The sequence below is a fragment of the Paraburkholderia sp. EG286B genome (assembly GCF_040965655.1).
Classification (GTDB): domain Bacteria; phylum Pseudomonadota; class Gammaproteobacteria; order Burkholderiales; family Burkholderiaceae; genus Paraburkholderia.
Genome location: NZ_JBFRCF010000018.1, coordinates 1 through 114,194, shown reverse-complemented (window position 1 = coordinate 114,194; position 114,194 = coordinate 1). Strand labels below are relative to the sequence as shown.

The following is a 114,194-nucleotide window of genomic DNA, read 5'->3' as shown; positions in this document are numbered from 1 at the left end:
CGGAAAGCCTCGGCCAGCAGGCGAAACGACTTGCCCTGACCGCAGCCGACATCGACGATTTCGGGCGCGTCGGGCAACGGCACGTCCACGAGGCGCTTGAGGTCGTTGATCGCCACGCGCAGCACATGATGCTCCCACGTATGGGTGCGCAGAAACCAGATGCCGAAGGCCGTTTCCGGTACGAACGGGACGTAATTTGATTCGGAAACCGACATATTTTTTATCCGTTGCGAATGCGGTCGTGGACGAGAATCGGCATTGTAAATGCAAGGGCGGGGCGCGGAGTGTCAGAATCACGGTTTCGCGCAGCGCAGTGCGCTTGCATTGGGCATACAGTCGTAACAGGACGTGACAGGACGTAACAGAGCGCGTCAGGACGCAGAGAAGGGAAAGGACTATGGAAAAGAGCATTGGAGAAGCCGTTACGACCCCAGCCGCACGACGAGAAGCCGTCGACGTGGCGATCATCGGCGCGGGCCCCTCGGGCGCAGTCGCTGCAGCCCTGTTGCGCAAGGCAGGACGTTCGGTGCTCGTGCTGGAGCGCCAGCATTTCCCGCGCTTCTCGATCGGCGAGAGCCTCTTGCCGCAAAGCATGGCGTACCTCGAAGAGGCCGGCATGCTGCAGGCCGTGGTGGAGGCCGGCTTTCAGTACAAGAATGGCGCGCATTTCGTATGGCGCGACGAGGTATCGTCGTACGACTTCCGCGACAAGCATACGGCAGGCTGGGGCACGACGTACCAGGTGGAGCGCGCGAAGTTTGACGAGTTGTTGATCGGCTGCGCCGCAGAACAGGGCGCCGAGGTGCGCTTCGGCCACGCGGTCACGGGCATGCGCACGGGCGACGCGCCGGTGCTGGAGGTGATCGACGAAAACCAGGCGCGCTATGAAGTGCACGCGCGTTTCGTACTCGACGCGAGCGGCTTCGGCCGCGTGCTGCCGCGCCTCCTGAATCTGGAGGCGCCCACCGGTATGCCGACGCGTGCCGCGATCTTCAGCCACGTGCGCGACGGGCTGCCGCTTGACGCCTTCGATCGCAACAAGATTTGCATCGCGACGCACCCCGAGCATCGCGATGTGTGGTTCTGGATGATCCCGCTCGCGGGCGGCCGCTCGTCGGTGGGCTGTGTTGCCGATGCCGCTTTCCTCGACGTGCCGCAAGCGGAACGCGAGGCGCGGCTGCGCGCGCTCATTCGCGAGGAGCCGACGCTGAACCGCCTGATCGGCGACGCGCCGTTTCTCATGCCGGTGAACCAGATCGGCGGCTATTCGGCCAACGTCGAACGATTGCATGGGCCAGGCTTCGCGCTGCTCGGCAACGCGGGCGAGTTTCTTGACCCGGTGTTTTCTTCGGGCGTCACCATCGCGCTGCGCTCGGCGCATCTGGCCGTGAAGGTGCTCGATCGTGCGCTCGACGGCGCGGCCGTGGACTGGCAGGCCGAATACGACGTGCCGCTGCGCAAGGGTATCGACACGTTCCGCGCCTTCGTCGAGCGCTGGTACACCGGCGAGCTGCAGGACATCATCTACTACCCGCGCCAGACGCCCTTGATCCGTCGGATGATTAGCTCGGTGCTGGCGGGCTACGCGTGGGACGAGAGCAACCCTTACGTGGCGGAGCCGGTGCGCAGGCTCACTTCGCTGCATGAGGCGTGCAAGCTGTCGTTGTAACGAGCGAAGAGGGCCGTTTGCTGGGTTGGCGCCTGCGCGCGGGTCGCAGGACCAACCCGGTCATCGCGGTTTCACTGGCCTGGCGGAGGAACCGCGCCTAGCTGGATCATCAGCCCAAGGGTATCCATGATGAGGCGGGTTTCCTTGATCCTCGCGCCCTGAAAGCGGTCGATGACCATGCCCCATACCTTGACGGAGCGCCCCGTCGCGTCCACGCCGAGGAACGCGCCCCTGTGCGTGCCCGTCCACTCGAAGCGGGTCAGCACGCGGTCGCCTTCTGTGAGTTGTTCCTCGACGCGCCAATGCATGTCCGGGAACGCGGCTCGCATCCCTCGCACGACATCCTTGAGGCCCTCGATACCGGGACCCTGGCCAGGGAACGGCACCTGCTCGACCATGTCCTCCCAGAAGAACCGCTCCGCGGCGTCGATCTGCCCTTGATTCAGGACTTCCTCGATAAACGCGCGAACCATATCACGTGTTTCATGCATGGAATGAACGTCTCCTGATTGGCGAGAGCCGGTAGTGAAAGCCGGTTGCTGCAGAGTAGACGGGCATGCGCCACGACGTGCGCAGGAGTCGCGCGAGAACGTGCGGTGGCGCACATTCGGGGCTTTGGCGCTCAAGAACTCTCACGAAGCCGCATGCGCGGAGGGCGGGTTGCCTGTGAGTTTCGCGCGCCGCCGGATTGCTTTCACCTCTTCGGGCGTGAGCCCGAGCGAAGCGAGAAACGCCGCGTGCGAATCGGGGTTTTCTGCCTCGAATTCTGCATGCCACCTGTCCATCTCCGCATCGTCGAAGCCGGCGCTGCGCAGCATCGCTACCCACGCGTCTTTGCCACGCTTCTTTCCTCGCCGACGAAACGATGGTTGTGCGAGCAACGTGGCAATCGCATTCTGACGCTGCTTGAGACGCGCGATTTCCTTCGTCAACACCATCAAATGCGTTTCAAGGATCTGTGCGGCTGCATTGCCCTCGCTCGCAAGTACGTCGCGTATTGCGGCCAATGGCAGCCCGGCGGCCCGGTAGGCGCAAATCGCACGCAGGCGTTCTTGTTGTGTCTCGTCGTACAGGCGGTATCCCGCGGTGCTGCGTGCGATCGGCACGAGCAAGCCCAGCGTTTCGTAGTGCAGGAGCGAGGAACGCGAGAGTCCCGACTCGCGTGCCAGTCGCCCTAGAGTGAGACGAGTGAGACGTGTCATGACGGCAAGGGAAGTCTATCGGGTGAGAGAAAGAACACGCGCGCTTCCGGCCGGTTCAGCTTATCGGAAGAATAGTACGCGGCGACAAGCGCGCGGCAATCGCCGGAAAAAGCCGGTGCGCGCGCGAGGAACTCATCGAACGAGCGCAATGGATCCGATGCGCCCGCATGCGCCATGAGCCGGATCAGCGTTTCCGTGATTGTACGGTGGTATTGGCCCGGCGCACCGAGATGCGCGGCGTATTGCGCGATACCGGCACAGGTGCGCTCGATCGCCTCGTCCAGCGGAAAGCGCTGCAGGTGTATCCACGCCACGCGCAGATGATTGCGATGATTGAAAGCGCCCGGTGGCAACCGGCAGGCGAGAAAGGCTTCGAGGAAGGCGTCGTCGGTGAGATCGCGGGCGGTTTCCATTTCGATCGATACCCTGTCTGTTGAACAGGGTATCGATCGTGAAGGTGACTACGGTAGTCGGGTCAAGCGGAGGTGTTGGGGGATTTGTTGTAACGAACGATCGCACTCCGATTCCTGCCTGGATGCCGTGAGTTCGTAAGGGGACGAATGTATGTGAGAGGCATAAAGTACACCTTGAATAGCCAAACACTCACCCGAATTCGTCCACGCTTCCCGGTTGCTTTTCGGCCGCGTGACTATCCGAATTGGATATCGTCGAATTCCCACATGGATATTTCGCACCGTCTGCAACCAGGCGTTCCTGGACCTTGGGTGCAAGCAATTCATGGTCTACACTTCTGACGCAGCGATAATTCCCGGCGTGCGCCGCAGACGGGAAAAACTGGCCACTGGAAGAGGATCGAGATGAATATTCATTACTTCTTTCTGGCAATGGCGTTGCGCGATAAAGAAAACGAAGGTGGAAAGGATGTAGCCCTTCTCGTATCGAATAATCAAGTAATAGCGATCGGCGTTGTTGGCAATCAAGCGCATGAAAAAGCCATCGTCAATTTGTTGCACAATTTCGACCGCTCTTCCGGTTGCGATATCTACACAACCTATGTGCCGACTGAGATGTGTTTGGGGCTGGGTTGGCAGCGAAACGTTCGCAGCATCGTTTATCTGGACGGATTCAACGCAAAATTCGTACGCCCGACGGACGATGGTATTACTGATTCATTTGCATTAGGCGGTGACGGTGATTTCCAGATTTCTCAACGAATCAACTTGCCAAAATGGTGGGACGAGAAAGCAAGGCTGGAGACATTTCCAACCTCTTCTGACGCGTTAAGAAAATGGATTAATTTATTCAATTCTCCAAAAGTTGACCTGACGAGGGGTGCGTACGACATCTATGATCAAATCAAGAGATGCCGATATGTCTATAATTCACGAGTTAGCGACGTGAATGAGAAAAGCATGCTCGCGCGGATGATTGATTGCGTGCCGGTTCAAACTGGCACGTGCGTGACCGAGCCAAGCAAGAAAGACAATTTGTGGATGAAGGTTGCCTATGCACTGGCTGGGGCGGCATTGCCGGATAGCCGGACCGCGCTGCAGCAGGGACATAATGTGGCTGCCATTATGGTGAGCAACACCGATATTATTCTGGGATGGGGCGTGAATATCAATCGCCTGAACGGCTGCTTCCATGCGGAAACCAGCATGGTGCTTGCGTATCTGGCCAAGAACAACGCCAGCAAATTGCCGGATGGCGTGCGCATCTATTCCACCTTGGCGCCCTGCCATATGTGCGCGGGGCTGATTACGACGGTCGGAACCAATGTGCCGGTCGTGGTCGGGCATATGGACCCTCGCATTCAGAAAAGTGCATTAGATCGCAAGAAAAATGGCTCGATCCAAAGATTGACTGCCGTGTTGCCCATTGTTCAAAAGCCGATCATCGAGATTCCAGAGCTGCGTAAATACGCGAACTCCATGTCGCCAGAAAACGTCCCGAAGCGTTTTCCTTCACTGGCCGAAGTGCCCAACCCGCATCCCGGCAGCCGCGGAATTGCGCCTGACGATGTCATGCGCCCCTTTGCGTTTGCCAGATGGATGAGTAGTACCCAGGCTCAGTTGGGACGCATGCCGACCGCCGGTGATTGGCTGGAAGCGCATCACGCAGAGGATGGCCCGCGCCGCAAAGGGGTCACCACCTTCCTGCGAAACAATCCAGCGCCGAAGCAATTGTTCAAGTACAACCTGGACAGTCTGCAGGAACTTCTGGATGCCAGGGTGGGTGATGAGGGCGAAACAGCAATTCTTCAGCGTGGGATTGCGTTGATCAAGAAAATCAAGGTTGGTGGTTTGATTAAATGAAGCGGTTGTCATCGTCAGAAACGCGCTGCTCGCCATCCGAGCCAGTTCGAAGTCTTCTCGGTACTCCTGCCCCGGCACGACATCGCGCTCGAACGCCCGGAGGGCTTGCGTAAGCTTCTCGAAGCATGGCGTGTCAGTCAAAGAGTGGCAAACGTGACCGCCATGCTCACATGCGGGCTTGATCGCAGCAGCAAACTAAAAATTGCCGAAGAACCCGCGCGCAGCGACCATGCAGAACGGCGCGACGATGTCAGCGTGGTAGACCTGGAGCACGGCAGATTCTCCACCATCCGTTGCACCACCCTGAACCGCCTGCGCGGCGACCGATGCCTTGGCCTGAGCGAAGCCCGCTTTCACCGCGGCAAACGGATCGTTCGCGCCAGGCGTGGAATCGACGTCGAGCACGCTCGTCAGGCCCGGCGCGACGTTGGCGTTTTTCCAGTAGGCCTGCTCGATCGCCGCATTGAAAAAGAACACCATCGGGTCGAGGTGGCCGCCGCATAGCAGCACGGGCGAGTGCGGCACCCAGTTACGCAGATCGTTGCGCCTGAACGCCTGGCGCAGCGGCTGGGCCGGACTGGCAGCGGGGGCCATCGCGGCGGTCGGCGTGGGAAACGCGCCGTCCGGATTGGCGATGGCGTCTTCGAGCATGCTCAGACGATAAGCGTTGCGCACGAGATTCGCGGTGCCGAATCCCAACGCGAAGAGCGGGGTCAATTCAGCAGGCGCCAGCGGCGGCGCAAGAGGCGGCGTCAACGAGGCGAACTGCGGCGCGGGCGGCGTGCTGCTGAACAGCTGCGTTGCGGGCAGTTTGCCTTTGGCGAACAACGTATCCGTGGACATGACGCTCGGCAACAGGTTCTCGATGCCGGGGGCGTAGGCCGCCTCGAAAAAGTCGCCTGGTTTGCGATAGATATTGCCGTATGCATGCTGGTAGCTCGTGGTCACCAGCACCGTAAAGATCGTCGAGCCGAGGTCGACCTCGCCCTGGACGAGAGCATCGGCCATTGCGCCCAGCGCATAGGGACCCGAGCCAGGCGCGGAAGCGGTGACGTTGATGCCGGCCGCCTGCAGCGCGCGGTGGGTGGCGAGTGCCACGTAGCCGCCCTGCGAATATCCGGTGACGAACAGCTTGCCGTTCTCACGCGTCTTGTTTCCCGGATCCGGTAGGGCCATGGCGAAGCGGGCCGCGCGCAACGAATCGATCACATCGGCGGATTGCTGGTCGCCGTTCAGATAGGGGTGGTACGGCAAGGGGGAGCCCGCGTAGCCAGCATAGTTGCTGGCCACGACGAGATAACCTTGCGCCGCGTAGATCGCCGCCACGGCAATGCCTTCGCCCGCACCGTCGCCGTTGGCCGGGTCAGTTTGGGTGATGTCGGCGATGTTGTAGTTGCGGTAGGTCGTGGTGCCGTGCGCGTACAGCATGAGGGGACGCGGCCCCGTACAGGACGCGCTACCGCCAGGGATCATCAGCGCGGCGCTCGACATGGTGGGTTCGCCCGCGCCGCCTATCGTGAGGTAGCGGAAGTACTTGATTTCGATATCGCAGCGCGGTGTGCCGGCAACTTGCAGTAATTGCTGGCCCGTTGCGTTCGTGTTTAGCAGTTTCGTGAAGTCGCTTGCGCTCAGGCGCAGGCTCGTTCTCTGCTCGACTAGCTGACCGCGGAAAAAGCAACTCAATCCGCTGCAGGTCGAACCCGCCTGCGCGACAACACTGGCACTCGACAGAAGGAAAGTCAGCAGCACCCAACTCGTCTTAAGCATCGCTCCTCGCATTTCACGCTCCGTTTTGTTGGTGTTCGGAAAATGGGGCTGCCTTGCAGAGTCAAACGAGTATAGGTAAACGAATTCGGCATTTGCCACTGGTTGTGGGAACAATTTTCCAGTGAAGTGCTTGATGAAGAATTCGCACTGGCGCTTGCCAGAGTCGTGTGGGCTTATGTAATTAAACATCTGCAAGCTCCACGATATTCGATTCCGCGTTTCAAAAGGTAGCCACTGCTACGGCACAAGCGTAGTCACTTGCCCCGGCTGCACCACCTTGATTACGCCGCCCCAAATACAAACGAGCGTACCTTGAGCGTCCAGCGCCGGCATGGCGCCCAGCGTCACAGTGGGCGCGCCGCCCGGAATCCACGGCGACGGTGTAGCCGGAACGCAGGGCATCGACGTGAATACACCCAGCGCCGCGGCAGTCGCGGCGATCACCGTAGGATTCGCCGGGCTTTGGCACAGCGCGAACGGTGTGATATTGGCGATCGGAATCGAGTCCGCAATCGTCGCGGCGGGCACACCGCTCACGAGCACGCGATTGACGGGCAGAACGTTGAGCGTGCCCGGCGCGCCGCCAAACGAGCATTGCAGTGTGGCGCCGGCGCAGACTTGCGGACTGGTCATCGTGTACCTCCTTATGCGTTGCCAGCGCCAGAATCAGGCCGAAGACGGATTAGCCAGCGACTGCCACCATTGCTTCCAGCGCGGCAGCGGCTTGCCGTCCGCTGCTAGCGGGCGGTTGTCGTCGGTATAGCGTTTCGCCGCTTCGAGCGGCTTTCCGGCGTTGAACGGCTGCCGTAGCGCCAGGCAGCCATTCGGATGGAAGCGCTGCAAGACGCCATGCAGCTTGCCGTTGCGGTAAGGCGCTTCTTCGAGCAGCGTGCCGTCGGCCAGCCAGGTGCGCGAAACGCCGTGCAGCACACCGTTGGCGTAGTGCGCCTCGCGCTGGACCTTTCCATCGGGGTGATAGAAAAGCGCCTTGCCGTCGAGCTTTCCGTGCGCGTACTGCACCTGCGCCGAGGGGTTACCCTCCGGATAGCAATAGGTGGCCGGGCCGCTGAGCACGCCATTCGCGTAACGCATCATCGCGACGGGACGTCCTTCCGACTCGATGCGCACGGGGCCGTGTAGCGCGCCGCCCAGCGTCGCGCCTTCTATGCGCGTGTCGTCGCGTTCTATCGTGACCGGCTGGATCGTCTCCATGCTCGCCTCAATTGATCTTCACAATGCCGCCCTTGACCACCAGCATGCCGCCTCCGTCCACCGTCTGCTGCACGGCGCCCTTGTTCGTCACGCTCTGCGCCTCGTTCGAAAGTGTGCCGTCCGACTTGTTGGTCAGCGACGTCCCGGCCTGATTCGTGAGCGACACGCCGGCCTGGTTCGTCAGCGACGCATCGCTCTTCGCCGTGAGATTGCCCGTGCTCTGCAGCGTTAGCGTGCCGCTCACCTTGATGGTGAGGTTGCCGTCCACGGTGAGCGTCATGTTGCCCGTCACGGTCTGATCGAGGTTGCCGCCCACCGTGCGCGTCTCGTTGCCACCGGCTTTCACGGTGCGTGCGCCCTTGATGTCGACGGTTTCGTCGCCGGTCTTGACCGTCGTGGTGCGGTTGCCCTGTTCGACCGTGAGCGTGTCGTTGCCTTCCTTGACCGTATGCGCGCGGTCATTCTTGATCGTGCTCGTTTCGTTGTGGTCTATGGTCCACGTGGCGTCGTTGATCACCTTGGCGTTGAGGTCCTTTTGCGCCTGCAGGAAGATTTCCTCGCCGTCCTGCTTGTCTTCGAAACGCAGTTCGTTGAAGCCGTTGCCGCCTTTCGAGGTATTCGTCTTGATGCCGGACTGCGTCTGGTTGTCGGGCAGCGTGTAGGGCGGCAGATTTGCGCCGTTGTACACGCTTCCTGTGATCAGCGGGCGGTCCGGATCGCCGTTGATAAAGGTCACCACGACTTCGTCGCCCACGCGCGGCATGAACTGCATGCCGAAGCGCTTGCTCGCCCAAGGCTGCGCCACGCGAATCCAGCACGAACTCTGTTCGTCGTTCTGGCCGTCGCGGTCCCAGTGAAACTGAACCTTCACGCGGCCGTACTGATCCGTCCACAATTCCTCGCCGCTCTTGCCCACCACCGTCGCGGTCTGCGTCGGCATGAAGGGGCGCGGCGTCGTGCGCGCGGGCCGCCATGTCGTTGCGAACGGAAACGCCTCGAAGCGGTTGCGATAGCGGTTGTGATCGGCTTCGTGGGTCACGCTGCGCACGACCCATTCGATGTTGGCATCGCTCGATTCGTGATCTGCCAGCGTAAAGCGGCAGCCCGGCGCGAGCGCGCGGCAATCGCTTTCGCCAATGAGGATCCGGGTGGGTGCACGCAGCGCGTCCACGCGGTGTTTGGAGAGCGTGGAGCCATCGCCGCTGGTGGCGTAGCGCCCCGGATACTCGTACACGCTGTGTCCGTTCGATGCCGCCTGTGCCTGCGAATAGAGCTGTGCGGTCGGCGTCTCCCACGCGTAGTCGGTATGCGAGAAGAGCCCGGTGGCCGTCTCTTCGACGACCTCGCAATGGACGATCTGCGTCGACTCGCGCGCGCCGCTCGTGCCACCTGTGTAATGCAGTGTCGCGTCGCCGGGCAAGGGCGTGAAGGCGTCGTTGCTGTCGGCAATGACGAGCGTATGGCTGCCCGTATCGTGGCGGAAGAAATAGAACCAGCCTTCTTCTTCGCAAAGGCGGCTCACGAACGCGAAGTCGGACTCCGCGTACTGCACGCACCATTCGCGCGTCGCCGCCGTGCCCGTGACGGAGAACGAGTAGTCCGTCAAGCTGTGCCCACCGAATACGGCCTGGATGATCTCCTGGGCGTTCTTGCCCTGAAAGATGCGGTTGTTTCGCGAGAGCGTGAGCAGCCACAACCACGAACGCAGTTCCAGGGTGAAGTGGCTGGCGTCTATCGTCGAGGGCAACTGCGCGGCGCGCGTGCAAACGGTGTCGATGAGCCGAGGCGACTCGCCCCATGCGAGCGAGAGCGTTGCATGGTTGCCCGTCATGCCCGAGGGTGCGGGCGGCGGCAATCCGCCGTGGGCGTGCAGCGTCAGCGTGGTGGGAGCGTCCAGCGCCTCGCGCGCCTCGAAGCGGGCGGGAAAGAGCGTGCTGAACGCGCTGCCCGTGAGGCTGATGCGCGCATCGGTATCGGCGGAAATGGGGCGGTTCATCGCGGGAATGGTGTCGAGTGGAAGGCAGTGTGGCGGGGCCCGTGCATCGTCATTCGAGCGCCCACTGCGCGAGCGTGCCGACCAGCTCGTTCATGAGCACGTTGTCGATCTCGCGGGCACCGCCCGCGGCGCGGCAGCGCGCGAGCACGGCGTCGATGATCCTGCTGTCGAAGGCGAACTGTTTGCCCGTCGCGTCGCGGTAGCGCGTGCGCAGTTGTTCGAGCTTCTTTTCGATGATGGCGCGCAGCACCGTGTCGTCGAGCGCCGCATAAGGCACGGCGGTCATGCGCGCGAGAAACGCCGGGCGAAACGCGTGCAGCAGTTCTTCATGCAGCCGCCGCGCGAAGGCGTCGGTGGCGAGCGTTGCGGCAGGCGTATTGAGAAGCAGTTCGGCGCCCACGTTGCTGGTGGCGAGGATCACGGTGTTGCGAAAATCCACCACGAGCCCGGTGCCGTCCTCCATCACGCCCTTGTCGAAGACGTTGTAGAACGCTTCGAGCACGTCGACATGCGCCTTTTCGATCTCGTCGAGCAGCACGACGCTATAAGGGCGCCTGCGCACCGCCTCGGTGAGCTGGCCGCCGCTCGCATAGCCCACATAGCCCGGCGGCGCGCCGCGCAGCTGCGAGACCGCGTGCGCTTCCTGATACGCGGCGAGGTCGATGACGATGAGATTGCGCTCGCCGCCGTAGAGCGCATCCGCAAGCGCGTAGGCCGTCTCGGTCTTGCCCACGCCAGTCGGCCCCACGAGCAGGAATACGCCTACCGGGCGCAACGGGTCGGCCAGTCCCGCGCGCCACGCCTGGATGCGCATGGCGATGCGGTCGAGCGCCGCGTCTTGCCCCACGATGCGCTGCGCGAGACGGCCCTTGAGCGTGCGCACGGCGTGGGCTTCGTCGGCGAGCATCTTGCCCACGGGAATGCCGGTCCAGCTCGCGATCACGGCGGCGATGGTCTTCGAGTCCACGCAAACCGGCACCATGGGGTCGTCGTCGCGTATCGCTTCGAGCCCGCTTTCGAGACGCGCCAGTTCGGCGGCGAGGTCTTCGCGCGGGTCGGCGGCCTCGTTGTTCTCGTTTTCGTTCTCGCTTGCGTCCGCGCTATCTGGCGATTCCTGCGCGCCGTCGTTGAAGGCATCGCGAGGCGCCGCGTCGAGAGCGGCCAGGCGCGCGCGCACCGCGAGAATCTCGCGCACGGTAGCGGCCTCGTCACGCCAGCGCGCCTCCAGCGTCTCGACGAGCGTGGCGTTGTGCGCATGTTCCGCTTCGAGCGCGGCGAGGCGCTGCGTGTGATTCGCGCCGAGCACCGTTTCCGTGCGCAGGCGCAGCAGTTCGTCGTCGAGCGCGCGCTGCCGGTGCCTGGCCGCTTCGAGTTGCGGCGGCGTGTCGTGCTGCGCCAGCGCCACGCGCGCGCATGCGGTGTCGAGCACGGCAATCGCCTTGTCGGGCAACTGGCGCGCGGAGATGTACCGATGCGAGAGTTTCACCGCATCGACGATGGCGGCGTCGAGGATCGTCACGTTGTGGTGCGCCTCGAATTTTTGCGCGAGCGCGCGCAGCATGGCGATGGCCGTGGGTTCGTCTGGGGCTTCGATCTGCACGAGCTGGAAGCGCCGCGCGAGCGCGGGGTCGCGCTCGAAGTACTTCTTGTATTCGAGCCACGTCGTGGCCGCGATGGTGCGCAGCTCGCCGCGCGCAAGGGCGGGCTTGAGCAGATTGGCGGCGTCGCTGCCGCCTTCTGCGCCGCCTGCGCCGATCATCGTATGGGCCTCGTCGATGAAGAGCACCACCGGTCGTGGCGAGTGCCGCGCTTCATCGATCACCGCGCGCAGGCGCCGCTCGAACTCGCCTTTCAGGCCAGCTCCCGCCTGCAGCAGCGCGAGATCGAGCATGCGCAGCGAGACCTCGGCAAGCGGCGGCGGCACGTCGCCCGCCGCGATGCGCAGCGCGAGACCTTCGACCACGGCCGTTTTGCCCACGCCCGGCGCGCCCACAAGCAGGGGGTTGTTCTGTCGCCGCCGCAACAGGATGTCGAGCGTCTGGCGAATCTCCGCATTGCGTCCGATGATCGGGTCGATGCGTCCGGCCCGCGCTTCGGCGGTGAGGTCGAGCGTGTATTGGTCGAGCAGGGCGGGCGCTGGCGTCGCGGACGCAAGCGCACCCGCGAACGCGGGAAGGGGCGCGTTATCGTCTGTGGCCGGCTCGAGGGGCGCGACCGGAGTCAGCGGCGCAAGCGATGCGGCCGCCTCGATGGGGGCGAGCCAATCGGAGAAATTGGCGCGCAAGGCGGCGCTCGCCACGCGAAGCAGCATGGGCGCCCCATGCACGGCGCGTGCGCGCAGCGCGTCGTTTTCGAGCAGGGCGATGAGCAGCGTCGCCGCGCGCACGCGCGGCTGCTGGAGCACGACGGTGGATTGCACGAGCGCGTCCTGGAGCCACACGAGCAGGCCGGGCGAGAACGACGGCATACCCGTGTTGCCGCGCCTGAAGCGCGCGATCGCCATGCGGATCTCGGCGCAGAGCGCGGCGCGGTCCACGCCGAAGTGAGGCAGCACGCACGCGAAATCGCCGCCCTCGGGTTCGGCGAGCGCGAGCAGCCAGTGTTCGATTTCGACCACGAAATGTGTTTCGCGCAGGCATTGCTGCGCGGCGCGTTCGAGGGCTTCGCGCGGCTCGCGCTCGAGGCGCGCAACGAGCGTCTTGAGATCGAGCGTCACGGCCCGGTACGCCCCGGAACGTCTTCGGGTGCGAGGCGCGTGAGGCGCGCGGGTGCCGTTTCAGCCGCGCCGGCCCAGGCGGTCCAGCCGAGCCTCAGCGGCGCGTGCCGCGAGAGGCGCGCGCGCGGCAGTTCGCCCGCGGCGAGCTGCAGTTCGAGATGCACCTTGAGTTCGGCGCCGAACCATTCGGAGGCGAGCGTTTGCAGTGCTTCGTGAGCGGGCGCGCCGGGCAAGAAGGCTTCGTACTGCGCACGCCTGAGCGGACCCAGCCGCACGCGTATGCCGTGGTGTTCGTCCCAGATCCTCGTGCCCGCAACGGCGTCCTGGCCGAGCCGCCGGTTGCGTCCACCAGAGCCGATCGCCGTGCGGCTCGCCGGAGGCAGTGTGCGCCAGCCGCCTGCGAACGGCGTCGAGCGCACGTGCACACGGAAATGATGGAGCACCATGACGTCAAAACCGGCGAGCGAACGCCGGCGGTTCGCGAAGAGGCCCGCGCGCGCCAGCACGGCGCGCAGGTCGAGCGGCTCGGGCGGCGCTGCCGCTTCCCGCGCCGCGCGGTTGTAAAACGCGCGTGAGTTCAGCGAGGCGTTGCCCGTGAGCGCGCGCAGCACGACATCGGCCGAGCGCTGCGTCGTGGCGGGCAGCGGCTCGGCGCTGCGGTACTTGCGCTGCGCACGATAGAGCAGCGCCAGCAGCCGATGCTGGAAGATGTCGAGAAACGCCGCCGCCGAGCGGTCCTTGCGGCGCAGGCGGTCCTGCAGCCATTCCTGCCAGGCACCGGGCAAGGGGCCGTTCGGGCCGCCCAGCGCGAACGCGTTGACCTGGAGCTGGGGCGGTCCCGCATGCGCGGATGGTTGTTCGCCCGGCTGGGGCGCAAAAGCGAGCGAGCGCGGCAAGCCGCGCCGCAAGGGCCCGAGCGCGCTGGCCGGAAACGCGGGAGAAAGATTGCCGCTCAACGCGAGCGCTTCCTGGCCGGGGTCGAGCCCGGTGCCGAGCGGCTGCGCGTGCGGCTGCAACAGCTCGAGCAGGCGCACGGCCTGCGTGAATTCGAACGCGTGCGGTTCGTCGAACAGCCGCTGCGTCAGAGAACGAGCGGGCTGCCCATCGTCGGCCGCCATGTGCGGATCTCCCGACCGTCGCGCACGAGCGAGGTCTGTACGAAACGGTTGACGCTCGCATAGAGCGAGAAGAATTGCGCGAGCACGCCGGAAAAGAGCACGGTGCTCGCGCCCACGAAGCTCGTTTCGTCGAGTTCGATCCGCACGCCGAGTCCGTTGCGCCAACCGCGCCAGCGGTCCGTGCCGACATGCGCGACGATCGGTTCGCTCGACACGGCCACGAGCCCCGCGATCTGGCGCTGCGAGGGGGCATGCGCGCCGAGATTGTGGAGCATCAGCATTTCGCGCAGCGACTGCAGCGCCTGCGGACCTTCCACGATCGACGTGTGATTGAGCACGAGTTGCGACACGAGGCGCCAGCGCGACGTGCCGTCGAGCGCGGCCACGATCTGCGGCGTGGGCCGATGCGCAATGCGCACGCTCGCCACCGGGCCCGGCACTTCGAACGACAGCGCGGCGCCCGGCGCGAGCCGGTGGGCCAGATGACGATTGGTGCACAACAGGTCCGCGGTGAGCGTGCGCGCCGCGGGCGCGGCGGGACTGAAGCGCGTATCGACGAACGTGAGCATGACGTCGCTGCCGGGTCGCGACGGATGCAGCCCGCTCACGCGCCGCGCGTACCAGTACACAGCCGAATCCGCGCCATGCATCGAGCCGTACCAGGGCGGCACGTCCGTCACCGTGCGGCCCGCCACGGCGCGCACGTTGCGCACGGCGTAGATCTCGGTGCTCGATTCGCGGTGCGCGTCGGGACTCACGCGCATTTCGCGCGCCGTGCCGTCGGGCCGCAACGGTTCGGAGGTGCGCGCGAACAGATTGAGCGCGCTCGCGCAGCCGAGCTGGATATCCTGGGTGTGCAACGTGAAGCGTCCGCGCGGGGCCGCCGTGAAACCGATCACGAGATCGAGGCTGTCGAGTGCATCGGCAGGCGGCTTGAACGGCAGATCGAAGAACGCGAACTTCTCGGGAAAGGCGAAGTACTCGACCAGCAGACGGCAGGCCGGATGCGCGCCGTCTTCTAGCGGCAGCAGCGCGTCTTCCTCGTCGAAGCCAACCGGGGAGGGCAGGCCGCGTTGCGCGCGCAAGGTACCGTCTGGCGCCTGCAGCCAGGTGGCGGCGCTGTGCGCGCCGAGCAGGTCGTAGAGCGCGGCGGAGGTGACGGGCGACCCCGTGAGGCGCACGCGCAGGCGCTCGATCGGCAGTGTGCCCAGCTTGTGCGGACCGATGCCCCGCAGCGTGAGCCGCAGCGCCGATTGCAGCGACGCGTTGCCGGTGAGCGCCTGGGCTTCCTCGGCGTCGAGCAACTGGGCGGCGGCGAGGGTGATCGGCCAGAGCGTGACGTCGCTGCACGTGCGCCATTGGATCGTCGCGCCGCTCGCGTCCACGTGCATGAGGGGCGTATCGCGCGGCACGCGATACCCCGCGGCGATGCTGCCTTGCGTGGAGTCCGGCTCGAACTGCACGATCGTCATGGAGGGCACGGGCCGCGACGCGTAGGGATAGAACTGTTCGAGAAGGCCGTCCGTGAGCGTGGTGTATTCGTCGTCGAGCGTGCGCTGGATGCGGGCGGTTAGCACGGCGAAGCTTTCGATCAGGCGCTCGACGTTCGGGTCGGCGCTCTCGCCAGGGCCGAGTTCGAGCCGCCGGGCGATCTTCGGATACCGCTGCGCAAAGCCTTCGCTCGCGCGGCGCAGATAAGTCAGCTCGCGCTGGTAGTAGTCGAGCAGTTGCGCATCAAGCGAGTCGTTCATCGACGATCCCGATGGACTGCGTTTCGCCGTCCTGCCCGGCGACGTAGGTGACGACGTGCTCCACGCCGTCGCTGCCGCGCAGCCTTCCCCGAATGCGCAGGCACAGACGCCATGGCGCGGCGGCATCCGCTTCGATTTTCACGCGCGGGTTGCGAAGGCGCGGCTCGAAGGCGCGGATCGCCTCGGCCACCTCACGCTCGATCACCGCTCGATCTTCCGCGCGGGCCGCGCTTTGGCCGCTCCAGTCGGGCAGGCCGTAGAGCAGGACGTCCGGCGCGCGCGGCAGGCGGGGCGTGCCGCGGCGCGTGTTGAGAAGGCGCAGCAACTCGGCGCGCACCGACGCGCGCAAGCCGGCCGCGTCCAGTGTGCGCGCGGCGAGTTCGTCGACGGACTCGTGCGCGTCGAAGGGCGCGTCGTCGGCCAGCCGCTCGAAGAGCGGCATGGGCGCGATCGCGATGAAGGCGCGGATGTTCGCCATAGGCGGTGCGCGCTAGGCTGCCGCCTTCACGACCTTGTTCGCGGCCAGGTCCCACGTCGTGGCTGCCGTGCCTTCCTTGGTGGCGTCGTCCTTCTGCGCGGTGAGTTCCCACTTGATCTTCGTGAAGTTCAGCGAGAGGGTTTCCACGGGCTTGCCACCCGCGCCGCCCGACACGCTCACGTTGCTCAGCACGACATTGTTCAGCGTATAGGTGATGAACGGCATGATCTTGCCGTCGCTTTCGGCGGCGTTGCGGCCCACCACGATGGTCGCGCTCGCAATGGCCTTGCCGGAGCAGCAATATTCGTTGAGCGTGGGCGTGGCGACGTCGACGAACTTCGTCACGGTGAATTCGCCGAGATGGGGCTTGCCCGAGGTGCGCTCCGAGTTGCTGACGTCGTTAGTGACCTGCATCGCCACATTGTGGCTGTACGACATCAACTCGATCTTGTCGGCATAGCCTTCGAGCGTGCACTCGCCTTTGATGTCGCTGCCCAGGTCGAGAATGATCGAATCCATGGTTTGCTGCTCCCGAAGCAGTAGAGAACCGCGCGGGCCGCGTGCGCGGCGCCAGGCGCGTTCAGGGACCAGGGGCGCTCACGCGCCGCCTGGCCGTCGTTTGTTCATCGAATCGCTTTCTTCTGCGGGTGGATCAGGCGGCTGCCGGCGGCGGCAGCGTCGCCACGAGCCGGATCGAGGCGGTGAGTTCCTCGAGCTGGAAGTGCGGCCGCAGGAACACCGTCGCGCGATACGCGCCGGGCTTGCCCGGCACATCTGTCACGTCCACGCGCGCCTCGCGCAGCGGATACTGGGCCTTGATTTCCTGTGGCGCGTTGTCGTTCACGAGCACGTAGTCGGCAATCCACGTGTTGAGATAGGCGCGCACGTTATCGCGCGTCATGAAGCTGCCGACCTTGTCGCGCATGATCGCCTTGATGTAGTGCGCAAAGCGCGACGCCGCGAGGATATACGGCAGCATGGCGGAAATGCGCGCGTTCGCGGTGGCCTCGGGCGTGTTGTAGAGCGCCGGCTTGCAGGCGGTCTGGCCGCCGAAGAACACCGCGAGCCCTTCGTTCTTCTTGTGCACGAGCGCGATGAAGCCGAGCGAGTCGAGTTCCTTTTCGCGGCGGTCGGTGATCGCCACTTCCGTCGGGCACTTCATGGCCTTGTCGCCCGAAGCCGTCTGGAAGATATGGTCCGGCAAGCGCTCGACCGCGCCGCCGCCTTCCACGCCGCGAATCGCGGCGCACCAGCTGTACTGTGCGAACGCGTTGGTGATGCGCTGCGCCAGCGCGTAGGCGGAGTTGCCCCACAGATACTTCGAGTGGTCGGTGCCGTCCACATCCTCGAAGAAGTTCATGCCTTCCACCGGATTGCTGTCCGGATGATAAGGACGCCGCATCAGGATGTGCGGGAGCGTGAGCGCGACATAGCGCGAGTCTTCGCTCTTGCGGAATTCGCGCCAGCGGGCCATGTCGATGGTCTCGAAGACCTTGGAGAGATCGCGCGGCACACCCAGCTCCGTGAAGCTCGACATGTCGAACAGCTGCGGGTGCGCCGCCGAAATGAACGGCGCGTGCGCGGCGGCAGCCACAGAGGCGAGCTTCTCGAGCAGGCTCACGTCGGGCGTCTGGCGCGTGAAGTAGTAGTCGCCTACCAGCACGCTGAACGGAAAACCGCCGAACGTGCCGTATTCCTCCTCGTAGATCTTCTTGAAGAGCGCGCTCGTGTCGACGTCGATGGCCTTCTCGAGATCGTTTTGCAGGTCTTTCTTCGAAGCGTTCAGGAGGCGCAGTTTCAGGCGCGTGCCCGTTTCGGAGCCCTTCACGAGAAAGTGCAGCCCGCGCCACGACGACTCCAGCGCCTGCATGTCGGGGTGATGCAGCACTTCGTTGAGCTGCTCGCTGATCAGCTCGTCGATCTTGCGGATGTGATCGTTGATCATCGCCACGGTGTCGCGGCTGATGGTCATGTTCTTGTCGAGCACCTGCAGCGCGAACTCGGCGAGCAGCTCGCGCGCGTGCTGCTGCTGCTCCTCGTATTGCGCCATGCGTCCTTCGTGCACGATGCGGTCGAGCAGCGTGACCGTACCCGCCTGCGCGGTCGCGGCGGCCTGAATGTCGGACATGATCGTCTCCTCGCGTTGGGCTTAGCTGGCCGGCGTGTCACTGGAAGGGCTGGCGGGTGCAGCGGCGTCGCCCGCGGGCGGCGGCAGCTGCGCTGTCGGCGTGTCCTGCGGGTGCGCCGAACGGATTTCGCTCAGCCCCTTCGGGTCATGCACCACTTCCTGGAGCAGCTTGTCCAGTTCGTCGTTGCCGTCGAGCTTGGTGAGGAGGTCGCGCAGGCGCAGCCGCGCGTCGTAGAGCTGTTTGAGCGGGCCGATCTGCTGGACGATGCTCACAGGATCGAAGTCGTCGATGTGCTCGAACTTCAGCTCGACGTTGATCTTGCTGCCGTCGGCGGCGAGCGTGTTGTCGACCTGCAGCGTCGCGCGCGGCCCGATCGACTTCATCACGTCGTTGAAATTGTCGCGGTCGATGTCGACGAAGCGGCGCTCCGTCATTTTCGGCAACGGCTCGACAGGCTTGCCGGACAGGTCGGCAAGAATGCCCACGACGAGCGGCAGCTCGCGCTTTTCGATGGCATTGCCCGTTTCGACGTCGTACGTGATCTGGACACGCGGCGGTCGGTTCCGTTCGAACCAGTGCTGGGTACTGTCGGCCATGGTCACCTCGGTGGCGGTCGTTCTTCTATTGCATTGTGTAACGGGAGAGATGCGCGTTTGTCGTCAATCTGCCCTTTTCAGGATGCATTTTCTTTAAGACGACAATGCCCCGCAAAACGTAATTAAACGATTGCCAGGTGCATTCCCGGTCCTTCAGAAAAAACACAGCTAAAGCATGCCCCGGATTCGTCAGACGAGAGCATTCACGGCGTCAAGCGTTCGCGCTGCGTGCGGCTTCAACTTGTCCTTCGTCGCGCACGTCGTGAAGATAGACGGTCACGACTTTAGGACAGTAAACGCGGAATTTCAAAGTATATTTACGGCGCATAGACCCATTTCCTTTCAAGTTTATTTACGCATTGTTTTTGAATTGATCGAGTAAAAAATCGTTATTGCAATGTCGTGTGGGGCGCTTGTAGACTACGCGCGAAACAGCTTGCGCAGCAGAACATGCGTCTTGATTAGAAATACGAACTAGCATGGACTCTCCTGCGCGCGGGCAGGAGGCATCGCGGACAAGAGGCGACGCACACAATGGGGATGGCGCAGTGATCACCACGTTATTCGCCGGCGCGTCGCGCGCCGCGAAGCCGTACGGCTGGCGTGCCGCCGCGCTGGCGTTCGCGCTCGCGCAGGTGCTCGCGGCGTGTTCGTCGCTGCCCAAGGTACAGGTAGATACCCTGGCCATTGCCGTTTCCACTCAGGCGAATCAGGACACGCCCATTGCCGTGGACGCCGTGCTCGTGCGCAATCAGCAACTGCTCGACGCATTGCTCGGCCTGCCTTCGGCGAAGTGGTTCGCGCAGCGCGATCAATGGCGCCGCGATCATCCCGAGGACATCACGATCGTGTCGTTCGAAGTCGTGCCGGGCCAGCAGGTCGCGGCGGCGCCGTTTCCGTTTGGCGGCAAGCGGGGCGCAGGCGTGGTGGTGTTTGCCGACTACCAGACACCGGGCGCGCACCGCGTGAGGCTCGACACGGGGCCCGCTCACGCGCTGCTGCTGCTCGGCGACCAGGATCTGAGCGTGCAGGCGGCGCATTGAGCAACGAGACCGTGTGACGCCACGGTGTCACACGACGGTGTCACGCAGCGGCGCGGCAACACTGAGCGACGAAACGTTTAGCAATAGAAAGCAAACACATCATGCGAACTTCGTTTCCCGATCCGGTCTGCTGGTTCGACGGCATGCCCTTGCTGCCGCAGCATTTCCAGACCCAGGCGCTGCACGCGGCGGGGCATGCCGCGTTGCTCGCCGGCGCCGCGCGCGCGCACTACTGGGGCGTGCTCTCGCTGGAGCACGACGCCGCCGGGCTCGCCCAGGGGCTCGTGCGCATCAGCGCGCTGGAGGCAATCCTGGCCGACGGCCTCGCGATCCGCCACACGCCGCACGATCCCGTGCTGGAAATCGACGTGAGCCACGCGTTCAGCGCGCCGGACGAGGAGGTCACGATCTATCTCGCGGTGCCGCCGCTGTATCGCGGCGGGCAACTCGATCCGCAGGCCGGGCGCTACACCCAGCGCGAGAGTCCCGACGTTCCCGATCTCGTCTCGGGCGGCGAGCCGGCTTCGATCACGACGTGGACGCCGCGCCTGCATCTCATGACGGACCTCGGCCGTCACGAATTCGACCGCTTGCCGCTCATGCGCGTGCGGCAGCAGGGCGGCGGCGTGGCGATTGCGGACTATGCGCCGCCGTGTCCGTTCGTGCGCGCCGACTCGGTGCTCGGTCAACGTGTGATGCAGCTGCTGCTGCGCGTGCGCGAAAAATGCGTGTTCCTGGCGGGGCGTCTGCAGGCGGCGCAACGCGCGGAAGAGCGCGACGATTCCGTCCAGATCGAGCGCCAGCTTTGCGCGCTCTGGAGCCGCCTGCCCGAAGTGGAGGCGACGCTCGTCACCGGCATCGCGCATCCCGCCGAACTGTACCGCGCCGTTGCGGGCATGACGGGCGCGCTCGCGGCGCTGCGGCCCGCGCGCGGCGTGCCTGCCTTCGCGACGTTCGATTACATGGCGCTGCTCGCGTCGTTCGATCCGCTGCTCGCGTGGGCGGACGAAGCGCTCGCGACCATTCGCCAGGGGTATCGCGTGCGCGCGTTCACCGAGGAGGGCGGCAGCTTCTGGATCGCGCCGCCGTTCGAGAGCGGCGGCAACGTGGCGCGTGAACTCGTGATCGGTTTGCGCATGCCGCCCGACGCGGGCGAGCACGACGCGAGCGTGTGGCTCGATCATGCCGTCGTCGCGTCGCGGCCCTACGTGCCCACGCTCGCGCGCCAGCGCATGCGCGGCCTCGCGCGCCGGCGGCTCGCGCGCGAGGAGCGCGCAGCCTATGCGACGGGCGACGACACGACGCTCTTCGCGGTGGCCGTGGAGGATGCGTGGTTCGACCGCGCGCAGCCGTTGTGCATCGAGGTCCGCACGACCGTGCCGGGCCGCGCGCCCTGGGCCGTGCAACTCTTCACGCCCACGGGCGACGCCGACGACGACGCACGCCAGCCGGGAGCCGATCATGCTTGATCCCAGCGACCCGAATGACGAGCGCCTGCCGCTCATGCGCGCGTTCGTCGTGGCGTTCGCGTTCGCGGAGAACGCGCGCCTGCGCGCGGTCGCACTGGCGGCGACTGCAGCCAGCGCCGCCAACGCCGCGAGCACAGAGACGTCCGCCGATCCCCAGCGCGATGCCGACGCGCTCGCCACGCAGCTGCAGTCCGCCACACGCAAGCTCGCGCGCGACGCGATGGCCTGGACCGGCGCGGCCGGCGAAGCGGACATCGCCGCCGCGCAGTACGCCTATGTCGCGCTGCTCGACGAATTGCTGCTGTTTTCGGCGTGGAATGGCGCGAGCGCGTGGGAAACGCATCCGCTCGAAGCGCGTATTTTTGGCACGCGCGCGGCGGGCGAGCGCATTCCGGCCGCCATCGAAACCTTGCTCGCGCAGCGCGATCCGGCGCAGCGCGATCTCGCCAACGTCTATCTCGCCTGCCTCACGCTAGGCTTTCGAGGCCGCCTGCGCGGCGAGGCGGGCGCCTTGCGTCACGATCAGTTGCGCCACGCGCTGTTCGCGTTCGCCATGCAGCGCGACCCCGAGCCCGACCGGCTCGGCGCGCCGCTCGAACGCGCCGCGCTGGCGCCGCGCGAAACCCGTCCGCTCACGCAGATGTTTCCAGACCGCGCACGCCTCGCGCTTTTCGTGGGCGGCGGATTCGCGGTGCTGCTCGGCATCTCGCAGCTGCTGTGGCTCTACGCGACGGCGCCCGTGCGGCCATCGCTCGAACAGTTCGAGACGGTGTCGATGGCGCAAGGGCGTCCCGCGCAGGCGAGCCATACGAGCACCACGGGCATGGTGCTGCCGCGCGCACGGACGGTGCGCAGGCTGCGGCCAGCGCCTCCGCCCGCCGATGTGCAGGCGATGCCGCGGACTCAGGACATCCCAGCGGGGCCGACGGTCGCTGCTGCGCCGCCCGCCACGCTCGCGCTCGCGGCACGGCGCATCGTCACGGTGAGCGCGCAGAACGCCGCTGAAGCCGGCGAAGACAGCGAAGACCGCCCTGACGACAAGCCACGCGGAGCACGGCCATGACGACCACACTCGTAGTCGTCCTGATCGTCCTCATCGCGCTGTTGATCGTGGGGCTCGCGGCCGTGCTCGTCGTGCGCTGGCTGCGCGGGCGCGACGAACGCCGGCCGCTGCGCAACTTCTCCGCCATGATGCGCACGGCGCACAACGCGATGGGCGTGCGCGATCCGTACTCGGTGCCGCGCGTGCTGGCCACGGGCGCACCCGCGGCGCTCGACGCGCTGGCGCTCAGCTGGCGTCTCTCGCCCGTTGGCGAGCCGGCGTGGTTCGGCAGGCTCTGGCACGACGCCGAAGGCATCCTGATCGCGGAGCCCGGCGACTCGCTCGGCGCGCGGGCGGCCGCCGAGCGCCGGCGCGGCTCGACCGGCGGGCGTTTGCTGCGCGGTTTGCTGCGCAACCGGCCGGGCCGACCGCTCGACGCGCTCGTGTGGGTGATCGCGCTCGATACGCTCGTCGACGAAAACGGAACCGCGCGCGCGGACACCGACGCAGCGCTCGAAGCCTCGCGCACGGTGCTCGCGCTGCAGCGTCAACTGGGCCAGATGCTGCCGCTCTACGTGGTGGTGACGGGCTGCGACGCGCTGCCGGGCTTCGATGCGCTCGCGACCCGTCTGCGCCGTGAGCGCATCGAGACGCCGCTGGGCTGGGCCTCGCCGTATGCACCGCGGCGCGCCTTCGAACCCGCGTGGGTAGACGAAGCCTTCGCCGACATGAGCCGCGCGCTCGCGGCGACGGTCACCGAAATGGGCACGCTCGACGGCGCGCTGGACGGCGACGTGTTCCTGCTGCCTCAACGCCTCGACACCCTGCGCGAGCCGTTGCGCGAGCACATCGAGCCCACCTTGCGCGGCGCCGCCGACGGCACCGCGCCGCTCATGCGCGGCATCTGGTGCGTCGGAGCGATGCCGCAAGCACAGGAGCGCGAGGAGCCCGCCATCACGAACGCGGCGCGCAGCGAGGCGCGCGCCGCGCCGGCCTTCGCGTCGCGTCTCTGGCACGACCTGCTGATGCCGGGGCAGGGACTCGCACTCGCCATTCCGCGCGTGCTCGCGCTGCGCATGCGGCGCTACCGCATCGCCACGTTCGCGGCGATCGCGCTGGGCGTGTGCTGGTGCGTGGGCCTCGGCGTGACGACCTGGCACGTGCGCAGCGATGCACGGGCGCTCGCGAGCAGCTACGATGCGCTCGCGCTTGCCAGCGTCGCCTGGCACGAAGCGGGCGCGAGCAGCAGCGAAACGGCGGCGGCGAACGCGCTGGGCAGCGCCGCGAACGCCTTCGTCAAGGTGCCGCGCTGGCAGCTCGCCACGCCGTTCATGCCGCTCTCGTATTTCGGCCTGCGCCGCCGGCTCGACGACGCGCAATACCACGTGTTGAGCGGGCTCGTGTTCACACCGCTGCGCGCGCGGCTCGTCAGCCGTCTCGCCGAACTGAACTGTGACGGCGCCACCGGGTCGGGCGACAACGCGAGCCTCGCGGCCGCCGCGCGGCGCCCCCAGGACCTGCCCGAGTACACCCAGGGCACACGGCTCGTCACCAACGCGGCGCAGACCGAGCGGCTGATCACGAACTACAACGAGCTGGTGGAACGCGATTCGGGCAACACCGTCATGCTTGCGCAACTCATGCGCGGCGCGGTGGGCGTGAGCTTTTCGCCCGATCACGTGGCCGACCGTACGGGGCTGGACGACGCCGTGCGCGCGACCGCGGTGGAAGGCGGCGAGCTGTCGTTCGACGGCACCGAGGCGCGCGCCGCGCACGCGCGGGCGAGCGTGTGCTTCGAGGAAACCTTCGATCGCTGGTTCGACGCCATTTATCAGGACTCCTCGCTCACGACGAACGCCGCGCAAATCCAGGCCATGCTCGCCGATCTCAAGGCACCCGGTGCCGTGCCGACCACCGCGTCGCTCTCCGAACTGGCCACGCGCATCGACACGCTCGCAACCCAGGTCGACACCGCGGACCACGGCTGGGCGGGCACGCACGGCCAGGAACTCGTGCCGGGACTCACGGCGACCTTCGACACCGCGAAGGGGCTGCGCCTGATCGGCGCGACGCCGGTGGCGAGCGTGCTGGATCACGAACAGAGCGAACAAAGCGCGTTCGCGGCGCGGTGGCTCGCAAGCGGCAACCTGCCTGGCGTGCTGGCCTCCAATCCCACCACAGGGCTGCAACTGGCACCGGACCTGCTGCCGCTGCGCGACGCGTTGCGCACGCTGCTCGGCCAGTCGTTCGTCGCGGGCGAAGGCAATGCGACGGCCGAAATTCGCGGTGTGGATGCCGACTCGGCGCAGCGCGCACTGGCGATCCTGCCCGCCTACAAGCAATACTCCGCCGGACTTCTCGCGCAGGCGCCCGAAGCGTGGCGCGGCGCGCTGCTCGCCGCGGCCGGCAACGCGACCGTGCACAGCATGGTGGCCGCGCTGTCGGCACCCGTTGCGACAGCGGCAACATCGGCGGGCGGGGCGCGCAACGTCGCCTACGCGCCGCAGACGCAAGGCGCGTCCTTCGACATGCTGCGCAAGAACGCGACCGATCTCGTGGAAGCGTTCGACTCGCTCGGCCGCGCGGATCTCGCGCAAGCCGTTGCCCTGCGCGTGAGCGACGCCGCGCTGGACGTGCTGCGCTCGACCGATGTCCAGTTGCAATCGCTGGAACCGTTTCGGCCGCTGCGCGGCGACTTTTCGGCGTGGAACGGCAACGCCGGCGGTTCGATGCGCGCATTCGGCGCCGCCACGCCCGAAGCGCTGCAAACCTACCTTGCCGCGCAGTCGAGCGCGGTGGCGGACACGGCCACGCTCGCGTCGAGCGCGCTCGACTGGCTGAGCACACAGAACCCGCCGCTTTCCACCGCCGACGCACGGCTCGTGGCGCGCTGGAAGGCGCTCTTCGCGGACCTCGCGCAATACCGCGCGCGCAGCCCGGCGAGCGCGCTGGTGGCGGTGCCGTCGATCATCTCCTACCAGCTCGACAAGATGGACCTCGACACGTGCAGCGCCTCGCTCGCGCAGGTGGACGTGCCGGGCTCGGGCGACATCGTCGCGAGCGCGGGCATGCGGCTCGTCTCATCGGCGCGAGAGCGCTGCTACCGGCTGCAGATCGGCACCGGCGGCGAGGCCTACGAACAGCTGCGCAACTATTTCGCACGCTACCTGGCCGGCCGCTTTCCGTTCTCCGCGGATGCGAACGCGCAGGCCGCCGACCTGCGGCAGACGGCGGCCTTCGTCGCGCTGCTCGACGCGAAGCTCGCGGACGCGCAACGCGGCATGAGCGCCGCGGCCGCGAGCGGCGGCCCGCAAGCGGGCGTGCAGCAGTTTCTGGCGAAGCTCGCGCGCGCGAAACCGTGGCTCGACGCGCTGGTGGCGCGCGGTGCGGACGGGGCGCTCGTGGGCGTGGACGTGGCGGTCGATTGGCGCATCGATCGCGCCGACGAAGCCGGTGCGGACCAGGTGATCCAGTGGTCGCTGGCAAGCGGCAGCCAGACGCTCGCCTGGCCGGCCACGGCGGGCACGCCGCTGCGCTGGGCGCCGGGCCAGCCTGCCGCGCTGAGCCTGCGCTGGGCGAAGGACGGCCCGTGGCGGCCCATGCAGGACGCGTCGCAGCCGACGCTCTCGGTCGACGGCGAAGCGGCCACATGGGCGGCAAACGACACGTGGGCGCTATTACGCCTCGTGCGCCTGCACGCGGTGCCGGACGACGGCGTGGATACCGGCACGGGCGCGGGCAACGCGCGCATGGTGCTGAACGTGCCGGTGCGCGACCGCAACGGCGGCACGCAGACGGCGCGCATGTTCATGCGGGTGGGCATGACGGGCGCGTCGAAAACGGCGCTCGCGTGGCCCGACCTGCCGTACGCGGCGCCGGGCTACAGCGCATACGGCACGCCTGCGGTCACCTATGGACCGGATCCGTCGAGCACCCAGGCGGGGCGCGGATGAACCCGGCATTCGACATCGAAGCACTCGTTCAACCGATACCGGGCGGCACGCCGGCCGGCGTCTCGCTGCTGCACGACGCCGCCTTCGACGCGATCAAGGCGGCGCGCCGCGAGGACGATCCGGCGTTGCCCGCGGGCATCTGGCAAACCACGCTCAAGGTCGCCGACTGGGCCGCTGTCGAAGCGGGCTGTGAGGACCTCCTCGCGCGCCGTAGCAAGGACTTGACGCTCGCCGCATGGCTCGGCGAGAGCTGGCTGCATCGATACGGATGTGTTGCCTTGCCGGATTGCTTCGCCCTGCTGAGCGAATTGTGTGCGCGCTATTGGGACGACATTCATCCGTTGCCGCGCGACGGCGACCTGGGCTTTCGGGCTGCGCCGCTCGCGTGGGTTGCGCAGCAGTATCCGACCTTGCTTGGCGGGCGGATCGCGTTGTGCGCGGGGCCTGATGGATCTGCGTTGACGCTTGCGCGCTGGCAGGGTGCGCAGCGCGAGGCGGTGGCGGTGAAGGACCGCAAGGATGTGCCGGCCGCGAAACGCGAGGAGGCCGCACGCGTGGCGCTGGCGTTGGCTCAGGTCGCGCATGCGGCGGAGCCTGCCGCGTTGCGCGATCAGTTGCAGGCGCTGCGTGCCGCTCGCGCGCCCATCGCGAAACTCGATGCGTGGTGCACACAGCGGCTCGGCGCGGAGGCGCCGTCGTTCGGAGCGCTGCTGGAGACGTTGGAGCGCATGGAGAGTGTGCTGCGTGACTGGCTCACGACGCATCCCGAGTGGGAGGACGTACCGATGGTTGAAGTCGCAACGATTCAGGAGCCGGCGGCGGTCGAGCCTGCAGCGGGTCAGGTGGCTGCGGCGGGTGCGGTGCTGGAGCCGGCTGGGCCGAGGAGGCTCGATGCGCCGCAGTCGCGTGATGAGGCGTATCGGTTGCTCGCCATTGTTGCCGAGTACCTCATGCGCTATGAGCCGCATAGTCCTGTGCCATATATGCTCAAACGGGCGCTTGACTGGGGTGGGAAGCCGTTGCCCGAGCTGCTCGCTGAACTGATGGCCGGTGAGCGGGGCAGGGCGTTGGGGGCGGCGCTTGGGTTGCTGCCTGAGGGCGGCGAAACGTAGGTGTGTTTTTTTTGTTTTTTTCTGACACCGACTGGGCATGCTTGTTTTCGCGTCGGTATGCAGGCTGCCCCGCACAGGGGCAACGCCTGCATACCGACGCGAAAACAAGGAAAGGCCAAGGTGGCCTTTAACCCCGCCAGGCCTCCCCCTCAGGGAAATGATACTTATCAAGCGATCCAGCGATCATCTCAATGCTATACCCAGGCTTCTGCGGCGGCATATACCGCCCATTCCGAATCACAACAGGATCAACAAAATGCTCATGCAAATGATCCACATACTCGAGAACCCGATTCTCGAGCGAAGCCGAAACACACAAATAATCGAACAGCGAAATATGCTGCACATACTCACACAGCCCAACGCCACCGGCATGGGGACAAACGGGCACACCAAACTTCGCCGCCATCAGCAGCACGACGATGACTTCGTTAAGTCCACCTAACCGACAGGCATCCACCTGACAAAAATCGATCGCCTGCGCCTGCAACAACTGCTTGAACATCACACGATTGTGACAATGCTCGCCAGTGGCAACCCCAATCGCCCCCAACCGCCGGCGAATCTCCGCATGGCCGAGAATATCGTCGGGGCTCGTCGGCTCCTCGATCCACCACGGATCGAACTCCGCGAGCCGCCGCATGTTCGCCACCGCTTCGTCCACATCCCACACCTGGTTGGCGTCCATCATCAGCTTCAAGTTCTCGCCGATCTCCTCGCGCAGAATGCGTGCGCGCCGCACGTCCTCGTCGAGATTGCCGCCCACTTTCTGCTTGAAATGCGTCCAGCCCAGCGCGACGCCTTCCCGCGCGAGGCGCCGGATCTTGTCGTCGTCGTAGCCCAGCCAGCCGGCCGAGGTCGTATAGGCGGGATAGCCCTGCGCGAGCATTTCCGCTTCGCGCGCGCCCTTGGTCTTCGCGTGGCGATGCAGGATGGCCAACGCTTCGTAAGGCGTGATCGCATCGGTCACGTAGCGAAAATCGAGGCAGCGCACGAGTTCCTCGGGACTCATGTCCGCGAGCAGTTTCCATACAGGCTTGCCAACCGATTTGGCCCACAGGTCCCACACCGCATTCACGACCGCCGCCGTAGCCAGATGAATCGCGCCCTTGTCCGGCCCGATCCAGCGCAACTGGCTATCCGAAGTGAACGCGCGCCAAAAGGCGCCCATGTTCGCGGTAATGTCTTCGAGCCGCTTGCCGACGATGAGCGGCACCAGCGCATTGACCGCCGTCACGCAGATTTCATTGCCGCGCCCGATGGTGAACGTGAGCCCGTGCCCCGTGAATTGGTCTGGAGAATCGGTTTCGAGCGTGACGTAAGTGGCGGAGTAGTCCGGCGCGGCGTTCATGGCGTCGGAACCGTCGAGCGAACGCGAAGTGGGAAAGCGGATATCGCGAACGGACAGGCTGCTGATCGTGGTCATTCGAACTCCCTTCTAAAGGGACGGCTTTCGGGTAGGGGAAAACCAGGCGTTTGCACGCGTTGACAACGTTGAATCTGCTACCTAGCATGCTAGCATGTCTTCTCAAAATCAAGCGCGCCGTGAACTCTTCATCCGAAGTGGCGAGTGTCGCCGGCAATCCTTATGTCGCACTGCAAAAGATTAGGGGCGGCGAGCGCGGCAGCCTGACCGATGCCGTCGAGCACGCACTGAGAGAAGCGATCGTGACGCTCGCGCTGGAACCCGGAATGATGATCGACAAGATGGCGGTCTGCGAACGCATGGGCGTGTCGCGCTTTCCGGTTTCCGCCGCGCTGGCGAAGCTCGCGCATGCGGGTCTCGTCGAAGTTTTGCCGCAGCGCGGCACGCGCGTCAAACCGATCGCGCTCGACGACATCCGCCAGCATCTGTTCATTCGCAGCGCGCTCGAAGTCGAAACGGTGCGCGGCGTCGCGCGCATGAAGGATCGCGCCACGATCGACGCATTGGCCGCCAATCTCGACGAGCAGCGCAAGGTCGCCGGCAATGGCCAGCGTCTCGTGTTTCACGAGCTCGATCTGGCGTTTCATGAAATCCTGCTCGACGCGGTGAACCTGCCACGCGTGAAAGAGATCGTCGCGGTGTCGCGCAACGCGCTGGACCGCGCGAGGCAATTGCTGGCGAGTCCCGAGCGTCTCGTGCACACGCTCGAGGAGCACGAACGCATCTTCGAGGCCATTCGCGCCGGCCGTGCCGACGCAGCGGCAAAAGCAATGCACGACCATCTCGATCAGGTGATCGAGGAATTGCGCCGGTCCGCGAAAGAACGGCCGGATCTCTTTGCACCTTGAGCACGTTGGCCTTACGTCGAGCAACGCCCGTCCTTCAACCCCTTTGTGCAGCGCTGCAAGCCACGCCGCGCACGCAGTCAAGAGGCCCCGGTAATGTGTCTGGCTTTTCTTCGCGGATCAGCGCCATGACGCCGCTCATTTCCGTCAACAAGCTGAGCAAGAGTTTTCCCGGCGTGAGAGCGCTTCACGAAGTGCAATTCGAGCTCATGGCGGGCGAGGTGCACGCGCTGATGGGCGAGAACGGCGCGGGCAAGTCGACCTTGATGAAGATTCTCGCGGGCGTGTATACGCGAGATTCGGGCGACATTCTCTACGACGGCCAGCCCGTAGCGTTCGCGAGTCCGGGCGAGGCCCAGGCCGTGGGCATCGGCATCATTCATCAGGAACTCCAGCTGATGAATCATTTGACCGTCGCGCAGAACATGTTCATCGGCCGCGAACCGCGCGGACGTCTCGGGCTCTTTCTCGACGAAGACAAGCTCAATGCGCAGGCCCGCGCGATTCTCGCCCGCATGCACGTGCAGCTCGACCCGCGCAAGGTGGTCGGCTCACTTACGGTCGCGAGCCAGCAGATGGTCGAGATCGCCAAGGCGCTGTCGTTCGATTCGCGCGTGCTGATCATGGACGAGCCGACTTCCGCGCTCAACGACGCGGAAATTGCCGAGCTTTTCCGCATCATTCGCCAGTTGAAAGAGCGGGGCGTGGGGATCGTCTACATCTCGCACAAGATGGATGAGCTCAAGCAGATCGCCGATCGCGTCACCGTGCTGCGCGACGGCGAGTACGTCGCCACCGTCGCCGCCGCCGATACGAGCGTGCAGGCCATCATCGGCATGATGGTCGGCAGAACGCTCGCCGATGTCGCCCCGTACCCGGGTCCGGCGCACCAGGGCGAAGTCGCGCTCGAAGTGAAGCATCTGAACGCGGGCCCGCTCGTGCGGGATGTGAGCTTCACGTTGCGCAAAGGCGAAATACTGGGCTTTGCGGGGCTCATGGGCGCGGGCCGCACCGAGGTCGCGCGCGCCGTGTTCGGCGCGGACCCGGTCGAATCTGGCGACGTCTTCGTGAAAGGCGCGAAGGTATCGATCAAAACGCCGAGCGACGCGGTCGCGCACAGCATCGGCTATCTCTCCGAGGACCGCAAACGCTTCGGTCTCGCGACCGGCATGGACGTCGAATCGAACATCGTGATGTCCAATCTCGGCAAATTCCTTTCGCTGAACGTGTTTCTGCGCCGCGTGCAAATCCGCAAGAGGGCGGCGCATTTCATCAGTCTGCTCGCCATTCGCACGCCTTCGGCCACGCAGCCGGTGCGTCTGCTGTCGGGCGGCAACCAGCAGAAGATCGTCATTGCGAAGTGGCTGGAGCGCGACTGCGACGTGCTTTTCTTCGACGAGCCCACGCGCGGCATCGACGTCGGCGCGAAGAGCGAGATCTACAAGCTGTTGCGCGCGCTCGCCGAACAAGGCAAGGCGATCGTGATGATCTCGTCGGAACTTCCGGAAATCCTGCGCATGAGCGACCGGATCGTAGTGATGTGCGAAGGCCGTATCACTGGCGAGCTCTCCGCCAGCGAGGCGACCCAGGAGCGCATCATGCATCTCGCGACCCAGCGCGAAACCCTGCAAGCGGCATGAGCCTCAAGAGGTCGAATCCATGACTATGCAATCGGATACTGCGGCGCTGGCCGACCAGAAACGGTCGTCCGGTTTGAAGGCGCGCATTTTCTCACCCACTGCGCTGCAGAAAATGCTCGCGTTCGCGAGCCTGATCCTGCTGCTGATCTTTTTCAGCTTCGCTTCGCCTGCCTTCATGCAGATGGACAATATCCTCGGCATTCTGCAGGCGACCGCCGTGAACGGCGTGCTCGCCATTGCCAGCACGTTCGTCATCATCACGGGGGGCATCGACTTGTCGGTCGGCACGCTGATGACCTTTACGGCGGTGATTTGCGGCGTGTTTCTGACCTACTGGCATTTGCCGATGTGGATCGGCGTGCTCGCCGCAATCGGCACAGGAGCGGTGTGCGGAACCATTTCGGGCACGCTCACGGCGAAGATGAAGATCCCGCCGTTCATCGCCACGCTCGGCATGATGCTACTGCTCAAGGGCCTTTCGCTCGTCGTCTCGTCCGACAAGCCGATCTATTTCAACGACACCGAAAACTTCTACATGATTTCGCAGGACTCGCTGATCGGCTATTTCCTGCCCAGCGTGCCCGTACCGAACGCCGTGCTGATCCTGTTCGTGCTCGCCATCGTGAGTTCGATCACGCTGAACCGCACGGCGCTCGGGCGCTATACGTTCGCGCTCGGCAGCAACGAAGAGGCCGTGCGGCTTTCCGGCGTGAACGTCGATCGGTGGAAGATCGCGATTTATGGCCTCGGCGGCGCGATTTGCGGCATTGCAGGGCTCCTGATCGCGTCGCGCCTGAACTCGGCGCAACCGGCGCTCGGCCAGGGCTACGAGCTGGAAGCCATCGCGGCGGTGGTGATCGGCGGTACGTCGCTGAGCGGCGGCTCGGGCACGATACTCGGCACCATCATCGGTGCGTTCATCATGAGCGTGCTGACCAACGGCCTGCGCATCATGTCGGTGGCGCAGGAATGGCAGATCGTGGTCACGGGTCTCATCATCATCCTCGCGGTTTACGCGGATATTCTGCGTCGCAAGAAGAGTCAATAGGGAGACGAAAGAAGCAGGAAAAGAACGGGGAGTAAAACAAGGCTCCCTCAACGGCTGGAGGTCTATGGCCCACCTTAGGAGGAGAAATGTCATGTTGAAAAGAAAACTGATCAGTGCCGTCATCGGAGTGGGCGCGCTCGTGGGCGCGTCCACCTTGGCCTATGCTGAGGAACCCTATATTCCGATCATTTCGAAGGGCTTTCAGCATCAGTTCTGGCAAGCCGTGAAATCCGGCGCGGAACAGTCGGCGAAGGCGAACAACGTCAGGATCACGTTCGAAGGCCCTGAAACCGAGGCCATGGTCGACAAGCAGATCGACATGCTTTCGGCCGCGCTTGCCAAGAAACCGCAGGCGCTCGGCATCGCCGCGCTCGACAGCAAGGCCGCCGTTCCGCTGCTCAAACGCGCGCAGTCGAGCAAGATCCCCGTGATCGCGTTCGACTCGGGCGTCGACAGCGATATTCCGCTCACGACCTGCGCCACGGACAACCTCGCCGCCGCCGCGCTCGCCGCTGACAAGATGGCGGAAATGATCGGCAATTCCGGCGAAGTCGGCGTGATCGTGCATGACCAGACCAGCCGCACGGGTATCGACCGGCGCGACGGCTTCCTCAACGAGATGAAGACGAAGCACCCGGGCATCAAGATCGTTTCCGTGCAGTACGGCGCGGGCGACCACCTGAAGTCGGCGGAAATCGCCAAGGCCATGATTCAGGCGAACCCGAACCTCAAGGGCATTTTCGGCGCCAATGAAGGCTCGGCGGAAGGCGCGGCGATCGGCGTGAAGGAGTCGGGCAAGAAGCTGGTGCTGATCGGCTACGACTCCGGCAAGGAGCAGAAGGAGGCCATCATGTCCGGCCTGATGGCGGGTGCGATTACGCAGAATCCGGTCGGCATCGGCAAGTGCGTCGTCGATTCCGCGGCGAAGGCGTTGAAGGGCGAAACGCTGCCCAAGAAGATCGACACGGGCTTCTATTGGTACGACAAGACCAATATGAGCGACCCGAAGATCGCGGCGGTGCTTTACGACTGACTTGTATGGGTGTGAGTCATGTGCAGGACGAAAGGAAGAGCCGCAGCGCTTCCTTTTCGTTTTGCGCGTCTGCCGCGCGCTTCACTCGGAAACCGCCGCCCCTGCCGGCGAGCGCCGGGAGGAACGCGAACCGTCTTTCGAAGCGAACACGTAGTAGGTCAGCGCGGTCGCGACGAGGCCGACCATCCACGAGACATCGGCGTCGCCGACGATCGATGCCAGCGGGCCGTGGAAAAAGCTTTCCGCCATGAACGGCACCTGCACCGCAATGCCGAAGAGGTAAATGGCGATGGCCTTGACGTTGAAGGCCCCGTACACGCCGCCGTGGCTGCTCACGATTTCCGCGACGCGATAGCGCCGGTTATTGATCAGATAGAAGTCGACCAGATTGATCGCGACCCAGGGCGCGAGCACGATGCGCATGGCAAAGATCGCCGACAGGAAGATCGCGATGAAATTGCTGGAGGCCCACAACGCCGTGACGGTAGAAGCGACCAGCAGGGCGGTCGAAAAGACGATGCGCACGGTGCTGCCCGGCACCCAGTCGGGGCGGAAGGTCTGCGCGGCGGTAATGAACGACAACACCCCGCCATACAGATTCATGCCGTTGTGGCCAATGATGTTGACGAGGAAGAGGAAGATCAGCACATAGCCGAACAGGCCCGTTTGCGTGCGGATGGCCTGCATGGCGTCGGTGGAATGGCCGGTGCTGACCGCGAGCACGCCGAAGAGAAACGCGAAGATCGTGCCGAGCGAGGTGCCGAAATACGTGAACGCGAAGGTCTTCGCAAAGCCCGCCGAGGTCGGCAGGTAGCGCGAATAATCGGACGTATAGGGCGCGAAGCTGATCTGCCAGACGGCGCACAGTCCGAACATCGCGAACCAGTTCGACACGTCGAAATGGCCCTGCTGCAGGATCTGCGCGTCGAGGCCGGGTGCCATCATGATCATGCCGATCAGGAGCGCGCCGCCCATGAACCACGCGCCAATCTTGTTGAAGCGGTGAATGAAGTGATAGCCGATCACGCCGACGAGCGTCGCGAGAATCGCGCCGAGCACCGTGCCTACCGGCACGGGCACCGCGGGCGCGGCGGTGTGGAGCGTCTTGCCCGCGAGGATGATGTTCGAGACGAAGAAGCCCAGATAGATCAGCGTGGTGAAGCTGACCACGAGCAGCGAGCCATAGCGGCCGAATTGCGCGCGGCTTTGAATCATCTGCGGCACGCCGACGAGCGGGCCTTGCGCAGAGGTGAGGGCGTGGAAAATGGCGCCGAAGAATTGCCCGGCGACGATGGCGAGAATCGCGCTCATCACGTCGAGGTGAAAAACCAGCACCGAAGTCGCGCCGGATATCACCGCAAGCGGCGCGACATTCGTGCAGAACCACAACGTGAACAGATCGGCTGGCTTGCCATGCCGATGCTCGGGAGCGACATACTCGATCGAGTTGCTTTCAATGGTCAGAACGCTGTTGTCGTTCGCCGGGTTTTTCATAGTGTCTCCATCTTTATTGCACAGGCCTAGCCACGCCACCAAAGTGGCGCGGCATCGCCTTGAACGGCTTTGCAGCAGTCTTGAATCGATACAGCGGGATGAGATCAGCGCATCACGAACGGATCGCTGATCGGCTCGTCCGAGGTACGCAGCCACACGGACTTCGTCGTCGTGTATTCGAGCGCGGCAGCCATGCCGCCCTCGCGGCCGTGCCCGGAAAGCCCGAAGCCGCCGAACGGCACGAGCGGCGACACTGCCCGATAGGTGTTGATCCAGACGATCCCCGAACGCACGCGCCGCGAAACGCGATGTGCGCGAGTGAGGTTGGTGGTGAAGATGCCCGCGGCGAGTCCGTAGGCGGTGCTGTTCGCCTTCTCGATGGCTTCCTGTTCGGAAGAGAACGTATCCACCGAAAGCACGGGGCCGAACAGCTCGGTCGTGATGCTGTCCGCGTGGCGCACACCCGTGCAGTCCAGAATCGTCGGCGCGTAGTAGTAGCCGTCACGCTCCAGCGCCTTGCCGCCCGCGAGCACCTTGGCCCCCTGGCTCACGGAGCTCGCGACGATCTTCTCGATGTTGCGCAGTTGCCTTTCGGTGCAGAGCGGCCCGTATTCCGTCGTCATCTCGTTGGGTGAGCCTACGCGAATGCGCGAGACGCGCTCGACGAGCAACTCGAGGAACTGCTCCTTGACGGACGCCTCGATCAGGAGACGCGAGCCCGCCACGCAGCTTTGGCCGCTTGCCGCGAAAATCGCCGCGACTTGCGCATTCACCGCGCTCTGGATATCGGTGTCGGCGAACACGATGAACGGCGACTTGCCGCCCAGTTCGAGCGAGACCTTGGCCAGATTGTTCGACGTGTTCCTGACGATATGCCGCGCGGTTTCGGGGCCGCCCGTGAAGGCGACCTTGTCGACCCTGGGATGGCTGCTGAGCACCGCGCCGCATTCCGGCCCGAAGCCGGTGATCACGTTGACGACGCCCGGCGGAAATCCGGCCTCGTGCACGAGCCTCGCGAATTCGAGCAGCGGGCCGGGCGCTTCCTCGGAAGCCTTCAGCACGACCGTGCAACCGGCGGCGAGCGCCGGCCCGACCTTCACGGCGGAAAGGAACAACTGGCTGTTCCATGGAACGATGGCGGCGACCACGCCGACGGGCTGCCGTTCGAGCCAGACCTGCATGTCCGGCTTGTCGACGGGGATGTGGCTGCCTTCGATCTTGTCGGCGATCCCCGCGTAGTAGCGGTAGTACTCGGCCACATAAGCGATCTGGCTCGACGTCTCGCGAATGATCTTGCCGGTGTCGTTCGTTTCAATTTCAGCGAGTCGCGGCGCAGCCTTTTCGACAAGCCCGGCCAGCTTGTGCAGCAGCTTGCCGCGCGCCGAGGCGGTGAGGCCGGCCCACGCGGAATCGGTCAGCCCGCGGCTGGCCGCCTCGACGGCACGGTTGACCTGCTCCGTGCGCGCTTCGGGCATTTGCGCCCACACTTTGCCCGTTGCCGGGTTCACGCTGCCAAACGTCGCGGCGCCCGGTTCGAACTGGCCGTCGATATACAGCTGAAAATGAAAATCCATGGAATCCGCCCCTTACCTGAATGCAGGCATGACGTCGTTGATCATGCGCTCCAGTGACGCCTTCTTGCGCTCGAAGCTCATGCCCGTATCGATCCAGAACGAGTACTCGTCGAAGCCGAGTTTCTCGTAGGCCCGCAGACGCCCGATCACTTCCTCGGGCGTGCCGATGACGTTGTTTCTGCGCATCGCCTCGGGCGTGTAGAACGGATGAGCGGCGATCTCTTCCTTCGTGAGCGGCTTGATCATGCCGCGGCTCACGGGCCGCTCGTTCTTGAACCACGCGCCGAAGTAGTTGTAGAACGTGTTCACCTCGTCGGCCGCGACCTGCGCGTCGTCTTCGCTGCTCGCCACATACGTGTGGCGCAGCAGCATGATTTGCGGGCGCGGCACGTTGCTGAACTTCTCGCACGCGGCGTTGAAGTGGCCGACGAGCTTCTCGACCTCTTCGTCGCCGAAATGCAGCGGCGTGACCTGCACGTTGCAACCGTTGGACACGGCAAATTCGTGGCTGTTCGGGTCGCGCGCGGCCACCCAGATCGGCGGATGCGGGCGCTGCAGCGGCAACGGCGACGACGTGGTCGCGGGGAATTTCCAGAACTCGCCTTCGTGCGCGTAATCGCCTTCCCACAGCTTTTTCACGGCCGGAATGAGTTCGCGCATGCGCTGGCCTGCGCCCCACGCGTCGAGCCCCGGCATCAGGCGTTCGTACTCGAACGAGTATGCGCCTCGCGCGATGCCCAGATCCAGACGGCCATTCGAGATGATGTCGGTCATCGCGGCTTCGCCGGCGAGCTTGATCGGGTGCCAGAAGGGCGCAATGACCGTGCCCGTGCCGAGTCTCACGTGCTTCGTCTTGTTGGCGAGGTCCGCGATGTTGAGGAACGGATTGGGCGCGATCGTGAAGTCCATGGCGTGGTGCTCGCCGGTCCAGATCGCATGCATGCCGCCGCGATCGGCGATCTGGCACAGTTCGACCATTTCGTCATACAACTGCTTCTGACTGGTCTGGTCGGAGACGCGCTCCATGTGAACGAAAAGGGAAAATCGCATGATGGAACCTTTCAGGAATGAAGCGGGCGGACTGTGCCGTTGCTATGGTCGCCGAAGTACATCCCGTAGCTCTTCAATTCGCTTTCCTTGCGGTAGCGCTGGAGCATGCTGGCGAGCGCGCTGTCCTGGAACGCTTGCGTTTGCACGTCTTCCAGGCTCACGAACTGGGCCGAGGCGTCGCCCGCCGCGGCGAGTTCGTCCGGTGCGCTGCACAGGAACGAGATGTACTGGTAATGAGTTTCGGTATTGTTGTAGACCGAATAAATGAAGCTTGCCGATGCGTCGGGCTGATACTTCGTGAAGATCTCGGCGAGCGCCTTGTCGGCGCCTTCCTTGCCGATCTCTTTCGAAGGCAGTGCCCATTTGCCGTCGGCGGTCTTCACGAGGAGCACCTTGTCCTCGCGCGCGATGATCGCGCTCACGATGACCTTCGGGCCCGCGATGACTTCCGCCGATACCTTCGCCGGCGTGAAATAGCCGCCCCGGTAGTAGCCGAGGCCCGCGAAGCCTGCCGAATGAAACGCCTCGACCCGGCCGACGATGAGCGCGTGATCGCCGGCGTCGATCACGGCGTGCGTCGTGCAGTCGAACCAGGCGCTCACGTCGCCGATGAGCGGGTTGCGGTTGGCGCTCAATTGCCAGTTCAGGTTGGCGAAGCGGTCGTCGCTCGGCCGCGCGAACGTGTTGGACAAATCCTTTTGCCCTTCCGCGAGGATGTTGATGGCGAAGTGGCCCGCGGTGGAAAACGTCTGGTAATTGCTCGACGTCTTCGCAATGCTCACCAGCAGCAAAGCGGGGTCGAGCGAAACGGACGAAAACGAATTGGCGGTGAAGCCGAGCGGCTTGCCGTCGTCCGTCGCGGTCGTCACGATCGTCACGCCCGTCATGAACGCGCCGAACGCGTCGCGCAGCTCGCGCGTGTTGATCTTCGCGGCTTGCGGGTTAACTACCTGGCTCGTGTCTTGGCTCATTTCACACTTCCACTTCGTGGTTTTCCGCCTGCGGCTCCGTTTGCAACCAGGCCCGCAGCGCGCGGTTGACTTCGTCAGGCGCGGTCAGGTTCACCATGTGGCGTTCGTTTTCGATCACCACGGCCGTGCCGTTGTGCGCGGCTTGCGCCATTTGTCTCGCCATCTCCGGCGTCGAGTTCGGATCGTCGGAGCCGGTCAGGACGAGGGCAGGGCAGCGAATCGTCTGCCAGCCGTCGGCATACACGTCGTCGCCGCCCGCAAACGCCGTATAGGCCGTGGCGTAGCCCGCGAGGTTCACCGACTTCAGCCACGACTCGACCTTTTGCGCCGCCACTTGCTGCGCTTCCTCGGCGTTGAACCAGCGCCGCAGCGGCGTATCCACGTCGATGGTGCCCGAGCGCAGCTCGGCGGCACGCTGCAGCACGGCCTCGCGTGCCTGCTCGGTGCGCCGGTACACACCGTTCAGGACTGCCACACGCCTGACCAGATCGGGGCGCGTGACCGCGACGCCCGCCGCGATCAGCGACCCCATCGAGTGTCCCGCCAGATTGACGGGGCCCGCATCGAGCGCCTCGATGAAACGCGTTGCCCACTCAACGAACTGCGGTAGGCCGGCGCCCGCTTCGAGCGCATCGCTTCGACCGTGGCCCGGCATGTCGACCGAGATCACGCGGAATTCGGCCGAGAGGCCTTCGATCTGTGGATACCACGCGCTCGCCTGCATGCCCACGCCGTGAATCAGGACGAGCGGTTCGCCCGCGCCTTGCTCCAGATAGTGCGCGACGCGCTTATTTGACAGCTGCAGGGTTCTTGACGTCATTTCCGAGCTCTGCGAGGTCTTGGTAGCGGTCGCCAATGCGGTGATGCGGACGGCCACCCGTTGCGGCGCCGATGGCGACCACGAGTTCGTCGGCGGCCGGCGCGTCGGCAATCGAGAACTGCAGCGTGAGGTAGTGCGAGCGGCGGCCTTCGTCGTTCTTGTCCATCATCGGGATGAGCAGCGGTGCATTGGCCGGGCCACGCGTGTTGTTGAACGCGAGATACGACTTCGCGCCCACTGCCGAGCGATAGATATTGCCGAAGTGCAGCGTGTGGATGAGCGCGGACGCATGCTCCAGTTCGCCCGCAAGACCGACGATGGCGCTCTTGCCGAACGCTTCGACCGCTTCGCCCGAACCGGCTTCGTCGATGATGAGCTTCGTGAGGTGCTCGCTCAGTTGCGGCGCGATTGCGCGAATCTCGGGCGAGAGGTCTTCCACGTAACCGCGGCCCGCCCACGGGTTCTTGATCACCGCGACCGCGCCGATCATCTTCAGCGGCTTCGCAGCGGCCTTGTCGCCGTCTACGAAGACGTTCTCGACATGGAGGATGGATTTGCGAATCAGGCTCATGGCAACTTCCTTCGTACGTTGATTGTGTGAAGCATTTTGGTATACCATGTTACGGCATGCCATTGGTGTTAACCCGATGGTATGCGGCGAGCCCCGTCTGCCAAGGGATTGCCGCTTGTTCGATATGAATCCGACGATGGAAAACGAGGAGGAGAGATGACTGCTTACTGGATTGCACATGTGACCGTGCTGGACCCCGCCAAGTACAAGGACTACACGGACATCGCCCCGCTGGCGTTCAAGAAGTTCGGCGCCGTCTTCCTCGCGCGCGGCGGCGCGGCGCAAGTGCTGGAAGGCGAGTCGTTCGCGCGGCACGTCGTGATCCAGTTCCCCGACATGCAAACGGCGCTCGACTGCTATCACTCGCCGGAATATCAGGCGGCCAAGGCGAAGCGCGATGGCCATTGCGTGGCGCAGATCGCGATCGTCGAGGGGCTGGAGGGCTGACCAGGCCGGTGCGGCCGGCGCAAAAAGCGGGGGGCAAAAGCGCAGGCAGAAGGAAAGCTGGACGTCAGTTGCGTCATAATATGGCATTCCATGTCCTTGCCTTCGTGCGTGGACTTTCGTCCTTCTCCTGTTGCCGCCTATGCAAGACCTCAAAATCGATCGCAATGCCAAGACCCTGCGTGAGCTCACGCTCGACAAACTGCGCGGCGCGATAGTCCAGGGGTATTTCCGGCCGGGCACGCGGCTCGTCGAACGCACGCTGTGCGACGAGCTTGGCGTGAGCCGCACGGTGGTGCGCGAGGTGCTCCGGCATCTCGAGACCGAGGGGCTGGTCGAGATCGTCGCGCGCCAGGGGCCGATCGTGGCGCGCCTCGATCCCGCGCAAGTGGGCGAGATCTACGAGTTGCGCGGGCTGCTCGAAGCCAACGCCGCCCGGGCCTGCGCCGAGAACGCCACGCCCGAAGTCGTGCAGCAGCTGCGCGCGGTCCGCGCGATCATCGAGGACGCGTTCGAAAAGCGCGACCTGCCGCGCGTGGTGGAGCACACCGAGCGCTTCTATGAAACGCTGTTCGAAGCCGCCAACAAGCAGGTGTCGCTCACGGTCGTCAAGACGCTCAACGCGCGCATCAACCGCTTGCGCGCGTTGACCATCGCGATGCCGGGGCGCGGCGGCGACTCCAATCGCGAGATGAACCTGCTGCTCGACGCCATCGAGCGGCGCGACGGCGAAGCGGCCTCCGCGGCGTCGTTCGCGCATATCAAGCGGGTTTCCGAACTGGCGCTCTCGGCGCTCGCCCAGCAGAACGAGGGGCTCGGCGATGCCTGAGGCTTTAGCTAGCTCGCCAGGCTGAAAGGCCGCCGGCATACGCCGGCGGCCTTTTCTTTTGTCTGCTCAATTCAGGTGGATCAGGCGCGGCCCAAAACGTGCCAGCGCGCCCGTACGTGATCTCATGGTATTCCATAATACGCAATAGTTTGTTGTGGGCCATAAGATGGAATACCATAATCTCATCGAACGCGATCTCCGGCGGCTTTCCGTACCGCCCGAGTCGCCGGATGGAGCCTGAATTCCATGAAGCCAGCTTTCGCCTCCGAACATGCCGTCTCGCGCGCCCAGCGCGGTCGAACCGCGGGCACGTGCTACAGCGTGTACGCGCCGCAATCGGGCGCCGCGTGCGAAACCGTGGTGCTGATCCATGGCGTGGGCATGAACCAGAGCGTGTGGGCGCCGCAGATCGATGCGTTGTCCGAATCGTTTCGCGTCGTCGCCTACGACATGCTGGGTCACGGCGAGAGCGCGCTGCCGAGCGCGCAGCCCACGCTCGACGAATACGCCGCGCAGCTCGAAGCGCTGCTCGACGCCATCCAGATCGAGCGCGCGCACGTGGTGGGCCATTCGATGGGCGCGCTCGTGGCGCTCGAATTCGCGCTGCTCAATGCGCCGCGCACGTTGAGCGTGATTGCGCTGAACGCGGTGTACGACCGCACGCCGGCGCAGCGCGAAGCGGTGATGACGCGCGCGGCCAGTCTTGGCGACGCGCCTGCCGCGAGCGGCGTGGACGCGACGCTCTCGCGCTGGTTCGGCGACCCGATTCCGGGGCATCTGACCCAGGCGGCGCAGGCGGTGCGGGCGCTGCTGCTTGCCGTCGATCCCGTGGGCTACGCGCGCACCTACCGCCTTTTCGCCTCTTCGGACGACGCGCACGTGGGGCGTCTCGCGAGTCTCGCGGTACCCGCGCTGTTCCTCACCGGCGAGTGCGATCCGAATTCGAGCGGGCAGATGTCGCACGCGATGGCGGCAGTCGCGCCCCGCGCGCGTGCGGAAGTCATTGCGAACGCGCGCCACATGATGAACATGACCGACCCGGAACGCGTCAACGCAAGCCTGCTCGCGTTCCTCGCCGAGGCATCGGCGACGCAGGTAGCCAATACCGCAGCAAACACAGGAGAACGCCATGGCTGAGCTGATGACTGCCCATCCCGCGCAACCGGCTTTCGATAGCGCCGAATTTCGCCGCGCGCTGGGCGCGTTCGTGACGGGCGTGACCGTCGTCACGACGATCCAGCCCGACGGCTCGCCGCGCGGCTTCACGGCCAACTCGTTCACCTCGGTATCGCTCGACCCGCCGCTCATTCTGGTGTGCATCGCGAAGACGGCGTCGAGCTATGCCGTGTTCTCGCAAACGCGCCGCTTCGCCGTGAGCGTGCTCGCCGAAGACCAGCAGCAGGTGTCGGGCGTGTTCGCCTCGAAGGCCGCCGACAAGTTCGCGCAGGTGCCCTGGAGCACACGCAGAACCGGTGCGCCCGTGATGGACGGCGCGGCGGCGAGCTTCGACTGCACGACGCATGAAGTCGTGGACGCGGGCGACCACATCATCCTGATCGGCCGCGTGGTGGACTTCGTGCAAACGAGCTCGACGCCGCTTGGCTACTGCCGCGGCGCGTACGTGAACTTCAGCCTCTCGCAGGATGCGCTGGCCGCAGCCGGCGTGCGCGCGAAAGTGGGCGCGATTCTCGAGCATCGCGACGGCCTCGTGCTGATCGACACGCCGAATGGCGTGGCGTTGCCAACGGGCGTCAGGCTCGAACCGGCCAGCGACGCGGCGAGCCTGCGCGGCGTGCTCGCGAAGCTCGGCCTGCGCGCGCATCTCGACTTTCTCTTCGCCGTGTTCGAAGACGGCAGCGGCAAAGGGCCGGGCGAGCACATCTATTACCGCGGCCGCGTGATTCACAACGGCTCGCCCTGGCTCGACAGCAGCATCCGCATCGTGCCGCTCTCGCAGATCCCCTGGGACGAAGTGAGCGATGACGCCGTGCGCTCGATGCTCGAACGCTATGTGCGCGAACGCAAGCAGGACGCATTCGGCATTTACGTCGGCGACAGCGAAGCCGGCACCGTACAGCCGCTCGCCCTCGCGCATTGATGGCAAGACACAGAACACAACCATGAAGAAGCCGGTGCGTTTTCCCGCAGCCGGCCTGACGAAGCGACAACCAACCGTATTCCGGAGACAGCCATGAGCAGCAGAAGCACCTCGTTTATCGCGCCGATGTTCGTAGCCTGCGCAGCGACACTCGCAGCCGCGCCGGCACTGGCCGCGGACCCCATCGTCTTCACGAGCTGGGGCGGTACCACGCAATCGTCGCAACAGAAGGATTGGGCGCAGCCGTTCACGCAGGCAAGCGGCATCACCGTGCTGATGGACGGCCCGACCGACTACGGCAAGCTCAAGGCGATGGTCGACAGCGGCAACGTGAGCTGGGACGTCGTGGACGTGGAAGGCGACTTCGCCTATGCCGCGCAGAAGGCCGGCCTGATCGAGCCGATCGACTATTCGGTGGTGAAGAAGGACGAGCTGGACCCGCGCTTCGCGTCGCAAGCCGCGGTGGGCAGCTTCTACTACTCGTTCGTGCTCGGCTACAACAAGGCGAAATACACGGGCGCACAGCCGCAAACGTGGGCTGACCTGTTCGACACCAAGCGCTTCCCCGGCAAGCGCACGTTCTACAAGTGGTCGGCGCCGGGCGTGCTCGAAATCGCGCTGCTCGCCGACGGCGTGCCGCCGAACAAGCTCTATCCGCTCGACCTCGATCGCGCGTTCAAGAAGCTCGACACGATCAAGAGCGACATCGTGTGGTGGAGCGGCGGTGCGCAGTCGCAGCAGCTGCTCGCTTCGGGCGAGGCGCCGATCGGCATGTTCTGGAACGGCCGCCTGCACGCGCTCGCGCAAACCGGCGTGCCCGTCGGCATTTCGTGGAACCAGAACCTCACCGCCGCCGACATGCTCGTGATCCCGAAGGGCGCCAAGCACCGCGACGCGGCGATGAAGTATCTCGCCGCGGCGACGAGCCCGCAGGCGCAGGCCAAATTCGCGGCCGATACGGGTTACGCGCCGATCAACGTGAAGTCGGCCGCGCTGATGTCGCCGGCCATGGCGAAGACGCTGCCCGATCAATACAAGGCATCGCAGATCAATCTCGACATGAAGTACTGGGCCGAGAACCGCGATGCGATTGCGAAGCGCTGGTACGCGTGGCAATCGAAGTAAGCGAGTCCCGAGGTCGCGAACCGGTTCAAAAGGAAACATCATGCCCAACGTATTGAGTACCGTCGCGCACCCGGTCGCGACGGCCACGCGCAAACGGCGCGACTGGCGCAGCATGCGGCTGCTGACGCCCGCCATGCTGCTGCTCGTGATCTTCTTCCTGCTGCCGGTGCTCTCGCTGCTGCTGCGCAGCGTGCTGGAGCCGACGCCGGGTCTGCACAACTACCAGCAGCTGCTCGGCTCGACCACGTATTTGCGCGTGTTCGGCAATACGTTCCTCGTGGCGACGGTCGTGACGCTCGTCACGCTGCTCGTGGGCTTCCCGATGGCGTGGCTGCTCGCCATCGCGCCGCGCAAGGTCAGCGCCGTGTTCTTCGCGATCCTGCTGCTGTCGATGTGGACCAATCTGCTCGCACGGACCTTCGCGTGGATGGTGCTGCTGCAGGAAACGGGACCGATCAACCGCATGCTGATGGCGATCGGCGTGATCCACGAGCCGCTCTCGCTCGTCAACAATCTCACGGGCGTGACGATCGGCATGACTTACATCATGCTGCCGTTTCTCGTGATGCCGCTGCACGCCACGCTGCGCAGCATCGACCCGTCGACGCTGCGCGCCGCCGCCGTGTGCGGTGCGAGCCGCTGGCAGGCCTTCTGGCGCATTCTCGTGCCGCTCGCCATGCCGGGCGTGGCCTCGGGCGCGCTCATGGTGTTCGTGATGGCGCTGGGCTACTTCGTCACGCCCGCGCTGCTGGGCGGCCCCTCGTACATGATGCTCGCGGAACTCATTGCGCAGCTCGTGCAGGAACTCTTGAACTGGGGCCTCGCCGGCGCCGCCGCATTCGTGCTGCTCGCCGTGACGCTTTCGCTCTATGCGCTGCAACTGCGCTTCACGCGCCATGCGCGCGCAAGCCTCGGAGGGCGCTGACATGTTGCTCGATTTCGATCGCCTGGGCGCGCTGCGCTGGATGTTGCTGGCCGTGGGCGGGGCCGTCGCGCTCTTTCTCCTGCTGCCCATCGTCTTTATCGTCGCGCTTTCTTTCGGCGACTCGCAGTGGCTCATCTTTCCGGCGCCGGGCTGGACGCTCGAGTGGTACCGGCAACTCTTCACCGATGCGGGCTGGATCGACTCGCTGATCACGAGCGCGAAGCTCGCCGTGATCGTCACAGTGCTCTCCGTCGCCATCGGCTTTCTCGCTTCGCTTGCGCTCGTACGCGGCAAGTTTCGCGGGCGCGGCGCAGTGCAGGCGTTCTTCATCACGCCGATGGTGCTGCCGGTCGTGGTGCTCGCCGTCGCGCTCTATGCGTTCTTTCTGCGCATCGGCATGAACGGCACGATGACGGGCTTCGTGATCGGCCACCTGATCATCGCGTTGCCGTTCTCGATCATCTCGATCAGCAATTCGCTCGCGAGCTTCGACACGTCGCTGGAAGATGCAGCGCTCATTTGCGGCGCCTCGCCGTTCATGGTGAAGCTGAAAGTGACGCTGCCGGCCATCCGGCTCGGGCTCTACGCCGCGGCGATCTTTTCGTTCCTCGCTTCGTGGGACGAGGTGGTCGTGTCCATCTTCATGTCGAGCCCGACGCTGCAGACGCTGCCCGTGCGGATCTGGGCCACGCTGCGCCAGGACCTCACGCCTGTCGTTGCCGCGGCGTCTTCGCTGCTCGTCGCGTTGACAACGTTATTGATGCTGGCGGGCGCTCTCGTGCGCCGCGGCCGCTAACCGAGGTAAACAAGCCATGACTGCATTCCTGCAAATCCAGCGCCTGCGCAAGACCTACGACGACGTCGTCGCCATCGACCAGGTGTCGCTCGATGTGCGCAAGGGCGAATTCATGACGTTCCTTGGACCGTCGGGGTCGGGCAAGAGCACGACGCTCTATATCGTCGCGGGCTTCCAGGAGCCCACGGAAGGGCGCGTGCTGCTCGACGGCAAGCCGCTGCTGGCGGTGGCGCCCAACAAGCGCAACATCGGCATGGTGTTTCAGCGCTATACGCTGTTTCCGCATCTCACGGTGGGCGAGAACGTGGCGTTTCCGCTGCGCGTGCGCCGCCGCCCCGAAGCCGAAGTCAAGGCGAAAGTGGAGAAGATGCTCAAGCTCGTGCATCTGTCCGAGTGCCGCGACCGCATGCCCGCACAGCTCTCGGGCGGCCAGCAGCAACGCGTGGCGATTGCGCGCGCGCTGGCCTACGATCCGCCCGTGCTGCTGATGGACGAACCGCTCTCCGCACTCGACAAGAAGCTGCGCGAGGAAATCCAGCTCGAATTGCGCCGCATTCACCAGGAAACGGGCGTGACGATCCTCTACGTCACACACGACCAGGAGGAAGCGCTGCGCCTTTCCGACCGCATCGCCGTATTCAACAAAGGCCGCATCGAGCAGGTCGGCACGGGCGAGGAGCTTTACGCGAACCCGGCTTCGCGCTTTGTCGCGAGCTTCATCGGCAATTCGAATTTCCTGCCTGTGAAGGTGACGAAGAGCAGCGAAGGCCGTATGAACGGCGTGTTCCCGAATGGCCATGAAATCGCCTCGGACGCCTTCAATCCGTCACTCGCCGCCGGCGACGACGGCACGGTGATGATCCGCCCGGAGCAGATGCGCATCAGCTCGCTGCAAGGCGCGAACGGTACGACCGGCTTGCCCGTGACCGTGCGCGACGTCACCTATCTCGGCGACGCGATGCACTACGCGGTGGCGACGCCCTGGCAGCAGGAGATTTCGATCCGCATGCCGGCGGCGCATCGCCACGACGGCGGCATCATGATCGGCACGCAGGCGCTCGTCGACTGGGACGCGCGCGATGTGCGCCTGTTCGCGCAAGCCTGACGGCGGCTGCCATGAGTGACGCACTGCCATCGCTGCGGGTCGAACGCCCTACGGCAACCTTGCGGGAACTCGCGCTCGAAAAAATGCGCACGGCCATTCTGGAGGCGCATTTTCATCCGGGCGAGCGGCTGGTCGAGCGCTCGCTCTGCGAGATTCTCGGCGTGAGCCGCACCGTGGTGCGGGAGGTATTGCGGCATCTGGAAACGGAGGGTCTGGTCGACTCGATTCCGAACCAGGGGCCGATCGTCGCCGTGCTCGACTTCGAGACGGCGGCGGAGATCTACGAAATACGCGCGCTGCTCGAAGGCGAAGCCGCCATGGCGTGCGCACAGCATGCCGACGAGCGCATCGTCGCGGATCTCGCCGGCTTCATCGACCGGATCCAGGCCGCCTTCGAAGCGCAGGACCATCCGGCCGTGAGGGCGCTCACCACGGCCTTCTACGAGCGCGTGTTCATTGCCGGTCAAAAGCGCGTGGCCTGGGAGATCGTGCAGTCGTTGACGGCGCGCATCAACCGCTTGCGAGCCCTGACGATCGCTTCCGACGACCGCGGCCGCCAGGCCGTCGATGAAATGCACCACATCCTGAGCGCCATTCAAGCCGGCAACGCGGCCGGCGCACGCGAGGCCGCGATTGCGCACGTGGACAGAGTGGCCGAGATCGCGCGCAAGCTGCTGGCGGAAGGGCACGAGCACGCGTCGTGGCGTCAGGCGGGATAACGCAGCCTGGCTGTACTGATTATTGGCGCGCGCTCTGGAGCGCGCCACCAACTTTGTTCTTGCATCGAAGGAAAATCACGTGGATTTGAAGACCCTGTTGAAGGACGCGGCGCTGTTGCGCCATCAAGCTTATATCGATGGGCAATGGTGCCCCGCCGACTCGGGCGCGAGCTTCGACGTGTTCGACCCGGCGACGGGCGCTGCCCTCGGCAGCGTGCCTTTGATGGGAGAAGCCGAAACGACGCGGGCCATCGAGGCGGCCAATGCCGCGTGGCCGGCATGGCGAGCACGCACCGCCAAGGAGCGGGCGGCGGTCATGCGCCGCTGGTACGACCTGATGATCGAGCACGCCGACGATCTCGCGTTGATCCTGACCGCGGAGCAGGGCAAGCCGCTCGCGGAAGCGAAAGGCGAGATCGCCTATGGCGCGTCGTTCATCGAATGGTTCGCCGAGGAAGGCAAGCGCGTGGCGGGCGACACGCTCGCGACGCCCGCTTCGGACAAGCGGCTCGTGGTCATCAAGGAGCCGATCGGCGTTTGCGCCGCCATCACGCCGTGGAATTTCCCCACGGCCATGATTACCCGCAAGGTGGGCCCGGCGCTCGCGGCGGGCTGCCCAATCGTCGTGAAGCCTGCGGAAGCCACGCCGTTTTCCGCACTCGCACTCGCGGTGCTGGCGGAGCGCGCCGGCGTGCCCAAGGGCGTGCTCAACATCGTCACCGGTGACCCCAAGGCGATTGGCGGCGCGATGACCGGCAGTCCGGTGGTTCGCAAGCTCTCGTTTACCGGTTCGACGGGGGTGGGGCGATTGCTGATGGCGCAAAGCGCGCCAACGGTGAAGAAGGTGACGCTCGAACTCGGCGGCAACGCGCCGTTCATCGTGTTCGACGACGCCGATCTCGATGCGGCGGTGGAAGGCGCCATCGCCTCGAAGTATCGCAACAACGGGCAAACGTGCGTCTGCACGAATCGTTTCTACGTACATGAGCGGGTTTACGACGCGTTCGCCGCGAAGCTGGCGACGGCCGTGAAAGGGCTAAAGGTCGGGCACGGCACGGAGGGCGGCGTCACGCTTGGACCGCTGATCAACGAGGCGGCGGTCAGGAAGGTCGAGGCGCATATCGCCGATGCAGTGGGCAAAGGCGCAACGCTCGCCACGGGCGGCAAGCGCCACGCGCTCGGTCACGGCTTTTTCGAGCCCACGGTGCTGACCGGCGTCACCGCGCAAATGGATGTGGCGAGAGAAGAGACGTTCGGCCCGCTCGCGCCGCTGTTCCGCTTCTCGAGCGACGAAGAAGTGGTGAAGCTCGCCAACGACACGGAGTTCGGACTCGCCGCCTACTTCTACAGTCGCGATATCGGCCGCATCTGGCGCGTGGCCGAGCAGCTCGAATACGGCATGGTGGGCATCAATACCGGCTTGATCTCGAACGAGGTGGCGCCGTTTGGCGGCGTGAAGCAATCGGGTCTGGGCCGCGAAGGGTCGCACTACGGCATCGATGACTATCTCGTCATCAAGTACCTGTGCATGGCCGTTTGATCGCCGGATTCACACAATAAAAGAGGGGACACGCCGCCATGAATACGCCGTCATCGAGCAGCGCCGAGGTCACGCTGGATCGCACGCAAAGCGAAGCGGGGCACCGCCTCGATACCGCGACCGTTGCGATACCCACTCGCGTGACGGTGCGGGTCGTCGCGATCTGCCTCGCGATGATCCTTGCCGAAGGCTATGACGTCGCCATTTACGGGGCCGTGCTGCCCATGCTCACGCATGGCACCGACTGGTCCTTGTCGGCGCTGCAGCTGGGCGCGATCGCAAGCTGCTCGCTGGCGGGCATGATGATCGGCGCAATGGGCGCGGGCACGCTCAGCGACATGATCGGCCGGCGTCGCATGCTGCTCGGCAGCGCGGCGCTCTTTTCCGTGATGATGGCGGCCGCCGCAGTCGCGCCCACGCCGGCCTGGTTCGTCGTCGCGCGGATCGTGGGCGGACTCGGGCTCGGCGGCGTCGTGCCGACCGCCGCGGCGCTCACAGTCGAATACTCGCCGCCGGGCCGCCGTTCTTTCAACTACGCCTTGATTTACACGGGATATTCGCTGGGCGGCATTCTGGTCGCGCTGCTCGCGATGCACTGGTTGCCCACGCACGGCTGGCGATTGCTGTTCGGCGTAGGCGCTGCGCCGCTCATCCTCGTGGTGCTCGCGGCGCGCCATTTGCCGGAGTCGCTGGAGTTCCTGCTGGCGAGGAACCGCTTGGAGGAGGCGCGCAGCGTCGCGCGAGCGCTCGGCATTCGACATTCGGCGCTCGAGAACGAAGCGGGTGCGAGGGCCGTGCACGCTGCAAATGCCGGGAAAGCCGCGCCGATTTGCGCGCTGTTCGACGCATCCAACGTGCGCGCCACCCTGGCGTTCTGGATCGCGATGTTCATGGGCTTGCTCCTGCTCTACGGCCTGAGCACCTGGCTGCCGCAACTGATGCGCAAGGCCGGCTTCCCGCTCGGATCGAGCCTCACATTGCTGGTCACGCTCAATTCAACGGCGGCATTGGGCTCGCTGCTTGGCGGCGCGGTAGCCGACCGCCTGGGTTCGAAAGCCGTGGTCAGCGTCCTTTACCTGCTTGCGGCAGCCAGCCTGTGTGCGCTGCCGTTCGCCCATGGCACGCTGCAAACCTATGTGCTCGTGGGCATTGCCGGGGTGGGCACGATCGGCAACACGATGCTGCTTGGCGCGTATATCACGCGCTACTATCCGCCCCGCAACCGGGCGACGGGCATTGGCTGGGCGCTAGGCATCGGGCGCTTCGGCGCCATCGCCGGGCCGTTGATCGGCGGCGCGCTGGCACAAGCGGGCGCACCGCTGCCGTGGAATTTCTACGCATTTGCGGTCGCGGGCCTCGCAGCCGCGCTTGCTGTGCTCGCCGTTCCCAGGCACGCTGCAGGCAGCGAGTAACCCAATGCCGAAAGCAAAAAGCGGAGACCGGGTTCAATATCCGGTCTCCGCTTTTTTTACCGCTTCAATCGTGCGCGTTGCGCCTTGCCTTATGCCGATGCCGTGCCGCTCGTCGCGTCAATCGCCCACTGCGGCGCATCCTGCAACGCAACGGGACGCAGGAAGCGCTCGATCGCGGCATAACCGACCGAGGTGGTTTGCGGCTGCGTCGAAGCGGGCCACGGGCCGCCGTGCTGCTGCGCATCGCACACGGCAACGCCCGTCGGCACGCTGCCAAACAGCACGCGACCCGCGATACGTTGTGCGGCCGTTGCGAGTGCGCGATTTTCCGGCGTATCGGCCTGCGCGCCCCACAGCGTCACCGTGAGCGAACCTTCCACCGCGGCGAGCACGTCGAGCGTCTGCGCTTCGTCACGCACCTTCACGATCAGCGCGGCCGGGCCGAACATTTCTTCGTGCAGCGCCGCGTTGGCGACGAACGTCTGCGCGTCGGTTTCGAACAGACGCGGCGCCGGCGCTGCGGCTCCTTCGTCGTGTGCCGGCGCGGCGAGACGCACGCGCACGCGCGCCTGGCTCGCGATATGCGCGGCGGCGCTTTCAAAACCGTGGCGCATGGCGGACGTGAGCATGGCATGCGGCTTTTGTGCGGACAACGCTTGCGCCAGCGCCTCTGCGAAGCGCTCGCCATTTTCGTCATCGCGCACGACGATCAACCCCGGGCTCGTGCAGAACTGCCCGCAGCCCATCGTGATCGAGGCGGCGAGGGTGGCGGCAGGCGTGTCGACGCCTTCGGCAAGGGCTTGCGGCAGCACGACGAGCGGATTGATCGAGCCGAGTTCGCCATAAAACGGAATCGGCCGGCGACGCGCATTGGCCGCGCGCCACAGGGCCACGCCGCCCTGATACGAACCCGTGAACGCCACCGCCGCGACATCGGCGTGGCCGACGAGATGGACGGCCGCTTCGCGCGACGCCTGATCGACGAACGCGATCACGCCTTCGGGCAGGCCCTGCTCGCGCAGCACGCTCGCGGCGAGCGCATGCACGCGGCGCGACAGTTCGGGATGGCCCGAGTGCGGCTTGACGATCACCGTGCAGCCTGCAGCGAGTGCCGAGGCCGTATCGCCGCCGAGCACCGAGAACGCGAACGGGAAATTGCTCGCCGAGAACATGGCAACCGGCCCGAGCGGCAGTTGCACGCGTGTGAGGTGCGGACGGCCCGCGGGCGGCGCGCCGGGCACGGCCGCGTCGTCGACGTGGCGATTGGCGATGCCCGCTTCCACACGCTCGGCAAAGCCGCGCAACTGAAACGCGGTGCGTGCGAGTTCGCCGTTCAAGCGTGCGGCGCCAAGCGAGGTTTCTTCGTCGGCGATGGCGACGAGTTGGGCGGCGTCGCGCTCGAGCGCGTCGGCGAGGCCGCGCAGCAGGGCGCTGCGCACGGCACGCGAAGCCGCGCCATAAAGGGCCTGGGCTTCATGTGCGAGCGCGGCAGCTTCGTCGATTCGCGCGAACGGCGCGTTGTTTTCTGTCTGCATTACGAATTCACTCCAGATTAAAAAAGACCGCGCTCGGCGAGATTGGTATAAAGGGCGCGCACGCCGAAGGTCCACGGTTCGATTTCGGTGCAAAGGCGCACGGTGTTGACGATGGCGCCAAGCGGCGGTGCGCTGATCGTGACGCGGTCGCCGAGGTGATGCGTGAAGCCGCCGCCGGGCGCGTCGCGGTCCTTGATCGGCGAGAACATGGTGCCGAGGAACAGCATGAAACCGTCCGGGTACTGATGGTGGCGGCCCCATGCCTGCGAAACGAGATCGAGCGGATCGCGGCTGATTTCCTGCATATGGCTCACGCCCTCGAGCAGGAAGCCGTCGTCGGTGCCTTCCACGCGCAGCGAGACGCTGGTGGCGCGAACCGTATCGAGCGTGAAGCCTTCGTCGAACAGACGAATGAACGGACCGATCGCGCACGAGCCGTTGTTGTCCTTGCATTTGCCGAGCAGCAGCGCGGAGCGTCCTTCGATATCGCGCAGATTGACGTCGTTGCCGAGCGTCGCCCCGACCACCTCGCCGCGGCTGTTGACCGCGAGCACGACCTCGGGCTCGGGGTTATTCCACGCCGAGGCGGGATGCAGGCCGATATCGGCGCCGAAGCCCACCGAGGACATCGGCTGGGACTTCGAGAACACCTCGGCGTCCGGACCGATGCCGACTTCCATGTATTGCGACCACGCACCACGGCGCTGAAGTTCTTCCTTCAGTTTGATCGCAGCCTCGGACCCCGGCTTGATTTTCGAAAGATCGGCGCCGATCAGCTTCGTGATTTCGGTGCGCACGTCCTGCGCTTTGGCGGGATCGCCGCCGGCCTGTTCTTCGATCACGCGTTCCAGAAGACTCACGGCGAACGTCACGCCACACGCCTTGATCGCCTGCAGGTCACAGGGCGCGAGCAGCCAGGGGCGATCCGCGGGGCGATCGCCCGCGAAGCTGTGTTCGAGCAGCGCCTCGGCCGTGCCGAGCGGCTCGCCTGGCGTATGGCGCACGACATCGAGCAGATCGTCGTATTCGAACAAGTCGGCCGTGGTGGGCGCCACCTCCGAAATATCGAAGACCATGCCGCCGCGCACGACGACCACGCAGGGTCCGTCGCCCTCCGGGGTGGGCCGCCAGACGCGGCCGACGAGCAGCGCGTTATCGAGATCGTGCGGGAGATAAGCGGATGTTGAGGACATGGCGGGCGTTCCGGATTGAGCGTGGCGACACGCATCGTAGGGCGGATGCGCGTGCGCGTCCAAAGGAACGCCTCTTTGTCCAACTGGCTGGACGATGGCCCGCCCCGGTCGAATTGATCCGGCGGCGGCCCGGAATGCGGGTTAGAACAGGTGCTTGATGCCGGCCGACACCGCAACCTGATTCGAGGTCGTCGAGGGCGAGAGATAGCCGATGTCCGCGACCGCCTGGCGGCCCCACGAGTCGACGCCGCTTGCATGCTGGTACGCAGCCGTTGCATACAGTTCGGTGGCTTTCGAAAGCGAGTAGCCTGCGCCCAGATTCCACTGCTCGTAGCGCGCGCCGCCCGTTCCGTTCAGGTTGCCGCCGTTCGTGTAATCGAACGAGGTGCCGACGCGCAGGAACGGCGTGACCTGGTAGCGCACGCTCGCCCCCAGCGTATTGAACGAGACCGTGCCGTGATAGTTCTGCGTGTTCAGCGCGGCGGTGGCGCCGAGATCGCGGTATTGCGTGTTGGACCAGGCGAGGCCCAGAATGGCCGAGCCGATCGTCCAGGTCGAGGCCACGGCGACCGTCTGCTGCGTGCGGGCGGACGCGAATCCCGAGATCGACGGGTTCGATGCCGGCGTCGTGGCGGACCCGGCGGAGCCGAGATTGTTGCCGGTCGCGCTCGCATTCGCGTTCGTGCCATAGAGCGAAGTGTTCGGATTGCGCGCGTTGATGATCGACGCCGCGACCGCAACGCTCGGCCCGGTATAGCTGAAGCCCGCGGACCAGTACTGGTTCTGCGTGAAGTTGCCGGCTATCCCGCCCAGGCTGTAGAGCGCGCCGAACCGGAATCCCCCAAAGGAGTCCGAACTGTACTTGATCGCGTTGTTGATGCGGTGCGTGAAATTCAGGTTGTCATAGTCGGCCGGATGGATCGCGAGGTTGCCGAAATACCAGGCGTAGAGCAGCGGCGACACATAATCCACCGCGGCGTCGGACTGGCGTCCGAGCGATGCGGTGCCGTAGTTGGGCGCGGCGACCCCGATCCACGCCTGACGGCCGAACAGGGTGCCGCCCTGGCCGAGGGTGCCGTTGCTGACGCTGAAGCCGCTTTCGAGCACGAACAGCGTCTTCACGCTGCCGCCCAGATCCTCGGTGCCTTTCAGCCCCCAGCGGCTCGAACTCGGGCCCGAGGTGCCGCTGTCGAACTGGGCGACCTGGCCGCCGCCGGTGGGCTTGCCGCCGGCAGGCGTTGCCGCCGTCTGCACGTTGTTCGTGTAGGTCACGTTGCCCGTGACGATCCCGTAGAGCGTGACGCTGCTTTGGGCATAGGCGGCGACGGGCGACAGTGTGATGGTAGTGAGCGCGAGAAGTGTTCTTTTCATGGTGGTGGGCGTGGTCAAGCCGTGGTCGAGGCTAAGGCATCGGAAACATCGAACGCGTTAATGCGGATGGCCGCGAAATCGACGTCTTCGAGCGCACGCGGCGCCTGTGCGGTTTCGAGCGGGACGATGCGAATGCCGGCGGGATTCGCGACCACATCACGCTCCGAAACATCCACGGGATTGGGATTCTCGCGAATGCGGATCCAGCCGATCGCCTGAAGAATCTTGAGCGCGCGTTCGAGGTTGACGGGGTCGTTTGGCACAGCAACCGTTGCGCCGGCCTTCACCTCGGAGAGCGAATGGTGGCGGGTCGAGTAGAGGCCCATGGGGGGCGTCGGCACTTGCACGACACCGGCAAGGTCGGTGCCGTTCCGGTCGTTGTACGCCTTCAGATAGACGCTGTGCTGCATCACGTCGGCGGCAATTTCGCCGTGCCACACGGCCTGGTTCGCTTCAAGCCCAGTGCTGAAGTTCACGTACTGGACCGTGTAACCCTTGCGCTTGAGCTGCGGCTCGACGCCTTCGCGAAATTCGTCGGCGTATGGTCCGGGCACAAAGCCGACTCGCAACACGTGCGCGGCGTTGTCGGCAGCATAGACAGCCGGCGACTGCAGCGCGAACAGCGCGATAGTTGAAAATAATATCTGGATAACTAATCGATATCGCATGATGAATGTCTTCGTGTTTTGGAAAGGCCGATTATGGTTGGGCCTTTCGCGGGCGGCCAATATTTAATCGAGATTTACATATCGGCTGCCCGCATGGATTACGAAGCGGCGCGGTTATCTTTGGCGGGAATTAGAAGCGCAGGATTTGATGGTTTTCACGCCGCCGCGCGGCTTATAACATCGACTTCTTTCTAATAGATTGCCGAGGCTGCCACGCATGAACACACGCCGCAACTTCATTCGAATCTCTGCCGGAGCCGCTGCGCTCGCCGCCTTGCCGGTGCTCGGCGCGTTACCCGCGCGCGCGGCCAGTGCATCGCGTACGCTGCGCGTAGGGAATCAGAAGGGTTATCTAAGTCTGCTGAAAGGGCGTGGAACGCTGGAGAAGCGGCTGGCTCCCCTTGGTGTCGCGGTCACGTGGACAGAGTTCGCTGCAGGCCCGGTGCAACTCGAAGCCCTCAACGTAGGCTCGATCGACTTTGGCGACGTGGGCGAGGCGCCCCCCATCTTCGCCCAGGCGGCCGGTGCGCCGCTCGCTTATGTCGCGGCCACGGTGCCGCGGCCGCAAGCGGAAGCGGTGCTCGTGCCGCACGCTTCGGCCATTCGCAGCGTGGCGGATCTCAAGGGCAAGACCATCGCGCTCAATCGCGGCAGCAACGTCCACTATTTCCTCGTCAAGCTGCTGCAGGCGCACAACCTTCAGTATGGCGACGTGAAAGTCGTGTTCCTCGCGCCCGCGGACGCACGAGCGGCGTTCGAGCGCGGCGCCATCGATGCGTGGGTGATCTGGGATCCGTTTCTCGCCGCCGCGCAGAAGACCCTCGATGCGCGCATTCTCGCCGATGCGAGCGGCGTGGTCGGCAACCGCGCCTACTATTTTTCGTCGCTCAGCTACGCGAAACAAAACCCGGATGTCATCAAGATCCTCATCGACGAATTGAGCCAGATCGATCAGTGGGGGCAGGCCAACCGGGCCGCGCTCGCCGCCCAGCTCGCGCAGGTGTGGGGCTTGCCGAACGACGTGGTCAGCGAGGTGATCGGGCGCGTGCAATTCGGCACCGGGCCGATCACGAAGGCCATCCTCGCCGAGCAGCAGCAGATCGCCAATACCTTTTTCGACCTCAAGCTGATTCCGAAGCGCGTGAACGTGCTCGAAGCGGCCGCGCCGGGAATCGTTTAGCGCGACGACTTTTTCATCAGCCCCGGCCGCTCCTGCGCGCCGGGGTTTTCTCACACTTCACAAGCCCAGCGCGCGGCGCGCCGCCATGGTGCGCAGCAAGCTGTTGGACGGCGCGTGAATGCGCGCGCACTGCACGTTGCGGTGATGGCGCTCGAGAGGGTTGTGCCGCGCAATCCCGTGATTGCCCGCGAGTTCGAGCGCGATATCCACGGCCTGTATCGCATTGTCCACCACGTTGTGCTTGACGACGGCAGACAGCTCGGCAGGCGCCGTGCCTGAGTCGATCGCGTCGGCGTGGGTGCGCAACAGCCAGTCGTTGCTCGCCAGCAGCATCTCGATGCGTCCCACGCTTTCCTGCACGATCGGAACGGTGGCGAGCGCCGCACCGCCTAGCGCAGCGGGCTTGCGCTCGCTGAGGAAGGCGAGCAGCCAGTCGCGCGCCGCCCGCGCCGCGCCGTCGTAGACCGTTCCGACCAGACTGAAGTACCACGCCGTGGCGTGCGGATCGCGCTGCACGCCGAGATGGGCCGGCCTCAAGCCGACCACATCGTCCGCGGAAATCGCCACGTCCGTGAACACCACATCGTGGCTCGCGCTCGCGCGCATGCCGAGTGGGTCCCACGTCTCCAGGATGCGCACGCCCGCCGCCTCGCGGGGCACGAGAAAATGGCCGAGACGCGGCTCGGGTTCGTCGATGCGGGCAAGCACGTTGATCCACGTGAGCAGGGGGGCGCCCGTCACATAGAGTTTGTGTCCCGTGATGCGCCACGAGGCGCCTTCGCGGCGCGCGAGCGTGTCTGGCAGGCCGCCGTGCGAGGGCGAACCGAGCGCGGGTTCGACCTGGGCCGCGTTGACGAGCGCGCGGCCTTCCACGCTCGCCCGCGTGAGGCGCTGCGCGAGCGCTGCGGGCCAGTTTCCCGTTTGCTCGCGCGCGTCGTGCACGATCATGGCGTGCTGGCTGTAGTGCATCGAGAGAATGAGCGCGACCGATGGATCGCCATAGGCGATCTCGGCGACGATCGCGCGCGCCACCGCGAGCCCCGCGCCGAAGCCGCCGTCGCTGCGGGCAATATTCGCGCGCAGCAGGGCCGCTTCGCGCAACGCGCGGAATTGCTCGAACGGCGCAGTGGCATTGCGATCATGCTCGTCGGCGAGCGCGGCAAACGCGCGGCCGAGCCGCGCCGCGCGCTCGATCAGCGCGGCGGCCTGGTCCTCGTCGCGCGCGAGCGCGGCGTCCGGAGTGAATGCGTTCACGGGGCACTCCCTGGCTAATTAGCGTTCGCCGGCCGGCGCACGCGGGTCTTGCGTAGCGCCATGGCGCACGAGACGACCGAAGAACGGGTGGCCGGGGTCGTTGAACCCCGGTGTCGAAGGATGGCCGCTTGCTACCAGCGAGTCGACGAATGCTTCGTCATCCTCATCGAGGCGATACTGCAGCGCGGGCAGATAGTCGCGCCATTGCGCTTCGGTGCGCGGCCCCGCGATCGCCGAAGTGATATAGCGGCTATTGAGCACCCAGGCCAGCGCGAACTGCGCGGCGGTGAGGTTGCGCGCCTTTGCATGCGCCTCCACGCGCCGCGCAAGCTCGATCGTTTCCGCGCGCCATTCGGTCTCGCTCAGGCGGCGGTCCTGGCGCCCCGCGCGCGTGTCGGCGCCGGGCTGGGCACCGGGCTCGTATTTGCCGGTCAGCACGCCCCGCGCGAGCGGGCTGTACGAGATCACGCCAAGGCCATAGTGCCACGCCGCGCTCAACTGCTCTGCCTCGACCTGGCGATTGGCAAGGTTGTAGAGCGGCTGGCTGGCAACGGGCCGCGGCACGCCCAGCAAATCGGCCACGCGGCTGAACTCGGCGATCCGCCAGGCGCGATGATTCGAGAGCCCGTAGTGCCGCAGCTTGCCGGCCGTGATCAGATCGCCGAGCGCGCGCACGGTTTCCTCGACTGGCGTGTGATGGTCCTCGCGATGCAGATACACGAGGTCCAGATAATCGGTATCGAGCCGCGCGAGGCTCGCTTCGACCGCGCGGATCACGTGCTTGCGCGACGCGCCGGCCGCGTTGATATCACGCGGATTGCCAACGGGGTTGCCGACGGGGTTGCCAAACTTCGTGGCGAGCACCCAGCGGTCGCGTTGGCGGGCGATATGCCGGACCACCACGCGCTCCGATTCGCCCTGGTGGTAGACGTCGGCGGTATCGATCGAATTCACGCCTTGCTCCTGCGCGGCGCCGATGATGCGTTCGGCCGTGGCGTCGTCGGTCTGTCCGCCGAACATCATCGTGCCGAGCGTCAGCGTGGAGATTTTCAGGCCGCTGTGGCCCAGTTGCCGGTATTCCATGTAGGTTCCTTGAGTCATTCAAACAGTGCGACGCGAGCGCGTTCATCGTGACAGCCAGACATCGGCGAAACTCGCTGCCAAGCCGTCGGGTGAAATGGAGTGGTCGTGCACGCGCTTCGAGGCGAGCGTCACCCACTGCGGCGAGACGAGATTCAGGTCGGGCAGATCGTGCTCCAGAATGCGCTGGATCTGCGCGAACTGCTGCTTGCGCTTCGTTTCATCGCTTTCTCGCTCGGCTTGCGCAAACAGGCCATCGATTTGCGGGTTGCTGTAGTGCGAGCCGTTGGTGAAGGGCACGCCGGGGCGGAAGTTGTCGCTCGTGTACAAACGCGCCACGCCCACCACCGGATCGAACAGATTGCTCATGCCATTTACAGTGAAATCGAATTGCCGGTCGGTATAGACGCGCTTCAAATAGGCCGCGAGATCCTGATTGCGGATCGTCACCGCGATCCCCACGCGGGCGAGCGCCGACTTGATGTACTCGCCCGTGCGCGCGGGCAGGTCGCCGATGGGCAGCGGGTCGAGCGTGAGCGCGAAGCGTGTGCCGTCCGCCTTGCGCGGATAACCGGCCTCGTCGAGCAGGCGGTTGGCGCGCGCAATGTCGAACGGGTAGGGCGCGGGTGCCGCGTCATAGTAGGGGTTCGACGGCATCAACGGACTCGCCGTGGCCGTCGCGTAGCCGTAGTAGATGACCCTGCGGATCACTTCGCGATCGATCGCCGAGGCAATCGCCTCTCGAACCTTCAAGGTCTTGAGCACTGGATTGTCGAGATTGAACTCGATGCGCGCCACGCCCGCCTGAAACTCGTAGCCGCGTGTGTCGATGCCGAGCTTCGGATTGGCTTTGAGGCGGTCGAGGTCGGCGAGCGGTACGGGCGTATCGCCGCCGAGATCGACCGAGCCGTCCTCGAACGCCACCGCGCGCGCGGCCGGGTCGGCGATGATCTTCACGATGATGCGGTCCAGATACGGCTTGCCGACGTTCCAGTAGTCGTCATTGCGCGCATATTCGATGTAGCTGCCGCGCACCCACTTGACAAAGCGAAACGGTCCGGTGCCGATGGGCGCGTTGTTGGCCGGATTGGCGAGCACGTCCTTGCCCTCGTAGAGGTGCTTCGGCAGGATCGGCGTTTCCGAAGCCGAGAACGCGCGTATCAGCCACGGCGTGGGCTCGCTGAGCGTGAGCACGACCGTATAGGGGTCTGGCGTAGCGATCGCGGTCACGTTCGCGAACGTGGTGCGCGCCCGCGGATGCACCCGTCGCAGCGTCTCGATCGACCATGCAACGTCGGCTGAAGTAAACGGCGCACCGTCGTGCCATTTCACACCGTGCCGCAGATGAAACACATAGCGGCGGCCGCCGTCCTCGATCTCCCATGAGGTGGCGAGCAGCGGCTTGGGCTTCAGATCGAAGTCGTAGTCGAGCAAGCCTTCAATCACTTTCGGGCTGACCTTGAGGACATTCACGGCCGTTGTGGCAACATCCACGAGCGCCGTCGGCTCCGGCGTCACCACGAAATTGAGCGTGCCGCCGCGCGTTTGCGCGTGTGCGGCAACGGGTGCGGCCACGCTCGCCATGACGAGGAGCATGACAACGACACGGCGCGGCGCCGTGCGCAGGAGGAGAGCGATCATCGGTTCGGCAACAGGCGATGGGAGAAAATGAGCGCGCTGGCAGCCAGCGCCCTTTGGGTTATCCGGCGAGCACGCTGGCGCGCTGCGCGCGACGCGACAGCGCCGCCTCGAGCGGCGCCGGATCGACCCATTGCGCGAAGTCGAAATCGGCCGCGATAAAGCCGTGCTCGAAGAGAAAGCGCTTGAAGTGCGCGAGCGCGTCGAGCGCCCCGGCGTCGAGTCCGATCGCGAGTTGCCGGTGCAGGCCCGCGCCATAGGCGCGCGTCACCCAGTGCTCGGCAGTCCGCACTTCGCGGGCGACATAGCGCGTGACGTCGCCGGGATGCGCGCCGGCCCACGCGGCCACGTCGAGCGTGCGCGCGAGCACGCGTTCGACGAGGTCGGGACGCTCGCGCAGGAGTTGCGCATCGACCGTGAGCGGGCGCGGCGTACCGTTGTTCGCGTGCGCACGCCGGTCGGGATGCGCGCTGATGTCGACCAGCACGCGCGCGCCGAGCACGTTGGCAATGTCGAGTCCGGTCGCGCCCTTCACGAACACCACGTCGGCTTCGCCGCGCAGCAGCGCCGCGGCCTCTCGGGAAAACTCGTGAGCGCGCTGCGCATCGAGCCATCGCCGAGCGGCGCGGATTCGTCCGGTTTTGCGTGGGCGAGGCCACGGGGTGCATGCGGCAGATCGACGAGTTCGACCTCGGCTGGCGAGACGCCGATGGCTTCGAGCAGCGTATGAAAGCCGCGCAAAGCCGTGGCGCGATGGAAATCGACGACCCCAGCGGCGGTATTGATCGGTAATCCGAATCGACGCCCCGAGAGCGAGGCGCGCGTGGGCGTGAGGTGCGGATCGAGCGTGATGAGCGCCTGAAACTCGTCGACCCAGCTCACGCCGATGAGCCGCGTGTCGCTGCCTTGCGCCCGCGCCCATAGCGCCGGAATGTTGCCGCCCTGACGAAACGACCACGGCTGCGTATGCGTGAAATGCGAGCGGCGGATGGCCGGGTCGTCGGCGTCCTGCAATGCCTTCACTTCGATGCCGTCGGCAGCGAATTCGGCCTGCAGCAATCCTTGCTGCGCGGCAATGCCGAATGGCGTCGGCGCAGGGCAACGGGTGTACCAGAGCAGCGTCATCAAGATTCCTCGGTGGCGAACAAGGCGCATTGCGCACGATCTCTGCGCGGGCGGCATGGAACAATCGATTATCGGCAAGCGCTTGCGGCGAGGTCAAAGAACGAATCGTGAAATAGGTTCGTGCGCTGAAGTGATTTACTTTGGCCGCAACCCCGTGCTGCCCGATTGCGCGAACCGCCGGCCAACGCAGACATGCGAATAACAAAATGCGAATTCCGTGGTTAGTTGCGGGCAATGCGCTCCCTATACTTTTCCTTTTGGCAAGACGCCCCGTGGCCGCCCGGGAATCAAACAATTCGCGGGCCTGACAAAAAGGAAAACTCAATGTCCGCTCTTCCTACTCAACTTCCGGTGCGCGCTCGCGCGGCCAGTCCGTCGTTGCAGGATGCGCTCGCCGACTTGCCTGCGCTCGCGAATGAAATCGGCAAAGAGGCGGCTGCGCGCGAAGGGCGTCGCGAATTGCCTTTCGAGGGCTTCGACGCATTCCGGCGCTCGGGGCTGGGACGCCTCCGGCTGCCCGTCGAATGGGGCGGCCTGGGTGGCTCGCTCGTGGACGAATTCGACGTGATCGCCACGCTGGCCGCGGCCGACAGCAATCTCGCCCACGCGCTGCGGATTCACTACGACCAGACCGAAGCGCTGCTGCTGTCGGCTCGCACGCCGTTCAACGATCTGCAAATCCAGCGCGTGATCGACGGCGCGATTTTCGGCGGCGCCTCGACCGAGCTGGGGACGTCGCGTCCGGGCGAATACACCACGGCGCTCCGGCGCGAGGGCGAGCATTACCGGCTCGACGGCCGCAAATACTATTCGACCGGCACGGCCTTTTCCGACTACGCGCGCCTGAGCGTGCTCAACGACGAGGGCCAGCCCGTGGTGGCGATCGTGCCGGTGCGGCGCGAAGGGCTCACGGTGCTCGACGACTGGGACGGCATGGGGCAACGCATGACGGCAAGCGGCAGTCTCGTGTTCGAGAACCTACTGGTGCGTGCCGACGAGATCACGGAACGCGGCCTGGCTACGCTCGCCGGCCGTCATGGCGGCGCGCTGCGGCAACTTCACCTCGTGGCGGTGGCCGCGGGCATCGTTCGCAACGTGGTCGCGGACGCGAGGCGCTACGTGCTGGAGCATGGGCGTCCCGTATTGCACAGCACGGCGCCCTCCGCGCGCGAGGACGCCTTCATTCAGCAGGTCGTCGGCACGCTCACCGCGCACAGCCATGCGATCGACGCGCTGGTGCACGAGAACGCCCGCACGCTCGATCGGTCGGCGCAGGCGATCCGCGCGGGTGCGCCGGACGCCGATCAGCTCGTGCTGGAAGGCGCACTGGCGACGGCGCGCACGCAGCTCGTGGTGAGCAAGCTGGCGCTGGAAGCCGCCGAGCGCCTGTTCGAAGCCGGCGGGGCTTCGGCCACTTCGCGTGCGCACAATTTCGACCGGCACTGGCGCAACCTGCGCACGATCTTCAGTCACAACCCGCTGCTGCACAAGGCGCGCGTCGTGGGCGACTACGCCTTGAACGGCGTGACGACGCACCTCACCGAAGGCCGCGTGTTCTGAAACCGATGATCCAGGGAGTGTCCAAAAGATGAGCCGAACTTCGTCGCGCCGCCTGCATTTGAACGTCAATATCCTGCATTCGGGCTTCGTGCCCTCGGCGTGGCGTCTCGCCGGTGCCGATCCTCGCGCATTCGTGGACGTGGCGCACTATGTACGGGTCGCGCAACTTGCCGAAAGCGCGAAGTTCGATGCGGTCTTTCTCGCCGACAATGCGGCGATCATCGACCAGATCGACTTCCGTCCGATCACGGCGCTCGAGCCCACGGTGCTGATGGCCAGCATTGCGGCGGCGACCACGCATATCGGCGTGATCGGCACGGCCTCGACGAGCTACAACGAGCCCTACAACATCGCGCGCCGCTTCGCCACGCTCGATCATGTCAGTCGTGGCCGTGCGGGCTGGAACGTCGTGACGACGGCCGATTTGCCGTCGGCGCGCAATTTCGGCCACGACACGGTGCCCGATCACGCGCAGCGCTATGCGCGGGCCGCTGAGTTCACGGAACTCGTGAAGGCGCTCTGGGATAGCTGGGACGACGACGCCTTCATCGGCGACAAGGCGAGCGGCCGTTTCATCGACGCGACGAAGGTGCGGCCTGTCGAACATGATGGCCGCTTTTTCAGGGTGCAGGGGCCGCTGAATCTTCCGCGTGCGCCACAAGGTCATCCTGTGCTCGTGCAGGCGGGCGGATCGGGGGATGGCCGCGATCTCGCGGCGCGACACGCCGAGGCCGTATTTTCCGCTTCGCAATCGTTCGAGGAATCGGTGGCGTACCGGCGCGACCTCAACGCGCGCGCTTCGGCATACGGGCGCACGCAGGGCGTGCAGGTGCTCGCGGGCCTCACGACCATTATCGGCGCGACCGAGGCCGAGGCGCTGCGGCGGCGCGACGAACTCGTCGAGCAGATTCCGTGGCGCTACAGTCTCACGCGCCTGGCCGGCACGCTGGGCCTGTCGCCCGATCAGCTCGACCTCGATGCGCGCCTGCCGGAGGACCTCGCGCTACCCAACGGCGGCAACGGCAATCACACGTTCTTTCAGGCCACGATCGCCGAGGCGCGGCGTGGCGGCCATACGGTGCGCGAGTTGATCCGCGCGCTCGCGGGCGGCGGCGGTCATCGCGTGATCGTCGGCACACCTGAGCAGATCGCCAACGATATCGAGCACTGGTTCAAGGGCGAGGCCGCCGACGGCTTCAACCTCATGCCGGACGCGCTGCCGGACGGGCTGGAGGCGTTCGTTGAAGGCGTAGTGCCGATCCTGCAACGGCGTGGGCTCTTTCGAACCGAATACGAAGGCAATACCTTGCGCTCGCATCTGGGGCTCGAGCGGCCTGCCGTGGGCGTGGCGGCGATTGGCGAGGAGCTTCAGCGCGTCTGACGTGGGGCTCGCGCGGCGCGCTTCGGGCGCCGCGAGTATGCCGCTCAGCGGCGCAGGCCGGCCTCGCGCAGTAAAGGCAGCACGCGTTCGCCAAAGAAGTCGAGGTCGGGCTGAAAATCGTAAAAGCTCAGTTGCACGCCGTCGACGCCTGCCGCGTGAAGCTCGATGATCTTGTCGGCCACCTCTTCAGGCGAGCCCACGATCGCGATGTTGCCGCCCACCGCGCGTGAGGCGGCCTTCGCACGATCTTCGAAACCGCCGCGCCAGGCATGTGCGTCGCTGTCGAAGCGGTGAAAGCTTCCCTCATCGGCGTGCGCGATGATGGCGTCGTGATAGGCGCGCGCCTCGGCGGACGTCTCTCGGCAGATCACCATCGGATTGATCAGCGTGCGCACCTCGCGCCCATACGCGCGCGCCGCGGCCTTCACGCGCGCGGTGTGCGCGGGCAGCGCTTCCAGCGCGCGATCGATCTGCGGTCCCGCCGGGCTCGTGATGAACACCACGTCGGAGTAGCGCGCGGCGAAGTCGATCCCCGCGTCGGAGCCCGTCGCGTTGATGAGCAGCGGGCGCCCATAGCGCGGCTTGGGCGTGACGTACGCGCCTTGCAGGCGCCAGCTCGAAATTTCAGGCTCGAAACTGAAGTTGTCCGGTTGCGCCCACAACTGCTGCACGGCGTCGAGAAATTCGGCCGCCATCTCATAGCGCCGGTCGTGCTCGATGCGGTTCCAGCCAAACATTTCGTGTTCGACGGCGCGGTGCCCCGTCACCACGTTGACGCCCCAGCGTCCGCGCGAGATGTGGTCGAGTGTAGCCGTGAACTTCGCGAAATGCAGCGGGTGCCACGGCCCGTAGAGCACATGGGTCGTGGCGGCCAGGATGATGCGCTCGGTGCGCGCGGTCAGCGCCGCCAGCGTCATGAACGAGTCGAGCGCATGGCCGTCGAACACGCCGCCATAGCCGCCTTTCGGCAGCCATTGCGACAGGGCGAAGACGAGATCGAACCCGAGCGCTTCGCACTTCTGCACGAGTGCGGCGTTGTAGTCGAACGACCAGTCCGTGCCGCGCGGCAGCGTCGATGCGCTCCATCCGCCAGCCTGAATCGGCAGGAACAGCCCCAGCATGAGCGGCTGCGCGAATGCGCGCGCCACGGGGCTATCGGAAAAGGCGGTGGGGGAGGTTACGGGCACAAAGGGCGTCGATGCCACGGAAGAAGTACGCGACTCGGCCACGGGAATTTCGCTCAAGACAGACACCTTGGAGGTTCGTTGCGGCGCCGGGCGCCTTGCGGGTCGATAGGTCGATCTATCGATTAAACACGCGCGGCATGCGAATAACAAAGAAGCTTTTCTGCTTTCCAATTGCGTTGTCGCGCTTCAGCTTCGACGCGGCAGGTCATATGGATAGCAGCATCGCTTGGTTAGCGCACGAAGAGGCCGTTGCTACGATTGCAGCACTGTCGCCACGGCGCGAATTTCCCGGCTCTCGCAGATCGCAACGTTTAGCCGCTCGTAGCCTCATAGATATCGGAACGCATCAGCATGTCACGTTTGACCCGTCGTGAATTTCTCATTGCAGGCGGCGCGGCAGCCGCAGCCGCGGGGTTGCCCGTGCTTGCCCGCGCCCAGGGCGCCATCGCGCGCAAACGCGGCGGCACGTTGAACGTGCTGATCAATCCTGAGCCGCCCGTGCTGGTGTCGATCTTCCAGACCACAGGGCCGGCGCTCGCCGCAAGCTCGAAGGTGCTGGAAGGACTCCTCGCTTATGACTTCGACCTGAAGCCGCAACCGCAACTGGCCACCGCCTGGAGCGTGAGCCCCGACGGTCTGCGTTACAGGTTCAAGCTGCGGCAGAACGTGCGCTGGCACGATGGCCAGCCGTTCACTTCCGCGGACGTGGCGTTCTCGGTCGATTTGCTCAAAGCGATTCACCCGCGTGGACGCAGTACCTTTGCGAACGTGACGAAGGTGCAGACGCCCGACGCGAGCACGGCCATCATCGAACTGTCGAAGCCCGCGCCATTTCTGCTCAAGGCGCTTTCCGCGGGCGAGTCGCCGATGGTGCCGAAGCATCTGTACGCCACGGGCGATCCGCTCACGAACCCGCACAACAACGCGCCGATTGGCACCGGGCCGTTTCGCTTCAAGTCGTGGACGCGCGGCGCGAGCATCGTCTACGAGCGCAATCCCGACTACTGGGACGCGGGCAAGCCGTATATCGATGCGCTCGTCTACAAGGTCATTCCCGATCCGGCCGCGCGCTCGGCGGCGTTCGAAACCGGCGCGCTCGATCTGGGCGGCGAGAACCCCGTGCCGCTCACCGACTTGCCGCGCCTCACGCAATTGCCGCAGCTCGTGACCGAAACGCGTGGCTATCGCTTCCTCGAGCCTCTGGCCGAGATCGATTTCAATCTCGATCATCCGGTGCTGAAAGACCCGCGCGTGCGCCAGGCCATCGCGCACGCAATCGATGCGCAGGTCGTGCGAAAGACCGTGGCCTACGGTTATGCGGACGTCTCGCCCACGCCCATTACGCCCGCCTCGCCGTATCACGATGCGCAGATCACGCCCTATGCGTTCGACCCGCATGCGGCCGAGGCGCTGCTCGACGCGGCAGGCAAGCCGCGCGGCGCGGATGGCATACGCTTCAGGCTGACGCACGACTACCTGCCGTACGGCGATATGTACCAGCGCCAGGCCGGCTACGTGAAATCGGCACTCGCGCGCGTGGGCATCGATGTCACGGTGCGCTCGCAGGATCTGCCGTCATTCCTCAAGCGTGTCTACGCCGACCGCCAGTTCGATTTCACGAGCATCGGCGTCAACACGCTGTTCGATCCGGCCGTGGGCGTGCAGCGCCTGTACTGGTCGAAAAATATCCGCCCCGGCGTGCCGTTCTCGAATGCGCCGCATTACAGCAGCGCGGAAGCGGACCGGCTGCTGGAAGCGGCGTCGGTCGAAATCGACGAAAGCCGCCGCGTGAGCCTCTACAAACAGTTCCAGCAGACCGTGTACCGCGACCTGCCGATCCTCAATCTCGTCGCGCCGCGCATGGTCACGCTCGCCAACCGGCGCGTGCACGATCACACGGTGAGCGCGCAGGGCCTGGAGGGCAACTTCGCCGACGTCTGGCTGAGCGCCTGAGCGCGCATCGCAACCCTCGAAGGAGCCCGATGATGAGCCGCAGCGCCCGCTGGCAAACGATCCTGCGGCGCACCGCCTGGCAAGCGCTGCCGACGGTGCTGGGCATCGTGATCCTCAACTTCTTCCTGCTCAAGCTGATGCCGGGCGACGCCGCCGACGTGATTGCCGGCGAAGCCGGCTCTGCGACGACGGAAACGATGACGATGCTGCGCGCGAAGTTCGGGCTCGACCAGCCCTTGCTCGTGCAGCTCGGGACGTATCTGAAGCATCTCGCGCATTTCAGTCTTGGCTATTCGCCACGCTACGACATGCCCGTGATGCAGCTGATCCTTTCGCGCTTGCCCAACACCTTGCTGCTGATGGGCGTGGCGCTCACGCTCGCGCTCGTCGCCGGCGTGGTGCTCGGCGCCGTGATGGCGCACTGGGCCGGCAAGTGGCCCGACCGCGTGTTGTCGGTGTTCGCGCTGCTGTTCTATTCGACGCCTGGTTTCTGGATCGGCCTGCTCGCCATCATCCTGTTCGCGGTCCGGCTAGGGTGGCTGCCGAGCGGCGGCAACGTCACGATCGGGGCGGACCTGCACGGCGTCGCCTACGTCGCCGATGTCGCGAGGCACGTATTGCTGCCCGCGGCGACGCTCGCCACGTTCTTCGTCGCGATCTACGCCCGCATTACGCGTGCCGCAATGATCGAAGTGCAGCGCCAGGACTTCGTGCGCACGGCGCAGGCCAAAGGTCTGCATCCGTGGCGCGTGACGTTGCGCCACGTGCTGCGTAACGCGCTGATGCCGCTCACCACGCTCGTGGGGCTGCATTTCGGCACGCTGCTTGGCGGCGCGGCGGTAACGGAGACGGTATTCAGCTGGCCGGGGCTCGGCCGCCTGGCGCTCGACGCGGTGCTGGCGCGCGACTTCAGCGTGCTGCTGGGTGTGCTGCTGCTGTCGTCGCTGCTCGTCATCGTCGCGAACGTCGTGGTCGATCTGCTGCAGGCGTGGCTCGATCCGCGCGTAGGCTAACGGAGGAATCTCAATGAGTTTCGAATCGCCGGATCTGCCGGTTGACGCACGACGTGCAGCCGCGCGCCAGGGTTCGCCTTGGCGGCGTCAGTTGACGTTCGCGCTGCTCGGCCGCCGCGGCGTCGAGCGCGACCGTGCACCCACACGGCGCGCCGGGCACGCCTTCTGGCGCGCGCTGCTGCGCAACCCTTCGGCCTGCGCCGGCCTGGCGCTGCTCGCGGCATTCGTCGTGCTCGCCGTGCTCGCGCCGCGCCTCTACCCGGGCGACCCGCTCGACATGGTGGGCGGGCCGTTCGAATGGCCGGGCAGCGACCCGCAATTCCGGCTGGGCACCGATTCGCTGGGGCGCGACGTAGCGGCCGGCATCGCGCATGGCGCGCGCGTTTCGCTGCTGATCGGCGCCGCCTCGGCCGGCATCGGACTCGTGATCGGCACACTCGTGGGCGCCATCGGCGGCTATTTCGGCGGCCTCGTCGACGACGCGCTGGTGCGTCTCACCGAGCTGTTCCAGACCGTGCCGTCCTTTCTGCTCGTGATCGTGCTCGTGGCGATCGGGCGGCCCAACGTGGGGGTGATCGCGCTCGCCATCGGCATCGCCTCTTGGCCCACGGTCGCGCGGATCGTGCGCGCGGAATTCCGCACGCTGCGGCGCTCGGACTTCGTGCTCGCGGCGCGCAGCCAGGGGTTCAGCAACACGCGCATCATCTTCGGCGAAATCCTGCCCAATGCGCTGCCGCCCGTGATCGTCACGGCTTCGGTGATGGTGGCGAGCGCGATCCTGATCGAATCGTCGCTGTCGTTCCTCGGCATGGGCGACCCCAATGTCATGAGCTGGGGGGCGATGATCGGCGCGGGACGCGATTCGCTGCGCACGGCGTGGTATCTCACGGCGATTCCCGGCGCCGCCATCGTGCTCGCGGTGCTCGCCCTCAATCTGCTTGGCGACGGCCTGACCGAAGCCCTCAATCCGCGCCAGCGGCAACGCCCCTAAAGGTGCCACGTGAGCCAACTGCTTGAAGTGCGCGATCTGCGCGTGAGTTTCGGGGCGCACGAAGCAGTGCGCGGCGTGAGCTTCGACATCGCGGCGGGCGAGACGCTCGCGCTGGTGGGCGAGTCGGGCAGCGGCAAGTCCGCCACGGCGCTCTCGCTCATGCAGCTCGTTCCCGAGCCGGGACGCGTCACGGGTAGCGTGCGCTTCGAAGGGCGCGAGCTGCTGGGCCTGCCGCCGAGGGCGGTGCGCGAGTTGCGCGGCCAACAGATCTCGATGATCTTTCAGGAGCCGATGACCTCGCTGAATCCCGTGCTCAGCGTGGGCGCGCAGATCGTGGAGACGCTGCGCCAGCACGAAGCGCTGTCACGCCGGGCCGCTCGCGCGCGCGCCGTCGAACTGCTCGATCTCGTGCGCATTGCCGAGCCGCAGCGCCGCTTCGACGACTACCCGCACGAGCTATCGGGCGGCCAGCGGCAGCGCGTGATGATCGCGATGGCCGTGGCGTGCCGCCCGCGTCTGCTGATCGCCGACGAACCGACCACCGCGCTCGACGTCACGATCCAGGCGCGCATTCTCGAACTGCTCGACGCGCTGCGCCGCGAGCTGTCGATGTCGCTCCTGCTGATCACGCACGACCTGGGCGTCGTGGCCGATCATGCGGACCGCGTGGCGGTGATGCTGGCCGGGCGCAAGGTCGAGGAAGCGCCAACGGCGGAGCTCTTCGCGCGCCCGCGCCACGCCTATACGCGAGGGCTGCTGGGCGCTTCGCTCAACCTCGCCGATGATCTGCACTACCGCGCGTGGACCTTGCCGGAAATCCGCCACACGGCACCGGCCGATCGCGTGGATCGGGCCGGCGAGGAGGCGGGCTTCGCGGTGGTGCCGCGCAGGGTGCCGGAGCGTACGGCTTCGAACCTTCAGGCGACGGACGCCGCGCCGCTGCTCGCGGTGCGCGACCTGCGCGTGGCGTACCCGCAGCGCCATGGCGCGCCGGCGCTGCACGCCGTCGACGGCGTCTCGTTCGATATCGGCCGCGGCGAGTCGGTCGGGCTCGTGGGCGAGTCGGGCTGCGGCAAGTCCACGCTTTCGCGCGCGATCATGCGCCTCGTGCCGGTTGCGGGCGGCGCGATCGCGCTTGACGGCACCGAACTCGTCCCGCTCGGCGAGCGCGCGTTGCGGCCATTGCGGCGCCAGGTGCAGATGGTCTTTCAGGATCCCTATGCATCGCTGAACCCGCGCCGCACGATAGGCGATATTCTCGAAACCGTGCTGGCCGTGAACGGGGTTGGCGACGCGGCGGCGCGCCGTATGCGTGTGCGCTCGGTGCTCGAACGCGTGGGCCTTCCCGCGGCGGCGCTCGCGCGTTTTCCACACGAATTCTCGGGTGGACAGCGTCAGCGCATCGGCATTGCGCGCGCGCTCGTGCTCGAACCCGCATTGCTGATCTGCGACGAGCCGGTATCGGCGCTGGACGTCTCGATCCAGGCGCAAATCCTCAATCTGCTCGTCGAACTCAAGCGCGAGCTGGGGCTGTCCATGCTCTTCATCTCGCACGATCTTTCGGTCGTGCGCTACATCGCCGACCGTGTGCACGTGATGCAACAGGGCAAGATCGTCGAAAGCGGCGACCATCAGGACATCTGGCGAGCGCCGCGCCACCCGTATACGCGTGCGCTGCTCGCCGCGATTCCAGGGCGAGAGCAGGAGGCCGAAGCGGCCTGAGAGGCGCAGGGTAGTGGCGCAACAGTCAACGCGAATCCGGTTTGAGTGCTTCAATGTGTATTGCGCCGCCTTGGCCGCCGGGCCGAGGCGGCTCACCATGCCGTGCTCCGATCCACTCCCGATTCTGGCCCCTATGACGAACCGTACCGAAATCAAAGCCCTTGTATTCGACGTCTTCGGCACCGTCGTTGACTGGCGAAGCGGCGTCGCGAGGGAGGCCGCCGCTTTTCTGCAGCGCCACGCTCCGCACCTCGACGCGTTCGCGTTCGCCGACGCCTGGCGACGCGAATATTCGCCTTCCATGGAGGACATCCGCAGCGGACGCAGGCCCTACGTGCGCCTCGACGTTCTGCATCGCGAGAACCTCGTGAAGGTGCTGGCGCAAAGCGGTATAGCCGGCGTGACGGACGCCGGGATCGACGAACTCAACCTGGCCTGGCATCGCCTCGATCCATGGCCTGATTCGGTCGAGGCGCTGAATCGCCTGAAACGTCGCTTCATCATCGCCCCGTTGTCGAACGGCAACATCCGGCTCATGGTGGATATCGCGAGGCGCGCCGGCCTGCCATGGGACGCCATTCTCGGCGCCGAAGTGGTGCGCGCTTACAAGCCCTCGCCACAGGTGTACACCGAGACGGCCGACATTCTGGGTCTCGCGCCCGCCGAACTGTGTCTCGTCGCGGCGCATAACGGCGACCTGGCCGCGGCGCGCCGGCTCGGGCTTTCGACCGCTTTCGTCGTGCGCCCGACCGAGCACGGTCCCGATCAGAAAACGGACCTGCAGGCGGAACACGCGTGGGATTTCGTGGTGGACGACTTGAATGAGCTTGCGAGTCGGCTTGATGCCTCGATCGATTGAGCTTTTAATGGTAGTTGCCATGGAGGGCGTCTCTCGAGATCAGGGGCCATATGCGCTGCACAAATTGTGGCTTCGAATGCCGCGAGGGCGCCAGATTTTGCGAGCAGTGCGGCACCATCATCGCTCATACGCCGCTGCGCTCTCCTGCCGATTACACGCCTTCGCACTCTTTCCTCCGTGGCGGGCGCGCAGCGCGATGCGGCTCAGGCGAGTTTCAACGAAGCCCTCGCAACGGCTCGCCGCCGGGGTGCCAGATCGCTCGAACTTCGTGCGGCGTCGAGCCTGGCGGCGCGATAATCGCCTCTGTTTGCGCGCCGGCGCGGCGTAGCGCGAAAGCACACGGGCAGGCAGACACCGAAGCGTCTGCCTGCCCGTGCTCAGAGCGCCGCTGGCGCGGCGCTCACGTTGCGAGCGATCGTCGCGTTAGAAGCGATGGCGGATACCCACGGTCGCCACGGCTTGCGAGTTCGAATCCGACGCGGAAACGCCCATGATGTCCGCGTGGATCTTGCCCTCGCCATCCACGACACGCTGATACGCGGCTTCTGCATACAGGTCGGTGCGCTTCGAAAGCGCGTAGTCGCCCTGCAGCGTGACCTGATGGAACTTCGGATTCACGCCGTCCAGGCTCGCGTCCGTGTACGTATAAGCGCCCGACACGGTGATTGCAGGCGTGAACGCATAACGGCCATTGAGTTCAAAGTTGCTGAAGCGCGCGCTGTTGCCGGCGAACGAAGTCGTCGCACCCGCGTTCGACGAGTTGATGGCCGTGAGATTGCTCAGCTGCGTTTGCGTGAACACGAAGCCCACGTTGGCCGCGCCGAAGGCGTAGTTCAGGCCGGCGCCATAGGTGCGCTGACGCGATGCGGTGAAGGTCGCGTCGTCGCTGACCGCGCCGCTGCTGTTGATGGTCGAACCCGAGTTGTTCAGCTGAAGATAGCCCGCACCTGCCTTGAGGCCGCCGAACGAGTACGTGGCGCCGACGCTGTAGGCGCGGTTGTTCGCGAAGCCGCCGGCGGCGTTCGAGAAGCCGTACAGCGCATTGAACTTGAGGCCGCCGTAGTTCACGCTCTGGTACTTGAGCGAATTGCTCACGCGGAACGAGTTGTTGAGGTTGTCGTTGTCGTACGGGTGCGCGGCGAGCGTGCCGCCGTACTGCGTGCCGTTCAGCGACAGTCCGCCCAGGTTGTCGACCACGCTGTCGTACTGGCGACCCAGCGTGACCGCGCCGGCGCGGTCGCTCGAAAGGCCGATGAACGCCTGGCGGCCGAACATGCGGCTACCTTGCTTCGCCGCGCCCGTCGAGATGCTGAAGCCGCTCTCGAGCACGAAAATCGTCTTGAGGCCGCCGCCCAGGTCTTCGCTACCGCGCAGGCCCCAACGGTTGCCGTTGAGCGCGCCGCTCGACTGTTGCACGTTCGAGCTGCCCGACTGGTTGCTCGTGTACAGGACGCCCGCGTCAATCAAACCGTAAAGCGTGACCGAGCTTTGTGCGTGTGCGGCGCTGGCGAAAGAGGCGGCAGCGACTGCGAGGGCGGAAAGGGTGTACTTTTTCATCGTAACTCCATTGCTTTGTTATTCACTCGAAAGCGAGCGAGCGCGGAGCATAACGCGATATCCGGAATGATTTTCAGAAGTTGTGGCATGCGTGCCACGATTATTGGCTAACATTGCCTTACCTGTTCCAGACTATTACATCCCGAGCCTGATGAATCGAAATATCCGGTAAAACAAGGGACTTTCCGCACGACCATGCGCGGGTATAAGCGCGCGATTTCTCGCATTTTTCTCGTAATTCCGGGAAACATTTCGCGATCAATATTCTTGATTATTACCGTGAATGAATAACGCGAAGAAATACACGTTGTTCCACGTTTCAGATCGACTGCGCCGTTCGCTATCATGATTCCCGGCAACGTGGAGCGACGAAACCGCGCGGACACGGCTGAGGTAAAATGCGGCCTCGAGTCCTCATCCATGCATTCGGGCGCGAGCGCCCGGCGTTCCCATGACTGACACCATCGTCGCGCTGCTCGCCCAGGCGAAGCAGCATTTCACCGCCGGCCGCATCGACGCCGCGGAGCACGACCTGCAATCGATCCTGCAAGCGCATCCCGAGCACGCGGGCGCGCTGGAAGCGATGTCCTTCGTCTACGCTACGCGCGAGGATTACGCGGGTGCCGCCGAATTCGCGTGGCGCGCGGCACAACCGGCCGCGACGCCTCCGGAGCAGTTGCAGCAGGCCGCACGCATTTGCCAGCTCGGGCAGTGTCACACCCAGGCCGTCGCGCTCTACGAGCGCCTGCTGGCGCTCGCGCCCGATCACGCCGATGCGCTCCACGGCGCGGCCATGTCGCTCATCCAGCTGGAGGAGGCCGAGGCCGCGCTCGTGTATCTCGCGCGCCTGGCGCGCCGCTATCCGCGTTCGGCGGAAGTGCACTACAACCGCGGCACGCTGCTCGGCGAGCTGGGCCGTTACGACGAGGAACTCGACGCGTACCGGCGGGCAATCGAACTCAAACCGAATTTCGTCGCCGCCTACGTGAATCTCGGCGTCGCGTTGCGCGACCTGCATCGCTTCGACGACGCGCTGCGCCAGTTCAAGAAGGCCTTGTCGATCGACACGAACGACGCGGGGGCGCGCACCAATCGCGCGCAGACCAATCTGCTGCTCGGCGAATTCGAGCACGGCTGGCGCGAATACGAATGGCGCTGGCGCGACGGCACGATGACGCACGATTTCCCCGACGCGACGCAATGGAAGGGCCAGCCGCTCGCGGGCAAGACCGTGCTCGTGCACGCGGAACAAGGTCTCGGCGACACGCTGCAGTTCGCGCGCTTCGTCGACCGCCTGCATGCGAAGGGCGCAAACGTGATCGTGCGCGTGCAGGACGTGCTGCTGCCGTTGCTGCAGAACGTGGCGGGCGCGGCGGGCGTCATCGGCGATTCGTCCGCGCTGCCTGCGTTCGACTACCACGTGCCGATGTTGAGCCTGCCGCACGCGCTCGCGCTGCGCGAAGCGGATTTCGTGACGTCGGGCGCGTATCTCGATGCGGACGCCGACGCTGCCGCGCTTGCGTCGTGGTCCGACGTGATCGGCACCGGTGACGATGGCGATCGGCGGCTGCGTGTGGGCCTCGTCTGGTCGGGCAGCACGACGCACGTGAACGACCGCAATCGCTCGATGCCGCTTGCGGAACTTCAGCCGCTGTTCGACGCCGATGTGCGCTTCGTGTCGCTGCAAAAAGAGCTGCGCGAGCGCGACCGCGCATGCATGGACGAACTCGTGCAGCGCGGGCGGCTGATCGACGCCGGCCCGCGCCTCACGACCTTTTCGGCGACGGCGTCGCTCGTCGCGCAACTCGATCTGGTGATCGCGGTCGATACGGCGGTCGCGCATCTGGCGGGCGCGCTCGGCAAGCCCGTATGGATTGCCCTGCCGTTCACGCCGGACTGGCGCTGGCAGTTGAATCGCGACGACAGCCCGTGGTACGCCAATGCGCGTCTGTTCCGCCAAACGCGCCGCGGCGAATGGGCCGACGTGGTGAGCGCATTGCGCACGGCGCTCGATACGCAGGTCGCCGCGCGCTAGATCACCATGAACGCGGTATGCCGGTCGGGCGTTTGCCGACCAGCATGCCCGCCAGCGGTCCGGCGCGGTATTCCCGCCCCAGCCAGGACAACCCCCGAACGATCACAACCGGCCGGCTGCCGCGCGACGCGGCCGGCCTGTTGGCGATTGCCCAACATCGACCGGCCAGGTGATGGTCGCGCCCAGACTCGCATCGTCGCGATGCACGGGGGGAAGGGCGCCGCGCGGAGCGCTCCCGGTTGGCATGACATCTGCATGGCGTGCTGCCAGCGGCTCGCCGCCTGGCCGTTCCTGCAACCGTCCTGCTCAAGGAGACCCATCATGACCACGCTCACCATCCGCGACCTTCACAAGTCGGTGGAACTCGATCACCGGGAAATGGCCAGGTTCCAGGGCGGCCGGATCAAGATCATCGGCCAGCATCCCGGCTCGCTGCTCACGTCCGCCGACGGCGACCCCGTTGGCGTGTATGTGGACGGCGTGCTGGAAAACTCGGTCGGCGACGGCTACTACCACGGCTGAGCGTCCAGCGACACATGAAGCGCGCGAGCGCTGCGGCGTAACTGGGGAGGCTGACGTGGACCCAACCTGGCTGGGTATGGCTGCCGGCACGATCGTGCTTGCGATCGCTGTGGCCGGCGTGACGGCGCACTACCTCCGTGAGCGCCGCCGCGCCGATTTTCTGCGCAATTTCGATCACCACGCATGGTGGCAGCGGACCCACGGTGCGGCCTGCGCTTCGGGTGGATTCGACACAGGCCGCTGGGCAGTGCAAACAAAAACGTGGCGGACACAACGAACGGGGAATCACGCCTCCATCAAGTAATGGAGGCCAGCGGGGGCGCGGGAAAATTTGCGGGAGCGTATTGAACCTGCGCATCGGTTCAAGCTTGTCGCACCCTACGTGGCAATCGTTAGAGGAACCTCATCATGAAATCTCTTGGTCAAACCTTCGTTATCCTCACCGTCATGGCTGCTCCGGTCGTCTCGTTCGCACAATCGAACAGCGCCGTGACGCCTGAGCAGGTCCGCGCCGAACTGGTTCAGCTCGAACAGGCCGGCTACCGCCCAGGCGATGGCGACAACACCAACTATCCAGCCGACATCCAGGCGGCCGAAGCCCGCGTGGCCGCGCAGAACGGCGCGAGCGGTTACGGCGGGATGGCAGGCAGTACGTCGACGTCCGGTGCACCCGCCGCCGGTGACAGCATGAAGCCGATTTACTTCGGTCAGTAACTCATGGTGTCGACGAGCCCCTTCCTCAGCATCGAGAGGGGCTCTTTTCGGGGCCTGCCGCGAAATGAGGGCCGGACTGACGAGCCCATTGCATGAAACCCGAAAACTTGCCAGGATTTTATATCGACCGGGAACGCGGTATGCTACGCACCTTTGAAAACGTTGAGCCATCGCTCATTGACTGACATGTGGTTCATGACGCCATCACTGCGCTATTTGAGCGTTTTCGCAATCTGTGCGTTATTCACAGCGTGCGGACAGATGGCGTCCCGGCAAGCCGCGTGCAAGGGCGAATCCTGTCATATGCGGCACGAGGTGGTGCAATCCGGCGAGGCATCCTGGTATGCGGAGAAGTTCCAGGGCCATGAGACCGCAAACGGAGAACGCTTCAACACCGGCGCATTCACGGCGGCCCATCGAACCTTGCCGCTCGGCAGCTATGTGCGCGTCAGATCGCTGGCGACCGGGAAGACGGTCGTGGTGCGCATCAACGATCGCGGCCCTTACGTGAAAGGCCGGATCATCGATCTCTCTTATGCCGCGGCGAGAGCGCTGGGGCTGACCGACGCACGGTCGATGCAAGTGCAGATCGAACGGGTAGGCAACGCGTCGAGCGCACAGACGGAATCCGACGGCGACGGAATCCTGACGACAGGAAGGTGACGTGAGGGGGCCGCGTCACGGCATGCTCCAGTCTCCAGATCCTCGACTTCCCCCCCTTCAACCAGGAAGAGCCCGCGCCTCACCCGGTGGTTTGCGCGGCGCTTGCGCTGCCCCGCCTGAAATGACCCGGCTTCAGCGCCACAACGGCCACGAGACTGAGCGCGATGCCGATCATCACATAGAGCACCGGCGCCAGCGGCGAGCCCGTGAGCATGATGAGCCAGGTCACGAACGTCTGCGCAAAGCCGCCAAAGATCAGGACGACGACGTTATTGACCACCGCGAGCGAGGTCGCGCGCGTGCGCTTGGGGAACATCGCGGCAAGCGTCGTGCAATAGACGCCGAGGAAGGTCGCACTCACCACGCCGATCACGATCTGCGCGACCAGCAGCCGCGAGACGGACGGCGCCGCCACGATCCACGCATAGAGCGGATAGATCGCCACCAGGTAGGCGCCCAGCGAGCCGACCAGCAGCGTCTTGCGGTCGTAGCGGTCGGATAGCGCGCCCGCGATCGGCGTGACGATCAGCATGACGATGGCCGCGATCATTTGCACCATGAAGCTTTCCGAAACGGGCAGCTTGAGCACCTGCTTCGCATAGGTGACGGTATAGCCGAACGTGACGTAGAACGTGACGGTGCTCGCCACCACCATGCCCATCCCGATCAGATAGTCGGACAGTCCGCGCTTGACGGCGGCCGCCTCCTTCGCGCGGGCGTGCGGCGTCGCGTGGATGCGCGCATAGGTTTCGCTCGCGTGGCGGCGCAGGTAGATGGTCAGCGGCGCGATGAGCAGGCCCACCGCGAACGGGATGCGCCAGGCGCCCGCGAGTTGCTGCCCGGGCGTGAACACCTGCGTGACCACCATGCCGAGCGCGGCGCCCAGCATCGTCGACATGAGTTGTCCGCTCATCTGCCACGAACCGTAGAAGCCGGTGCGATTCGGCGGCGCCAGTTCGATCAGGAACGCCGTCGAGGTGCCGAATTCACCGCCGATCGAAAATCCTTGCAGCAGTCGGGCCGCGAGCATCAGGAACGGTGCGGCGAGACCGGCCGTGGCATAGGTCGGCGCGAAGGTCATGATCGCGGCGGCCAGCGCCATGATGCCCATGCCGAGCGTCATGGCCGCCTTGCGGCCATATGTGTCGCCGTAGAGACCGAGCAGCACGCCGCCCACGGGCCGCATGAAGAAACCCGCGCCGAACAGGGCCGTGGTCAGCAGGATCGCGTTCAAATCCGCGCCCGCCGCGCCGTGCGAGGCCGGAAAGAACAGCTTGCTGATGATCGGCGTCATCGCGGCGAAGATGGTGAAGTCGAACCACTCCATCGCATTGGCCAGCACGGCGGCGACGATGACAGGCTTGATGCCAGGTTGAGTGCCCATCGGCTATCCCCGGGTATTGGTTGAAGGACGGTCCAGCGTTGGTCGGTCAGGAGGCGGCTACCGGCTCGGGAAACACGGGTTCGCCGAGATTGAGCATCAGGCGGTTCGCCCACGCGAAAATGGCAATCGAATGGATCAGGTCGAGCATTTCGGCGTCGGTTAGACCGGCCTCGCGCAATGCCTGCAACTGGGCCGCCTCGATCTCGTCCGGGCGCTCGGTCAGCGCGGCCGAGAAGCGGGCGATCGCCTCTTCGCGCTTTGTCGTGCCGGCGCTGTGAGGATCGGCGAACACCTGGCGGATCACGTCGTTGCGCCTGGCGAGCTGCTCGAAACGCTGGGCGTGCACCGACGCGCAATACACACAGCCGTTGAGCCGCGAAACCACGGTGGTCGAGAGTTCGCGTTCCGCGCGAGGCAAGCCGCCGGGCGCGTACATGATCGCGTTGAACGCGGCGGAGCGCTGCCGCAGGATTTCGGGCTGATGGACGAGAAACCGGTAGTAGTCCGAGACTTTTGCCTTGGGGTGGCTTTCCTCGAGAACGGCGATCTGACCCGTGGTGGCCTGGTCGAGGTCGACGACGTCGAGCCACGCGTCCCATTCGAGCGATTCGTTCGTGAAGCCGTGCGATCGGATGATGTCGCTCACGATGGGCGCTCCAGCTGCTTGAGGGCTTGCAGACCCGCGACGAGGCGCGTCTGGTACGACAGAAAGGCGATCAGCTGTGCGAGCGCGACGACGGCCGGCGTCGTCAGGCCGGCGGCGGGCAGCGTCTGCAGCGCGGCCTTGTCGCCGGCGACCGGATTCTCGATCAGCGTGCGCGTGAACGCGAGGATCGCGCGCAGGCGCGGCGCAGCGAGATCCTCGGGCGCGCCCGTTTCCACGGCGGCGAGCGTCGCCGCCGCGACTGCGTGAGCGGCCAGTTCGGCGCGGTAATGGGCCGCGAGCGCCGGGGAGGTCGCGAGGCGGCTCGCGTAGAGCGCGACGAGCAGCCGCTCGACCAGCGTGAGGCCTTCCAGCGTGGGGTCGAACAGCGCGTCGTAGCTGCCCTGCGTCGCTTCCACCACTTTGGCGCGCTGGTGCCGCAACGCATGCGTGGCCGAGTCGGGCGCCAGCCCGGCAACGCGATCGACGATGTCGTCAGTGTCGTATGTCATGGTCAACTCCGGAAAACGGCAGATTCACGCGCTCATTTCGCTTCGCGCTCGGCGAGGGCCGGAGGCGGTGGCGCGGGCGTCCATTCGTCGCCTTCGATTTCCGGCTCGGCGAAGGCCGCCATGTTGGCGTAATGCAATTCGACATCCTCGCGATAGAAGGTCGCGGCAAGCCCCTGTGCGAGCCGCTTCGCGCCTTCGCTGACCGCCGGAATATCGCCCGACAGCGCGCCATGCGAGAGCGTCGCGGGCGCGCAAAAGCAGTGGATGCGTTCGAGTCCGGGGCACGCGCCGGGCGCTTTTTCCTGGAATTCGAACACCGGTCCGAGGTCAGGCGAATCGGCAAGCTCGATGTCGTCGTCGCCGGCAGGCGTCGCAAAGCGGTCTTTCCACGCACGCACGTGGCGAGCAAACGGCGCGAATTCGGGGCGGCTCGCCAGATCGATGCGAAAGCCCGTTGCGAACACGAGGAAGTCCAGTGCGAAGTCGCCTTTCGGCGTACTGACGATGAGTCCGTCGTCTACCTGTTCGATGCTGGTGATCGGCGCACCGAGGTTGAAGCGGGCGTTGGCGTGGCGCGACACGCGCAGCGTACTGCCGCGTGGCGGCGGCACCTGCTGCACGTTGATGTAGTGGCGGATGCGCCACTTCCAGTCGTCGGACAGCGCGACATGGCCGTGCGTGAGGCCCGGATTGCCCGCACCTTTGCCTTTGTTGATGCGCGGAATGTCCGCGCGGCGGATCAGCAGATCGACCGAGGCCGCACCCGCTTCGAGCGCGGTGGCCGCGCTGTCCATCGCCGATGCGCCCGCGCCGATCACGCCGACGCGCTTGCCGCGCAGCGTGCCATAGTCCAGGACATCGGACGAATGGGCGTAGAAACGGCGCGGCAGATCGCGCACGAATGCCGGCAACGAAGGGCCGCCCAGGCCGTCGCGGCCCGTCGCGAGGACGACGTGGCGCGCATGGACGGTCTCGCTGCCGGCGGCGCTCGTGACGGACAGCGCGACGCTGCCGTGCGCGCCCGGCGTGATCGCGGTGACCCGGTGTTCGTTGCGCACGTCGATCTCGAGCACGTCGCGATACCAGCGCAGATAGTCCATCCATTGCAGGCGCGGGATCTTGTCGAGCGCGTCCCACGCCTGCCCGCCGAACTGCGCTTCGAACCACGCGCGGAACGTGAGCGAGGGCAGGCCGAGCGCTGGGCCCGTCAGCTGCTTCGGAGACCGTAGTGTTTCCATGCGTGCGGTGGTGGCCCATGGGCCTTCGAAACCGCGCGGCGACTGATCGTAGATGACGGCGTCGATGCCGAGATGACCGAGCGCGGCGGCCAGCGCAAGCCCGGCCATGCCGCCGCCCACGATCGCCACGTCGATCACGGGGCGGCCTTCGAGGGTGTGTGCGGGGATCCAGCGCTTCGCGGGCAGTTCGAGCCACGCGAGATCCTCGCGCAGACGGGCTTCGAGCGCGGCGAGGCCTGCACACGATGGGGTGGTCGGATTCATTACGGCAACGATTCGTTGGTGGCGGGCAGGTCGCCGTACAGCGACTGCAGGACTTGGGCGTGCTCGGCGCTCGCGCGCAGCGCGAAATCGGGCAGCACGGCGCGGGCGGCGTCGGCGAGCGCGTCGATGAGCGTCACGGCGATGGGGGGCAGCGCGATGGCGTCGCGCGAGATCACGCCGAAGAAGTACGGAATGTCGGCGTCGATCGGACGGATCGCGACGCCGGCAAGCGGCATGCCATAGGCCGTGACCGGTTCGAGCACCGAGATGCCGAGGCCGGCGCGAACCGCGGTCAGCGCGTTCATCGACGAATTCGTCTCGATGAGTCCCGCCGGCGACACATCGGCCTGCGCGAACGCGTGATCGAGCCGGCGGCGCAGGCGATACGGGTTCTGCATCGTGACGACGCGCCGGCCCTCGCAGGCCGACAGCGGCAGCCGCTCGGAGCGGGCGAGCGGATCGTCGTCGCGCAGCGCCGCAACGCACGCGGATTGTCCGATCCAGTGCACGACCACGCCGCGATGTTCGAGCGGCAGGCTCGCCACGCCGATGTCGGCCGCACCGGTGAGGACATCGTGCACGACCTGTTCGGGGGGCAGGCTGCGCAGCTGGATCGTCTGCGCGGTGACGGCGAGATCGGTGCGCGCGAGCGCGACGGGCACGAGGCCGGCGGCGAGCGCCGAGGTTGCCGCAATGCGCAGCGGGCGGCTTTCGCCGCGGCCGATTTCGCCAGCTCGCTTGTGTATCTGTTGCACGCCCGTCAGCACGTGCTCGACATCCTCGTAGAGCAGGATGCCTTGCTCGGTCGGCGTGACGCGCGGGCCGTTGCGCGTGAACAGCGCGTAGCCGACCTCGGTTTCGAGCTCCTGGATCAGCCGCGTGATCGCTGGCTGCGAGCGCCCCAGCAGGCGTCCAGCGGCGGTGACGCTGCCGGTCGTGATCACTGCGGCGAAGGCTTCGAGCTGGCGTAGTTCCATCTTCCGGTTGATGTTGGGATGCACAAGAATGCGTATTTCACATTCTGACGCTGTAAGAATGTGTTTTTCAAATAATTGATCTTTATATCGTTATTCCGGAAGAGCGGTTTCCTCTAACGCCACGGTTCTCGTGATGATGTGCACGGCAAGACTCGGCCACCGGTTCTCAAGTGTGTCCGGATGAAGAGGCGGTGGTACTGGGCGGTGGTCTTCGCTGAACGCGCGTCCTACACTCTACGGCGAACGGAAAAGGCGTCGCGCGTGGGCCCGGCGGCACCACCTGTTATCGGACAGCGAATAGTCACGGTTGCAATTGACGGCGTCCGGCCACGCTCCCCGCGTGGCGTTCAACTTCAACGGTTGAGCAAAGTCCCATAGCCGGTTTGCGCCGGCACCCCGAGCTCGGCTTGCCGCGTGGCGGTTGCCCTGGCAACCGCTGCATCCTCGCCGCGAACAGCAAAAGGCGTGCTCAGCGGGATATCGGACCAAAGTCTCATTGTTTTTGCCCTGGACGGCTACCAAACTTCACGACTACGAGTGCCGTGACCCTACGGCGCCGATACCAAAGCGCCGTGCGGCGTCCGGTGGCGCTTTCGAGCGCGCCGTATGCGCGGCACCCCAGCCAGAGAACAAGAAAATCATTCCGGTGTTCGCGCAATTCATCGGGGCGCGTTGTATCGAGGAAGTCATAACCGGCGTGAGCAATCGTCCGGGCGCGGCAAGTCGGCTGGCCCCGTCCTGTCTCGGCCGGCGCCGCGTCTTGCGTAGTGTGCAGAGTCTTGGCGATCCGTATCGCGAACAGTAAGCGGGCAACGCAGTGGTGACCATGGCGCGCGCGTACCGGGGCGATGCGCAGATCCGGCGCGTTGCGGGAGGCCATTCATGAGCGGACCGTTTTTTCCCGAGCATCGACCGTTACCCCGCGTTGCGGCACGCCGGGACCGCCTGCCGCTGATCTTCGTCGTTATTGCGCTGACGCTCTTCGCCGGCTGCAAGAAGGCATCGGGGCCGCCGGCGCTCGGCGCACCGGAAGTCACGGTGATGACGGTCACGGCTCAGGACACCCCGGTCCAGCTCGAGTTCACCGCGCAGACGCAGAGTTCGCGTGAAGTCGAAATTCGTGCGCGCGTGGACGGCTTTCTCGACCGGCGGACGTACTCCGAAGGCGACAAGGTGAAGGCCGGCCAGACGATGTTCCTGATGGATCCGAAGCCGTTTCAGGCTGCGCTGCAGACGGCGCGGGGCGAGCTTGCGCAGCAGCAGGCGCGGCTCACGGTAGCGCAGCAGAATCTTGCCCGCGTCAAGCCGCTCGCCGCGCAACAGGCGTTGAGCCAGAAGGATCTCGACGATGCAGTCGGCAACGAGAAGCAGGCCCAGGCCGCGGTGATTTCGGCGCAAGGGCAGGTGGAGACGGCGGAACTCAACCTCGGCTACACGACGATCAAGTCGCCCCTGGATGGCCTCGCGAGCTATGCAAGACAACAGGACGGCAGCTATCTGATCGCCAATTCATCGGGTCTCCTTACCTTTGTCTATCAGCTCGATCCGATCTGGGTGAACTTCAGCATTTCCGAAAACGAAATGCTCCACTTTCAGGACGAGATTGCGGCGGGCAAGCTGCTGTTCCCGCCGCACAGCGAATTCGTGGTGGCCGTGATCCTCGCCGACGGCACGGAGTTTCCGCAGCACGGCACCATCAGCTTCGCGAATCCGGCGTTCAGCACCGACACGGGCACGTTCCTCGTGCGGGCCTCGCTCGCGAACCCGAAGGGGACGTTGCGGCCGGGGCAGTTCGTGCGCGCGCGCGTGTCGGGCGCCACGCGGCCGAATGCGATCCTCGTACCGCAACGGGCGGTGCTGCAGGGCGCGAAGAGCCACTTCGTCTGGGTCGTGGACAACGAGTCGAAGGCCAAACAGCGAGTGGTCGACGTCGGCGACTGGAACGGCGACAACTGGTTCATCAACGATGGCCTGAAGGCCGGCGAGCGCATCGTGGTGGACGGCGCGATCCGCGTCGTGGCCGACGTGCCGCTCAAGATCGCCGGAACGCTCCCCTCGACGCAGACCGGAGGCAAGACGGTCGTGGAGAAGGGCGGCGCGTCGGCGCCACAGGTGAGCGGGGGCGAGCGAGCGACGGCGCCGGCCAAAACCAGTGCCGCGTCGCAGTAAGGGGCGACTCGATGAACATCTCGCACTTCTGCATCGACCGGCCCATCTTCGCGTCCGTCATCTCGATCGTGATTACGCTCGGCGGCGCGTTGACGATGCTCGCGCTGCCCATCGCGCAGTATCCGGACGTCACACCGCCGCAGATCACGGTCTCCGCGACCTACCCGGGGGCCAGCGCGGACGTCGTGGCGAACAACGTGGCCGCGCCGATCGAGCAGCAGGTCAACGGTGCGGACAACATGATCTACATGTATTCGTCCGGCTCGTCGACCGGCAACTACACGCTCAACGTGTTCTTCGGGATCGGCACCAACCCGGAGCTTGCCCAGGTCGACGTGCAGAACCGCGTGAACCTCGCGCTGCCGCAACTGCCGCAGCAGGTGCAGTCGCAGGGCGTGCAGGTCCAGAAAAAGTCGAACGCCTTCATGATGGTGATCGCGATCTACTCGCCGGACGAGCGCTTCGATCCGACCTATATCGCGAACTACGCGAACGTCTACGTGCTCGACACGATCAAGCGGATTCCGGGTGCGAACCAGTCATCGATCTTTGGCACTCCAGACTATGCGATGCGGATCTGGTTGAAGCCCGATCGCATGGCGCAGCTCGGCATCACCGCCGGCGACGTGCAGAACGCCGTACGCGCCCAGAACCAGCAGTTCGCGGTCGGCACGGTCGGCCAGGCGCCAACCGGCAACCCGGTCGAGCAGTCGTTCGCGGTGACCACCACCGGGCGGCTCGCGACGCCCGCCGAGTTCGACAACATCATCATCCGCGCAGCGAGCAACGGCGCGGCGATCGTCCGCCTGAAAGACATCGGTCGGGCCGAGCTGGGACAGAAGAGCTATTCGAACCGCACCACCTTCCAGGACAAGCCGGCGACGATCATCGCGGTCTACCAGCAGCCGGGCGCGAATGCGCTCGACGTCTCGAAGCAGGTGCGCGAGACGCTCGCGGAACTCAAGACTTCGTTTCCCGAAGGGCTCGACTATCAGGTCGCGATGGACACGACGGAATTCACGCGTGCGTCGATCGCCGACGTGGTCCATACGTTCTTCGAAGCGCTCGTGCTGGTGGTGATCGTCGTGTACGTGTTTCTGCAGAGCCTGCGCGCAACGCTCATTCCGGTGCTGGCCGTCCCGGTGTCGATCGTCGGCACGGCGATGGGGATGGCGGCGCTGGGCTTTTCGATCAACATGCTGACGTTGTTCGGGATGGTGCTCGCCATCGGCATCGTCGTGGACGACGCGATCGTCGTGATCGAGAACGTCGAGCGCAACATGACGGTCTTCAAGCTCAGTCCGAAAGACGCGGCCAAGCGGGCGATGGACGAGGTGTCGGGTCCGGTCATCGCGATCGTGCTCGTGATGTGCGCCGTGTTCGTGCCGGTTGCGTTCCTCGGCGGCATCACCGGACAGTTGTACAAGCAGTTCGCGATCACGATTGCGATCTCGGTGGTGTTCTCGGGCATCGTTGCGCTCACGCTCTCGCCTGCGCTCGCCGCCATCCTGCTCAAGCCCACGCACCATGAGAAAAAGGGCTTCTTTCGTTGGTTCGACCATCAGTTCGAGCGCATGACGGCCGGCTACGGGCGCGCCGTGCAGTTCATGATCCGGCGCTACGTGCTGGGCCTCCTTGTTTTCGGTGCCGTGATCGTGCTCGCCGTCATGATGGCGAAATCGATCCCTGGCGCCTTCCTGCCGCCCGAGGACCAGGGCTATCTGCTCGGCGCGATCGTCATGCCCGACGCGGCGAGCCTCGACCGGACCGCGGACGTGGGCGACAAGGTCACCGACTATTTCATGAAGCAGCCCGCGGTCAGCAGCATCACGATCGTGAACGGCTTCAGCTTGCTGGACAGCCAGAACAAGAACAACGCGGGCACGTTCTTCGTCGGCCTAAGGGGTTTCGACGAACGGTACAAGTTCTCGAACATCAGGGAGCAAAACGCACGCGCGGTGCTGATCAAGGCTTACGAAACCCTCTCGAAAATTCAGGAAGGCCTCGTCATCCCCGTGAATCCGCCGTCCATTCCGGGTCTCGGTACGACGGGCGGCAGCGAGATGTGGATCGAAAGTCACGGAGACGGCTCGATTCAGCAGCTCGCGGGCGTCGTGCAGGACTTGATGGCGAAGGCGAGGGCGCGCCCCGAGCTGACCGGCGTGACCTCGACGTTCAACGCGAGTTCGCAGCAGTTGCTCGTGAACGTCGACCGCGACCAGGCGGAGACGCTCGGCGTGCCGGTCGAAGAGGTGTACAGCGCGATGCAGACGATGTTCGGCTCGCTCTACGTGTCGCAGTTCAACAAGGACGCGCGGCTCTGGCAGGTGATCGTTCAGGCCGATCCGCACTACCGGCTCACGCCCGCCGACCTCGACCAGATCTATGTGCGCAGCCGCTCGAACAACATGGTGCCGATCAAGGCAGTGATGACTTACAAGTACGTCACGGGACCCGATCTGATCACGCGCTTCAACAACTTCCCGGCGGTGAAGATTACGGCGAACGCGGCGCCGGGCTACAGCTCGGGCCAGGTGATCGGCACCTTGAAGGAACTCGCCGCGCAGATGCCGCCGGGCTACGCCGTCGGGTGGAGCGGGGAGGCGTTCGAGGAGATCAAGTCGGGCTCGACCGGGGGGCTCGTGTTCGTGTTCGGGATCGTTATGGTGTTCCTGATCCTCGCCGCGCAATACGAGAAGTGGTCGCTGCCACTCGGCGTGCTCATGGCGGTGCCATTCGCCCTGTTCGGCGCGCTGCTCGCGATCCTGCTGCGCGGCCTGAACAACGACGTGTACTTCCAGATCGGGCTGACCATGCTGATCGCGCTCGCCGCGAAGAACGCGATCCTGATCTTCGAGTTCGCGGTCCTGAACCGGGAGAGCGGCAAGACGCCGTACGACGCCGCGCTCGTCGCCGCGGAAGAGCGTCTGCGGCCGATCGTGATGACGTCGCTTGCGTTCATCCTCGGCTGTGTGCCGCTCGCCATTGCACTGGGCGCCTCGCAAAACAGCCGCCATTCGATCGGCACCGGCGTGATCGGCGGGATGCTGGGCGCAACGGCGATCGCCGTGTTCTTCATTCCGATGTTCTACTGGGGGATCGAGTCGCTTGGCTCGCGCAAGGGCGGCGACAAGGAAACGCCCACGCCGGATAGCGGGACGCCGCCACCGGCCTCGGGCGGCGCTGGCTCGCCGACCGTCACGCCGTCCGCGCGGCACGAGGGCGACTGACATGCGCGCCGCAGCTTTCACGCGCGTCGCCGCGCCAGTCGTGCTGATCGGTTTGCTGAATGGCTGTCTGCTCGGCCCCAACTACGAGCGGCCGAAAGTGGACGTGCCGGCAACGTACCGGTTTGCGTACCCGGACGTGGCCGACGTCGCCAACACCAGGTGGTGGGAGCAGTTCGACGACCCGGTGCTGAACGACCTGGTGAAGACCGCGCTCGAGAACAACCTCAACGTGAAACAGGCGGCCGCGCGTGTCGACGAGTTCATGGGCCAGTTCGTGAGCACGCGTTCGGCACTGTTCCCGCAAGCGAGCGCAGGTTTCAGCGCGGCGCGCGAGCGCGCGTCGCAGAAAGGGCCGACGCCGATACCGGCCGGCGTCTCGCCGGTCTTCAACGAGTACCAGGCGAGCGTGTCGGCCTTCTGGACCATCGACCTGTTTGGCCAGGTGCGGCGCGAAACCGAGGCGGCGCGCGCCAACGTGAACGTGGCCGAACAGAGCCGACGCGCGACGATTCTGACGCTCGTCGCGTCGGTCGCGACGTCCTATATCACGCTGCGCAGCCTCGACGCGCAGCTCGAAATCGCACAGAGCACAACCGTGAGCCGTGCCGATTCCGTGCACGTGTTCACGCTGCGCCAGCAGTTCGGCCAAACCTCGGATATGGAGCTTGCACAGAGCCAGTCCGACTATGCGGCGACGAAGGCGACCATCCCGCAATTCGAGCAGCAGATCGCACAGCAGGAAGACGCGCTCTCGGTGCTGCTCGGCAGCAATCCGGAGCCGATCCTGCGCGGCCGTGCGTTGGTGGATCTCTCGACGCCCACTGTGCCTGCGGGCGTGCCGTCGGACCTGCTCGAACGCCGGCCCGACCTGCTGCAGGCCGAGCAGAATCTGGTCGCACAAAATGCGCTGATTGGCGCGGCGCGCGCGCTGTATTTCCCACAGATCTCGCTCACGGGGCTGTTCGGCTCGGTGAGCACGCAGTTCTCCAATCTCTTCACGGGACCTGCGCGGGTGTGGACGTTCGCCGGCTCGGCAGTGATGCCGATCTTCACGGGCGGCAATATCTACGGCCAGAACAAGCAGGCCGAGGCGCGTCAGCAGGAGGCGCTGTTCGCCTACGAAAATGCGATCAAGGTGGCGTTCCAGCAGGTCGACGACGCGTTGGTCTCGGTGCAAAAGTCACGCGAGCAGTTCGAGATCCAGAGCCAGCAGGTCGAATACCTGCGCAAGTATCTGCGGCTTGCGCGGCTACGCTACGAGGGCGGCTATACGAGCTACCTGGAGGTGCTCGATGCCGAGCGCAATCTGTTCAACGCGGAACTGCAGCAAACCCAGACCCGGGCCGCGACGCTGACGAACCTCGTCAACCTCTACATGGCGATGGGCGGCGGGTGGGTCGTGCAGGCGGAGCAGATGAGCGTGCCGCAACCGGCGAGCGGTCCGCCGCCGGCGCAGCCCGCTACGGCGGAACCCGTTGCGCAGGTGCCGCAATGACGCTCGGGGGCTCGTGCGCGCCGCCCCCGAATATGTTCAGGCGCATCGACGCACAGAGCGTTCTGGAAAGCGACCGCTGGCGTGTGATGGCGGGTGTCGTTGGCCAGCAAACGGATGAGGGGCGCTGAGGGAGCGGATCGCGAGGAGCGCGTGCAGGAAGCGTGGCTATCGTTTATTTAACATAATGCAAATTATCGCAGTTTTAGTATGTTCGCAAACATCAATAATCACCGCATTCGATCTCGACAATGACGTTCAAGGCCCGCGGGCTGGCCGCCCGCGGAACCTCAGCCACGATCTTTCTAGCCGTAACGATAAACCCCGCGCCCAGTCTTCCGACCCAGACGTCCGGCGGCCACCAGTTCACGAAGCAGCGGGCACGCGCGGTATTTCGAATCGCCAAAGTCCTTGTAAAAGACGTCCATGACCGAAAGCACCACGTCGAGCCCAACTAGGTCGGCAAGCGCCAGCGGCCCAATCGGCTGATTCGCGCCGAGACGCATGCCGGTATCGATATCCTCGGCTGGCGCGACGCCTTCGGCGAGCAGGAAGAAAGCCTCGTTGATCATCGGCACGAGAATGCGGTTGACCACGAAGCCCGGCGAATTGCGCACGTTGATCGGCGACTTGCCGAGCCGCAGCGTCAGTTCGTGGACCGTCTCCGCCGCGGCGCTACCGGTTTCGAGGCCCCGGATGATTTCAACGAGCGGCATCAACGGCACCGGATTGAAGAAATGCATGCCGACGAGACGCGACGGGTCGGCAAGCGCGGCGCCAAGCGTGGTGATCGAGATTGAAGACGTATTGGAAGCGAGAATGGCGTCGGGACGCGCGACCGTTTCAATCTGCTTCAGGATGCGCAGCTTCAGATCGAGGTTTTCAGTGGCGGCTTCGATGATCAGCCCGGCAGCACCGAGCCGCTGATAATCGGTGCACGTCTCGATGCGCGCGAGCGCGGCATCGCTCGCCACCGCGTCCAGCTTGTCTTTCGCGATGAGCCGGTCGAGGCTTCCCTTCAGCGCGGTGAGCCCCCTGTCGAGCGCGGCCTCGCTGACGTCGACCACGATCACGCGCAGACCAGCGAGCGCGGCGACCTGCGCGATGCCGGAACCCATCGTCCCGGCGCCCACGATTCCCAATGTGTCGATTTGCATGGCTTTATGTGGTGCGCCCGAAGGCGCACACAATTTACTGGACGTTTTCGAAAACGGCGGCGATGCCCTGCCCGCCGCCAATGCACATCGTGACGAGCGCGTAACGGCCGCCAACGCGCTTGAGTTCGTGCAGCGCCTTCACGGCGATCAGTGCGCCAGTCGCGCCAATAGGATGACCGAGCGAAATACCCGAGCCGTTGGGGTTCACCTTTTCAGGGTCCAGGCCCAGCTCCTGCGTGACCGCGCACGCCTGGGCGGCAAACGCCTCGTTCGACTCGATCACATCGAGGTCCGCGACGGACAGTCCCGCGCGTTGCAACGCAAGACGCGTAGCCGGCACCGGGCCGATACCCATGTAAAGCGGATCGACGCCCGCGTGTGCATATGCCACGAGTTTCGCCATCGGCGCGAGGCCGCGTGCCTCGGCCGCTGCGCGCGACATCAGCAGGACGGCCGCGCCCGCGTCGTTGATGCCGGAAGCATTGCCCGCCGTGACCGTACCGTTCTCCTTCGCGAATACTGGCTTGAGCTTCGCGAAGTCGTCGATCGTTGCATCGTGGCGCAAATGTTCGTCGGTGTCGAAGACGGTCTCGCGCCCTTTCACCGTGCGCTTGACCGGCACGATCTGGCTGGCGAACCGGCCCTCTGCGATCGCTCGCGCCGCTCGACGATGCGACTCGAGCGCGAGGTTGTCCTGCTGCTCGCGCGTGATGCCGTAACGGCCCGCGACGTTTTCGGCCGTCACGCCCATCGGCACGGTGTGGAACGGATCGTTGAGCGCACCCAGCATCATGTCGATGAGGCGCGCGTCGCCCATGCGTGCGCCGAAGCGCGCCTCGGTCGTGATGTACGGCGCGCGGCTCATGTTCTCGGCGCCAGCGCCGATCGCCACGTCAGCATCGCCGAGCAGAATGGTCTGGGCAGCCGAAACGATTGCCTGCAGGCCCGAACCGCACAGCCGGTTGACGTTGAACGCAGGCGTCGATTCAGGAATGCCGGCGTTGATCGCGGCGACTCGAGACAGGTAAAAATCCCGCGGCTCGGTGGCGATCACATTGCCGAACACCACATGCCCCACGTCCTTTGCCTCGACGCGGCTTCGCGCGAGCAGTTCGCGCACGACGATTGAACCGAGTTCGGTTGGCGGCACGTCTTTCAGGCTGCCGCCGAATTTTCCGATCGCGGTCCGCACACCGCCCACCACCACGACTTCCCTGCTCATATGGATTCCTCACTTATCTGTTTTGCCGCCTGCGAAGCGGCGGCGCAGCCTGTTTCTACGCCTGGCCCCGACCTGTTCAGGAAGTCCCCAGGGCGCGCCGTGGCAATCCTAGCGCCAACAGGCGCCGGACAGACTGATCAAACCGGACGACATACTGACAAAACTGGCCATGTCATGCCGTCCACGCGGCCCGACGGTGGATTCCAGTCGCCCCTGTTAAGGTTTCGTTAAGGGGCCGGTGCGTAGAATCGCCTCTGACAACACAACCGGGACCGCCTTCCAGCGGTGAGGCAAGAACGGGCGTGAATAAAGAGGGCCCCTATGGATGCAGTCGAAACATTGAACCGAACCATTTTTCTCGCACTCAATGCCACACCCGCAACGCCGCATTGGCTCATTGCTGCGGGCACGCTGATCGCGGACGATGCGATCCTGCTGGTCCCGGCCATGCTGGCGGCACTATGGTTGACAGGCTCAGACGAGCGCCGCGCGTTGGCCGTGCGCGCCTGTTTTGCCGGCTTGCTGGCCCTCGGCATCAACCAGCTGATCGGCCTGGCGTGGTACCACCCCCGCCCTTTCGCTAGCGCAACCGGCTATACGTTTCTCGCCCATGCTCCCGATTCTTCGTTTCCTAGCGATCATGTGACGCTGCTTTCCGCAGTCTCGTTCACCTTCCTGTACGGCGGGAAGCGGGGAATCGGCTTGCTCGCCTTGTTCGTCGATATCGCCGTTGCCTGGGCTCGCATCTTTGTCGGCGTGCACTGGCCCTTCGACATGATCGGCGCGGCGATCGTCGCCTGGCTGGCCTGCATGATTGGCAGCCCGATCTGGCGCCTCGCGGGCATGGCGGTGACCGGCACGTTGATCGCGCTGTACAGGAAGGTTCTCGCTGTGCCGATCAGCCTGCGGTGGCTACGGCCGTAGTGAGCCCTCGTCAAGCGCGTCTCAACGCCTGCGGCTGCCAGACTATTCTTTTGAAGCACTCTGGTCTAAGGCTCATCGGCCCCAACCTGTTCGAGTGCATTCAGGTCATCAGAGAAATTGTCAGGCGTCCCAGCAGCGGTTTCATGGGTGCGCGGCGGAGACTTCACGACCGACGGCGGCGTTGCGCCCATGCATTCATCGATACGCTGCAGCAAATAAGGAAAGAACGGATTCGACGCGATGCGGAACATCGAATCGAGCGTCAGGATCAGGGTGCCGCGAACCTATCTTTATTACCTTCAGTGAGGTGCGTAACAGTGTCGTTCTCTTTCGTTATTGATATCGGGAAATCGAAAATACACGCAACTCACAATAGCCGCGCTTTGCTTGCGAATGGGCTTCGAATTCTCACAGGAACGTTAGCTTGCCGTTTCGAATGTCATACATCGAGCCCACCATCTTCACGTTCCCTTTCGTTTCCAGATCGGACAGAATCGGACTCCCACTGCGGATAGCGGCTATCGCACCCTGAACATTCGATCGCGCGACGGCATCGACAAATTCATCGTTTTTGCCGCCATCCGCCGGGTCGTCGGGAACTTCAATCGCCGTGTTTGCAGACATTGGAATCTCCCTTTTGACGGAGGTCGAACCTTGACTCGGAGAGGGATCTTGATCGACGTTCGCTAACAACCTCAGTTCAGCGTGAAGGCAATGTGAAGATGGTCAGTCAGAGTATAGGCGGCGCGAGAAATGGTGATATCCGGCTGCGCCGCCGTCATGGACGCCACACTACGCTGCAGGACGAGCCCCCTCCCAGGCACGCTGCAGGAGCGCTCTAAGCGGCTTCCCCTCGATCGGCCGCGGATTCCAGTAGGGGTTCGACAATGCCACCTCGCAGGCATGATCAAGATCGGTTTCCTTCAAACCGATATCGCGAAGGCCTCGCGGCACCCCGAGTTCCCGGTTTAGCGCATAGAGACCGTCGGCTGCGGAATTCACGTTCAGTGCCCTCGCGATCCGACTCATGGCCTCTGCGGCAACCGTGCTGTTGTACGCGAGCGCGTGGGGCAAGACTATCGCATGCGTTTCCGCATGAGGCAGGTTGAATGTTCCCCCCAGGGTATGACACAGTTTGTGATGGAGGGCCATACCCACGTTACCGAGCACCATGCCACAGAACCATGCGCCATACAGGCAGTCACCGCGCGCCGATACATCCTTGCTGCTCTTCCTCACTGCACGAAGGCCATCCGCGAGCGAACGAATGCCCTCCTCGGCCATCAATGACATGACAGGATTTCCGTCTTTTGCGTAGAGTCCTTCGGCGGCGTGAGCGATCGCATTCAATCCGCTCACAATCGAGAGTTGAACGGGGAGCCCAATCGTCAACTCCGGGTCGTACAACACGGTCTTCGGCAACACCCTGGCGTCGCGCCCGGTTCGCTTCAGACCGTTCTCGGTGATGCCGTAGATCGGCGTCATCTCCGAGCCCGCGTAGGTCGTCGGTATCGCGATGATCGGCAATGACGATTCGAGCGCGATCGCCTTGCCGAGGCCGATCGTCGAACCACCGCCGATCGCGACCGCGCAGTCTGCTTCCACAGTCTTCGCGTGTTCCCGCGCTCGGCGAGCGTTCTCGATGGGAACGTGCATTTGCGCACCGTCGAAAACGCCTGCGCTAGACGGACCGAGGAGAGATGAAACCACCTCGGCTTGCGCTTTCTGCTCGGGGGTACAAAGAATCAATGCGCGGCGGGCGCCCAACGTCTCGACTTCCTGCTGGATCAGTTTCATGCTTCCAGCACCAAATACGACTCTCGACGCCTGCGTTGTGTAGGTGAACTCATACATGAGATCTGCTTCCCTTGTCGTCGGACGGCAAGCCCGCTTAAATGTAGTCGACCTGGTAGCGAGCGACACGAACATCACCCAGGACCTGCTTCACGCGCAAATGTTCAGGATGCGACGCATAGGCTTCGAGCGACGCCTGGCAATCGAACTCCGTATACAGGACAACGTCGCAAGCATAGTCAACGGCGCTGACATCCAGCCCGACCTCGAGCTTCGTGAGCCCCGGGATCTTCCCGCTCAGGCTCTCGAACGCGTCCTTGACGAAATTCGCCGTCGCTTTCTTTTCCTCATGCGTCTCGCCGCGAACGTTCCACATCACGATATGCTTGATCATTTTCATTTCCATGAATACTGCTTACGAACAGGACCGCTGTTCGAGACACGATCTGGTACCTGGAACAGCGGTTCGCCGTATAGAGTCGTTACGCCTTGTTTTTGTTGTACACGTCCACGAATACGGCCGCGAGCAGCACGACACCCTTGATCACCTGCTGATAGTCGACGCCGATACCCATGATCGACATGCCGTTGTTCATCACGCCCATGATGAATGCACCCACAACGGCTCCGACTACCTTGCCGACACCGCCGGAAGCGGATGCACCGCCGATAAAGCACGCAGCGATCACGTCCAGTTCGAAACCGGTGCCGGCCTTCGGCGTGCCGCTATTCAGACGCGCTGCGAAAATGATGCCCGCGAGCGCGGCAAGCACACCCATGTTGACGAACGTGAGAAAGCTGACGGCCGGCACGCTAACGCCGGACAGCCGAGCGGCTTTCGCATTGCCACCGACCGCGTACACACGGCGCCCGATGGTCGTACGGTTCATGACGAACGTGTACAGCCCGATCAGCACGCCCATGATGACGAGCACGGTCGGCAAACCGCGGTAGGACGCGAGCAGGTAGCAAAAATAGACGATCAGGGCGGTCAGCACGACGTTCTTTGCCACGAACATCGGGAACGAACCCTTTTCCACCCCGTGCTTCGCCGCACTCGCGCGATGACGAAGCTCGATCGCGAAGAAAGCGGCGCCGACCAGAACGCCAAGCACAATCGACGTAACATGAAGGTCCTGCCCGCGGAAAATGTCAGGAATGAAACCCGAGCTGACCGCTGCGAAGCTATCCGGGAACGGACCGATCGACTGGCCCTGAAGCACCAGATTGGTCAAGCCGCGAAACACCAGCATCCCGGCCAGCGTCACGATGAACGACGGCATGCGCCAGAATGCAATCCAGTAACCCTGCACGGCGCCAATCAGCGCGCCAGTCGCGATACAGATGATGGTGGCCACAACGTAGTTGACGTTGAACTGCACCATCAACACGGCTGCGAGGGCGCCGACCAGTCCGGCCGTCGAGCCGACCGACAGGTCGATATGGCCCGCCACGATCACCATCAGCATGCCGAGCGCCATGATGACGATGTAGCTGTTTTGCAGCACGAGATTCGTCAGGTTCAGCGGCTCCATGAGCACGCCGCCCGTCGCAAACTGAAAGAAAATCATGATGACGATCAGCGAGAAAAGCAGCCCGTATTCGCTGGCGCCGCGCCTGATCACGTCGATGATTTCACTTTTCTTGACCTCGGCCTCCTGATGAGCCGCAGGCGAGAGAGCTTTACGCATTTCAGATGCCTCCATTTCGCATGATTGCCCGCATGATTTTTTCCTGCGAGACTTCTTCCGACGTGAACTCGCCGACGAAGCGGCCTTCGTTCATGACATAGACGCGGTCGCACATGCCAAGCAGCTCGGGCATCTCCGAAGAAATCATGACCACGCACTTACCCGCCGCAACCGCCTGATTGATGATGCTGTAGATCTCGTACTTCGCTCCCACGTCGATGCCGCGCGTGGGCTCGTCGAGAATGAGGACATCGGGCTCAGAGAACAGCCACTTGCTCAACACGACCTTCTGCTGATTGCCGCCGGACAGGTTGCCGACCACGTGCGAAACCCCTTGCGCGCGGATTCGCAACTTCTTCAGGAAGTCGGACGCAACGGTGACTTCCTCGTGCTCGTTCACGACACCGTATTTCGACACGCCCGCGAGATTCGCCAGAGAAATGTTGGTCTGGATATCGTCATCGAGAAGCAGCCCGTTGCCCTTGCGGTCCTCGGTCACGTAGGCCAGGCCCGCGTTGATGGCCTTCCTGACGGAAGAGACATCGACCGCCTTCCCATGAAGGTGGACCGAGCCGCCAATGTCTTGCCCGAAGGCGCGTCCGAACACGCTCATGGCCAGCTCGGTTCGGCCCGAACCCATCAACCCGGCGATACCCACGATTTCGCCCGCACGCGCCTTCAGGTTGACACCCTTGATGACTTCCCGGTCACGCTGGGTGGGATGCCGGACACGCCAATCCTTGACCTCGAAGATCACCTCGCCGATGTCCGGCGTTCGCTTCGGATAGCGATCGGACATCTCGCGGCCGACCATGGCCTTGATGATGCGGTCCTCGCTAACGGTTTCCGCATGACAATCGAGTTCGTCAACGGTCGACCCGTCGCGGATGACCGTAATGCTGTCTGCGACCCGAGAAATTTCGTTGAGCTTGTGCGAGATGATGATCGAGGTGACGCCACGTGCTTTCAGGTCCAGCAATAGCTTGAGCAGTGTGTCGCTGTCCTTCTCGTTCAGGCTCGCCGTGGGCTCGTCCAGAATGAGCAGGCGCACTTCCTTCGACAACGCCTTGGCGATTTCCACGAGTTGCTGCTTGCCGATTCCGAGGGTACCAACTGGGGTATCCGGGGAATCGGTCAGTCCAACCTTCTCCAGCAGCGCCTTCGCGCGGGCGCGGGAACCTTGCCAGTCGATCACGCCGCGACGGGACTGCTCGTTGCCCAGAAAAATGTTCTCGGTAATGGACAGCATGGGAACGAGCGCAAGTTCCTGATGGATGATGATGATGCCCACCTCCTCGCTGTCCGTGATGTCGGAGAACGCGCGCTCTTCCCCTTCATACATCACGGAACCCGCATACGAACCGTGCGTATAGACGCCGCTCAGAATCTTCATCAGCGTCGACTTGCCCGCGCCGTTCTCACCGCAGATGGCGTGAATTTCGCCTTTTTTGACCTTCAGATTGACGTTGTTCAGGGCCTTCACCTGGCCGAACGCCTTCTGGATGCCGTTCATCTCCAGAATCGTGTCCATCTCCGTATCCTCATATCTCTCGAGCTCGATGCACGACACCAGCGCGCCGTTACGCCTTCCAACGGTCACGGCGCGCTGAGCGACAACACCGCCATTACTTGATCTGCGCCGGCGTGTAGTAACCGCTGTTGACGAGCAGGGGTTGCACGCTTTCCTTGTCGACGAGCACCGGCTTCACCAGATAGGTGGGAACGACCTTCGCGCCGTTGTTGTAGCTTTTCGTGTCGTTCACGGGGACCGTCTTGCCGGTGAGCGCGTCGTCGACCATGTCGGCGGTAATGCTCGCCAGCTTGCGCGTATCCTTGAACACGGTCGTGGTCTGATCGCCGCGAACAATGGCCTTCACGTTCTGGATGTCGGCATCCTGGCCGGTCACCACGGGCATCGGCGCCTGTGCGGAGCCGTAGCCCACGCCCTTGAAGGACGAAATCACGCCGATCGCGATCGCGTCATTGGGGGTCCAGACCGCATCGAGATGGTCCTTGCCGTAGAAGGCGCTCAGCAGGTTGTCCATCCGCGACTGGGCCGTCGCACCGTCCCAGTTGCGGGTCGCGATTTTTTCGAATGCTTCCTGCTTGCTGCGAATCACGAACTTGCCGCTGTCGATATACGGCTTGAGCACCGACATACCGCCGGCATAGATCATGTGCGCGTTGTTGTCGTCCGACGAGCCGCCGAAGACCTCGATGTTCCAGGGCGTCTTGCTGCCCTTCTTTTTCCACGCATCGACGATGCTTTGCGCCTGCAGCACGCCGACGCCGTAGTTGTCGAACGTGGCGTAGTAGTCGACGTCCTTCGTCTGGCTAATCAGGCGATCGTACGAAATGACCTTGATGTGCTTCTTCTGCGCATAGGCCAATGCGTCCGAGAAGGTCTTGCCGTCGATCGGCGCGATCACCAGCGCTTTCACGCCTTTCGCCAGCATGTTTTCGACCTGATTGACCTGGGTCGGCACGTCGTAGTTCGCGTACTGCAAGTCGGCCGTGTAGCCTTTCGCCTTCAGTGCGTCGACCATGCTCTTGCCGTCGGTCAGCCAACGCGACTCGGTCTTGTCAGGCAGCGAGATACCGATGACTCCCTTGTCCCCGGCGTACGAGGACGTCGACATCGCAGCGAACCCGATGCTGAAAGTCACTGCAACCACAACACGCTTGATGATGCTCATCTCCGTCTCCTGACTTAGTACTACGTAGTTATTGGCAAATACGATTCACTTGAAGACTGGCCCCGAGCCCGAGGCCAGTCTCGCCTTACTCGATAAACACTTCTGCCCCAGCCTGTTTCGAGGAGGCGAACATGGCCTCGATGACACGGCTGATGTTGTAGGCCTGTGCAGCGGGAACGACCGATGGGGTTCCGTTGCGCAGCGCCCCGAAGAAAGCGTTCGATTCCCGGTCGAAGTACACCGGGTTGCCGATTTCCGCAATGTCCGGCGAGTACTCGGTCTTCTTCGTGGCCCAGATTTCGGGGAAGCTCGTTTCCTGCCACTCGGTCCAGCCTTCCGGGTACGCGCCCTTGCCTGCGTCGTAGATCTTGTAGCTTGCCGGCAGCGAGCGCGAAGACATGATCCCTTCGGTGCCGTATGCCGTGATGTCCCAGCTCTCCGTCCACGGCAGCACGTCCCACGACATGAAGTCGATGGTCACGATCTTGTCTTCGTAGTTGAGCACCGCGCCAGCGGCATCTTCGCGCGACTCGTCGCCGTGGAAATTCGGGAACTTCGTGATACGCGCGTTGACCGACCGGGGCGTGCCGAAGTGGAGCAGGATGCGGTCCACCAGGTGGCAGCCGATCACGAACACGGCGCCGCCGATATCGCCGGGCTGCGTCATGTGCGCGGTGCCGGCTTCATCGTGCGAGCAGCCGCCGTGCGCGCGCACCTGGACGACCTTGCCGAGGCGCCCGCTTTTCAGGGCTGCCTGCATGACGTCGACCGATGGCGCAAAGCGCCAGCAGTAGCCCACCTGAAAGAGCCCGCCCGTGCGTTCGACGGCCTGCACGATACGCCGCGCGTCTTCCGAACTGCGTCCTGCGGGCTTCTCGCACAGCACGGCCTTGCCGGCTTCGAGCGCCTCGATGGCGAGATCGGCCATCTTGTCGCTTTTCGAGTGCACGAAGACCACGTGCACATTCTCGTCGGCCAGAATGTCCTCTTTTGTGCGAGCCTCGAGTCCGAGCGCGTCGACGAACGGCTTCAGCAACGGGCTGGTGTCCCAGGCGCCGAGCATCTTCGCATCGCTTCGACGTTGAATCGCCTTGACGCGCCCGGACGTGTGCGGGTGCGTGATACCGAGGCAGGCAACGCCTACCGTTTCTCCAGGGCGAATGTTTCGCGTCATGACAGATCTCCTCCAGCTGTATCGTTAGACCTTGACCGCTTTACCGGACGTCGCGGACTCGAGTGCGCATTCGGCGAGACGCAGTGCCTTGAGGCCGTCGTCGACCGAGGTCGGCAGCGGCGTGTCGTTGTTCAGCGCGTCGACGAACGCCTGCAACTCGCCTTTGTAAGCCTCAACGTAGCGTTCAAGGAAGAAGTTGAGCAGCGGCTCGCGCACGTCGGTCGCTTCCCTGGTCCAGCGGCGGATGGTCGAAGGACGCAGGTTTTCCTGCAGGAGCATGCCTCTCGAGCCCGACACTTCCATGCGCTGGTCGTACCCGTAGACGGCTTCGCGGCAGCAGTTGATATGGCATTGCTTGCCGGACGCCGTACGCAGCTGCACCATGACGGTGTCGAAGTCGCCCAGTTCGGCGAGCGACGTGTCAACGAGGCGGCTCGCCAGCGCCATCACTTCCACCGGCTCCTCGCCGAGCAGCCAGCGGGCCATGTCGAGGTCGTGAATCACCATGTCGCGGAAAATGCCGCCCGAATGCTCGACGTAGTCGCGTGGGGGCATACCAGGGTCGCGGCTCGAAATGACGACCTGGCGGACTTCGCCCACCTCGCCGGCGTCGATCGCCTTGCGGAACGCCTGGGAGGTCGGATCGAAGCGGCGGTTGAAGGCGAGCATCACACGTCCACGCAGACGCTCGACTTCGCGGGCCGCGGCCAGCGACTTCTCCATGTCGAGATCGATGGGCTTTTCGCAGAGCACAGCCTTGCCGCGCGCCACGGCTTCCAGCATGAACGTGATGTGGGTATCGGTCGGCGTGCCGATCACCACGGCGTCGACATCGCTGCGTTGCAGAACGGCCATGCAGTCGGTCGACGCTTCGCAGCCCAGGCGTTCAGCGAGCGAGTTGGCCGCTGCCGCCACCGGGTCGGCGACGACGACGAGCCTCGCGTTCGGAATCGCGGCTGCGTTGCCTGCGTGAATGCGGCCAATCCGGCCCGCGCCGAGAACAGCGATACGAATCATGTTTGTCTCCAGAGATGTCGGGTTTGAGCGATGGTTGCGTGATGGTCGCGTCAGGCCGAAGCGCCCGCCGTGGTCGAAAACTGGGCGATGGTGGTGTCGTAAGCGCGCTTTGCCATCTGATCGAGCGGCAGCTTGCGGAACGGCTCCGAAATCAGTTCGACGCCGTAGTACGGCAGGTCGCAACCGGCTTGCTCGAGCGCCTCGACAAACGCGCGGCAGTCGGCGGCCCCTTCACCGCACAGCTTGCGGTTGAAGGTCGAGTCGTCCAGCAGCGTCCCTTGAATCTGCGCGGCGACATCGTCCAGCTCCACGCCCTTGATGAAGCGCGCCGGAATTTGGGCGACCTCGCCATAGGGGCTGCCGAAACGGGCAACGTGCCAGTGATCGACCATCAACCCGCCATTAGGCTGATTGGCGCCTTCAGCGATCTTCAATGCATCGCCAATATTTCGGATGACTGAGAAAGGCATGAACTCGATCGCGACAGTCGCACCGACCGTCGCCACGTCTTCGCACAACTTCGCGAACGCTTCCGTCATGCGCGGAAAATTGGCCGGGGTTTCGTCGAAAGGATTGGCACCGACTTTCAGGTTACGCATGCCTAGCTCGGCGCCCAGTTCGATGACACGGCGACGGAAATGGTCCGACTTGACACGCGCTTCGCCATCGAGATACCAGTCCATCAGGATTTCAAGCTCGAAGTACTTCATGCCTGTATCGTCGAGAATCTTCCTCGCGCCCGAGATCCCGTTTTGCTCGACGCTGTACTCGAGGTCGTCGAGGATGAGACCCATGCCGCGCCAACCCGCGCGCGACGCAGCTTCCGCGCGATCGCGCAGCGGGTACGGACTGACTTCCGTCGGGGCGCCGGGGTAGACATCGCCAGCCAGCGTCCAGTAGGCGGCCAGCAGCTCTTTGGTTTTCGTGCTCATTTCCAGTGTCCAGTCACTCAGGTAGTTGAGGTGTTCATCGGCGCGCCTCGATGCGTGCCGCGCGGTCGTGAACAGGCATTACGCAATAACGTGTGCGGGCTTCGTGGCAGGTGCGAGAGCGAAGTCCCACGTCACCGACCAGAACGGGGCTTCGAGCCCAACCCGCTGTGCGGTTTCCCGGTCTTCGACCTTCCTGAAATCGGCGATGAGTTCGCTCTTGACGCCGAACACCGCGTCTTCAGGGAGATACGGGCAATCCGGCGTGAAGATGTGGGTGATGACAGGCTCGTAGCCGGGCGCGGTCACGATGAAATGCAGATGGGCTGCCCGGTTCGGGTGGCGTCCCATCGCGCCGAGGAGCTTGCCGACGGGGCCATCGGAAGGAATCGGATAGTGGCGCGGCTTGACCGACTTGAACGAGTAGCCGCCGTCGTGATCCGAAGTGAACACGCCGCGCAGATTCGAGTCGGGCTGGATGCCCTTTTGCTGGACATCGTAGAAGCCGTCGTCGTTCGTCTGCCAGACTTCGAGCTTCGCATCCGCAATCGGCTTGCCGGCAAGATCGGTCACACGCCCGGCAACGACGAGCGGCTCGCCCTTGCCGTCGAGGCAGATGTTCGCGCCATTCTCGTACTCCGGTGCGTTCGCCACATAGAACGGGCCGAGAATCGTATTCGGCGTCGCGCCGGTCGGGCGGCGATGGTTGATGGCATCGACCAGCATCGAAACGCCGAGAATATCGGACAGCAGAATGTACTCCTGCCGCCACGCATTGCATATCTGGCCGGTCTCGGTGAGAAAGCGAACCGCGGCGAACCATTCTTCGTGCGTCGGTTCGATTTCCTTCACCGCGGCGTGAAGATGCTTGACCAGCACGGACATGACTTGCTCGAGACGAGGATCGATGCCCTGCCCCATACGTCCGTTCACGATATCCGCAGACTGTGCCTCGTCGAAGTACGCAGAACGGGAGTGCGAAACGGTGGCTGTTGCCTCTTGCATGGAATGTCTCCTTCAGTGTTTCTCTACTGCTTTGAAGGAAGTCTATCTTCGCTATTGGCGGCAAAACAGAGCTGAAAAGGGAATCTCTTTCGCGTCTCGCGGGAAACTGCGTTGCTACGCACGAGCCGACGAGGAGCCATGGTTACTCTGTCCATAGCCGCTCGAATTCGTTCTTCCTGAAGCGCTCTGCAAGCGCCTCAATGAACAGCCGAACCTTCACGGGCATGTGCGAACGCGTCTGGAAAGCGATGTTCATCGTGAGACGAGGCAGATCCCAGTCGTCGAGAACCGGCAGGAGGCGGCCCGCTTTGATGTCGTCGTAAATGATGTATTTGGGCTGGACGAGTATGCCCATGCCGTCGAGCGCGGCAACCCTCAATATCTGGCCGTCATTGGATTCAAGCAACGGTTTCACTTTCACGCAGACGCACTCGCCGTCGCGTTGAAACGCGAGGTCGCGGGGATTGTCGGCGAGGCCGTAGTTCAGCACCTTGTGCTTGCCGAGTTCGGCAGGAAAGCGCGGCGAGCCGTTCGCTGCAAGGTAATCGGGCGCGGCGGCGAGAACCCGACGTGTCGCAGCGAGGCGACGCACCGTGATGTTGCTATCGGGCTCGAGAACCTTGGTTCGAATCGCGACGTCGATGCCGTTTTCGATAATGTCGTAGTAGCGATTCGCCGCGACCACGTCGACCGTGATGTCCGGATAACGCGCCGTGAATTCCGGCAGCATCGGTGCGATATGCAGCATGCAAAACGACAGCGACGCCGTCACCCTCAACAGGCCGCTCGGGCGAGCCGTCGCGTCCTTGACGACCAGTTCGGCTTCGCCAAGGTCCGCAAGGATCGATTTGCAGCGTCGATGAAACTCGGCGCCCGCTTCCGTGAGGAAGAGGTTGCGCGTCGTCCGTCGCACGAGTTGCACGCCGAGGCGAGCCTCGAGCGAAATGAGATACCGGCTCGCGGCAGATATCGACAGCTCGACCGCCTCCGCCGCCCGGCTGATACTGCCGGTCTCGGCGACCTCGACGAACAACTGGACTTCCTTAAACTGGTCCATCTTCCCACACCATCCAGGAGGCTCGAGTGTTCAGCGCGGTTTCATGCGCGCGAACTCCGGTTGCCGGACGGCTGCCTCGCGTGCGCCATTCGTGACCAAAGGATAGGGCAAGCAAGCTATCCGTGATGCAGCAAAAAACCATCAGAAATCCATCAAAATCAGGGATAACCCGAGCGAAAAAATCGGGGGTTATAGAGGCCAGTTGGCGCTATCCTATGCAACGGTCGGCCAGTATCTGCTTCATTCGTAGCGAGATTTTCTGGCCAGGCCGACGATCGATGCCACGACGCACGCCTTGCCCATTCGCGGAGCGCTAACCGCGACGGCGCAGTGGAATCCGCGCTATCAAAGTGCGCTGACGATGCATCGCAATATCCGGAAGGCATCGAAAAAACATCATTCATGAGACATCTGTCGTGACCCACCGATTTCTCATCAAGGAAATAGCCCTGCAGGCCGGCGTCGGCGTCGCCACCGTTGACCGCGTCGTCAACAATCGCGGCAGCGTCCGCGAGCAAACAAAAAAGCGTGTAGAACAAGCCATCAAGGAACTCGAGAAACAGGAACTCTATTCGCTCCCCGCCGGACGAAAACTGATCGTCGACGTGGTCGTCGAAGCCCCCAACCGTTTCGCCGATGAAATCAAGGAAGCGCTGGAGGCAGAGATACCGACGCTGCATCCCGCGATTTTCCGTCCGCGCTTTCTTATGCAGGAGACGATGACCACGGCCGAGGTCGTGGAGGCGCTTCGTTCCATTGCTCATCGAGGTAGCCACGGCGTTTTCCTGAAGGCACGCGATGTACCGGAAATCTCGGACACCATTGCCGACCTCAAACGATCCGGTATTCCTGTCGTCACGACGTTCACCGATATTCCTCTTTCCGGCCGCATTGCATACGCTGGCCTCGATAATCGGGTCGCCGGCGCCACCGCCGCCTACCTTCTCGTCCAATGGCTTGGCACCCGGTCCGGTAACGTATTGATCACCATGAGCGACGAGCGCTTCAGAGGCGAAGAGGAACGCGAAATCAGCTTTCGCCGTGCGCTGCGAATCCATCATCCCAAACTGTCGTTGATCGATGCCAGCGGTGGCCACGGCCTCGACGCGCCAACGGAAAATCTGGTCAAGGCTGCACTTAAGGGGCAATCCGACGTTGTGGCGGTCTACTCGATGGGCGGCGGAAATCGTGCCATTCTGCGGGCTCTCGAGGCGCTAGGGATTGCACCGAAGTGCTTTATCGGTCACGACATCGACCGGGATAACGTCGAGTTGCTGCGCGAAGGCAAGATCCAGGCAATTCTGCATCACGAACTCCGGCAAGACATGCGCTCCGCTTGCCAGCACATCATGCACTTCCACAAAATGTTGCCGGCAACGGCAGTCTCGCAGTCGTCGTCGGTCGTCGTTGTCACGCCCGAAAATATCCCTGCCCACATCGCAGCGCGATTCCGACGATAGACGATGAGTCCGCCCGCTAGAACTGGGTGGCGAGGCCGGCAATCACGCCGAACTGACTCTTCCCATAGTTCGGATTGGTGGTCGATGCGGCGCTGCTCACTGGGTCGAAGTTGGTATTGGCGCCATAGAGGCCGCCATTGAGTCCCAGGTTCGACGTCGAGCTGTTGCGCACGTAGCCGAGTTCGGTATAGAGCAGCGTGCGTTTCGACAGCGAGTAATTGGCACCCAGCGTGAACAGCGTAGCGTTGCCATTTCCATGGTTGGCGTTTGCGTGGTACACCGCTCCCGAAATCGCCAGCGCCGGCGTGCTGTTCCAGATTGCACCAATCCATTCGTGGTTGACGGCGGTCGGCAATGACGTCCCGGCCGGAAGTGCCGTCGGCGTGGCCGTGCCGAAATAGCCTTCGTTCGATGCATCGGGCGCACTGAGATGCTGGTAGCCGATATACGCCACGACTGGGCCGAACGCGTACGTCGCGCCGGTAAGTATCGAGCGCGAGGTCAGGTACACGTTGCTGAACTGCCCGTTGGGATCGCGGACTTCGTCGTACGTTGCCTGCCAGAACAACCCACCTCGCTGGTACGAAAGCTTGATCGCATCCGAACGGCCCTGCGCACTGCCCAGGCCCGTCGACGTTCCCAGTTGGCCCGGCGCGCTACCGGGGTTGCCTTCATTCCACTTCGGCGAATTGGTCAGGTCGTACTGGCCTTGAAGAATGAAACCCGCAAGCTTCGGCGACAGATACTCGACGCCGTTGGCCGCCTGAGAAAAAATCCGCCCGCGAACCAGCGTGCCGATCGAATACTTCTTGGTCTGCTGCGGGTCGACGTCGCCTGAGTACTGGCTCAGTTCGGCCGAGCCCATGTTGCCGAGCTTCACCTGCCCCCATGTGTCGTTCTGCATACCCACTGTCGCCTGTCCCTCGAAGAAGCTACCGTTCGCAAAGCTGCCGTTTTGCGTATTCAGACGCGACTCCAGCTGGAAGATCGCCCTCGTCCCGCCGCCAAGATCCTCGGCCCCCTTCAGCCCGAAGCGCGACTGTGCCCACCCCCCGCTCTGCGCACCGAATTTGTTCCCGTTCGGCAGGCCGGTCTCGTACACGAGTCCATTGTCGACAATCCCGTACAGCGTCACACTGCTTTGCGCGCTTGCCGATACCGCTGCCGTAGCCGCCGCCATCCCCAACAATGCTTTTTTCATCTCGTCTCCTTAGTTTTCCTGAATTAATTTCAGTGATTTACAGCATCGATGGACCGGATGCCAAACCCTTACGCGGACAATGAAAATACGACGCGATGCGTCCGAGGTCGGTGGCTTGGCCGCATCCGAAATCAATTTTTGGCAGAGTTTAGATTCGACGCGCGCTGTGAGACAGAGCCAGAAGAGAAATCTATTTCCCGGAAATCGGGAAAATGCGGGATAGCGAGATCAGGCGCACAGGGCGAGTCAGGATTGCGAGGCGTAGATGGCCGCCATAAAGATAATCCTTCTTATCACTAGCTACTTATTTCTACGCTAAACTTCGTTACATGAAAACGCGTCACGCCCCCCTTCCAGCCCCCGCTTCCGCCGAACCGGCCGGGTTCCCCGACGCCGACGAACTCGCCATGCTGCGCGCGTGGTATGCAGGCCTCGCCGTGCGGCCCGCCGTCGAGCGTTATCTCCCCTCGGCGCTCGGCGACGGGAAGTCGGCGCGTGGCGTGCTCGGGCGCATCCGGCGCAGGCTCGTCGCCCTCGCGCGCGCGGCGCATCGCGACGATCTGGTGGCGTTGTTCGAGCACCCGGTGGAGGAACGCGAGCGGCACGCCAAGGCCGTCGCGCAGGCAATCGACAGCCTGCGCACCGCCCGCCCTCCCGAACCCCAGATCGCCGACGACATCGCACAGTGGTTTGCGCCGCGTGCCGTGCGGGTGCTGTACGCGCACGGCGTCACCACGCTCGCCGACCTGACCGTGCGTATCCCGCGCCGCCGCCAGTGGTGGAAAGCGGTGCCGGGCCTCGGGATGGCGAGCGCCCGCGCGATCGAGGCGTTCTTTGCGGCCTGGCCGGCACTCACGGAAAAGGCGCGAGCGCTCATCGCCGCGAGCCAGCGCGGCGACATCGCACCGTGGGAGTCCCTGAAGCTGCCGCACGAAGTCGACGGCTCCGAGGGCACGTTCCGTGCGCCGCGCGCGACCTGCACGCTGGACGCGTCGAACGACTATGAAGCCATCCAGACCTGGCTCGCTCTGCACGAATCGCCCGCCACCCAGCGTACCTACCGGAAGGAAGCCGAACGCCTGATCCTCTGGGCGATCGTCGAGCGTGGCCGCGCGCTCTCGTCGCTCTCGACCGAGGACGCCATTGCCTACCGCGCGTTCCTGCGCCATCCCTCCCCGCGCGGCCGTTGGGTCGGCCCCGTGCGGGCGCGCACCTCGCCGGACTGGCGGCCGTTCAACGGCAGCCTCGCGGCGCGCTCGGTCGCGCATGCGTTGTCGATCCTCGGCGCGCTGTTCCGTTGGCTCATCGAGCAGCGCTACGTGCTCGCCAATCCGTTTTCCGGCGTGAAAGTGCGCGGCGCGAGCGGCGCGCAGGCGCTCGACACCTCGCACGCGTTCAGCGAAGGGGAATGGGCGCTCGTGCGCACGATCGCCGACGGACTGGAGTGGTCGTACGGCTGGTCAGCGCCAGCGGCCCAACGGCTGCGCTTCCTGCTGGATTTCGGCTATGCGACCGGCCTGCGCGCGAGCGAACTGGTCGGGGCCACGCTCGGGCACGTCGAGACGGACGCACGCGGCGATCATTGGCTGCGCGTGACGGGCAAGGGAAAGAAGCTCGCGCGCGTCGCCTTGCCGCCGCTCGCGTGGGAGGCGCTCGCGCACTATCTGGCCGAACGCGACTTGCCTGTCGTGTCCGTGCGCTGGAATCCGGCGACTCCGGTCATCGGCAGTCTCGAGGCCGACAGCGACGCCGCGATCAGCAGCGTGCGTTTGTGGGGGGTGCTGCGGCGCTTCTTCCTGCTGGCCGCCAAAGCCATCGAGGCCGATCACGCGCCGCTTGCGGAAAAGCTGCGCCGCGCGAGTCCGCACTGGATGCGCCACACACACGCCACGCACGCGCTCGGGCGCGGCGCGGAGCTGACCACGGTGCGCGACAACTTGCGGCACGCTTCTGTTTCGACCACCTCGATCTATCTGCACAGCGACGAGGTCAAGCGCGCGCGGCAGATCGCGGATGCGTTTGGCAAAGCGAAATGAATCCACGTTCAGCAGGAGCAAGCGACCTGGCAGCCGCTTATTGGGCCGGCGTCGTCGGGTCTTCTTGCGCGAGCCGGGTCAAGACGTCAGCAAGTGCGCGAATCCTGGTTTGTGCGGCGCGTTGCGAGGGATAGACGAGGAAATAGCCCAGGCCATTTCGCGCAACCTCGCTGAACGGCATGACGAGTGCCCCCGTCTCGAGGCGCTCCTGCGCCATCCGAGGGTCGCCGATTGCGACGCCGTGCCCCTGCTCCGCTGCGGTGAGCGTTAATTCGAGGGTATCAAGGACGAGTCCGTCATTGGTGTCGATCCCGGTCGCGCCAACATGATCGAGCCAGCATCGCCACTCTCCGTGACCGCGTCCCGGATGGAGCAATCTGACCCGCGCAAGATCCGCTACGGATTTCAGCGATGCGGCCAGTTCGCTCGTGCACATCGGCGTCAGGCGCTCCTGAAACAACGGTAGCGCGTCCATGCCCGCCCAATGTCCGGCTCCCCGCACGACCATGGCGTCGACATCGGGCGTAGTGAAGTCCGGCGTATCGTCTGCCGATGTATAGATGCGCAATTCTGTCCGGGGCAGCGCGAGATTGATCGCGGACAGTCGCGGCAGCAACCAGCGAATCGCAAACGTGGACGGCAGCCGCAGGGTGAGAACCGCCGCGGATCGAGAGAGAACGTCTGCGTGTCGAGCCAGTTGCGTAAGCAGGTTGATCGCCACTGTCAGCAGAGCGTTTCCCTCGGCTGTCAGCGTCAGCCCTGACGCATGGCGCACGAACAGCGCACACCGATAGTGGTCTTCCAGTTGCTGGACCTGCCGGCTTACTGCTCCCTGCGTTCGACATAGATGGTTAGCGGCCTTGCTGATGCTGCCAAGTTCTGCCGCGGCGACGAATGCCTGGTATGCAGCCAGTGGCGGTAACGCGCACGTAAGTTCAGCCAGGGGATATGCACGATCCGCATACCCGGGTTGCGAATTATTCGATTGTTCGGTCATCGCTGCGTCGCTATCGTGGCTGCGTCAGACCCGCGTTCCTTCGTGCGGGCAGACCTGTCAACATACGCTCGGAGAAAGAATGTGGGTTCATCACTGGAAGCACTATACACGCGGCAGATTCGCACCTACCTGAGCGAACTGGAGCGCGGCGACGTCGCTGCAATCTGTGCGTTGTTCACGCCGGACGCCCAGATATTTTCGCCCTTTCTCGGCTGGATGCACCCCGCGCCTTTCTTTGCAAAGGTGAATGCCGCGTCGGGAGCAAGCCGGATCAGCCCCATTGACATCTGCGTCAGCACAACGGGAGCGCGACGTGCGACCGGTTATTTCGTCTACGACTGGGGGCTGAAAGACGGCTCCGCGGTGAAATTCGAGTGTGTCGATGTATTCGAATTCGACGAAAGCGGCCGCATCGAGAAGATGACCATCGTCTACGACACGCATCCCATTCGCAACACGGTAGGCGACAAATACGCGTAGGCCGGCCGTCGAGTCAGCGTCGCTGGTAAACAACGCCCTGCGGTGAAAAGCGATCCGGTTCGGGTTCCTCGTCGAAGCGTCGATGCGCTTCAGCAATGGCCGACTCGTTGTTGTTCGCCCAGTTGACCAGCGCCACCACCGGCTCCAGCAACGTGCGCCCCATTTCGGTCAGTGCGTAATCGACACGCGGCGGAATCGTCGCATACATCGTGCGGGTCACCAGCCCGTCGCGTTCAAGCCCGCGTAACGTCAGCGTCAGCATACGTTGCGAGATGCCGTCGATTTTCCGCTTCAGTTCATTGAAGCGCCGCGGCTCGCTGGCCAGCGTGGCGATGATGTAGAGGCTCCATTTGTCGCCGATCCGATCGAGGAGTTCACGGGTGGCCTTACAGCCACCGGCGTCGGGTTCGGGCATCTCCCTGGGGAGATCAGTGTGACTCAGTGACATGCATGTGCCTTCTTGTGGAGCCAGGACAGGAACAATACCATCCTGCGTATGGTTAGGTAATCAACAACCAGATCGTTACCTAGTTCCTGTTATATACCATGGAGCCAACATGAGCCACATCCTGCTGCTCACTTCGAGCCCTCGCGGTGCCGACAGCCTGTCGACGAGAATCGCCAGTGAGTTCGCCCAAAGACTCCGCGAGCAGCGCCCAGGCAGCACACTGAGCACTCGCGATCTCTATGCCGATCCGCTGGCCCATATCGACGAATCCTACGTCGTCGGTCGCACGCTTGCGCCAGATGCACGGAGTCCGGCGCAGGCAGAGGCAGTCGGCGTAGCAGAAGCCCTTATTGGCGAGCTGGCCGCCGCCGACACCGTCGTGATCGGCTCGGGCATGATCAATTTCGGACCGCCCACGCAACTCAAAGCATGGTTCGATTACGTGACCTGGCCTGGCGTGACCTTCAAGTACGACAGCAGCGGCGTAGCAGGCCTGCTGACGGGTAAGAAGGTCTATTTGTTCACTGCAGCCGGTGGCGTTTTCTCGGATGGTCCCTACGCGCCGCTGGACTACCAGTCAGGCTACCTGAAGCACCTTCTGGGCTTCATCGGGCTGACCGACGTCGAGCATCTACGCGTGGAAGGCGTCGCTTATGGACCGGAAGCGGCGAAAACGGCCATCGCCAACGCCGAGACGGCAGTGCAATCGCTGCTGACAGAGGCTGTTTGATTCCGTTGCGACACAAAGACGATCGCGCTCTTCTGGCGCCCACCTATGTCGCCCGCAGGGCGGCCCGGAAGTTCCGGGCCGCCCTCCCTTCAAGCCAGGGCCGACACGCGCCCGATGCCGGCTTCAGTGCGTCGGCGTGAACGAAACGCCGCGCAATACTTCTGCAAATCCTGCGCTACGCACCGTGACGAATTGTTCCCGAGTGCCTGGAGCGGTCGTGTTCTTCAGCAAATCGCGGATCGCCACCAGCTTGTTCGGATCCGCGCCCTGGTCGCCGCTTCCGCTGACTGTCGACGTGATCGCCCACAACATCACGGTACCGTCACCCTCGACCTGGCCCGTCAGGTTGCGCAGGCCGTCGGTTGCCGGCGCCCACGGCAGACTGGTTGCCTGGTTCGCCCCGGTCGGATAGCCGTTCACCGTGTACGATTTGCCGAGGTCCAAGCCGTTCTGCAACGTGTACGCCAGCGTCCAGGTCTGCGTCGTCGCGTTGTACACCCACTTCTGCAAGCCGGCGAGCTGCTGTGCGGCTGCATGCGTGTACAGATCGGAGCCGCCCGCGTAGCCGTCGCCTTCGTCTGCTACATACAGCGTATTCGCATCAGCGAACCACAGGCCGAAGGGGAAGTGCGTCGGATTCGTCGTCTTGTTCGACGTCGTCGGGAAGCCGCGAAGCACGCACATGTTGCTCGGCAGGCCATTGGCCTGCAGCGTGGCGGCGTTATACGTGAGCGGTTGGGTCGGCAGTTTCGCATTCGGCGCCGGCACGCCCACGCCGTTCGGGCATGCGGTACCCGTCGTATCGAGGAAGTACACGGTGTTGACGCCGTTGCCGCCGCTGCCCTTCGTGTAGTACAGCACGTTGTTGTAGATCGTCAGGCCGCGGAAGTTGTCGTCCTTGCCGATCTTGTCGGCCTTGTCACCGAGTTCGGTAACGGAAAAGCTGCCGATGGGCGTCGGCGTGCCCGGCGTTTGCTGCGCTTCGTGCTGGCTCGATCCGTCCATCACCTGCGCGCCGGCGCCGAGCACGATGCCGTTGGGCTGCGGGTTCCCGCCGTTGCCTGCGTTGCCGGCCGTGTAGATGATGTTCTGGCCGTTGCTGTCGTTGAGGATCGCGGCACGGCCATTATTCCCGCTGTACGCGTTGGTTTCCGTGAACTTGAACTGGCCGTTTTCATCGACACGCGCCACGGCCCGATAGACGTTCTCGCCGACCGGGTTGGTCGGATCGATCGCACCCGGCGTGTTCGAGTTGGACACATCGATCGCGTTGACCGGGGCGACGTAGCCCATGAACGTCAGGTACTTGCCGTCCGTCGACAGGTTCAGCGCCATTTCCGATTTCGACGAGAAGCTCGTCACCATCTGGTCGCCACCCTGGCCCGGATTCATGCTGTTCGGTACCTCGAGCGTGTTGACGAGTCGGCCGTCCGGCGTGATCTGGTCAAGGAAGGCTCGTGCAGTGAGGCCGAAGCTCGAGTCATAGATCGCGTTGTTGAACACATACGGAAAGGTACCGTCGTTCGTCGCGCCGGTTGCTGCCGCGCAGCCGCCTTGCGTGCTCGAGCAATTCGGCGGCAGCACGGTGCCGGGTTGCACGTTGCTCGACAGATTGTCGTAAACACCGCGGCTGACAACCAGGTTGCCGGGCTGGAACTGGCTTGCATGGGCCGCTTGTGTAGCCACGCCGGCGGCGATCAGGGTGAGGGCAATCGCGGGCCGCAGGAAAATTATTTGCATGTACAGACTCCCAATATTATGAAGAAATCGGTTTAGGCAGTATGACTTTCCGTGAGGTGCTGGCTGGCCCGCCGTGAAAAATCAGACGCGGGTTAACATTGCTGCCAGAGCCGCATGGTGTGCACGAGGGCGACACCCGGCGATTTCCACCACGGAGGCCAGCATGGGACACGATAGCACGGTGTATGTCGGTTTGGATGTCCACGTGCGACCTGAAAGTCGCTTGAGTTTCTGTTTCACTGGAGAAGGTATGACCTGATGAAACCGGTTGTTCCATCAACCGTTCCCTACCCGGACATGCCGAGCCGGTAACAGCTCGGTGTGAAGCTCTG

Annotated in this window: 98 protein-coding genes and 2 pseudogenes (1 of these 100 running past the window's edge); 44 read left to right on the top strand and 56 right to left on the bottom strand. The window is 64.5% G+C overall.

Annotated features, from left to right (window positions below):
• Positions 1-215 carry the beginning of a class I SAM-dependent methyltransferase gene (locus AB4Y42_RS31760; protein WP_368696388.1) on the bottom strand. It extends 523 nt beyond the left edge of the window, so only the first 215 of its 738 coding nucleotides appear in the window; the start codon lies at positions 213-215; its stop codon lies off the left edge, out of view.
• 182 nt (positions 216-397) lie between these two features.
• On the opposite strand from AB4Y42_RS31760, the gene AB4Y42_RS31755 reads away from it, so the two are divergent.
• Positions 398-1,669, top strand: a complete 1,272-nt coding sequence (locus AB4Y42_RS31755) for an NAD(P)/FAD-dependent oxidoreductase (protein ID WP_368696387.1) — start codon at positions 398-400, stop codon at positions 1,667-1,669.
• A gap of 71 nt (positions 1,670-1,740) precedes the next feature.
• On the opposite strand, the gene AB4Y42_RS31750 is transcribed toward AB4Y42_RS31755, so the two are convergent.
• From AB4Y42_RS31750 to AB4Y42_RS31740, 3 genes are all read right to left on the bottom strand, one after another.
• Complete coding sequence (locus tag AB4Y42_RS31750; RefSeq protein ID WP_368696386.1) at positions 1,741-2,160, bottom strand: ester cyclase; 420 nt, start codon at positions 2,158-2,160, stop codon at positions 1,741-1,743.
• A gap of 141 nt (positions 2,161-2,301) precedes the next feature.
• Positions 2,302-2,871 (bottom strand): MerR family transcriptional regulator, encoded by a 570-nt coding sequence (locus AB4Y42_RS31745; protein WP_368696385.1) that lies wholly within the window; start codon positions 2,869-2,871, stop codon positions 2,302-2,304.
• Positions 2,868-3,284 (bottom strand): hypothetical protein, encoded by a 417-nt coding sequence (locus AB4Y42_RS31740; protein ID WP_368686831.1) that lies wholly within the window; start codon positions 3,282-3,284, stop codon positions 2,868-2,870. The genes AB4Y42_RS31745 and AB4Y42_RS31740 overlap by 4 nt, the downstream gene beginning before the upstream one ends.
• Before the next feature lie 405 nt (positions 3,285-3,689).
• On the opposite strand from AB4Y42_RS31740, the gene AB4Y42_RS31735 reads away from it, so the two are divergent.
• A complete protein-coding gene (locus AB4Y42_RS31735; RefSeq protein ID WP_368696384.1) occupies positions 3,690-5,147 on the top strand; it encodes a Bd3614 family nucleic acid deaminase in 1,458 nt (485 codons plus the stop codon).
• Between the two features lie 195 nt (positions 5,148-5,342).
• Here the strand turns inward: AB4Y42_RS31735 and AB4Y42_RS31730 are convergent, their stop codons facing one another.
• The 11 genes from AB4Y42_RS31730 to tssB form a co-directional block, all read right to left on the bottom strand.
• Entirely contained in the window at positions 5,343-6,914 is a 1,572-nt protein-coding gene (locus AB4Y42_RS31730) for an alpha/beta hydrolase family protein (protein WP_368686833.1), read from the bottom strand.
• 237 nt (positions 6,915-7,151) lie between these two features.
• Positions 7,152-7,547 carry a DUF4280 domain-containing protein gene (locus tag AB4Y42_RS31725; RefSeq protein WP_368696383.1) on the bottom strand — a complete coding sequence of 132 codons (396 nt, stop codon included), beginning with the start codon at positions 7,545-7,547 and terminating at the stop codon, positions 7,152-7,154.
• Between the two features lie 33 nt (positions 7,548-7,580).
• Positions 7,581-8,126, bottom strand: a complete 546-nt coding sequence (locus AB4Y42_RS31720) for a toxin-antitoxin system YwqK family antitoxin (RefSeq protein WP_368696382.1) — start codon at positions 8,124-8,126, stop codon at positions 7,581-7,583.
• A gap of 7 nt (positions 8,127-8,133) precedes the next feature.
• Complete coding sequence (locus AB4Y42_RS31715) at positions 8,134-10,122, bottom strand: type VI secretion system Vgr family protein (protein ID WP_368696381.1); 1,989 nt, start codon at positions 10,120-10,122, stop codon at positions 8,134-8,136.
• A gap of 49 nt (positions 10,123-10,171) precedes the next feature.
• Positions 10,172-12,838 (bottom strand): type VI secretion system ATPase TssH, encoded by a 2,667-nt coding sequence (tssH, locus tag AB4Y42_RS31710; protein ID WP_368696380.1) that lies wholly within the window; start codon positions 12,836-12,838, stop codon positions 10,172-10,174.
• Complete coding sequence (gene tssG, locus AB4Y42_RS31705; protein ID WP_368686838.1) at positions 12,835-13,956, bottom strand: type VI secretion system baseplate subunit TssG; 1,122 nt, start codon at positions 13,954-13,956, stop codon at positions 12,835-12,837. The genes tssH and tssG overlap by 4 nt, the downstream gene beginning before the upstream one ends.
• Entirely contained in the window at positions 13,920-15,707 is a 1,788-nt protein-coding gene (tssF, locus tag AB4Y42_RS31700; RefSeq protein ID WP_368696379.1) for a type VI secretion system baseplate subunit TssF, read from the bottom strand. Before tssF ends, tssG begins: the two co-directional genes overlap by 37 nt.
• The gene (gene tssE, locus AB4Y42_RS31695) at positions 15,691-16,185 is read right to left on the bottom strand and encodes a type VI secretion system baseplate subunit TssE (RefSeq protein WP_368696378.1); all 495 of its coding nucleotides are present in this window, start codon (positions 16,183-16,185) and stop codon (positions 15,691-15,693) included. The genes tssF and tssE overlap by 17 nt, the downstream gene beginning before the upstream one ends.
• Before the next feature lie 12 nt (positions 16,186-16,197).
• The gene (locus AB4Y42_RS31690) at positions 16,198-16,704 is read right to left on the bottom strand and encodes an Hcp family type VI secretion system effector (RefSeq protein ID WP_342925146.1); all 507 of its coding nucleotides are present in this window, start codon (positions 16,702-16,704) and stop codon (positions 16,198-16,200) included.
• 133 nt (positions 16,705-16,837) lie between these two features.
• Positions 16,838-18,313 (bottom strand): type VI secretion system contractile sheath large subunit, encoded by a 1,476-nt coding sequence (gene tssC, locus AB4Y42_RS31685; protein WP_069267983.1) that lies wholly within the window; start codon positions 18,311-18,313, stop codon positions 16,838-16,840.
• Between the two features lie 21 nt (positions 18,314-18,334).
• Positions 18,335-18,910, bottom strand: coding sequence for a type VI secretion system contractile sheath small subunit (gene tssB, locus AB4Y42_RS31680; RefSeq protein ID WP_342925147.1), 576 nt, complete (start codon positions 18,908-18,910; stop codon positions 18,335-18,337).
• Positions 18,911-19,458: 548 nt separating this feature from the next.
• Between tssB and AB4Y42_RS31675 the strand changes: the two genes are divergently transcribed.
• The 5 genes from AB4Y42_RS31675 to tssA all read left to right on the top strand — a co-directional run bounded on the left by AB4Y42_RS31675 (position 19,459) and on the right by tssA (position 27,529).
• A complete protein-coding gene (locus AB4Y42_RS31675) occupies positions 19,459-19,953 on the top strand; it encodes a hypothetical protein (protein WP_368686841.1) in 495 nt (164 codons plus the stop codon).
• Positions 19,954-20,054: 101 nt separating this feature from the next.
• Positions 20,055-21,422, top strand: a complete 1,368-nt coding sequence (tssK, locus tag AB4Y42_RS31670) for a type VI secretion system baseplate subunit TssK (RefSeq protein ID WP_368696377.1) — start codon at positions 20,055-20,057, stop codon at positions 21,420-21,422.
• Positions 21,415-22,485: a DotU family type IV/VI secretion system protein gene (locus AB4Y42_RS31665; RefSeq protein ID WP_368696376.1), complete on the top strand. Its 1,071-nt coding sequence runs from the start codon at positions 21,415-21,417 to the stop codon at positions 22,483-22,485. The genes tssK and AB4Y42_RS31665 overlap by 8 nt, the downstream gene beginning before the upstream one ends.
• Positions 22,482-26,417, top strand: a complete 3,936-nt coding sequence (locus AB4Y42_RS31660; protein WP_368696375.1) for a type VI secretion system protein — start codon at positions 22,482-22,484, stop codon at positions 26,415-26,417. The genes AB4Y42_RS31665 and AB4Y42_RS31660 overlap by 4 nt, the downstream gene beginning before the upstream one ends.
• Positions 26,414-27,529 carry a type VI secretion system protein TssA gene (tssA, locus tag AB4Y42_RS31655; RefSeq protein WP_368696374.1) on the top strand — a complete coding sequence of 372 codons (1,116 nt, stop codon included), beginning with the start codon at positions 26,414-26,416 and terminating at the stop codon, positions 27,527-27,529. Before AB4Y42_RS31660 ends, tssA begins: the two co-directional genes overlap by 4 nt.
• 127 nt (positions 27,530-27,656) lie before the next feature.
• On the opposite strand, the gene AB4Y42_RS31650 is transcribed toward tssA, so the two are convergent.
• A complete protein-coding gene (locus tag AB4Y42_RS31650) occupies positions 27,657-28,955 on the bottom strand; it encodes an L-fuconate dehydratase (protein ID WP_368686846.1) in 1,299 nt (432 codons plus the stop codon).
• 86 nt (positions 28,956-29,041) lie between these two features.
• Here AB4Y42_RS31650 and AB4Y42_RS31645 point away from each other — a divergent pair, with 86 nt between their 5' ends.
• The 4 genes from AB4Y42_RS31645 (at position 29,042) to AB4Y42_RS31630 (ending at position 33,521) form a co-directional block, all read left to right on the top strand.
• Positions 29,042-29,803 carry a GntR family transcriptional regulator gene (locus AB4Y42_RS31645; protein WP_368696373.1) on the top strand — a complete coding sequence of 254 codons (762 nt, stop codon included), beginning with the start codon at positions 29,042-29,044 and terminating at the stop codon, positions 29,801-29,803.
• Between the two features lie 125 nt (positions 29,804-29,928).
• On the top strand, positions 29,929-31,440 hold the full coding sequence (locus AB4Y42_RS31640) for a sugar ABC transporter ATP-binding protein (RefSeq protein WP_368696372.1): 1,512 nt from the start codon (positions 29,929-29,931) through the stop codon (positions 31,438-31,440).
• Between the two features lie 19 nt (positions 31,441-31,459).
• Positions 31,460-32,488, top strand: a complete 1,029-nt coding sequence (locus AB4Y42_RS31635) for an ABC transporter permease (RefSeq protein ID WP_368686848.1) — start codon at positions 31,460-31,462, stop codon at positions 32,486-32,488.
• 91 nt (positions 32,489-32,579) lie between these two features.
• Entirely contained in the window at positions 32,580-33,521 is a 942-nt protein-coding gene (locus tag AB4Y42_RS31630; protein ID WP_368696371.1) for an ABC transporter substrate-binding protein, read from the top strand.
• Between the two features lie 81 nt (positions 33,522-33,602).
• Here AB4Y42_RS31630 and AB4Y42_RS31625 read toward each other — a convergent pair whose 3' ends face one another.
• The 6 genes from AB4Y42_RS31625 to AB4Y42_RS31600 all read right to left on the bottom strand — a co-directional run bounded on the left by AB4Y42_RS31625 (position 33,603) and on the right by AB4Y42_RS31600 (position 40,001).
• Positions 33,603-35,015 carry a cytosine permease gene (locus AB4Y42_RS31625; protein ID WP_368696370.1) on the bottom strand — a complete coding sequence of 471 codons (1,413 nt, stop codon included), beginning with the start codon at positions 35,013-35,015 and terminating at the stop codon, positions 33,603-33,605.
• A gap of 104 nt (positions 35,016-35,119) precedes the next feature.
• Complete coding sequence (locus AB4Y42_RS31620; protein ID WP_368696369.1) at positions 35,120-36,589, bottom strand: aldehyde dehydrogenase; 1,470 nt, start codon at positions 36,587-36,589, stop codon at positions 35,120-35,122.
• Between the two features lie 12 nt (positions 36,590-36,601).
• A complete protein-coding gene (locus AB4Y42_RS31615; RefSeq protein ID WP_368696368.1) occupies positions 36,602-37,639 on the bottom strand; it encodes an LLM class flavin-dependent oxidoreductase in 1,038 nt (345 codons plus the stop codon).
• Positions 37,640-37,650: 11 nt separating this feature from the next.
• Positions 37,651-38,610: a flavin reductase gene (locus AB4Y42_RS31610; protein WP_368696367.1), complete on the bottom strand. Its 960-nt coding sequence runs from the start codon at positions 38,608-38,610 to the stop codon at positions 37,651-37,653.
• Position 38,611: 1 nt separating this feature from the next.
• Entirely contained in the window at positions 38,612-39,430 is an 819-nt protein-coding gene (locus tag AB4Y42_RS31605; RefSeq protein WP_368696366.1) for an alpha/beta fold hydrolase, read from the bottom strand.
• Entirely contained in the window at positions 39,399-40,001 is a 603-nt protein-coding gene (locus tag AB4Y42_RS31600) for an amino acid synthesis family protein (RefSeq protein ID WP_368686855.1), read from the bottom strand. The genes AB4Y42_RS31605 and AB4Y42_RS31600 overlap by 32 nt, the downstream gene beginning before the upstream one ends.
• Positions 40,002-40,157: 156 nt before the next feature.
• Here AB4Y42_RS31600 and AB4Y42_RS31595 point away from each other — a divergent pair, with 156 nt between their 5' ends.
• From AB4Y42_RS31595 to AB4Y42_RS31545, 11 genes are all read left to right on the top strand, one after another.
• Positions 40,158-40,448 carry a DUF1330 domain-containing protein gene (locus AB4Y42_RS31595; RefSeq protein WP_368686856.1) on the top strand — a complete coding sequence of 97 codons (291 nt, stop codon included), beginning with the start codon at positions 40,158-40,160 and terminating at the stop codon, positions 40,446-40,448.
• A gap of 139 nt (positions 40,449-40,587) precedes the next feature.
• Positions 40,588-41,274 (top strand): GntR family transcriptional regulator, encoded by a 687-nt coding sequence (locus AB4Y42_RS31590; protein WP_254354726.1) that lies wholly within the window; start codon positions 40,588-40,590, stop codon positions 41,272-41,274.
• Positions 41,275-41,520: 246 nt separating this feature from the next.
• Entirely contained in the window at positions 41,521-42,411 is an 891-nt protein-coding gene (locus tag AB4Y42_RS31585) for an alpha/beta fold hydrolase (protein ID WP_368696365.1), read from the top strand.
• Positions 42,404-43,372 carry a flavin reductase family protein gene (locus AB4Y42_RS31580; protein ID WP_368686858.1) on the top strand — a complete coding sequence of 323 codons (969 nt, stop codon included), beginning with the start codon at positions 42,404-42,406 and terminating at the stop codon, positions 43,370-43,372. The genes AB4Y42_RS31585 and AB4Y42_RS31580 overlap by 8 nt, the downstream gene beginning before the upstream one ends.
• Before the next feature lie 93 nt (positions 43,373-43,465).
• Positions 43,466-44,497: an ABC transporter substrate-binding protein gene (locus tag AB4Y42_RS31575; RefSeq protein ID WP_368686859.1), complete on the top strand. Its 1,032-nt coding sequence runs from the start codon at positions 43,466-43,468 to the stop codon at positions 44,495-44,497.
• Positions 44,498-44,537: 40 nt separating this feature from the next.
• Positions 44,538-45,422 (top strand): ABC transporter permease, encoded by an 885-nt coding sequence (locus tag AB4Y42_RS31570; RefSeq protein WP_368696364.1) that lies wholly within the window; start codon positions 44,538-44,540, stop codon positions 45,420-45,422.
• A 1-nt stretch (position 45,423) separates the two neighbouring features.
• Positions 45,424-46,218: an ABC transporter permease gene (locus AB4Y42_RS31565; RefSeq protein ID WP_368686861.1), complete on the top strand. Its 795-nt coding sequence runs from the start codon at positions 45,424-45,426 to the stop codon at positions 46,216-46,218.
• Positions 46,219-46,234: 16 nt separating this feature from the next.
• Positions 46,235-47,323, top strand: coding sequence for an ABC transporter ATP-binding protein (locus AB4Y42_RS31560; RefSeq protein WP_368686862.1), 1,089 nt, complete (start codon positions 46,235-46,237; stop codon positions 47,321-47,323).
• 11 nt (positions 47,324-47,334) lie between these two features.
• A complete protein-coding gene (locus AB4Y42_RS31555; protein WP_368696363.1) occupies positions 47,335-48,042 on the top strand; it encodes a GntR family transcriptional regulator in 708 nt (235 codons plus the stop codon).
• Positions 48,043-48,121: 79 nt separating this feature from the next.
• Positions 48,122-49,582, top strand: a complete 1,461-nt coding sequence (locus AB4Y42_RS31550) for an NAD-dependent succinate-semialdehyde dehydrogenase (protein ID WP_368696362.1) — start codon at positions 48,122-48,124, stop codon at positions 49,580-49,582.
• Between the two features lie 38 nt (positions 49,583-49,620).
• Positions 49,621-50,994, top strand: a complete 1,374-nt coding sequence (locus AB4Y42_RS31545; protein ID WP_368696361.1) for an MFS transporter — start codon at positions 49,621-49,623, stop codon at positions 50,992-50,994.
• An 89-nt stretch (positions 50,995-51,083) separates the two neighbouring features.
• Here AB4Y42_RS31545 and AB4Y42_RS31540 read toward each other — a convergent pair whose 3' ends face one another.
• The 4 genes and pseudogenes from AB4Y42_RS31540 to AB4Y42_RS31525 all read right to left on the bottom strand — a co-directional run.
• Entirely contained in the window at positions 51,084-52,529 is a 1,446-nt protein-coding gene (locus tag AB4Y42_RS31540; RefSeq protein WP_368686866.1) for an aldehyde dehydrogenase (NADP(+)), read from the bottom strand.
• Between the two features lie 17 nt (positions 52,530-52,546).
• On the bottom strand, positions 52,547-53,722 hold the full coding sequence (locus AB4Y42_RS31535) for a fumarylacetoacetate hydrolase family protein (protein ID WP_368686867.1): 1,176 nt from the start codon (positions 53,720-53,722) through the stop codon (positions 52,547-52,549).
• 141 nt (positions 53,723-53,863) lie between these two features.
• Positions 53,864-55,093, bottom strand: a complete 1,230-nt coding sequence (locus AB4Y42_RS31530) for a porin (RefSeq protein ID WP_368696360.1) — start codon at positions 55,091-55,093, stop codon at positions 53,864-53,866.
• A 62-nt stretch (positions 55,094-55,155) separates the two neighbouring features.
• Positions 55,156-55,761 (bottom strand): annotated as a pseudogene (locus tag AB4Y42_RS31525) (MetQ/NlpA family ABC transporter substrate-binding protein); the annotation flags it as partial.
• 217 nt (positions 55,762-55,978) lie between these two features.
• Between AB4Y42_RS31525 and AB4Y42_RS31520 the strand changes: the two are divergent.
• Positions 55,979-56,941, top strand: a complete 963-nt coding sequence (locus AB4Y42_RS31520) for a sulfonate ABC transporter substrate-binding protein (RefSeq protein WP_368686869.1) — start codon at positions 55,979-55,981, stop codon at positions 56,939-56,941.
• A gap of 57 nt (positions 56,942-56,998) precedes the next feature.
• On the opposite strand, the gene AB4Y42_RS31515 is transcribed toward AB4Y42_RS31520, so the two are convergent.
• The 5 genes from AB4Y42_RS31515 to AB4Y42_RS31495 are packed head-to-tail and all read right to left on the bottom strand — an operon-like array spanning position 56,999 to position 62,038.
• Positions 56,999-58,195 (bottom strand): acyl-CoA dehydrogenase family protein, encoded by a 1,197-nt coding sequence (locus AB4Y42_RS31515; protein ID WP_368696359.1) that lies wholly within the window; start codon positions 58,193-58,195, stop codon positions 56,999-57,001.
• 18 nt (positions 58,196-58,213) lie between these two features.
• Positions 58,214-59,278, bottom strand: a complete 1,065-nt coding sequence (locus AB4Y42_RS31510; RefSeq protein WP_368696358.1) for an aldo/keto reductase — start codon at positions 59,276-59,278, stop codon at positions 58,214-58,216.
• A 42-nt stretch (positions 59,279-59,320) separates the two neighbouring features.
• Positions 59,321-60,916 carry an ABC transporter substrate-binding protein gene (locus AB4Y42_RS31505; protein ID WP_368696357.1) on the bottom strand — a complete coding sequence of 532 codons (1,596 nt, stop codon included), beginning with the start codon at positions 60,914-60,916 and terminating at the stop codon, positions 59,321-59,323.
• A 58-nt stretch (positions 60,917-60,974) separates the two neighbouring features.
• On the bottom strand, positions 60,975-61,457 hold the full coding sequence (locus AB4Y42_RS31500) for a hypothetical protein (protein ID WP_368696356.1): 483 nt from the start codon (positions 61,455-61,457) through the stop codon (positions 60,975-60,977).
• Positions 61,445-62,038 carry a hypothetical protein gene (locus AB4Y42_RS31495; RefSeq protein ID WP_368696355.1) on the bottom strand — a complete coding sequence of 198 codons (594 nt, stop codon included), beginning with the start codon at positions 62,036-62,038 and terminating at the stop codon, positions 61,445-61,447. The genes AB4Y42_RS31500 and AB4Y42_RS31495 overlap by 13 nt, the downstream gene beginning before the upstream one ends.
• 324 nt (positions 62,039-62,362) lie before the next feature.
• Here AB4Y42_RS31495 and AB4Y42_RS31490 point away from each other — a divergent pair, with 324 nt between their 5' ends.
• Together AB4Y42_RS31490 and AB4Y42_RS31485 are read left to right on the top strand one after the other, a co-directional pair.
• Complete coding sequence (locus AB4Y42_RS31490) at positions 62,363-63,598, top strand: acyl-CoA dehydrogenase family protein (RefSeq protein ID WP_368696354.1); 1,236 nt, start codon at positions 62,363-62,365, stop codon at positions 63,596-63,598.
• A 28-nt stretch (positions 63,599-63,626) separates the two neighbouring features.
• Complete coding sequence (locus AB4Y42_RS31485; RefSeq protein WP_368696353.1) at positions 63,627-64,979, top strand: LLM class flavin-dependent oxidoreductase; 1,353 nt, start codon at positions 63,627-63,629, stop codon at positions 64,977-64,979.
• Positions 64,980-65,023: 44 nt separating this feature from the next.
• Here AB4Y42_RS31485 and AB4Y42_RS31480 read toward each other — a convergent pair whose 3' ends face one another.
• The gene (locus AB4Y42_RS31480; RefSeq protein ID WP_368696417.1) at positions 65,024-66,214 is read right to left on the bottom strand and encodes an LLM class flavin-dependent oxidoreductase; all 1,191 of its coding nucleotides are present in this window, start codon (positions 66,212-66,214) and stop codon (positions 65,024-65,026) included.
• A 303-nt stretch (positions 66,215-66,517) separates the two neighbouring features.
• Here AB4Y42_RS31480 and AB4Y42_RS31475 point away from each other — a divergent pair, with 303 nt between their 5' ends.
• From AB4Y42_RS31475 to AB4Y42_RS31450, 6 genes are all read left to right on the top strand, one after another.
• Positions 66,518-68,119 (top strand): ABC transporter substrate-binding protein, encoded by a 1,602-nt coding sequence (locus tag AB4Y42_RS31475; RefSeq protein ID WP_368696352.1) that lies wholly within the window; start codon positions 66,518-66,520, stop codon positions 68,117-68,119.
• A gap of 32 nt (positions 68,120-68,151) precedes the next feature.
• The gene (locus tag AB4Y42_RS31470) at positions 68,152-69,132 is read left to right on the top strand and encodes an ABC transporter permease (protein WP_368696416.1); all 981 of its coding nucleotides are present in this window, start codon (positions 68,152-68,154) and stop codon (positions 69,130-69,132) included.
• A 13-nt stretch (positions 69,133-69,145) separates the two neighbouring features.
• Positions 69,146-70,123: an ABC transporter permease gene (locus AB4Y42_RS31465; RefSeq protein ID WP_368696351.1), complete on the top strand. Its 978-nt coding sequence runs from the start codon at positions 69,146-69,148 to the stop codon at positions 70,121-70,123.
• 9 nt (positions 70,124-70,132) lie between these two features.
• Positions 70,133-71,845 (top strand): dipeptide ABC transporter ATP-binding protein, encoded by a 1,713-nt coding sequence (locus AB4Y42_RS31460; protein WP_368696350.1) that lies wholly within the window; start codon positions 70,133-70,135, stop codon positions 71,843-71,845.
• Positions 71,846-71,978: 133 nt separating this feature from the next.
• Positions 71,979-72,704 carry a haloacid dehalogenase type II gene (locus AB4Y42_RS31455; RefSeq protein WP_368696349.1) on the top strand — a complete coding sequence of 242 codons (726 nt, stop codon included), beginning with the start codon at positions 71,979-71,981 and terminating at the stop codon, positions 72,702-72,704.
• A 50-nt stretch (positions 72,705-72,754) separates the two neighbouring features.
• Positions 72,755-73,198 carry a zinc-ribbon domain-containing protein gene (locus AB4Y42_RS31450; RefSeq protein WP_368696348.1) on the top strand — a complete coding sequence of 148 codons (444 nt, stop codon included), beginning with the start codon at positions 72,755-72,757 and terminating at the stop codon, positions 73,196-73,198.
• Here AB4Y42_RS31450 and AB4Y42_RS31445 read toward each other — a convergent pair.
• Positions 73,128-74,261 (bottom strand): porin, encoded by a 1,134-nt coding sequence (locus tag AB4Y42_RS31445; protein ID WP_368686880.1) that lies wholly within the window; start codon positions 74,259-74,261, stop codon positions 73,128-73,130. The genes AB4Y42_RS31450 and AB4Y42_RS31445 overlap by 71 nt on opposite strands.
• Positions 74,262-74,712: 451 nt before the next feature.
• Here AB4Y42_RS31445 and AB4Y42_RS31440 point away from each other — a divergent pair, with 451 nt between their 5' ends.
• The 5 genes and pseudogenes from AB4Y42_RS31440 to AB4Y42_RS31420 all read left to right on the top strand — a co-directional run.
• Positions 74,713-76,296, top strand: a complete 1,584-nt coding sequence (locus AB4Y42_RS31440) for a tetratricopeptide repeat protein (RefSeq protein ID WP_368696347.1) — start codon at positions 74,713-74,715, stop codon at positions 76,294-76,296.
• A 321-nt stretch (positions 76,297-76,617) separates the two neighbouring features.
• Entirely contained in the window at positions 76,618-76,818 is a 201-nt protein-coding gene (locus AB4Y42_RS31435) for a hypothetical protein (RefSeq protein WP_368686882.1), read from the top strand.
• 55 nt (positions 76,819-76,873) lie between these two features.
• Entirely contained in the window at positions 76,874-77,122 is a 249-nt protein-coding gene (locus tag AB4Y42_RS31430) for a hypothetical protein (RefSeq protein WP_368686883.1), read from the top strand.
• A gap of 104 nt (positions 77,123-77,226) precedes the next feature.
• The gene (locus AB4Y42_RS31425; RefSeq protein WP_368686884.1) at positions 77,227-77,532 is read left to right on the top strand and encodes a DUF4148 domain-containing protein; all 306 of its coding nucleotides are present in this window, start codon (positions 77,227-77,229) and stop codon (positions 77,530-77,532) included.
• 321 nt (positions 77,533-77,853) lie between these two features.
• A pseudogene (locus AB4Y42_RS31420) lies at positions 77,854-78,195 on the top strand (septal ring lytic transglycosylase RlpA family protein); the annotation flags it as partial.
• Positions 78,196-78,274: 79 nt separating this feature from the next.
• Here AB4Y42_RS31420 and AB4Y42_RS31415 read toward each other — a convergent pair.
• From AB4Y42_RS31415 to AB4Y42_RS31395, 5 genes are read right to left on the bottom strand one after another with little or no spacing between them, the layout of a single operon-like run.
• The gene (locus AB4Y42_RS31415) at positions 78,275-79,579 is read right to left on the bottom strand and encodes an MFS transporter (RefSeq protein WP_368696346.1); all 1,305 of its coding nucleotides are present in this window, start codon (positions 79,577-79,579) and stop codon (positions 78,275-78,277) included.
• Positions 79,580-79,625: 46 nt separating this feature from the next.
• Positions 79,626-80,225, bottom strand: coding sequence for a peroxidase-related enzyme (locus AB4Y42_RS31410; RefSeq protein ID WP_368696345.1), 600 nt, complete (start codon positions 80,223-80,225; stop codon positions 79,626-79,628).
• Positions 80,222-80,734, bottom strand: coding sequence for a CMD domain-containing protein (locus AB4Y42_RS31405; protein ID WP_368696344.1), 513 nt, complete (start codon positions 80,732-80,734; stop codon positions 80,222-80,224). The genes AB4Y42_RS31410 and AB4Y42_RS31405 overlap by 4 nt, the downstream gene beginning before the upstream one ends.
• A 32-nt stretch (positions 80,735-80,766) precedes the next feature.
• A complete protein-coding gene (locus AB4Y42_RS31400; protein WP_368696343.1) occupies positions 80,767-82,236 on the bottom strand; it encodes an NAD(P)-binding domain-containing protein in 1,470 nt (489 codons plus the stop codon).
• Positions 82,236-83,213: a LysR family transcriptional regulator gene (locus AB4Y42_RS31395; protein WP_368686889.1), complete on the bottom strand. Its 978-nt coding sequence runs from the start codon at positions 83,211-83,213 to the stop codon at positions 82,236-82,238. The genes AB4Y42_RS31400 and AB4Y42_RS31395 overlap by 1 nt, the downstream gene beginning before the upstream one ends.
• Positions 83,214-84,095: 882 nt before the next feature.
• Here AB4Y42_RS31395 and AB4Y42_RS31390 point away from each other — a divergent pair.
• From AB4Y42_RS31390 to AB4Y42_RS31380, 3 genes are read left to right on the top strand one after another with little or no spacing between them, the layout of a single operon-like run.
• Positions 84,096-85,382: an efflux RND transporter periplasmic adaptor subunit gene (locus AB4Y42_RS31390; protein WP_368696342.1), complete on the top strand. Its 1,287-nt coding sequence runs from the start codon at positions 84,096-84,098 to the stop codon at positions 85,380-85,382.
• Between the two features lie 11 nt (positions 85,383-85,393).
• Positions 85,394-88,612: an efflux RND transporter permease subunit gene (locus tag AB4Y42_RS31385; RefSeq protein WP_368696341.1), complete on the top strand. Its 3,219-nt coding sequence runs from the start codon at positions 85,394-85,396 to the stop codon at positions 88,610-88,612.
• A gap of 1 nt (position 88,613) precedes the next feature.
• Entirely contained in the window at positions 88,614-90,107 is a 1,494-nt protein-coding gene (locus AB4Y42_RS31380; protein WP_368696340.1) for an efflux transporter outer membrane subunit, read from the top strand.
• A gap of 302 nt (positions 90,108-90,409) precedes the next feature.
• Here the strand turns inward: AB4Y42_RS31380 and AB4Y42_RS31375 are convergent, their stop codons facing one another.
• Both AB4Y42_RS31375 and bktB read right to left on the bottom strand, forming a co-directional pair.
• Positions 90,410-91,261 carry a 3-hydroxybutyryl-CoA dehydrogenase gene (locus AB4Y42_RS31375; protein WP_368686893.1) on the bottom strand — a complete coding sequence of 284 codons (852 nt, stop codon included), beginning with the start codon at positions 91,259-91,261 and terminating at the stop codon, positions 90,410-90,412.
• 34 nt (positions 91,262-91,295) lie between these two features.
• Positions 91,296-92,483 (bottom strand): beta-ketothiolase BktB, encoded by a 1,188-nt coding sequence (gene bktB, locus AB4Y42_RS31370; protein WP_368696339.1) that lies wholly within the window; start codon positions 92,481-92,483, stop codon positions 91,296-91,298.
• Between the two features lie 321 nt (positions 92,484-92,804).
• Between bktB and AB4Y42_RS31365 the strand changes: the two genes are divergently transcribed.
• Entirely contained in the window at positions 92,805-93,407 is a 603-nt protein-coding gene (locus AB4Y42_RS31365; RefSeq protein ID WP_368696338.1) for a phosphatase PAP2 family protein, read from the top strand.
• A 65-nt stretch (positions 93,408-93,472) separates the two neighbouring features.
• Here AB4Y42_RS31365 and AB4Y42_RS31360 read toward each other — a convergent pair whose 3' ends face one another.
• From AB4Y42_RS31360 to AB4Y42_RS31305, 12 genes are all read right to left on the bottom strand, one after another.
• A complete protein-coding gene (locus AB4Y42_RS31360; protein ID WP_368686896.1) occupies positions 93,473-93,658 on the bottom strand; it encodes a hypothetical protein in 186 nt (61 codons plus the stop codon).
• A 157-nt stretch (positions 93,659-93,815) separates the two neighbouring features.
• On the bottom strand, positions 93,816-94,031 hold the full coding sequence (locus AB4Y42_RS31355) for a hypothetical protein (RefSeq protein ID WP_368686897.1): 216 nt from the start codon (positions 94,029-94,031) through the stop codon (positions 93,816-93,818).
• A 168-nt stretch (positions 94,032-94,199) separates the two neighbouring features.
• Entirely contained in the window at positions 94,200-95,261 is a 1,062-nt protein-coding gene (locus AB4Y42_RS31350) for a maleylacetate reductase (RefSeq protein ID WP_368696337.1), read from the bottom strand.
• A 37-nt stretch (positions 95,262-95,298) separates the two neighbouring features.
• Positions 95,299-95,595, bottom strand: a complete 297-nt coding sequence (locus AB4Y42_RS31345) for a Dabb family protein (RefSeq protein ID WP_368696336.1) — start codon at positions 95,593-95,595, stop codon at positions 95,299-95,301.
• Positions 95,596-95,683: 88 nt separating this feature from the next.
• Positions 95,684-96,892 (bottom strand): multiple monosaccharide ABC transporter permease, encoded by a 1,209-nt coding sequence (gene mmsB / locus AB4Y42_RS31340; protein WP_368686900.1) that lies wholly within the window; start codon positions 96,890-96,892, stop codon positions 95,684-95,686.
• A gap of 1 nt (position 96,893) precedes the next feature.
• Positions 96,894-98,423, bottom strand: coding sequence for a multiple monosaccharide ABC transporter ATP-binding protein (gene mmsA, locus AB4Y42_RS31335; RefSeq protein WP_368696335.1), 1,530 nt, complete (start codon positions 98,421-98,423; stop codon positions 96,894-96,896).
• A 94-nt stretch (positions 98,424-98,517) separates the two neighbouring features.
• Complete coding sequence (chvE, locus tag AB4Y42_RS31330; protein ID WP_368696334.1) at positions 98,518-99,588, bottom strand: multiple monosaccharide ABC transporter substrate-binding protein; 1,071 nt, start codon at positions 99,586-99,588, stop codon at positions 98,518-98,520.
• An 85-nt stretch (positions 99,589-99,673) separates the two neighbouring features.
• On the bottom strand, positions 99,674-100,762 hold the full coding sequence (locus tag AB4Y42_RS31325; protein WP_368686903.1) for a Gfo/Idh/MocA family protein: 1,089 nt from the start codon (positions 100,760-100,762) through the stop codon (positions 99,674-99,676).
• 24 nt (positions 100,763-100,786) lie between these two features.
• Positions 100,787-101,779, bottom strand: a complete 993-nt coding sequence (iolG, locus tag AB4Y42_RS31320; protein WP_368696333.1) for an inositol 2-dehydrogenase — start codon at positions 101,777-101,779, stop codon at positions 100,787-100,789.
• 50 nt (positions 101,780-101,829) lie between these two features.
• Positions 101,830-102,711, bottom strand: coding sequence for a sugar phosphate isomerase/epimerase family protein (locus AB4Y42_RS31315; protein ID WP_368696332.1), 882 nt, complete (start codon positions 102,709-102,711; stop codon positions 101,830-101,832).
• A 78-nt stretch (positions 102,712-102,789) separates the two neighbouring features.
• Positions 102,790-103,713 (bottom strand): intradiol ring-cleavage dioxygenase, encoded by a 924-nt coding sequence (locus AB4Y42_RS31310; protein WP_368696331.1) that lies wholly within the window; start codon positions 103,711-103,713, stop codon positions 102,790-102,792.
• 142 nt (positions 103,714-103,855) lie between these two features.
• On the bottom strand, positions 103,856-104,770 hold the full coding sequence (locus AB4Y42_RS31305) for a LysR family transcriptional regulator (protein ID WP_368686907.1): 915 nt from the start codon (positions 104,768-104,770) through the stop codon (positions 103,856-103,858).
• A gap of 416 nt (positions 104,771-105,186) precedes the next feature.
• Between AB4Y42_RS31305 and AB4Y42_RS31300 the strand changes: the two genes are divergently transcribed.
• Positions 105,187-106,230 carry a LacI family DNA-binding transcriptional regulator gene (locus AB4Y42_RS31300; protein ID WP_368696330.1) on the top strand — a complete coding sequence of 348 codons (1,044 nt, stop codon included), beginning with the start codon at positions 105,187-105,189 and terminating at the stop codon, positions 106,228-106,230.
• Positions 106,231-106,246: 16 nt separating this feature from the next.
• Here the strand turns inward: AB4Y42_RS31300 and AB4Y42_RS31295 are convergent, their stop codons facing one another.
• Positions 106,247-107,431 carry a porin gene (locus tag AB4Y42_RS31295; protein WP_368696329.1) on the bottom strand — a complete coding sequence of 395 codons (1,185 nt, stop codon included), beginning with the start codon at positions 107,429-107,431 and terminating at the stop codon, positions 106,247-106,249.
• A gap of 329 nt (positions 107,432-107,760) precedes the next feature.
• Here AB4Y42_RS31295 and AB4Y42_RS31290 point away from each other — a divergent pair, with 329 nt between their 5' ends.
• Positions 107,761-109,467, top strand: a complete 1,707-nt coding sequence (locus AB4Y42_RS31290) for a phage integrase family protein (protein ID WP_368696328.1) — start codon at positions 107,761-107,763, stop codon at positions 109,465-109,467.
• 37 nt (positions 109,468-109,504) lie between these two features.
• Here the strand turns inward: AB4Y42_RS31290 and AB4Y42_RS31285 are convergent, their stop codons facing one another.
• A complete protein-coding gene (locus AB4Y42_RS31285) occupies positions 109,505-110,464 on the bottom strand; it encodes a LysR substrate-binding domain-containing protein (protein WP_368696327.1) in 960 nt (319 codons plus the stop codon).
• Between the two features lie 81 nt (positions 110,465-110,545).
• Here AB4Y42_RS31285 and AB4Y42_RS31280 point away from each other — a divergent pair, with 81 nt between their 5' ends.
• Positions 110,546-110,944, top strand: coding sequence for a nuclear transport factor 2 family protein (locus AB4Y42_RS31280; RefSeq protein WP_368687113.1), 399 nt, complete (start codon positions 110,546-110,548; stop codon positions 110,942-110,944).
• 13 nt (positions 110,945-110,957) lie between these two features.
• On the opposite strand, the gene AB4Y42_RS31275 is transcribed toward AB4Y42_RS31280, so the two are convergent.
• Positions 110,958-111,392 carry a winged helix-turn-helix transcriptional regulator gene (locus AB4Y42_RS31275; protein WP_368686912.1) on the bottom strand — a complete coding sequence of 145 codons (435 nt, stop codon included), beginning with the start codon at positions 111,390-111,392 and terminating at the stop codon, positions 110,958-110,960.
• Positions 111,393-111,501: 109 nt separating this feature from the next.
• On the opposite strand from AB4Y42_RS31275, the gene AB4Y42_RS31270 reads away from it, so the two are divergent.
• Complete coding sequence (locus tag AB4Y42_RS31270) at positions 111,502-112,122, top strand: FMN-dependent NADH-azoreductase (RefSeq protein ID WP_368696326.1); 621 nt, start codon at positions 111,502-111,504, stop codon at positions 112,120-112,122.
• Between the two features lie 123 nt (positions 112,123-112,245).
• Here AB4Y42_RS31270 and AB4Y42_RS31265 read toward each other — a convergent pair whose 3' ends face one another.
• Entirely contained in the window at positions 112,246-113,862 is a 1,617-nt protein-coding gene (locus tag AB4Y42_RS31265; protein WP_368696325.1) for a hypothetical protein, read from the bottom strand.
• Positions 113,863-114,194: the final 332 nt, after the last annotated feature.

Excerpts from the sequence above, each read along its gene's own strand:
- AB4Y42_RS31755 (WP_368696387.1), top strand. The coding sequence starts at position 398 with ATGGAAAAGAGCATTGGAGAAGCCGTTACGACCCCAGCCGCACGACGA.
- AB4Y42_RS31750 (WP_368696386.1), bottom strand. The coding sequence starts at position 2,160 with ATGCATGAAACACGTGATATGGTTCGCGCGTTTATCGAGGAAGTCCTG.
- AB4Y42_RS31745 (WP_368696385.1), bottom strand. The coding sequence starts at position 2,871 with ATGACACGTCTCACTCGTCTCACTCTAGGGCGACTGGCACGCGAGTCG.
- AB4Y42_RS31740 (WP_368686831.1), bottom strand. The coding sequence starts at position 3,284 with ATGGAAACCGCCCGCGATCTCACCGACGACGCCTTCCTCGAAGCCTTT.
- AB4Y42_RS31735 (WP_368696384.1), top strand. The coding sequence starts at position 3,690 with ATGAATATTCATTACTTCTTTCTGGCAATGGCGTTGCGCGATAAAGAA.
- AB4Y42_RS31730 (WP_368686833.1), bottom strand. The coding sequence starts at position 6,914 with ATGCTTAAGACGAGTTGGGTGCTGCTGACTTTCCTTCTGTCGAGTGCC.
- AB4Y42_RS31725 (WP_368696383.1), bottom strand. The coding sequence starts at position 7,547 with ATGACCAGTCCGCAAGTCTGCGCCGGCGCCACACTGCAATGCTCGTTT.
- AB4Y42_RS31720 (WP_368696382.1), bottom strand. The coding sequence starts at position 8,126 with ATGGAGACGATCCAGCCGGTCACGATAGAACGCGACGACACGCGCATA.
- AB4Y42_RS31715 (WP_368696381.1), bottom strand. The coding sequence starts at position 10,122 with ATGAACCGCCCCATTTCCGCCGATACCGATGCGCGCATCAGCCTCACG.
- tssG (WP_368686838.1), bottom strand. The coding sequence starts at position 13,956 with ATGGCGGCCGACGATGGGCAGCCCGCTCGTTCTCTGACGCAGCGGCTG.
- tssF (WP_368696379.1), bottom strand. The coding sequence starts at position 15,707 with ATGAACGACTCGCTTGATGCGCAACTGCTCGACTACTACCAGCGCGAG.
- tssE (WP_368696378.1), bottom strand. The coding sequence starts at position 16,185 with ATGGCGAACATCCGCGCCTTCATCGCGATCGCGCCCATGCCGCTCTTC.
- AB4Y42_RS31690 (WP_342925146.1), bottom strand. The coding sequence starts at position 16,704 with ATGGATTCGATCATTCTCGACCTGGGCAGCGACATCAAAGGCGAGTGC.
- tssC (WP_069267983.1), bottom strand. The coding sequence starts at position 18,313 with ATGTCCGACATTCAGGCCGCCGCGACCGCGCAGGCGGGTACGGTCACG.
- tssB (WP_342925147.1), bottom strand. The coding sequence starts at position 18,910 with ATGGCCGACAGTACCCAGCACTGGTTCGAACGGAACCGACCGCCGCGT.
- tssK (WP_368696377.1), top strand. The coding sequence starts at position 20,055 with ATGCGAACTTCGTTTCCCGATCCGGTCTGCTGGTTCGACGGCATGCCC.
- AB4Y42_RS31665 (WP_368696376.1), top strand. The coding sequence starts at position 21,415 with ATGCTTGATCCCAGCGACCCGAATGACGAGCGCCTGCCGCTCATGCGC.
- AB4Y42_RS31660 (WP_368696375.1), top strand. The coding sequence starts at position 22,482 with ATGACGACCACACTCGTAGTCGTCCTGATCGTCCTCATCGCGCTGTTG.
- tssA (WP_368696374.1), top strand. The coding sequence starts at position 26,414 with ATGAACCCGGCATTCGACATCGAAGCACTCGTTCAACCGATACCGGGC.
- AB4Y42_RS31650 (WP_368686846.1), bottom strand. The coding sequence starts at position 28,955 with ATGACCACGATCAGCAGCCTGTCCGTTCGCGATATCCGCTTTCCCACT.
- AB4Y42_RS31645 (WP_368696373.1), top strand. The coding sequence starts at position 29,042 with ATGCTAGCATGTCTTCTCAAAATCAAGCGCGCCGTGAACTCTTCATCC.
- AB4Y42_RS31640 (WP_368696372.1), top strand. The coding sequence starts at position 29,929 with ATGACGCCGCTCATTTCCGTCAACAAGCTGAGCAAGAGTTTTCCCGGC.
- AB4Y42_RS31635 (WP_368686848.1), top strand. The coding sequence starts at position 31,460 with ATGACTATGCAATCGGATACTGCGGCGCTGGCCGACCAGAAACGGTCG.
- AB4Y42_RS31630 (WP_368696371.1), top strand. The coding sequence starts at position 32,580 with ATGTTGAAAAGAAAACTGATCAGTGCCGTCATCGGAGTGGGCGCGCTC.
- AB4Y42_RS31625 (WP_368696370.1), bottom strand. The coding sequence starts at position 35,015 with ATGAAAAACCCGGCGAACGACAACAGCGTTCTGACCATTGAAAGCAAC.
- AB4Y42_RS31620 (WP_368696369.1), bottom strand. The coding sequence starts at position 36,589 with ATGGATTTTCATTTTCAGCTGTATATCGACGGCCAGTTCGAACCGGGC.
- AB4Y42_RS31615 (WP_368696368.1), bottom strand. The coding sequence starts at position 37,639 with ATGCGATTTTCCCTTTTCGTTCACATGGAGCGCGTCTCCGACCAGACC.
- AB4Y42_RS31610 (WP_368696367.1), bottom strand. The coding sequence starts at position 38,610 with ATGAGCCAAGACACGAGCCAGGTAGTTAACCCGCAAGCCGCGAAGATC.
- AB4Y42_RS31605 (WP_368696366.1), bottom strand. The coding sequence starts at position 39,430 with ATGACGTCAAGAACCCTGCAGCTGTCAAATAAGCGCGTCGCGCACTAT.
- AB4Y42_RS31600 (WP_368686855.1), bottom strand. The coding sequence starts at position 40,001 with ATGAGCCTGATTCGCAAATCCATCCTCCATGTCGAGAACGTCTTCGTA.
- AB4Y42_RS31595 (WP_368686856.1), top strand. The coding sequence starts at position 40,158 with ATGACTGCTTACTGGATTGCACATGTGACCGTGCTGGACCCCGCCAAG.
- AB4Y42_RS31590 (WP_254354726.1), top strand. The coding sequence starts at position 40,588 with ATGCAAGACCTCAAAATCGATCGCAATGCCAAGACCCTGCGTGAGCTC.
- AB4Y42_RS31585 (WP_368696365.1), top strand. The coding sequence starts at position 41,521 with ATGAAGCCAGCTTTCGCCTCCGAACATGCCGTCTCGCGCGCCCAGCGC.
- AB4Y42_RS31580 (WP_368686858.1), top strand. The coding sequence starts at position 42,404 with ATGGCTGAGCTGATGACTGCCCATCCCGCGCAACCGGCTTTCGATAGC.
- AB4Y42_RS31575 (WP_368686859.1), top strand. The coding sequence starts at position 43,466 with ATGAGCAGCAGAAGCACCTCGTTTATCGCGCCGATGTTCGTAGCCTGC.
- AB4Y42_RS31570 (WP_368696364.1), top strand. The coding sequence starts at position 44,538 with ATGCCCAACGTATTGAGTACCGTCGCGCACCCGGTCGCGACGGCCACG.
- AB4Y42_RS31565 (WP_368686861.1), top strand. The coding sequence starts at position 45,424 with ATGTTGCTCGATTTCGATCGCCTGGGCGCGCTGCGCTGGATGTTGCTG.
- AB4Y42_RS31560 (WP_368686862.1), top strand. The coding sequence starts at position 46,235 with ATGACTGCATTCCTGCAAATCCAGCGCCTGCGCAAGACCTACGACGAC.
- AB4Y42_RS31555 (WP_368696363.1), top strand. The coding sequence starts at position 47,335 with ATGAGTGACGCACTGCCATCGCTGCGGGTCGAACGCCCTACGGCAACC.
- AB4Y42_RS31545 (WP_368696361.1), top strand. The coding sequence starts at position 49,621 with ATGAATACGCCGTCATCGAGCAGCGCCGAGGTCACGCTGGATCGCACG.
- AB4Y42_RS31540 (WP_368686866.1), bottom strand. The coding sequence starts at position 52,529 with ATGCAGACAGAAAACAACGCGCCGTTCGCGCGAATCGACGAAGCTGCC.
- AB4Y42_RS31535 (WP_368686867.1), bottom strand. The coding sequence starts at position 53,722 with ATGTCCTCAACATCCGCTTATCTCCCGCACGATCTCGATAACGCGCTG.
- AB4Y42_RS31530 (WP_368696360.1), bottom strand. The coding sequence starts at position 55,093 with ATGAAAAGAACACTTCTCGCGCTCACTACCATCACACTGTCGCCCGTC.
- AB4Y42_RS31520 (WP_368686869.1), top strand. The coding sequence starts at position 55,979 with ATGAACACACGCCGCAACTTCATTCGAATCTCTGCCGGAGCCGCTGCG.
- AB4Y42_RS31510 (WP_368696358.1), bottom strand. The coding sequence starts at position 59,278 with ATGGAATACCGGCAACTGGGCCACAGCGGCCTGAAAATCTCCACGCTG.
- AB4Y42_RS31505 (WP_368696357.1), bottom strand. The coding sequence starts at position 60,916 with ATGATCGCTCTCCTCCTGCGCACGGCGCCGCGCCGTGTCGTTGTCATG.
- AB4Y42_RS31495 (WP_368696355.1), bottom strand. The coding sequence starts at position 62,038 with ATGACGCTGCTCTGGTACACCCGTTGCCCTGCGCCGACGCCATTCGGC.
- AB4Y42_RS31490 (WP_368696354.1), top strand. The coding sequence starts at position 62,363 with ATGTCCGCTCTTCCTACTCAACTTCCGGTGCGCGCTCGCGCGGCCAGT.
- AB4Y42_RS31485 (WP_368696353.1), top strand. The coding sequence starts at position 63,627 with ATGAGCCGAACTTCGTCGCGCCGCCTGCATTTGAACGTCAATATCCTG.
- AB4Y42_RS31475 (WP_368696352.1), top strand. The coding sequence starts at position 66,518 with ATGTCACGTTTGACCCGTCGTGAATTTCTCATTGCAGGCGGCGCGGCA.
- AB4Y42_RS31470 (WP_368696416.1), top strand. The coding sequence starts at position 68,152 with ATGAGCCGCAGCGCCCGCTGGCAAACGATCCTGCGGCGCACCGCCTGG.
- AB4Y42_RS31465 (WP_368696351.1), top strand. The coding sequence starts at position 69,146 with ATGAGTTTCGAATCGCCGGATCTGCCGGTTGACGCACGACGTGCAGCC.
- AB4Y42_RS31455 (WP_368696349.1), top strand. The coding sequence starts at position 71,979 with ATGACGAACCGTACCGAAATCAAAGCCCTTGTATTCGACGTCTTCGGC.
- AB4Y42_RS31450 (WP_368696348.1), top strand. The coding sequence starts at position 72,755 with ATGCGCTGCACAAATTGTGGCTTCGAATGCCGCGAGGGCGCCAGATTT.
- AB4Y42_RS31445 (WP_368686880.1), bottom strand. The coding sequence starts at position 74,261 with ATGAAAAAGTACACCCTTTCCGCCCTCGCAGTCGCTGCCGCCTCTTTC.
- AB4Y42_RS31440 (WP_368696347.1), top strand. The coding sequence starts at position 74,713 with ATGACTGACACCATCGTCGCGCTGCTCGCCCAGGCGAAGCAGCATTTC.
- AB4Y42_RS31435 (WP_368686882.1), top strand. The coding sequence starts at position 76,618 with ATGACCACGCTCACCATCCGCGACCTTCACAAGTCGGTGGAACTCGAT.
- AB4Y42_RS31425 (WP_368686884.1), top strand. The coding sequence starts at position 77,227 with ATGAAATCTCTTGGTCAAACCTTCGTTATCCTCACCGTCATGGCTGCT.
- AB4Y42_RS31415 (WP_368696346.1), bottom strand. The coding sequence starts at position 79,579 with ATGGGCACTCAACCTGGCATCAAGCCTGTCATCGTCGCCGCCGTGCTG.
- AB4Y42_RS31405 (WP_368696344.1), bottom strand. The coding sequence starts at position 80,734 with ATGACATACGACACTGACGACATCGTCGATCGCGTTGCCGGGCTGGCG.
- AB4Y42_RS31400 (WP_368696343.1), bottom strand. The coding sequence starts at position 82,236 with ATGAATCCGACCACCCCATCGTGTGCAGGCCTCGCCGCGCTCGAAGCC.
- AB4Y42_RS31395 (WP_368686889.1), bottom strand. The coding sequence starts at position 83,213 with ATGGAACTACGCCAGCTCGAAGCCTTCGCCGCAGTGATCACGACCGGC.
- AB4Y42_RS31390 (WP_368696342.1), top strand. The coding sequence starts at position 84,096 with ATGAGCGGACCGTTTTTTCCCGAGCATCGACCGTTACCCCGCGTTGCG.
- AB4Y42_RS31385 (WP_368696341.1), top strand. The coding sequence starts at position 85,394 with ATGAACATCTCGCACTTCTGCATCGACCGGCCCATCTTCGCGTCCGTC.
- AB4Y42_RS31380 (WP_368696340.1), top strand. The coding sequence starts at position 88,614 with ATGCGCGCCGCAGCTTTCACGCGCGTCGCCGCGCCAGTCGTGCTGATC.
- AB4Y42_RS31375 (WP_368686893.1), bottom strand. The coding sequence starts at position 91,261 with ATGCAAATCGACACATTGGGAATCGTGGGCGCCGGGACGATGGGTTCC.
- bktB (WP_368696339.1), bottom strand. The coding sequence starts at position 92,483 with ATGAGCAGGGAAGTCGTGGTGGTGGGCGGTGTGCGGACCGCGATCGGA.
- AB4Y42_RS31365 (WP_368696338.1), top strand. The coding sequence starts at position 92,805 with ATGGATGCAGTCGAAACATTGAACCGAACCATTTTTCTCGCACTCAAT.
- AB4Y42_RS31360 (WP_368686896.1), bottom strand. The coding sequence starts at position 93,658 with ATGTTCCGCATCGCGTCGAATCCGTTCTTTCCTTATTTGCTGCAGCGT.
- AB4Y42_RS31355 (WP_368686897.1), bottom strand. The coding sequence starts at position 94,031 with ATGTCTGCAAACACGGCGATTGAAGTTCCCGACGACCCGGCGGATGGC.
- AB4Y42_RS31350 (WP_368696337.1), bottom strand. The coding sequence starts at position 95,261 with ATGTATGAGTTCACCTACACAACGCAGGCGTCGAGAGTCGTATTTGGT.
- AB4Y42_RS31345 (WP_368696336.1), bottom strand. The coding sequence starts at position 95,595 with ATGATCAAGCATATCGTGATGTGGAACGTTCGCGGCGAGACGCATGAG.
- mmsB (WP_368686900.1), bottom strand. The coding sequence starts at position 96,892 with ATGCGTAAAGCTCTCTCGCCTGCGGCTCATCAGGAGGCCGAGGTCAAG.
- mmsA (WP_368696335.1), bottom strand. The coding sequence starts at position 98,423 with ATGGACACGATTCTGGAGATGAACGGCATCCAGAAGGCGTTCGGCCAG.
- chvE (WP_368696334.1), bottom strand. The coding sequence starts at position 99,588 with ATGAGCATCATCAAGCGTGTTGTGGTTGCAGTGACTTTCAGCATCGGG.
- AB4Y42_RS31325 (WP_368686903.1), bottom strand. The coding sequence starts at position 100,762 with ATGACGCGAAACATTCGCCCTGGAGAAACGGTAGGCGTTGCCTGCCTC.
- iolG (WP_368696333.1), bottom strand. The coding sequence starts at position 101,779 with ATGATTCGTATCGCTGTTCTCGGCGCGGGCCGGATTGGCCGCATTCAC.
- AB4Y42_RS31315 (WP_368696332.1), bottom strand. The coding sequence starts at position 102,711 with ATGAGCACGAAAACCAAAGAGCTGCTGGCCGCCTACTGGACGCTGGCT.
- AB4Y42_RS31310 (WP_368696331.1), bottom strand. The coding sequence starts at position 103,713 with ATGCAAGAGGCAACAGCCACCGTTTCGCACTCCCGTTCTGCGTACTTC.
- AB4Y42_RS31305 (WP_368686907.1), bottom strand. The coding sequence starts at position 104,770 with ATGGACCAGTTTAAGGAAGTCCAGTTGTTCGTCGAGGTCGCCGAGACC.
- AB4Y42_RS31295 (WP_368696329.1), bottom strand. The coding sequence starts at position 107,431 with ATGAAAAAAGCATTGTTGGGGATGGCGGCGGCTACGGCAGCGGTATCG.
- AB4Y42_RS31290 (WP_368696328.1), top strand. The coding sequence starts at position 107,761 with ATGAAAACGCGTCACGCCCCCCTTCCAGCCCCCGCTTCCGCCGAACCG.
- AB4Y42_RS31285 (WP_368696327.1), bottom strand. The coding sequence starts at position 110,464 with ATGACCGAACAATCGAATAATTCGCAACCCGGGTATGCGGATCGTGCA.
- AB4Y42_RS31275 (WP_368686912.1), bottom strand. The coding sequence starts at position 111,392 with ATGTCACTGAGTCACACTGATCTCCCCAGGGAGATGCCCGAACCCGAC.
- AB4Y42_RS31270 (WP_368696326.1), top strand. The coding sequence starts at position 111,502 with ATGAGCCACATCCTGCTGCTCACTTCGAGCCCTCGCGGTGCCGACAGC.
- AB4Y42_RS31265 (WP_368696325.1), bottom strand. The coding sequence starts at position 113,862 with ATGCAAATAATTTTCCTGCGGCCCGCGATTGCCCTCACCCTGATCGCC.